Here is an 82665-nt window from a genome sequence, read left to right as displayed (position 1 = left end):
CGTGGTGACGGCCATCCCCATGGCCGTCACCACGACCGCGGGCGTTCCGGTCTCCGGGGGCCGTTACGGGGGCGGCCCGCGTTGCGGGACCGGGCGGGGCGTTCGAGGCTGGTTGACGGACCGTGGCGGAGACGGACCGCCCCCTCCCCCGAAGGCAGTGGACATGACCGGTAGCGATCCTCGTACGGCACCCGCGGCGGCACCGCTCACGGGACCCGCCGCGCCGTGCTGGGTCACCCTGATGACCCGCGATCTGGGGGCCGCGCAGCGGTTCTACGGGCAGGTGCTGGGCTGGTCGTTCCGGCCGGGGCGGCTCGGCGAGGAGTTCTCCGTGGCCCGTCGCGGGGACGTCCCGGTCGCGGGGGTCGTCGGCGTCTCTTCCGCGTACAAGGTGGCCGTGGCGTGGATGCCCTACTTCGCGGTCGCGGACGCGGACCGGGCCGCCGCCCGGGTCCGCGAGCGCAGCGGGACCGTGGCGGTGGGGCCGCTGACGGTCGGCGCGGGGCGCGGGGTGCTGGCGTCGGACCGGGACGGGGCGGCCTTCGGGCTGTGGGAGCACGCCGACAGTTCCGCGTCCGCGCCCGCCCCGGCCGGCCACGCGCACACCTGGCTGCGGCTGCGGACCCGGAACGCCTTCGACGCGGCGATCTTCTACGGCGAGGTACTCGACTGGGCGAGCGGGCACCCCGGGTCCTGCGATGTGGCGTACGAGGGCGAGGAGGTCATCGTGCGCTGCCAGGGGCGGCCGCTGGCCCGGATCAGCTCCGGCGCCGTGGAGGCCGCGGCCGATCCCCTGGTCCGGCCGCACTGGCAGGTGCAGTTCCCGGTGACGGACCTCCCGGGCACGGTCGCCGCGGCCGGGCGGCACGGCGGCGAACCGGTCGAGGAGCGGGCGGTGCTCGGGGGCACGGAAGTCACCCTGCGCGACCCCGACGGCGCGCTGTTCACGGTGACCGACGTCCGCACCCCGGTGGGCTCCCCGACCCCTTAGGACCTCTCGCCCTCGTCCTCGTCCTCGGTCGGCAGCCGCCGGTCCCGGGCCAGCGCCCACACGGGGAAGACGAACCAGCACAGCACGAACCACAGGGCCATTCCCCCGACCAGCCACAGGGCCAGGGAGTTGTGCAGGGCGACCCGCATTATCAGCAGCAGCGTCGAGCACATGGTGCAGAAGAGCAGCACCAGTCCGAGAACGGTCAGCCGGGACGCCCAGACGACCGTCTCGGCCTTCATCCGACGGCCGGTCAGGAGCCGGTGGCACGCGACGGGTCCGATGAGCGAGGCGGCGGTCGCGGCGCCCAGCATGACCGTCACCACGTAGATGGTGCGGTCGACGTCGACGAGTTCCGTGAAGCGCTCCTGGAAGACCACCGCGAGCAGGAAACCGAAGAGGAGCTGCACACCGGTCTGGGCGACCCGCAACTCCTGGAGCAGTTCGGCCCATTGCCGGTCCGCCCGCTCCTCGTGGGTTTCCTGTCGTCCTCTGTCGGCGCTCACGTGGCCTCCTGTTCACCATCGCTCAAGGGAATCTGACAGGTGCCCCGACGCATTCGAACGTATTCCCGTAGACCCGAAAGGTGCCTGGGCCTACGATCAGCCGCAGGGCATCGCGCGCCGGTCACCGGCCGGGTGAGGCGTGGAGGTGGCCCTGAGGTGCCTTTTGGAGGCATTCCACCGTGTCAGTCGAGTTGAACCACACCATCGTCCACTGCCGGGACAAGCGGGAGTCCGCCCAGTTCCTCGCGGATCTGCTGGACCTGACCGTCGGGGCCGAGTGGGGCCCGTTCATCCCGGTCGTTCTCGCGAACGGCGTCACCCTGGACTTCGCGACGGCTCCCACCGAGGCGATCGCCCCGCAGCACTACGCCTTCCTGATCTCCGAGGCGCAGTTCGACACCGCGTTCGCGCGCGTCCAAGAGCTGGGCATCGAGTACTTCGCCGACCCGCACGGGAGGTACCCCGGCGAGATCAACCGCAACGACGGCGGCCGGGGCGTCTACTTCCCCGATCCGAGCGGTCACGGTCTGGAGCTGATCACCCGCCCGTACGGCGGCTGATCACCACCGGTCGTCCCCGGGGCCCGGCCGCTCCCCGCGGCCGGGCCCCCGCGCGTTCTCCCGGCCGACGCGCAGCAGGAGTTCGGGGCGGTCCCACATCACGGCGGGCGGGGTGGCCCGTACCGTACCGACGGGCTCGGCCCCCACGCTCCGGTAGAAGCCCTCGGCGGGCGGGTGCGAGACGATCCGGACAGCGCTCAGACCGGCGCCCCGGGCCTCCTCGCGCAGATGGCCGACGAGCAGGCGGCCGATCCCGCGCCCCTGCGCCTCGTCGGCGACGAACATCAGGTCCAGCTCGGGCGGGTCCAGGAGCAGGGCGTAGAAGCCGAGGACCCGGTCGGTGCCCCCGTCCACCGCGGCGAAGACCCGGTGCGCCTCGATGTAGTCGGGGCCGACCCGGTAGCCCGCCACCATCGGGGCGTAGGGCCCCTCGTAGGCGCGGGAGGCGCGGACCAGCCGGGTGAGCCGTGCGGCGTCGCCCGCCCCGGCGCGTCTGACCCGCACCTCGGCGGGTCGCGGGGCGCGCCGGTACCGTCCCGCCCGGCCTGCGTTCATAGGGCGAGTATGACGCACCGTGACGGATGTACGGCCCCTCCGCACGGCCTCTCCACCCCGCCCGGAGGCCGGGGGCACGGCCGCGAAGGACACCCGCCTCGAACGCGTATCCGGGGGTACACGAACCGCAGCACGCCAGGCGGCGGTCGCGCCGCCGAGTCCGGACCGAGAGGGGTTGACCACTGTGGAACAGCAGAGCTGTGTACCGGCCGACGAAGGCGGGGAGCGGTAGCCATGACGACTGCCATCATCATCGTTGTGGTCATCGCCGTCGTGGCGATCGCCGCTTTCTTCCTCCTCCGTGGCCGTACGGCGGGCGGTGGGGGGCTCCGCCGCCGCTTCGGCCCGGAGTACGACCGGGTGCTGGCCCGGCACGACGGTGACACCAAGGCCGCCGAGCTGGAGCTGGACGAGCGGGTGAAGCGGCACGGGAACCTGGAGGAGCGTCCGCTGACCGAGGAGGCGCGGACGCGGTACGCGGCCCGCTGGGCGAGCGCCCAGGCCCTCTTCGTCGAGTCGCCGCAGCGGTCTCTGGCCGAGGCCGACACGCTGCTGGCCGATCTGTCCCGGGAGCGCGGCTTCCCCGAGGGGGAGAGCTTCGAGGACCGCACGGACGCGCTCTCCGTCCACCACGCCTCGCACGTCGAGGGCTACCGCCGGGTGCACAGCGCCCGGAGCGGTGAGGGCAGCACCGAGCAGATGCGTGAGGCGCTGGTCGAGGCCCGCGAGCTGTTCGACGCACTGCTCGCCGACGGGTCGTCGCGGCGGGAGCACGGCCAGGGCAACCACTCCATGGTGAAGGGACTTCGGACATCATGACCCAGCGCGAGAACGGGCCCGAGCACACCGAACGCGACGAGCACACCGCGGGCGCCGGGCACACCGGCGCGGACGCCGCACCGGCGCACACCCCCGCGACCCCTCCCCCCGGGATCGGTGCCGCCGCGGCCGGCGCCCCCGCGCCGGGCACGGCCCCCAGGACCGCGGCGGCCGCGCCCACGACCGGCACGCCCCGGCCGGGAACCACCCCGGACACCGTCCCCGAAACCACCCCGGACCGCGCCTCCGCGGCCGGGGCGGCCGCGAAGCACGATCCCGACACGCCGTCCCGTACGCCGTCCGCAACCGCGGGCCGCACCACGGCGGAGAAGGGCGCGAGCGGCGGGGACCCGGGGCGGTCGCTCTTCTCGTCCGAGGAGCGGGAGGCGTTCACCGCCCGAATCCAGCAGGCGGTGACCGGGTTCGTGGAGGATCCCCGGCGTGCGGTGCAGGAGGCCGACTCCGCCTTCGGCGAGGTCGTCGCGGGTCTCGCAGCGGCTCTGGAGGAGCGCGGGCGGCGGCTGCGGACGGCGAAGGGGGAGGACGGCCGGACAGATGCGGACACCGAGGACCTGCGGATCGCCCTCCAGCACTACCGCGACCTCACCGACCGCCTCGTACAGCTGTAGCGGCGGTCTCCTTACACCTCCCGGTGGGAAGCCGGGGCGGACCGGACACGTTCCGGCCGCCCCGGCTTCTCACCGTTCGGCCGCCGGTTCAGCCGCCGACGACGAGCCCTTCGCGCAGTCGCCGCAGCGCCGCGTCGGGCAGCCGCAGCCCGTCGCGCACGTAGGCGTCGAGGCCGCCCCAGCGCTCGTCCACGGCGTCGAGCGCCGCCTGGAGATAGCGCGGGCGGACCTCGACGACGGCGGCCGCCACGACGGGGTCGCCGCCGCCGTCGAGGAACTTCTGGACGTACGGGGCGAAGGCCCGCCGCACCACGGGGTTCACCGCGAGGAAGTCGGCCAGGACCGTCGCGCGGGACGCCCCCAGGATCATCAGCAGCACGGCCGCCGCCCAGCCGGTGCGGTCCTTGCCGGCGGTGCAGTGGAAGATCAGCGGGCGCGCGCCGGGGTCGGCGGCGGTCTCCAGGAAGGCGCGGTAGGCGGCCGCGGCACCGGGTGAGAGGACCATCTTGCGGTAGGTCTCCGCGAACAGTTCCTCGGCCCGGCCGCCGCCCAGGACGCGTTCCGCCTCCGCGGGGTCGGCGAGCAGGGACCGCAGGCGGGCGGGCGCGACACCCGGCTGGTCCCCGAGCACGTCGGCGACGAAGAGCCGGGCCCGGTCCGGCAGCCGGTCGGGGGCCCACTGGCGTTCGTCGGCGGTCCGCAGGTCCACGACGGTACGGATGCCGAGGGCGGCGACCGCCCGGTCGCGCGCCGGGTCGAGCTCGCTCAGCTGCCCCGAGCGGAACAGGGCCCCCTGCCGTACCCGGCGGTCACGGCCCAGGGCGATGCCCCCCAGATCGCGCAGATTGACGACGGTGGCGGCCGGAACGGTCCGGGCGGTCTCCACGATGAACGGCCTCTTTTCCCGATGGTCCCCGGTGGGTTCCGGGAATTGCCCTGCCAGGCGTCCGGCGGCGTCCGGACCCGTAGTCCGGTGGGGGTCTCAGTCCGACAGGAGCTTCGCCTTCTGCTGGACGAACTCGTCGTCGCTCAGCACCTCCCGCTTCCACAGCTCGGCGAGGTGCTCCAGCCGGTCGATGATGTCGTCGCCCACGGCCTCCTCCGCGTCGGTCCCGTCCGCCCCCAGGCGCTCGTGGGCGACGAACGCTCCCCCGGCCGCACGGACGGCGCGGGCCACCGGGGTGCTCCACAGGTCCTCCCGGACGACGAGTGCGGCGAAATCGCCGCCGGGCACGCTGTCGCCGAGCGCCTGGAGGTCCTCGGGGATCAGCTCCGGCGCCGCCCCACCCCCGTCCGCGTCGAGCGGCAGGGCCTCCGCCGGGTCCAGCTCCCGCAGCTCCGCCGGGACCAGGGAGCCGTCCTCGGCGCGGCGGACGAAGGCCAGGTCCGCAGGGCGCAGCGAACCGGAGGCCGCGGCTTCGGCGAGGGCGGGGGCGACGGCTCCGGGGAAGCGGCTGCCGGGAAAGGCGATGACGAGGTACTCCACAGGTCCGACGGCCACGGTCGCGTCCTCTCCGGGTCCCGGCGGCCTCGGCTCACCGGGGTGGATACGGGCATGTCACGGATTGCATAAGAAATCGGAAAACTGCGCACATAATATGCACCAATGTCCCGTTTCCTCCCGATGGCAATGACCGTCGTGTTGCCCGGCGCGCCGGGGACGGCCCCGGTTACGCGACCGTACGTAAAGGATCAAGTGCGTCTCCGGGAGGGCAAGGTCACAGCACGTGCCCCTGCTGCTCATTCCGCGCGCTGGCCTAGCATCTGAGCATGACGGTCCAGCCTGCTGACGGGCTTTCTCCGGCCGCCGCGTTCCCCGACCCCTCCCACGACCAGTGGCAGCGCCTCGTCGAAGGCGTACTGCGCAAGTCGGGCAAGGAAGTCCCGGGCTCGGCCGCCGAGGAAGCGCTGTCCACCACTCTGGAGGACGGGCTCATCACCCGTCCCCTCTACACCGCACGCGACAGGTCGCCGGACACCGGCTTTCCCGGCTTCGCCCCCTTCACCCGGGGCGGCAGGGCCGAGGGGAACGCGGCGGGCGGCTGGGACGTGCGCCAGCGCCACACCCTCACCGATCCCGATCGGCTGAACGGGGCGCTGCTCGGTGACCTGGAGAACGGGGTGACCTCGCTCTGGCTCACCGTGGGCGGTCCGGCGGGCGTTCCCGTCGACGGGCTCGCGCGGGCGCTGGAGGGCGTCTACCTCGATCTCGCGCCCATCGCGCTGGACGCCCCGGCCGCTCTGGACGCCGCCGCGACGGAACTGCTGCGGCTGCACGAGGACCGCGGCGTCGCCAGGGGCGAGGCACGCGGCACGCTGGGCGCCGACCCGCTCGGCCATGAGGCCCGGACGGGCGTCGAGGCGGATCTGGCCTCCGCCGTGCGCTGGGCCCGGCGGTGCGACGCCCAGTACCCAGGACTGCGGGCGATCACCGTGGACGCCCTGCCGTACCACGAGGCGGGCGGTTCGGCCGGTGAGGAGCTGGGCTTGTCCCTGGCCACCGCCGTCGCCTATCTGCGGGCGCTGACCGCGGCCGGGATGAGCGTCGCGGCGGCCTGCGGGCAGCTGGAGTTCCGATACGCGGCCACCGCCGACCAGTTCCTGACCATCGCCAAGCTGCGCGCGGCGCGGCGGCTGTGGGCGCGGGTGGCGGAGGCGTCCGGGGCCCCGGACGCCGGGGCGCAGCGGCAGCACGCCGTGACGTCGCCGGTGATGATGACGCGCCGGGACCCGTGGGTGAACATGCTGCGCACCACGCTGGCCACGCTGGGCGCGGGGGTCGGCGGGGCGGAGGCGGTGACCGTGCTGCCGTTCGACCACACGCTGGGCCTGCCCGACGCGTTCGCGCGGCGGATCGCCCGCAACACCTCCACGATCCTGATGGAGGAGTCGCATCTGGCGCGGGTCGTCGACCCGGCGGGCGGTTCCTGGTACGTGGAGCGGCTGACCGACGAACTGGCCCGCGTGGCTTGGGCGTTCTTCCAGGAGACCGAGCGGGCGGGCGGGCTGCCCGCCGCGTTGCGCTCCGGGGCGGTCGCGGAGCGGCTGGCCGCCACCTGGGCGGCGCGCCGCGCGAAGCTGGCCACTCGTGAGGAGCCGGTCACCGGGGTCAGCGAGTTCCCGCTGCCCGGTGAGCGCGCGGTGGAGCGGGAGCCCGCGCCCGATCCGTACGCCGGGGCGCCGGGGGGTCTGCCCCGGGTGCGGCGCGACGAGGCGTTCGAGGCGCTGCGGGCCCGGTCGGACGCGCACCTCGCCGCGACGGGCGCCCGTCCGAGGGTGTTCGTCGCCGCGCTGGGTCCGGCCGCCGCGCACACCGCGCGGGTCTCGTTCGCCGTCAACCTCTTCGGCGCGGGCGGCATCGAGGCGGTGCACGACCCGGTGTCGGTGGACGCCGGATCGGCCGCCGGGGCGCTGGGCGCCTCGGGCGCCGCGGTCGCCGTGCTCTGCTCCTCGGACGCGCTGTACGCCGAGCACGCGGAGCGGGTGGCCGGCGCGCTGAAGGCGGCGGGCGCGGACCGGGTCCTCCTGGCGGGGCGTCCCGGCGCGTACGCCGGTGTCGACGACTACGTCTTCGCGGGCTGCGACGCCGTCGCCCTTCTCACCTCCGTCCTCGACCGTATGGGAGTGGCGTGATGCCGACACCGCCCGCCGCAGCGAACCCGGCCGTCCCCGACTTCTCCGACGTGCCGCTGGACTCCCCCGCGCCGCCCGCCGGTTCCGCCGGGGAGTGGCGGGCGGCCGCGTCGAGGAGTGCCGACGGCTCCGAGGCCGCCCCGCTGTGGGAGACCCCCGAGGGGATCACGGTCAAACCGCTCTACACCGGCGAGGACCTGGAGGGCCTGGACGCGCTGCACAGCTACCCGGGCATCGCCCCGTACCTGCGCGGGCCCTACCCCACGATGTACGTGAACCAGCCCTGGACGATCCGCCAGTACGCCGGGTTCTCCACGGCCGAGGAGTCCAACGCGTTCTACCGGCGCAACCTGGCGGCCGGGCAGAAGGGCCTGTCGGTCGCCTTCGACCTGCCGACCCACCGGGGCTACGACAGCGACCACCCCCGGGTGACCGGCGACGTGGGCATGGCCGGGGTGGCGATCGACTCGATCTACGACATGCGCCAGCTCTTCGACGGCATCCCGCTGGACCGGATGTCGGTGTCGATGACGATGAACGGCGCGGTGCTGCCCGTGCTGGCGCTGTACATCGTGGCCGCCGAGGAGCAGGGCGTACCTCCCGAGAAGCTGGCCGGGACCATCCAGAACGACATCCTCAAGGAGTTCATGGTCCGCAACACCTACATCTATCCGCCGTCGCCCTCGATGCGGATCATCTCCGACATCTTCGCGTTCACATCGCGCGAGATGCCCCGCTACAACTCCATCTCCATCTCCGGCTACCACATCCAGGAGGCCGGGGCGACGGCCGATCTGGAGCTGGCCTACACGCTGGCCGACGGTGTGGAGTATCTGCGCGCCGGACGGGAGGCGGGCCTGGACGTCGACGCGTTCGCGCCCCGGCTGTCGTTCTTCTGGGCGATCGGGATGAACTTCTTCATGGAGGTCGCCAAGCTGCGGGCGGCCCGGCTGCTGTGGGCGCGCCTGGTGAGCCAGTTCGGCCCGGAGAACCCCAAGTCGCTGTCGCTGCGCACCCATTCACAGACCTCCGGCTGGTCGCTGACCGCGCAGGACGTGTTCAACAACGTGACCCGGACGTGTGTGGAGGCGATGGCCGCGACGCAGGGTCATACCCAGTCGCTGCACACCAACGCGCTGGACGAGGCGCTGGCGCTGCCGACCGACTTCTCGGCGCGTATCGCCCGCAACACCCAGTTGCTGCTCCAGCAGGAGTCCGGGACCTGCCGGGTGATCGACCCGTGGGGCGGCAGCGCGTACGTGGAGAAGCTGACCCGCGACCTGGCGGACCGGGCCTGGCAGCACATCGAGGAGGTGGAGGCGGCCGGCGGGATGGCGAAGGCCATCGACGCGGGCATCCCCAAGCTGCGGGTGGAGGAGGCGGCCGCCCGTACGCAGGCGCGGATCGACTCCGGGCGGCAGCCGGTGATCGGGGTGAACAAGTACCGGGTGGAGACCGACGAGGAGATCGACGTGCTCAAGGTCGACAACTCCTCGGTGCGCGCCCAGCAGATCGAGAAACTGCGGCGGTTGCGCGAGGAGCGCGACGAGGTGGCGTGCCAGGAGGCGCTGCGGGCGCTGACGGCCGCGGCCGAACGCGCCCCCGGGCCCGGCCTGGAGGGCAATCTGCTGGCGCTGGCGGTGGACGCGGCGCGGGCGATGGCCACGGTCGGGGAGATCTCGGACGCACTGGAGAAGGTGTACGGGCGGCACGCCGGGCAGATCCGTACGATCTCCGGTGTGTACCGCAAAGAGGCAGGAGAGTCCCCCTCGGTGGACCGCACCCGCAAGCTGGTGGACCGGTTCGAGGAGGCGGAGGGCCGCCGTCCGCGCATCCTGGTCGCCAAGATGGGCCAGGACGGACACGACCGGGGCCAGAAGGTGATCGCGACCGCCTTCGCCGACCTGGGCTTCGACGTCGACGTCGGCCCGCTGTTCCAGACGCCGGGCGAGGTGGCGCGGCAGGCGGTGGAGGCCGACGTGCACATCGTGGGCGTCTCCTCGCTGGCGGCCGGACACCTCACCCTGGTGCCCGCGCTGCGCGAGGAGCTGGCCGCCGAGGGCCGGGAGGACATCATGATCGTGGTGGGCGGGGTGATCCCGCCGCAGGACGTCCAGGCGCTGCACGAGGCGGGCGCGGCGTCGGTCTTCCCGCCCGGCACCGTCATCCCGGACGCGGCCCACGACCTGGTGACGCGGCTCGGCGCCGCGCTGGGCCACGAGCTGTGAGCCGCTGACCGGATGGCCGTGAAGATCGACATCGATGGCTACGCACGGGGAGTGCTCGACGGGAAGCGGGCGTTCGTGGCGCGCGCGATCACACTCGTCGAGTCGACCCGGGCCGGACACCGGGTCCTGGCACAGGAGTTGCTGAGCCGGTTGCTGCCGCACGCGGGGGCGGCCCGGCGGATCGGGATCAGCGGGGTGCCGGGGGTGGGCAAGTCCACCTTCATCGACGCGCTCGGGACCATGCTGACCGGGCTCGGGCACCGGGTGGCGGTGCTGGCGGTCGACCCGTCCTCCAGCCGTACGGGCGGCTCCATCCTGGGCGACAAGACCCGGATGGAACGGCTCTCCGTCGACCCGGCCGCCTTCGTGCGCCCCTCCCCCACGGCGGGCACGCTGGGCGGGGTGGCGAAGGCGACCCGGGAGTCCATCGTGGTGATGGAGGCGGCGGGGTACGACGTGGTGCTGGTGGAGACGGTGGGGGTCGGGCAGTCGGAGACGGCCGTGGCCAACATGGTCGACACGTTCCTGCTGCTCACCCTGGCCCGGACCGGGGACCAGCTGCAGGGCATCAAGAAGGGCGTCCTGGAACTGGCGGACGCCATCGCGGTGAACAAGGCGGACGGCCCGCACGAGCGCGACGCCCGCTCGGCCGCGCGGGAACTGGCGGGCGCGCTGCGGCTGATGCACCCGGCGGACGCGGCGTGGACTCCCCCGGTGCTCACGTGCAGCGCCCGGGAGTCCACGGGGCTCGACACGCTCTGGGAGCGTCTGGAGCAGCACCGCGAGATCCTGGAGTCGACCGGGCGGCTGGCGGCCAAGCGCCGCGACCAGCAGGTCGACTGGACGTGGTCGATGGTCCGGGACGAACTGCTGGGCAGTCTGCGGTCGCATCCGGCGGTACGGGAGCTGGCGCCGGAGCTGGAGAGGCGGGTCCGTGAGGGCACGCTGACGGCGACGCTGGCCGCCGAGGAGATCCTGGGCGTCTTCCGGGGCGGCGGGGCTGCTGGACCGGCCGCCCCGAGCGAGCCCTGACCGGACTGACGCGCCCCTCGTCAGGGGCCCGCCAGTCCGGTCAGAGCGTCGAGCTCAGTCCGTTCAGGGCGTCACGCGCGGCCGGGCGGGTGCGCGCGGGGCGGTTCAGGCGCCGCTCAGCGCCTCCGAGACCAGGGCGCGCGCCTCGTCCTGGACCTGGGCCAGGTGGCCGGATCCCTGGAAGCTCTCCGCGTACACCTTGTAGACGTCCTCGGTGCCGGAGGGGCGGGCGGCGAACCAGGCGCTGTCGGTGCACACCTTCAGGCCGCCGATCGCCGCCCCGTTGCCGGGGGCCTCGGTGAGGACGGCGGTGATGCGTTCACCGGCCAGTGTGTCGGCCTTGACCTGCTGCGGGGAGAGCCGGGCCAGGACCGCCTTCTCCTCGCGGGTGGCGGGTGCGTCCACGCGGGCGTAGGCCGGGTCGCCGAAGCGTTCGGTGAGCCGCGCGTACCGCTGCGAGGGGGTCAGGCCGGTGACGGCGGTGATCTCGGAGGCGAGCAGGGCCAGCAGGATGCCGTCCTTGTCGGTGGTCCACACCCGGCCGTCCCGGCGCAGGAAGGAGGCCCCGGCGGACTCCTCGCCGCCGAAGCCGAGGCTGCCGTCGTACAGCCCGTCCACGAACCACTTGAAACCGACCGGCACCTCCACCAGGGTGCGGCCCAGATCGTGGGCGACCCGGTCGATCATCGAGGAGGAGACCAGGGTCTTGCCGATGCCGGTGCCCGCGGCCCAGGCGTCGCGGTGGGTGTAGAGGTAGTCGATGGCGACGGCCAGGTAGTGGTTGGGGTTCATCAGCCCGGCGTCGGGGGTGACGATGCCGTGCCGGTCGGCGTCGGCGTCGTTGCCGGTGGCGATGGCGTACTGGTCGCGCCGTTCGATCAGCGAGGCCATGGCGTACGGGGAGGAGCAGTCCATGCGGATCCTGCCGTCCCAGTCCAGCGTCATGAACCGCCAGGTGGGGTCGGCCAGCGGGTTCACCACGGTCAGGTCGAGCCGGTGGCGCTCGGCGATCCGCCCCCAGTACGCGACGGACGCGCCGCCGAGCGGGTCGGCGCCGATCCGGATGCCCGCCTCCCGTACCGCGTCCAGGTCCAGGACGGAGGGCAGGTCCTCGACGTACGCGGTCAGGAAGTCGTGCCGGTGCGTGGTGTCGGCGGCCAGGGCGCGGGCGTAGGGGATGCGGCGGACCTCGCCGAGCCCCGCCTCGATCAGGGCGTTCGCCCGGTCCTGGATCCAGGAGGTCGCGTCGGATGCGGCCGGGCCGCCGTTGGGCGGGTTGTACTTGAAGCCGCCGTCGGCGGGCGGGTTGTGCGAGGGGGTGACGACGATGCCGTCGGCCAGGCGCTCGGTGCGCCCCTGGTTGTGCGTGAGGATGGCGTGCGACACGGCGGGGGTCGGGGTGTAGCCGTCCGCGCTGTCGATGAGGGCGGTGACGCCGTTGGCGGCGAGGACCTCCAGTGCGGTGACCCGGGCCGGTTCGGACAGGGCGTGGGTGTCGGCGCCGAGGTACAGGGGCCCGTCGGTGCCCTGGCGGGCGCGGTAGTCGCAGATGGCCTGGGTGGTGGCGGCGATGTGGTCGTCGTTGAAGGCGGCGGCGAGGGCGGATCCCCGGTGGCCCGAGGTGCCGAAGGCGACCCGCTGGGCGGGGTCGGCCGGATCGGGGTGCAGAGCGTAGTAGGCCGTCACCAGTCGTGCCACGTCGACCAGGTCCGCGGGCTGCGCCGGCTGCCCGGCCCGTTCGTGCGCCATCGGGTCTCCTCATACGTCTTCGTCGTCGGCCGGGCCCAGGGGACGGGCCCGGCGCACCGGGGTAACGATCACCCTGGTCCGTACCCGATTCTGCTCGCTCGACCGCTCCGCCGCCCGACCGGTTCCCGCCGTCCTCGCGCGGCCGGGCGGGGCCGGACGTGACGGCGGGGTGGTGAGCGGCACAGTCAACCGCTCCCACCCCGCCCGACGCCGGTCGCGGCCCCTCAGCCGCGTCCCGGACCCGGGCCCCTCAGCCCCGGTCGTAGAGGTGGAATCCGCGCCCGGTCTTCCGGCCGAGCAGCCCCGCCTCCACCATCCGCCGGAGCAGCGGCGGCGGGGCGTACAGCGGTTCCTTGAACTCCTCGTACAGCGACGCGGCGATGGAGGCCACCGTGTCCAGACCGATCAGGTCGGCCAGCTTGAGCGGCCCCATCGGGTGGGCGCAGCCCAGCTCCATTCCGGCGTCCACGTCGGCGGCGGTCGCGAAGCCGGACTCGGCCATCCGGATCGCGGAGAGGAGGTAGGGGACGAGGAGCGCGTTGACGACGAACCCGGCCCGGTCCTGGGAGCGGACCACGGTCTTGCCGAGGACCGAGGTCGCGAACTCCTCGGCCGTCGCGGCCGTCTGCGCGGAGGTGTGCAACGAGGTCACCACCTCCACCAGCGGGAGGACCGGCACCGGGTTGAAGAAGTGGAGCCCCAGGACGCGGTCGGCGCGCTGGGTGGCCATACCCAGCCGCATGACGGGGATGGCGGAGGTGTTGGTGGCCAGGATCGCCTCCGGGTCCTCGACGATCTTGTCGAGCGCCGCGAAGACCTCCGTCTTGGCGGTGGCGTCCTCGACGACGGCCTCGACGACGAGTTGGCGGTCGGCCAGGTCGTCCAGGCTGCCGGTGAAGACCAGCCGGCCGAGGGCGTCCTCCGCACTGATCCGGTCCAGCTTGCCCCGCTGGACGGCCCGCTCCAGGGAGACGGCGACCCGCTCGCGGGCCCGGTCGGTGGCGGCGCGGTCCCTCTCGCAGAAGAGGGTGTCAAGCCCCGCGCGGGCGCACACCTCGGCGATCCCGGCCCCCATCTGCCCGCCGCCGACCACGCCCACCCGGGCGACGGCGGGGCTCACGCCCGCACCGCCGGACGGCCGACGAGGTGGCGCGCGTACGCCTCGGTGGTGAAGAAGGCAGGCAGTTCCCTGCCGAGCGCGGTGCGTTCGAACAGGTCGCGGACCTGGTCGAGCTGGGCCCAGGGGTACGCGGCGCCGAGCGCGGCCAGTTCCTCGTCCACCAGGGCGAGCACCCTCTCGCGGTCGACGGCCCGGTGTGTGAGCCACTGCCAGATCTGGACGCGGGCGATCTCGGCGGTGGCCGCGTCCGCCATGATCCCGTCCAGGGCGACGGCTCCCCGGCCGCGGAGCCAGGCGTCGTAGTAGCGCAGGGCCGCGGTGATGTTGTCGCGGACGCCCTGCGGGGTCGGGCGGCCCGCCGTGCGGCGCACGGCCACCAGGTCCTCGGCGGTGACGTGGACGTCGTCGCGGGTGCGTTCGAGCTGGTGCGGACGCTCGCCCAGCACCCCGTCGAAGGCGGTCCGGCAGACCGGGACGAGCCCGGGGTGGGCGACCAAGGAGCCGTCGTAGCCGTCCTCGGCCTCGCGTTCCTTGTCGAGCCGGACCTTCGCCAGGGCGGCTTCCCGGGCGGCCTGTTCGCCGCCGGGGATCTGGGCTGCCATGCCGCCGATGGCGTGGGCGCCGCGCTTGTGGCAGGTGCGGACCAGGAGTTCGGTACAGGCGCGCAGGAAGGGGGCGGTCATGGTGACGGTGGCCCGGTCGGGCAGGACGAAGTCGGGGCGGTGCGCGAAGTTCTTGATCAGGCTGAAGAGGTAGTCCCAGTGGCCCGCGTTGAGTCCGGCGCTGTGTTCGCGCAGCTCGTAGAGGATCTCCTCCATCTCGAACGCGGCGGTGACCGTCTCGATGAGGACGGTGGCCCGGACCGTGCCCCGGGGGATGCCCAGGAGATCCTGGGCCAGCAGGAACACGTCGTTCCAGAGCCGGGCCTCGTACCGGTTCTCCAGCTTGGGCAGGGAGAAGTACGGTCCGCTGCCCGCGTCGATCTGGCGGTGGGCGCAGTGGAAGAAGTAGAGGCCGAAGTCGACGAGTGCGGCCGGCAGGGGCCGGTCGTCGATGACGAGGTGCTTCTCGGTGAGGTGCCAGCCGCGCGGCCGGACCATGATGGTGGCGGGCCGGTCGGTGAGCCGGTACTCCTCGCCGTTCGCGGCGGTGAAGTCGATACGGCGGTCGATGGCGTCGATGAGGTTCAGCTGGCCCTGGACGATGTTCTGCCAGGTGGGCGAGGTGGCGTCCTCGAAGTCCGCCATCCACACCTGGGCCCCGGAGTTGAGCGCGCTCACGGCCATGGAGCGCTCGGGCGGGCCGGTGATCTCCACCCGGCGGTCGGTGAGGCCGGGGGCGGGGCGGGCGACGCGCCAGTCGGGGTCGCTGCGGATCGGCTTGGTGGCGCGGGAGAAGTCCAGCGGGGCGCCGCCGCGCAGCAGCGCCCGGCGGCGGCGGCGTTCGGTCAGCAGGTCGAGGCGGCGGGCGGCGAAAGCCGTGTCGAGGCGGCCGACGAAGTCGAGGGCCTCGGGGGTGAGGACCTCCTCGTGCCGGTCCCCCGGGACGCCGAGGACCTGGACGCGGCCGGTCGTGGCAAGGGTGGTCATGCGGTTCTCCTCGGCGGGGTGCGATCGGGGGCGGCGGTCCCGGTCGCGGGGGCTCGGCACCCCGCGACCGGACGGGCTCTCTAGTGGAACTGCTCCTCCTCCGTGGAGCCGGTGAGGGCCGTGGTGGAGGAGGCGGGGTTGATGGCGGTGGAGACCTGGTCGAAGTAGCCGGTGCCGACCTCGCGCTGGTGCCTGACCGCGGTGAAGCCGTGCTCCTGGGCGGCGAACTCGCGCTCCTGGAGGTCGACGTAGGCGGTCATGCCCTGCTCGGCGTAGCCGCGCGCCAGGTCGAACATCGCGTGGTTGAGGGAGTGGAATCCGGCGAGGGTGATGAACTGGAAGCGGTAGCCCATGGCGCCCAGTTCGCGCTGGAACTTGGCGATCTGGTCGTCGTCCAGGGCGGCCCGCCAGTTGAAGGACGGCGAGCAGTTGTACGCCAGCATCTGGTCCGGGTGCTCGGCGTGGATCGCCTCGGCGAACTCGCGGGCCTGGGCGAGGTCCGGGGTGCCGGTCTCGACCCAGATGAGGTCGGCGTACGGGGCGTAGGCGAGGCCGCGCGAGATGACCGGGGCCATGCCGTTGCGGACGCGGTGGAAGCCCTCGGCGGTCCGCTCGCCCGTGATGAACCGGGCGTCGCGCTCGTCCACGTCGCTGGTGATGAGGCTGGCGGCGAGCGCGTCGGTGCGGGCCACGATCAGGGTGGGCACGTCGGCGATGTCGGCGGCGAGGCGGGCCGCGTTGAGGGTGCGCACATGCTGGGCGGTGGGGACGAGGACCTTGCCGCCGAGGTGGCCGCACTTCTTCTCCGAGGCCAGCTGGTCCTCGTAGTGGATGCCCGCCGCTCCGGCCTCGATCATCGCCTTGGTCAGCTCGAAGGCGTTGAGCGGTCCGCCGAAGCCGGCCTCGGCGTCGGCGACGATCGGGGCCAGGTAGTCGGTGGTGTCGCCCGCGCCTTCGGCGGTGGCGATCTGGTCGGCGCGCAGCAGGGCGTTGTTGATCCTGCGGACGACGCTCGGCACGGAGTTGGCCGGGTAGAGGCTCTGGTCGGGGTAGGTGTGCCCGGCGAGGTTGGCGTCGGCGGCGACCTGCCAGCCGGAGAGGTAGATGGCCTGGAGGCCCGCCTTGACCTGCTGGACGGCCTGGCCGCCGGTCAGCGCGCCGAGCGCGTGGATGTAGTCCCGCTCGTGGAGCTGGCGCCAGAGCCGCTCGGCGCCGCGGCGGGCGAGGGTGTGCTCCTCGCGGACGCTGCCGGAGAGCCGGACCACGTCCTCGGCGCTGTAGGTGCGCTCGACGCCCTTCCAGCGGGGGTCGTCCGCCCACCGCCGCGCCAGCTCTTCCGCCGTCGTCCTTGCCTGCGCCATGGGGTGTCTCCCGAAGTCGTGTGGGTCGATCGTGTGAACGGTGCGAAGTCGTGTCACTGGGTGACGCGACTCGACGGGTGCGGCCCACCGGACCTCCGAGGTGGAACGGTCAGCAATGCGCCCGGCGATCCGGCCGGAGATCCGGGGAGAACGACGTCAGGGCGTGAAATCGCGCCCGGAATCCCGACCCGGAGCCGGTGCCCGATGGGCCGCACAAGGAACTCTGACAGTGGCACTGAGTGCCATCAATGGGGTACGTGTGCCAAGTTCTGCGAATCTTCTCGGGCACTTTGCCAAGATTGCGAAGGGTCCGGGCGGCGCTTCGACGGCTAGGGTTGCCGCCAGGGTGGCGGCGGCGGGAGGAGCCCCGGGGTGAGCAAGACCTATGCGGGAGCGCGGCTGCGCAGGCTGCGGGAGGAGCGTCGGCTGAGCCAGGCGGAACTGGCCCGGATGCTGGCGATCTCACCGAGCTATCTGAACCAGATGGAGCACGACTCCCGTCCCCTGACCGTGCCGGTGCTGCTGCGGCTGACCGAGGCCTTCGGGGTGGACCCCGGCTTCTTCTCGGAGCGCGACACCTCCCGCGTCCTGGCGGATCTGCGGGAGGCCCTCGCCGACGAGGTGGGCGCCGCCCGGGTCTCGGCGGCGGAGCTGTCCGAGCTGGCCTCCCGGCTGCCGGGGGTGGCGAAGGTGCTGCTGGACCTGGGGCGCCGCAACCAGGCGCTGGCCGGGCGGCTGGCGGAGGCCGCCGAGTTGCGGGGCGGCGGCGGGGCGGAGCTGCCGCGCTCCCCGCACGAGGAGATCCGCGAGTTCTTCTACCGGCGGCAGAACTACCTCCACGAGGCGGACCTGGCGGCGGAGGAGCTGGCGGCGGAGATCGGGGTACGCCCCGGCGAGGTGGTCCGGGCGCTCTCCGCCCGCCTGTCCGAGCGGCACGGCATCCGGCTCGTCACCGCGCCGGACGGGACCGGCCGGCCCGCGTCCCGGGCGGCGGACACCGGGCGGCTGCACCACTACGACCCGGACACCCGGGTGCTCCACCTGTCGAACCGGCTCCGGCCGGGCCAGCAGGCGTTCCGGATGGCCACCCAGCTCGCCCTGCTCGAACACGGCCGGGAGATCTCACGACTGGCCTCGGAGGACTTCGACGAGGGGTCGGCGCCCTGGCCGCTGGCCCGGATCGGAGTGGCCAACTACGTCGCGGGCGCGCTGATCCTGCCGTACCGGGCGTTCCACACGGCGGCGGAGGAGGTGCGGTACGACATCGAGCGGCTCACCGACCTCTTCGGCCTCGGTTACGAGACGGTCTGCCACCGGCTGTCCACGCTCCAGCGGCCCCGGCTGCGCGGTGTGCCGTTCTCCTTCGTCCGGGTCGACCGGGCCGGGAACATGTCGAAGCGGCAGTCCGCGACCGGGTTCCACTTCTCCCGAGCGGGCGGCACCTGCCCGCTGTGGAACGTGTACGAGGCGTTCGCCGCGCCCGGCCGTATCCACGTGCAGATCGCGGCCATGCCCGACGGGCAGCGCCACTTGTGGACCGCGCGGGCTCTCACCCGGCACCGGGGCGGCTGGGGCGAGCCCGGCAAGACGTTCGCGATCGGGCTCGGCTGCGAGATCCGGCACGCCGGGCGGCTGGTCTACTCCGACGGGCTGGACCTGGACAACGCCTCGGCCGCGACGCCGATCGGGATGGGCTGCCGGATCTGCGAGCGGCTGGACTGCCCGCAGCGGGCGGTGCCACCGCTGGGGCAGCCGCTGGCCATCGACGAGAACAGCAGCACGTTCGTCCCGTACCCGGTGCGGGGGACGCCGCCCGCGCCTCCGGAGCGCGTCCCCCGCACCGGAGGGCGTCAGGAGTAGCGCAGGGCGATGGTGTCGCCGACGCCGATCACCTTGTTGCGGGCGGCCCCGGCGAACGCGGAGCCGTCCACGGACACCTTCCAGGTCGCCGAACCGGCGTTGGCCTTGCCGTTGACGGAGGTGACGGTTCCGGTGCCGGAGGCGGGGACCACCGAGGTGACGCAGCCCGCCGGGGTGGCCGCGCCCGTCGCGGCGGCCAGGACGTCGCCGAGGGTGGTGGTCGTCCCGGTCGGGGTGAGGGCGACCGAGCAGACCTTCGGGTTTCCGGCGCCGTCGTCCACGGTGAGGGCCAGCTTCGTCGCCGTACCGGCCGTGAAGCCGCTCGCCGCGACCCACCGGGGGGCGCCCGGGGTGACCGGGGCGGGCGGGGCCGCGGTGAAGCCGCCGCCCGCGACGGCGCGCAGACCGTCCAGTGAGGAGTAGGCGGACGGGGAGGTGTCGGAGGGCTGGTACTTGAAGCCGCCGCCCGGGTTGAACTGCTGGGCGATGAGGAAGTCGACCGGGGTCCTGCCCATCGGGGTGAGGAAGTCCCCGGTCTGCGGGTTGATGCCGCAGGCGTTGAGCCCGGAGACGGCCCAGCCGTTGGAGCTGGTGTTGATGCCGTACATGGCGTTGAACGCGCCGCTGTTGTTGACCAGCTTGCTCTTGAGGAACGCCTTGGCCTGGAGGATGTCGGCGTCGGTGCCGGGCACGCCGGACACGCAGAGCGCGGCCATCGAGGCGCCCGTCATGTCGACGTCGCTCGGCTTGTTCAGCTCGGTGGCGTTGCCCTCGGCCTTGGCGTAGGTCCAGCCGCCGTCGTTGTGCTGGTTGGCCCGGAGGCGGGTGACGACGCGGTCGAGAAGGGCCTGCGGGACGCGCTGGCCGCCCGCCTGGGTTCTCGCGCCCCCCAGGGCGAGGGCGGCGAAGACGGTGCCGTTGTAGTTGGCGGACGGGCCGAAGTAGCCGGCCTCCGCGTTCTGCCAGTAGCCGTAGATGTCGGCGATCAGGTTGCGCGAGGCGGAGACCCGGGCGGGGTCGATCCCGGCGGCGTACGCGTTGAGCGTGCCGCGCTGGTAGTCGGTGACGACGGGGGTGGCGGAGGGCCAGCCGGGGGTGGCCAGGAGGTTGCGGTAGACGGTGCGGGCGTTCTTCGTCGCGTCGCCGCCGGGCGTCACGTCGACGGCGGCCGTTCCGGCGGCGGCGAGGGCGCTGAAGGCCCACTCGTTGGAGAGCCCCGGCCCGGCGTACGAACCGTCGGCGGCCTGGAGGGACTTGACGTACGCCACACCGTTGGTCTTCGAGGTGGCGATCTGGGCGGGCGTGGACGTCGCCGCGGCGGGCAGCGCCGTGAGGACGAACGCCCCCAGCACGGCGGGCGCCACGAGGGCGATCCGGCGGGGCGTACGCGAGGTGCGGGACGTGGCAGAACGGGGCATGGGCCTGCTCCTGAGGATGAGGGGCGCGCGGCACCGCGGCGCCTCCCGGGCCGCACAGGGCAGGGCAGGGCGGGTGGCCGACGCCTGAACGCGTGGGTACGGCTTCTCCTGGTACAGCTGCCGGATGGGCATTCGGGCTCGGGAACGGCCCCCTGCCGCCCCACACCGCTGCGCGTCAGCCCCGGATTCGCACCGGGTTCCCCCACACGGCAGGCCAGGACGCTACCCGAGGCGGCAGGGGTGCGCCAGGGAGGGGCGCGGCGTGCGCCGCGGGGCCCGCCGGGGAGACGCGGAACACCTTGACGCTCTCTTCGAGAGCGTGTTCCAATCCGCCTGATAAGCACTCAGCCCCAGGGGAAGCCGGTCGAAATCCGGCGCTGACCCGCAACCGTGGGCCCGCCACCGCGCGGGCGAGCCGGACTGCCTGGGACCAGGATTTTCAGCGAGAAGCGCCGTCGCGGACTACGGCGTGGTTCGAACAGCTCCCCGTGGGCGGCCCGTTCGGGGCTCGCCCCCGCCGGGTGCCTTCTGCCACGCGGGGCCCGCCCGGACGACACGAGGGGCCGTGGTGGGGACCGCACAGCAACGGAACCGGCATGCCGGGAAGAGGAGACTTCTGTCGTCGGTCTCCGCCATCGCGTTGATCTTCGCCGCGAGCGTCGCCTTCGTGAGCGGGGCCGTCCCGGCGTCGGCCGACCCGGTCGGGGAGTGCACGGCCACCAGGGGAGCGGTCGTCGCGGTGGACTTCGGCCCGTTCGGCGGCGGGGTGGTGCGCGGCTGCGACACCACGCCGACCAGCGGCTACGAACTGCTCCACGAGGGCGGCTTCACCACCGAGGGCACCCAGCACGACGGCGACGGCTTCATCTGCCGGATCGGTGCGGGCTCCTTCAACTCCGGTACGCGGTACCCCACTCCGGCCACCGAGGACTGCGTGCTGACCCCGCAGGCCACCGCCTACTGGTCGTACTGGATCGCCGCTCCCGGCCAGGAGACCTGGTCCTACAGCCCGCTCGGCGCGATGGACCGCAAGCCCAAGGCGGGCGACGTGGACGCCTGGGTGTTCGGCGGCACCGATGTCGGCGGCACCACCGGACGCCCCGACTTCACCCCGGACGAGGTGCGGGCCGGCGGGGGCGGGACACCCGGCCCCACCGGGGGCCCGACGGACGGTCCGAGCGTTCCCGCCGGGGAGATCGACCTGCCCGCCGCCGCCCGCTGGGTGACCGGCCAGCTGCGGGACGACACCCATGTGGCGGACCCGGACACCGGGGCGCACGACGACGTGCTGACCACCGAGGCCGCGTACGCGCTCGCCGCGGCGGGCGGGAGGAGCCCGGCCCTGGACAAGGTGGCCGCCCACCTCACCACCCGGACCGGTCCCTACGCCTACCCGAACGGGACCGACGAGGCGCCCGACGCCCCCGCGGCGGCCCGGCTGGCGCTGCTCGCGGAGATCACCGGGGGCGACCCGCGGGCCTTCGGCGGGCGCGATCTGCTCGGCGACCTCAAGGAGAACGTCTGCCCGGCGGGCCCCGAGTCCGGGGCCCCCACACCCGGCTGCACGGCCAAGGGCGACTTCCGCGGCGCGCAGTACGCGGACGGGCAGGCGCTGTCCGTGCTGGCCCTGCTGCGCGGCGGCGTGGAACCGCCCGCGGCGAGCACGGCCCGGCTGACCCAACTGGTGTGCCAGGACGGCTCGGTGACCAGCATCCTGATCACCCCCGGCGAGAACTGCGACGGCGACCCGGCCACCACCGGACTGGTCGCGCTGGTGCTCGACGAGGCGGGCGGCCAGGACACGGCCGTCGCCAGGACCCGCGCGTACCTGCGGAAGGCCCAGCTGGAGACCGGCGCGTTCCCGGGGTACAACGGCGCGACCACCGGCTCGATCACGGCGACCGCGTACGCGGCGCAGGCGCTGCGCGCGCTCGGTGACGGCGGCGCGGCCGACGCGGCGGTCTCCTGGCTGTCGCGGCAGCAACTGGACGACGGTGGCTTCGGGTTCGAGGAGAGCGCCACCGACGGTGCGCTCTACCCGACCGCGCCCGCCGTGCTCGCGGGGGCGGACACCAGCCTGGTCACGCTGACCGCGAAGCCCGTGGAGCCGACCCTTCCGCCGACCACTCCCCCGACGACCGGGCCCACCACCGCCCCGCCGACGACCCGCCCGCCGGGCGCGGGACCCGACCTGAAGAAGGGCGTCGCCTACCTCACCGCACCGGCCAACCTCCAGCAGGGGCGCTACTACGCGGCGGGCGGCGGCACGGGCCGCGCCGACTTCGGACTCACCGTCGACGGGGCGTTCGCCCTGGCGGCGACCGGGCACGACGACAACGCGCTGCGCACGGTCGTGGACTTCCTCGACGACGGCGGCAAGGACGGCGAGGGCCGGACCCTGGGCGACTGGACCGGAGTCGGGGGCGCGCACGCGCTGGGCGGCTCGATCGGCAAGGCGGCCGTCCTCGCCCAGGTCGTCGAGCGGGACCCGCGCGCCTTCGGCGGCCAGGACCTGATCGCCGCGCTGGCGGACGCCGTCTGCACGAAGCCGTCCACCGCCCCGGACCGCAGCTGCGCCGCCAGGGGCGCGTACACCTACGCTCCGTCGGTGTTCGCCCAGTCCCTCGGCGTCATGGCCCAGGTGCGGGCGGGCGAGGAGAGCGCCGCGAAGGCCCCGGTCGCGTATCTGGCGAGCCTTCAGCACGCCTCCTCGGGAGCCTGGCCGAGCCTGGTGCCGCCCACCGGTGACGCGGACGTGGACTCCACCGCGATGGCCGCGATGACCCTGGACCTCGTTCCGGGCGAGGCGCACGAGGCGGCCGTGGACAAGGCGCTGGCCTGGATCGCCTCCCGGCAGCTGAAGGACGGCGGATTCCCGGGCGCGGCGGGCAACTCGGTCAACACGGCGGCGCTCGCCGTGCAGGGGCTGTCGCTGGACGGGGAGAAGTACGAGAAGCAGATCACGAAGGCCCTGAGGTTCCTCGCCTCGCAGCAGAACCCGGACGGCGGCTTCAACGTGGCCAAGGAGGGGCAGCGCGGTTCGGACCTGCGGGCTTCGACGCAGGCGGTCGGCGGGGCCACCGGGATCTCCTTCGGCACGCTGACCCGCGACCTGACGGGCACGACGCCGAACCCGGTGCCGCCCTCCACCGCGCCGCCGCGGATCGTCACACCGGGTGACAGCAGCGCCGTGGGGCCGGGCGGCGGGGGCGGGCTGGCGTCGACGGGTGTGCGGGCACTGGGTCTCGCGGCGGCTGCCGCGGGACTGGTCCTGGTGGGCTGGCGGACGGTCGTGGCCGCCCGCGCCCGTCGTACGGTGCCGGGCGGTGCGCGGTGAGGGCCGGACTCCGGCGGGCCGTCGCGCACGCCGCCGCCGTCCTCGGACTGACGGGGGCGGCCCTGCTCGCGCCCGTCGCCCCGGCGGCCGCCGCCCCGCAGCCGATGGGGCGGTGCACCACCTCCTCGGGTGTCGTGCTGGCCGTCGACTTCAGCCGGTGGGGCGGTCCCGTCTACCGCTCCTGCGGGACGACGCCGACGACCGGCTACGAACTGCTCAACCAGGGCGGCTGGCGTACCACCGGCACCGGGCACGACGGCCCGGCGTTCATCTGCCGGATCGGTTACAGCGGCCACCAGGGCGGCAAGCAGTACCCGACGCCGCAGCAGGACGACTGCGTCCTCACTCCACCCGCCACGGCCTACTGGTCGTACTGGCACGCCGGCCCTGGGGAGAACACCTGGGAGTACAGCCAGCTCGGGGCGATGAGCTACAAGCCGCGGCCGGGCAGCGTGGATCTGTGGATCTTCGGCGGCACGGACATCGGGGGGACGAAGGGCCGCCCGGCCCTCACCCCCGACCAGCTGCGCGCCCGCAACACCCGTCCCGTCGGCGGTGATCCGGCCCCCCGGCCGAAGCCGGAACCGGACCCCGTACGGACCACGCGGCCTCCGGCCGAGGACGGCCGGGCGGCACCGACGCCCCCGCCGAAGCGGTCGGCGTCGGCGTCGCCCTCCGCGAGCGCCTCGCCGTCCGCCTCCGCCTCCTCGTCCGGTCCCTCCGCCCCCGCGACGACGGACGCCGCGGCGGCCGCGCCCGGGGCGTCGGCGAAGGTGGTTGACGCGGCCCCGGCCGCGGACGCGGAGCACGACTCCGGGTCGGTCGTGCCGGTGGCGGCGACGGCCGGTCTCGTGGTGCTGATCGGCGGCGCGGCCGTGTTCGCCGCGAAGCGCCGCCGCCGTGAGCGGTAGCCCCTCCGTGACTCATGCGGCCCAGGAGCGCGCCGCCGCGAGCCGGGACACCGGCGGCCGGCGGCTGCCGCGCACCCTGCACCCGGTCGCCTGGTGGATCTGGGCGCTGGCCCTGGCCACGGCGGTCAGCCGGACCAACAACCCGCTGCTGCTGTTCCTGGTCCTCGCGGTGCTCGGCTACGTCATCACCGTGCGGCGCACCGACGCCCCCTGGGCGCGCGGCTTCCAGTACTACCTGTATCTGGCGCTCACGGTGGTGGCGATCCGGGTGGTCTTCCGGGCGGTCTTCGCCACCGGGATCCGGCCGACCGACCACTATCTCTTCTCCTTGCCGCGCATCCCGACCCCGGACTGGTACGCGGGTATCCAGCTCGGCGGACCGGTCTCGCTGGAGGCGCTGCTGTCGGCCGCCACGGACGGGCTGCGGCTCGCGTGCATGCTGTGCTGCGTCGGTGCGGCGAACACCCTCGCCAATCCGAAGCGGGCGCTGCGGGTGCTGCCCGGCGCACTGTACGAACTGGGCGTCGCCGTCACCGTGTCGATCAGCGTCGCCCCGCAACTGGTGCAGAGCGTCCAGCGGGTGGCCCGCGCCCGGCGGCTGCGCGCCGGGCGCAACAAAGGCCTCAAGGCGTTGCGCGGGATCGTCGTGCCCGTCCTGGAGGACGCGCTGGAGCGGTCGTTGCGGCTGGCGGCGGCGATGGACTCGCGCGGCTACGGGAGAGCGGGGACGGCCACCGCGGGCTCTCGCCGCCTCACCGGGGGGCTGATGCTGCTGGGCATGTGCGGGCTGTGCGCCGGAGCCTACGGCCTGCTGGATCCGGCCGCGCCGAAACTCCTGGGACTGCCCGCGCTCGCCGCGGGATCGGTGCTCTGTCTGGCCGGGCTGCGGATCGGCGGGCGGCGGGTGACGCGGACGGCGTACCGGCCCGACCCCTGGCGGTTCGCGGAGTGGGCGGTGGCGTCCTGCGGGGTGCTCTCGGCCGTCCTGCTGTTCGTGAACGTCGGCTACGACCCGGCCGAGCTGAACCCGTCCATCTACCCCTTGAGCTGGCCGGACCTGCCGCTGGTCCCGGCCGCCGCCATCCTGCTCGCGGGCGCCGCCGGATTCCTGGCCCCGCCGCCGGACCCGCCGACCCCGCATCCCACCGCACCGCGCACCGAGGAAGCCGCATGATCACCTTCGACCAGGTGTCCGTCGCCTACGACGACGCCGACGAGCCGGTCCTGCGGGACGTGAACCTGGCGGTCGAGGAGGGCGAACTCTGCCTCGTGGTCGGTCATACGGGCTCCGGCAAGTCGACGTTGCTGGGCGCGGTCAACGGGCTGGTCCCGCACTTCACCGGCGGCACGCTGTACGGCACGGTCACGGTCGACGGCCGGAGCACCGCCGACCACCCGCCGCGCGAACTCGCCGATGTCGTCGGGGTGGTGGGCCAGGATCCGCTGGACGGTTTCGTCACGGACACGGTGGAGGAGGAACTCGCCTACGCGATGGAGCAGTTGGCGATCTTGCCGACGGTGATGCGCAAACGGGTCGAGGAGACCCTCGATCTGCTGGGGCTCGCGGACCTGCGCCACCGGGCGCTGCACGAGCTGTCCGGCGGCCAGCAGCAGCGGGTGGCGATCGGTTCCGTGCTCACCGCCCACCCCCGCGTCCTGGTCCTGGACGAGCCGACGTCCGCGCTCGACCCGACGGCGGCGGAGGAGGTCCTGGCGGCGGTGACCCGGCTGGTCCACGACCTCGGGGTCACCGTGCTGCTGGCCGAGCACCGGCTGGAGCGGGTGGTGCAGTACGCGGACCGGGTCATCCATCTGCCCGGCGACGGCCGGGTGGTGGCGGGCCCGCCCGCGGAGGTCTTCGCCGCGTCGTCGATCGCGCCGCCCATCGTCGAACTGGGCCGTGCGGCGGGCTGGTCCCCGCTGCCGCTGTCGGTGCGCGACGCCCGCCGCGCGGCCCGGCCGCTGCGCACGGCCCTGGCGGACACCCCGCCACCGCCGGTGCGCCGGGCGGTGGAGACGGCGGGCAGCGGCCTGCTGACGGCCCGGGGCATCACGGTCGCCTACCGGGGGGTGGCGGCGGTCCGCGAGGTGGATCTCGGTCTGCGGGCCGGTGAGGTCACGGCGCTGATGGGCCGCAACGGCTCGGGCAAGTCGTCGCTGCTGTGGGCGCTCCAGGGCTCGGGCCCGCGCCGGGCTGGGACGGTACGGGTGGGGCCGGTCGGTCCGGAGGGTACGGGCAAGGGCCGCGACCCCCGGAGTCTGTCCGCGGCCGAGGCCAGGAGACTGGTCGGGCTCGTTCCCCAGACCCCGACCGACCTGCTCTACCTGGAGAGCGTGAAACAGGAGCTGGACCAGGCGGACGCCGAGTCCCGGACGCAGGGCGGCGGGCCCGGCGCCCGGACGATCCTGGACCGGCTGGCCCCCGGGATCGAGGGGACGCGGCACCCCCGCGACCTGTCCGAGGGGCAGAAGCTGGCCCTGGTCCTGGCCATCCAGCTGGCGGCGGCGCCCCGGGTCCTGCTGCTGGACGAGCCGACGCGGGGCCTGGACTACCGGGCCAAGACCCAGCTCATCGCGATGGTCGACCAACTGGCCGCCGAGGGGCGGTCGGTGGTGGTCTCCACCCATGACGTCGAGTTCGCGGCGCGGGCGGCGGACCGGGTGGTGGTGATGGCGGAGGGCGACGTCGTCGCGGACGGCCCGACGAGCGAGGTGATCGTCGCCTCCCCGGTCTTCGCCCCGCAGGTCGCGAAGATCCTCTCCCCGCTCCCGTATCTGACGGTGGACCAGGTGGCGGCGGTGCTGCCGGGCGGGGAGGCTCAGGCGTGAAGGACCTCACCGAGCGCTCCGCCGGGGCCATCCGTATCGCTCCGCGCGCCGGGGTCGTCATCGCCATGGCCGCCTTCCTCGGCCTGGTCGCCTTCTTCTGGCCCTTCGTCGTCGCCCCGGGGCGGCTCGGTACGCGTTACGCGCCGCCGCTGATCTTCGGGGTGCTGCTGGTCCTCGTCCTGTGCGTGGTGATCTCCGAGATCTCCGAGGGCGGCATCGACTCCAAGGCGCTGGCGATGCTCGGGGTGCTGTCCGCGGTGAACGCGGCGCTGCGTCCGCTGGGCGCGGGCACTGCGGGCATCGAGACGGTGTTCTTCGTCCTTGTCCTGGCGGGCCGCGTCTACGGCCCCGGCTTCGGCTTCACGCTGGGCTGCACGTCCCTGTTCGCGTCCGCTCTCATCACGGGCGGGGTCGGCCCGTGGATGCCGTACCAGATGTTCGGCTGCGCGTTCGTCGGCATGCTGGCGGGACTGCTGCCCCGGGCCACGGGGCGGCGCGAGGTGCTGATGCTGGCGGTCTACGGATCGCTCTCGGGCTACCTCTTCGGTTTCCTGCTGAACCTGTCCTTCTGGCCCTTCTCGGTCGACCCGAACAGCTCGATCGCCTACCTGCCGGGGCTCCCCTTCACCGAGCAGTGGCAGCGCTACCTCGCGTTCGACGTGGCGACGTCGCTGGGCTGGGACACCGGGCGGGCCGTCACGAACTTCGTCTGCGTCGTCCTGGCGGGCCCCGCCGTCCTCACCACGTTCCGCCGCGCGGCCCGCAGGGCCCGGTTCCGGGCGCCGGTGCGGTTCGTCGCGGGGAAGGGGACGGCGGGGCAGGGGGACGGCCACGACCGGGGGTGACTCCCCCGCGTGCGACCGCTGCCCCCGGGCGTCCGCCGCTGTTCAGGAGCCGTGGGGCCCGCGCGGGCGGAGATCGGGGCGGGAGATGTTCTGCGCCTGGAGCACCGGGGCGTGGAACGTGCCTCCGCTGACGGTGTTGGTGACCGACACCGAGGGGGCCGGGGGCCGGACAGGCTCCAGTTCGTCGAGCAGGGCCCTCAGCTCCCCCGCGGCCTCCGGGTCGGCGTGCAGGGCCCGGCGGAGCCGGGTGCGCCACTCCGCCTCGATGTCGGCGGCCGTCACCTCGTCGGCGTCGGCGCGGGCCGCCGCCAGCTCGGCGCGCGACACCTCCAGCTGCGCGTCGACCGCCTCGGGGTCCTCGCCCCGGGACAGGAACCGGGCCACCCGTCCGCGTACCTGCGTCCAGGCCTCCGTCGCCATCAGCCCGACCACGGTCGTCGCACCCGAGGCCGCCAGTGTCATCAACTCGGCTTCCACCAAAACCCCCTCCGTTTCACCCGTCGCGCCGGGCGAGCCCGCTCACCCGCCCCTGTCGCCACCGTAGAGACCGGACCGATCCCCCGGTAGCACCATCGTGGCCGCGGTGGCGTCCGATTCCGGCCGCGGCCGGGCCCCGGCCCGGGGACTTCCGCGGTCGCCCTGGCGGCCGCGAGCGGGCCCGCCGCGTGATGATGGAGGGAAGAGGGCAGCGACACGGCAGCGCTCCGCCGGGGCGGCCGGCCGGTGCCCCGGAAGGGCGGTCGCCATGTCCGCAGCCGGAGTGAAGAGGTGGGTCACGGCGCTGTTCGCCGCTCTGGCCCTGGGCGTCCTCGCGGTGGGGTGCACGGGCGGGAACGGCTCGGGACCATCGCCCCGGGCCAGCTCCCCGTCCGGGACGGACACGGGTGCGGCCACGGACACGAAGGTGCTCGCCGTGAAGATCGACAACGTGGCGCCCGCCCGGCCCCACACCGGTCTGGAACGGGCCGACATCGTCTACGTCGAGCAGGTGGAGGCCGGACTCAGCCGGATCCTCGCCGTCTACTCCTCCGAGGTGCCGCCGGTGATCGGCCCGGTCCGCAGCGCCCGGGAGACCGACCTGGAGCTGCTGCGCCAGTTCGACCGGCCCACGCTCGCGTTCTCCGGGGCCCAGAGCGGACTGCTGCCCCTCATCGGCCGCGCCCCGCTGGACGCCGTGCCGCCGTCGGAGGTCCCGGAGGCCTACGTCCGCGATCCCGGCCGGCCCGCCCCGCACAACCTCTACCTGCGGCCCGCGCGGATCCCGTACACCGCGTCGGGCGTGGCGGCCGCCGAGGCGCTGGGGCTGCGCTTCGGTGCGGCGCCGCCCGGCGGGACGGCGACGGACAGCCGTACGGTGCGCTTCCCGTCCGCCTCCGTGACCTTCACCTGGTCCGCCGGGACCGCCCGGTGGCTGGTCGCGCTCGACGGCGCCCCCGCCCGCACGAGCGAGGGCGGGCGCCTGGGGGCCGGGACGGTGATCGTGCAGGACGTGACCGTCCGCCCGTCGTCGTTCGGCGACCGCTCCGGGAACAACACCCCGTTCACCGAGACCACGGGCTCGGGCACCGCGCACGTCCTGCGCGACGGCAGGGCGTACGAGGCCCGCTGGACACGGACCTCGACGGACTCGCCCACACGGTTCACCACACCGGACGGCGGGCGGATCGACCTGGCCGACGGCCCCCTCTGGATCGTGTACGAACCCCGCTGAGCCGTGCGCGGACGCGGTGCGGTCCGGACCACCGCCGTGGTCCGGACCGGGCGTGTGGTGGGTGCCCGCTACCGCCAGACCCTGACGTAGTCGACGCTCAGCTTCTGCGGGAAGCGTGTCGTGGCGTCGGGCGGTCCGGGCCAGTCACCGCCGACCGCGTTGTTGAGGATGAGGAAGAAGTCGTGGTCGAAGACCCACGGTCCCCGGGTGCGCTCCAGCCGCTCCTTGTTGACGGTGTGCGTGACCCGGCCGTCGACCCGGAACGTCATGCCCGCGCCGTCCCAGTCCATGGCGAAGGTGTGGAAGCCGTCGGCGAAGTCCGCGCCGCCGGGCAGTGAGTACGGCGCCCCGTACCCGGCCGCGCCGTGGTAGGCGGGGGCGTGCAGCGTGGAGTAGGTGGTGCCGGGCTCCTTGCCGACGTGCTCCATGATGTCGATCTCCCCGGTGTACGGCCATGGCCGCCCCCGGTCGAAGTAGTCCGCGCCGAGCATCCAGAACGCGGGCCACAGCCCCTGCGTGCCGGAGACCTTGATCCGGGCCTCGACCCGGCCGTAGGTGAACTGGAACCTCCCGTAGGTGTTGAGCCGCGCCGAGGTGTACTGGCAGGTCGTGCTGCCGCTCAGCGGGTCGCGCGGACAGGACGAGCCCGGTGTCTCCTCACGGCGGGCCTCCAGGACGAGGTTGCCGTCGCCGTCGTGGGCGGCGTTGCGGTTGTCGGTGTAGTACTCCAGCTCGTTGTTGGGGCCGGGGCCCGTCTCCACGACCCACTTGGCGGGGTCGGGCGCCGTCCCCGCAGGGCCGTCGAACTCGTCGCTGAAGACCAGCCGGTCGTAGTCGGGGGCGGGCGGCAGCGGTGGCGCGGGGTTCGGCGCTCCGCCGGTGCCCCAGACCTGGAACTCCCAGAGGGAGTAGCCGTACGGACCGCTGCGCCGCGTGGCGTGGAGCCGTACGTGACGCCCGGTGCCGCGCACGTCCAGGGTCTCCCTGAAACCGGCGCCCGTCGCGGTCTCGTACATCGTCGTCCAGTCGGTGCCGTTGTCGGACACCTCGACGCGGTAGGCCGTGGCGTAGGCCGGGTCCCACTGGAGGACCACCCGGTGGATCTCGGCGCGGGCGCCCAGGTCCACCGCGATCCACCCCGGGTCGCTCCAGCCGCCCTCGGGGCTGGTGGCCCAGCGGCTGGCGGGGTCCCGGTCGAACGCCTTGTCCGGGGAGCACTCCCAGCAGGTGCCGTCGTGCTGCGAGGTCGAGGCCGAACCGGGCTTGCCGTAGGAGAGCAGGACGTCGCCGTCGCCGGGGGCGGGGCCCCCGGTGGAGGAGTAGACCTGGAACTCGTGGAGGGAGTAGCCCCAAGGGGTGGCGCGCTCGGTGCCGTGCATCCGGATGTACCGGCCGGTCCCGGAGACGGCCAGGGTTTCGGTCCCTCCGGGGCCGTTCGTGGTGGAGTGGACGGTCGTCCACCGCTCCCCGTCGTCGGAGACCTCCAGCCGGTAGCCGCGGGCGTACGCGGCCTCCCAGACCAGGACCACCTGACTGACCGGGGTGCGCGCGCCCAGGTCGACGCGGAGCCACTCGTCGTCGGTGAAGCCGCTGGACCAGCGGGTGGCCGGGTCACCGTCCACGGCGCCGGAAGCGGCGAAGGGCCCTTCGGCGCTGGAGGCGGTGACGGGCTTGCCCTGGGAGACGAGAACGGGCGCGGCGACGGCCCGTTCCGGGGTGAGGGCGACCGAGAGGGTGAACAGGAGGGCTACGGCGGCCAGGACCGCAAGGGCACCGCGCGACCGTGGTGTGCCACGGGCTTTCATGCGAACTCCTAGGGGGCTCTACAGCGGGGTCGGTGCCGAGAGAGCGCTCCCCCGCTAACGGGAGCGTGGCGTCCGAGATGCCAACCGTCAAGGGATCGCGCGGGGCCGGTACCGGGGAGCCGAGGCGGCCGTCTCTCGGTTGACCCATCTGATGGGCCAACAACTCTGTTGCTGAGTTCGAGAGATGAAGCATCACGCAGGCCGGTGCGCCGACGGCGACGATCCTGTGCACAACTCTTGACGCGACGGAAACACGGGAGAATTATTCGAGCACCGAGAGAGCGCTCTCTCCTCCTGGGGGCGCGCATCCGCCCCCGCCCTTCCGTTCGGCACCTCACAGGTCACACGTCGCATCACGCGCGTCGCACCCCGCATCTGCTACCTGACACCTCGGGAGATCCGTCATGTCCGTTGCTCTCGCCAGACCCTCGCGGCCCCCGGCGGCCGCGACCCCGCGCCTACGCGCGCTCACTCTCGTCCTCATCACCGTCCTGGTCGCGGCGCTCCTCTCGGCCGTGGGGTCCCCCTCCGCCCAGGCCGCCCCGGTCCTGCTCTCGCAGGGTGCGGCGGTCACCGCGTCGAGTCAGGAGAACGGCGGTACCGGCGCGGGCAACGCCGTCGACGGGAACGGCGGGACGCGCTGGTCCAGCGCGTTCTCCGACCCGCAGTGGATACGCATCGACCTGGGGTCGTCGGCGGCCGTCAGCCGGGTCGACCTGGCCTGGGAGGGCGCGTACGCGAAGGGCTACCGGATCGAGCTCTCGACGGACGGCAGCAGGTGGACGACCGCGTACAGCACCACCACCGGCCGGGGCGGCAACGAGACGCTGAACGTCTCCGGCGACGCCCGCTACGTACGCCTCACGGGGACCGAGCGGGCCACCGGATACGGTTATTCGCTCTGGGAGTTCCAGGTGTTCGGGACGCGGGGCGGGGGTGGTCCCGAGATCCCGGGTGGCGGTGATCTCGGCCCGAACGTGCATGTCTTCGACCCGTCCACGCCCGACATCCAGGGCAAGGTCGACGCGATCTTCAAACAGCAGGAGTCGGCGCAGTTCGGCAGCGGACGCCACGCGCTGATGTTCAAGCCCGGCACGTACGACAACCTCAACGCGCAGATCGGCTTCTACACCCAGATCGCCGGGCTGGGCCTGCACCCCAACGACACCACCTTCAACGGTGACGTGACCGTCGACGCCGGCTGGTTCAACGGCAACGCCACCCAGAACTTCTGGCGCTCGGCGGAGAACCTCACCCTCAACCCGGTGAACGGCACCAACCGCTGGGCGGTCTCCCAGGCCGCCCCCTTCCGCCGCATGCACGTCAAGGGCGGACTCAACCTCGCCCCCGACGGCTACGGCTGGGCCAGCGGCGGCTACATCGCCGACAGCAAGATCGACGGCACCGTCGGCCCCTACTCCCAGCAGCAGTGGTACACCCGCGACAGCTCCGTCGGCGGCTGGACCAACGCGGTGTGGAACATGACGTTCTCCGGGGTGCAGGGCGCTCCCGCGGCGAGCTACCCGAAGCCGCCGTACACCACCCTGGACACCACTCCGATCTCCCGCGAGAAGCCGTTCCTCTACCTCGACGGCAACGAGTACAAGGTCTTCGTCCCGGCCAAGCGGGTCAACGCGCGGGGCGTCTCGTGGGCCGGCGGGACCCAGCAGGGCGAGTCCCTGCCGCTGAGCCGGTTCTACGTCGTCAAGGCGGGCGCCACCGCCGCGACCATCAACGCCGCGCTCGCCCAGGGGCTGAACCTGCTCTTCACCCCGGGCGTCTACCACATCGACCGGACCATCAACGTCGACCGGGCGAACACAGTCGTCCTGGGCCTCGGTCTGGCGACGATCATCCCGGACAACGGGGTGACCGCGATGAAGGTCGCCGACGTCGACGGGGTCAAACTGGCGGGCTTCCTCATCGACGCCGGTCCGGTCAACTCCCCGACGCTGCTGGAGGTCGGGCCGCAGGGGGCCTCGGCCGACCACTCGGCCAACCCGACGTCGCTCCAGGACGTGTTCGTACGCATCGGCGGCGCGGGCCCCGGCAAGGCGACCACCAGCGTCGTCGTCAACAGCGACGACACCATCATCGACCACACCTGGGTCTGGCGCGCCGACCACGGCGAGGGCTGGGGCTGGGAGACCAACCGCGCCGACTACGGCGTCCGCGTCAACGGCGACGACGTCCTGGCCACCGGCCTGTTCGTCGAACACTTCAACAAGTACGACGTCGAGTGGTACGGCGAACGCGGCCGCACCATCTTCTTCCAGAACGAGAAGGCCTACGACGCCCCCAACCAGGCCGCCATCCAGAACGGCACCACCAAGGGCTACGCCGCCTACCGCGTCGACGACTCCGTCACCCAGCACGAAGGCTGGGGCATGGGCAGCTACTGCTACTACAACGTGGATCCCACCATCATCCAGGAGCACGGCTTCAAGGCCCCGGTGAAGCCAGGGGTCCGCTTCCACAACCTGCTGGTGGTGTCCCTGGGCGGCAACGGCCAGTACGAGCACGTGATCAACGACGTCGGCTCCCCCACCTCGGGGACGTCGACCATCCCGTCGACCGTCACCAACTTCCCCTGATCCAGGGGTGGTCATCGCACGTCGGCCCCCGCCGCCCGCTTCGGGCGGCGGGGGCCGACGTGCGGAGCCGGGGCGGGGGCCGCCCCGGCCGAAGCGGTTAGGCAGGCCCGAACGGCTCCGGTGCGTTCTCAGGCGAACCGCAGCCGGTTCCCCGTGGTGTTGCGCGCCATGAGGAGGGTGAGGAAGGCCTGCCCGGCCATCGCGCCGATGCGGTGCTCACGTCCGTAGTAGGTGTTCTCCCCCGAGGGACCGTAGGTGCGGCCGTCGGGGAAGCGGGCCATCAGCCGGAGCTGTTCCTCGTTGTGCAGCCGCTCCCAGGTCGCGGCGGCCGGGTCGATCCCGGTGTCCTGCGCGGTGAGCGAGACCAGCAGGTCGAAATTGCCGAAGTAGAACGGGAAGTGCGTGCCCCAGTCGTTGCCCTCCGGGTAGTGGATCTCGCCGGAGCCGGGCTGGTAGATCGTCCGCCTCGTGCCGTCGGGGTCCGGGAACTCCTTGTCGACCAGGGCGGAGTAGACCCGGGTGATGTTGTGCAGGGCGGCGCGCGGGGCGGGGAGGTCGGCGAGGCCGAAGACGAACCCCTGGTAGAGGCTCTGGTCGAAGGCGACCATGTACAGCGGGTGCAGGATGTTGTGGTTGTCCAGGGTCCCGTCGTCGGCGATGTTGGTGCCGCGCAGCCAGGTCGCCAGCCGGATGCCGTCGAGCGTCGTGTCGCCCGTGAGGTCGGCGGGGCAGGCGGCCGCCGCCACCAGCAGTTCGATGTTGCGGTGCCGCCACACCGCGGCGTGCGGATGGCCGGGCATCATCACCGCGGCCAGGGAGAGGACGGCGGCGCTCCAGTTGTCCTCCTCGGCCTTGCTGTCGCCGGGGGTGACCACACTGCCGTCGCGGCGCTTCTCGTAGAGCTGGTGACCACCACGGCCCACCAGGTACAGATCGTCGCCGGTGGTCAGCCGGTCCGCCTCCCAGGCGGTCATCGCGGCGAGGTCGCCCCGCGCCTTCGCGTCCAGCTCGTCCCAGAACAACCAGCCCGCGAGCGCGGTGTAGTACGCCCAGAGCGCCGTCTGCCAGCCGTCGCCCCACCGCGTGGCGGCCTCGGTGTTGTTGGCCCGGTGCCGGGCGGCGAGTGTGCGGATGAGGTTGCGGGTCCGGACGGTGGCGTTGGCGGCGGAGAGCGTCGCCGGGTCGTACACCCCGGTGACCAGGGCGGTGGCGGTGGCGACGGCGGCCATGGCGGGCAGCCGGACGGCCCGCTCGTCGGTGCCCTTGAGGTCGATGTAGCCGTCCGGGAGATACGTCCGGTAGGTGCCCGCGTACCAGGGGCCGATGAGGTAGCGGGCGCTGCCCGCCAGGATCGCGGTGATCCGCCGCCCGGCCGCGTCGGCCGCCGGGCAGGCGCCGATGGACCTCCGGTCGACGGGGACGACCTCGCCCGCCGCCACCGTGCGGGCCCTCGCGTGCGCGGAGGCCGGCAGGCCGAACGCGGCGGAGGTGCCGAGGGCGAGCGAGCCGCCGAGGAGAGTGCGGCGGGACAAGCGGTGCGGAGAGTTCATACGGCGCTCCCGGAGGATGAGGTGCGGATGAGGTTCCGTGCCGTGCCGTGCTTGCCGTGCCCGTGCTTGCGTGCCGTGCTTGTGCCGTTCTTGTGCCGTGCCGTACTTGCCGTGCGGCGCCCAGGGCGCGGGCGGGGGTCGGTGCCGCTTCGTGCCTGTGCCGTGTTCGTGCCACGCGCGGCGGTGCCCCGGGCGCGCGTCCCTGCCGTGCTCGTGCGGCGGCCGGGGCGCGGGTGTGCGTGCGGGCCGGAAACGCGCTACCCGCGCAAGGGCCGTCGTACCCCGTTCGTGGACTCCCGTACCTCCAACTGGTGCGGCGCGATACGGACTTCGTACGGCAGGGGCCCTTCCGTGCCGATCCGGGCGGCCAGGCAGTCGACGGCGAGCGAGGCGATGGCCGCCTTGTCGGGGACCACGGAGGTGAGCGAGGGCGTCGCGTAGAGCGCCTCGCCCGAGCCGTCCACGCCCGCCAGCGCCACGTCGCCCGGGACGTCGAGGCCCGCCTCGTACAGCGCCCTGCGGGCTCCGACGGCGAGCAGGTCGCTGAAGCAGAACACGGCGTCGGGCCGGGCGGCGGCGGGCAGCCCGAGCAGCGCGCGCATCGCCGCGAGCCCGTTGGGCCGGTCGAACTCCCCCACCGGCGCGGCGAGTCGGGGATCGTAGGTCAGTCCCGCCTCGTGCAACGCCTGCTGGAAACCTTCCAGGCGCTGCCTGCTGGTGGCCGAGCGCTGCTCGTCCACCCCGATCGCCCCGATCCTGGTGTGCCCCAGTGCCGCCAGGTGCGCGGTGACCTCGCGGGCGGCGGCGACGTTGTCGATCAGCACATGGTCGGCCACGACCTGACCGCTGCCGTAGTCGCGCTCGCCGAGCAGCACCAGCGGGAACTCGTCGGCCACCGGGGCGAGATCGCCCGGCGAGACACGCAGCGGCGAGAGGATCACCCCGTCCAGCAGCGACGCGCCGACCCCGGTCGCCAAGCGCAGTTCCTCGCGGGCGTCGCCCCGGGTCTCCTCGATCAGCACCGTGAAGCCACGCGCGGAGGCCTCACGCCCGACGTGGTGCGCCAGTTCGGCGAAGTAGGGCGTGCCGAGGTCCGGGACGGCGAGCGCGATCAGTCCGCTGCGGCCGGTACGCAGCCGCCGGGCCGAGGGGTTGGGGCGGTAGCCCAGCTCCCCCACCGCCGCCAGCACCCGGGTCCGGGTCGCTTCGGAGACTCGGGGCGCGTTGCGTACAACGTTGGACACCGTCTTGATCGATACGCCCGCGCGCTCCGCCACGTCCTTCAGCGTGACCGCCGCCATGAACCGTCCCCCCATCATCGTTTTCTTTGATTATGCACAGCCCAGAGACCCTTGCCCCCGGCAAGGGGGTGGTCGGATTGCTTGCCGACGGAGGGTTGACCTCGGGGATACACGGCGGTTACAACGTTGGAACAACAGGAATCCGGACCGGTCGTTTCCGGCCGTCGAACGGTTCCACGCCAACGGCCCGGGTCGGCGCGCGGACCGTCCCGCGTCGGTCGCCGCAGCGTCCGGACGCCCGACGGGACCGACCGCCTCACGCGACCCGACCGCCTCACGAGAGGGGCTTCATGTCTTCGCACCGCTCGCCCACCCCGCTGCGCACCGCCGTGGTCGGCGCGGGAGGGATCGCCCGCACCAGCCATCTGCCCGCGCTGCGGACGCTGGCCGACGAAGGGAAGGTGGAGGTCGTGGCGGCGGTGGATGTCGTCGAGGCGGCGGCGCGCTCGCTGGCCGAGGAGGAGTCGATCCCGTACCACGGCACCGGCCTGGAGGCGATGCTCGCGGAAGTGCGGCCGGACCTGGTGGTGCTGTGCACCCCGCCCGCCGTGCACCGCGAACAGTCCGTGGCCGCGCTGAGGGCGGGGGCCTGGGTCTGGTGCGAGAAGCCGCCGTGCCCGTCGCTGGCCGACTACGACGCGATCGAGGCGGCCGCGACCGGCGGCGCCGGCGACCCCTGTGCCGCCATCGTCTTCCAGCACCGCTTCGGCTCGGGGGCGCGCCATGTCCGGGCACTGCTGGAGCGCGGCGCGCTGGGCAGGCCACTGGTCGCGCACTGCCAGACCACCTGGTACCGCGACAGCGCCTACTACGCCGTGCCTTGGCGCGGGCGGTGGGCGACCGAGGGCGGCGGACCGGCGATGGGCCACGGCATCCACCAGACGGATCTGCTGCTGGACCTGCTGGGCCCGTGGTCCGAGGTGCACGGGATGGCCGCGCGCCTGGTCCACGACGTGGAGACGGAGGACGTGTCCACCGCGCAGATCCGCTTCTCCTCCGGCGCGGTGGCGACCCTGGTCAACAGCGTGCTCAGCCCGGACGAGGTGAGCCGCATCCGGATCGACTGCGAGCGGGCCACGGTCGAGCTCACGCATCTGTACGGCTACGGCAACGCGGACTGGCGCATCACCCCCGCACCGGGCGTACCGGAGCAGACCGTGCGGGAGTGGCGCGACTTCGGCGCCGACGAACCGAGCTCCCACCTCGCCCAGCTCCGCGTCCTGGTCGACGACATCGCCCTGGGCCGCCGCCACCCGACGAGCGGCGCGGGCGGGCGGCGCACGCTGGAGCTGATCACCGCGCTGTACAAGTCCGCGTTCACCGGGACCACCGTCCGGGCCGGGGAGATCGGTCCGGGCGACCCCTACTACACCGCACTGCACGGCGACGCCCCGGGCTGGGCCCCGGCGGGCGTACCGGAGGAGGACCGCGCATGACCCTCTCGCTGAGCCACGTCCACGGGGACCGGATCACCGTCTCGTACGGAGCGACGGATCTGCTCGCCTACGTCTACCGGCCCGAAGCGGCCTGGGAGGCCCCCAAGCCGTATCTGCACCCGGTCCGCACCCTGTCCGGTGCGACGGTCACCGACTACCGCCCCAACGACCACCGCTGGCACAAGGGGCTCCAGCTCACCGCCTCGCATCTGTCGGGGCAGAACCTGTGGGGCGGCAACACCTATGTGCACGGCGAGGGCTATCTCGCCCTGCCGGACCGGATCGGTTCGATGGCCCACACCGCCTTCGAGGAGGTGGCCGTAGCCCCGGACCGCGCCGTCATCGCCGAACGCCTCACCTGGCACCCGTACGACGGCACGCTGTGGGCCGACGAGGAGCGCCGCATCGAGGTGCGTGACGTGGACGCGGAGGCGGGGAGCTGGTCCCTGACGTGGACGTCGTCGGTCACCAACCGGCGCGAGGAGCCGTTGCGCTTCGGCAGCCCGACCACGCACGGCCGCCCCGCCGCCGGGTACACCGGGCTCTTCTGGCGCGGACCGCGCGCCTTCCGGGACGGCCATGTCTTCACCGCCGGACACGACGGCCGGGACGGTGACCTGATGGGCGGTCAGGCGCCGTGGCTGGCCTACAGCGGTGAGCACGACGACCGGGACGGGCACGCCACCGTCGTCTTCGAGCACGCGCGGTCCAACGACCACCTCGGCGAGAAGGGGACGCATCCGGCGCACTGGTTCGTCCGCACCGACCCGTTCGCCGCCGTCGCCCCGTCCTGGGCCTTCTCCGAGGAGCTGGTCCTGGCCCCCGGGGACACCCTGAGCCGTGGCTACCGCGTCCATGTGGCCGACGGGGCCTGGGACCGGGAGCGAGTCGCCGCCCACCTGGAGGCGCACCCGTGGTGACCTCGGCGTACGACGGCTTCCCCGGCGGGGTCGGGGTGTCCCGGCTCTCCGTCTACGACTGGCCGACCGTGGAAGGGCTGCCGGGCGGCGGCACCCCGCATCTCCATCTGGCCTGCACCGAGGGGTACGTGGTGACCGCCGGGCGCGGCGCGGTGCAGACGCTGACCACTTCGGGGTACCGGGAAACGCCGCTGGAGCCGGGCGTCGTGGCCTGGTTCACCCCGGGCACGATCCACCGCCTGGTCAACGACGGCGGTCTGGAGATCACCGTGGTGATGCAGAACAGCGGGCTGCCGGAGGCGGGGGACGCGGTCCTCACGCTGCCGCCGGACCAGCTGGTGGACGAGGCTACGTACGCCGCCGCCGTCCGTATCCCCACCGGTCTCCCGGAGGCCGGGCAGGCGCGGGTCGCCCGTGCCCGCCGCGATCTGGCCACCCGGCGGTTCCTGGAGCTGCGCGCGGCGACCGAGGCCGGGGAGCCGGGTCCGCTCGCCGACTTCCAGCGGGCGGCCGCCGAGCTGGTCCGGTCCCGGCTCGACGACTGGGAACAGCGCTGGCGCGAGGGCGCCGAGGCCGCGGCCGGGACGACCGGAGCCCATCTCGGCGCGCTGCGCGAGCGGGACGTCCGCCACCTCGCCGGGGCCCGCGTCGCCTCGACCGGGCCGACCGCCACCGGCCGGTTCGGCATGTGCGGCCGACTGGCCGTCTACCAGGGCATCTGACCAACCGCGGGGTACCGCCCCACAGTTCCCCCGACCCGCGCCCCTCCCCGGGCCCTCTTCCCCATCCGCCTCACCTCCCCTGGAGGGAACCATGTCCGAGCCCCCCGAGGGCCGACGCCGTCTCCCGGGCCGGCGGGCCTTCCTGGCCGCCGCCGGGGCCGGTGCCGGCACCGCCCTGGCCGGGTCGCTGTCCGCCTGCTCCGCCACCGGAAGCGGCTCGTCCAAGGGCGTCACGCTCACCTTCTCCTGGTGGGGCAACGACGACCGCGCCGCACGCACCGAACAGGCCGTCCGGCTCTTCGAGAAGGAGAACCCGCGGGTCCGGGTCGCCACGTCCAACGCCGACTTCGGCTCGTACATGCAGAAGCTCGCCACCCAGGCGGCGGGCGGCGGCATCCCGGACGTGGCGCAGCTGGACTACCGGCAGGTGTCGCAGTACGCGGGCGGCGGCGCGCTCCTGCCGCTCGGCGACGCCGTGTCCGAGGGCGCGATCCGCAGCGACGCCATGGACGCGGAGTTCGTGCGCACCGGGACGTACGAGGGCGAGCAGTACGCCATGCCGATGGGCCGGGGCATCACCGGGTTCGCCTACGACACCCGGCTGTACCGGAAGGCGGGGGTCGCCACCCCGCACCCCGGCTGGACCTGGCGGGAGTGGACGGCGGCCGCCCGGAGGATCACCGCGCTGGGCGAGCGGTCGCCGGACGGGCGGGCGGTGGGCGGCGCCAACGACGGGGGCGTCAACGAGGACGTCTTCGAGGTGTGGCTGCGCAGCCGGGGCGGGCGGCTCTACGCGAGCCAGACCCGGCTGGGATTCACCGAGGACGACCTCACCGAGTTCTGGACCTTCTACGACGACCTGCGCGAGGAGGGGGTCGTCGCGCGGGCCGAGGACACCTCGCAGGCGACGACCACCGAGACCTCCCCGATGGGCCGTCGGCTGGTCGCCGCGGACTTCACCTGGGACGCGCCGTTTCCCGGCTATCCGGCGCTGCTCGGCGAGCAGGTGCGGTTCGCGCCCGTACCGACGACCGGCGGCCGCCAGGGCGCGTACTTCAAGCCGTCGATGCTCCTCGGCGTCGGAGCGCACACCGAGCACCCCGAGGAGGCGGCCGCGCTGGTGGACTTCCTTCTCAACGACCGGAGAGCCGGGGACGTCCTCGGCTTCTCCCGGTCCACTCCCCCCAACCGGACCATCGCCGCCCGCGTCGCGAAGACGCTCAAGGGGGCGGAGCTGGACATCTACCGGTACGCGCTGCGGATGGAGCAGTACGGCCTGGACGCCCCGCCGACGGCGCCGCCCCGCGGCGACGTGGCGATCCAGACCGCGTTCAACCGCACGTACCAGCGCGTCATGTACGGCCTGGCCACCCCCCGGCAGGCGGCGCGCGAACTCATCGACGAGGCGAAGCGGGAGCTGCGGTCATGAGCACGGTGTCGACCGAAGCGCCCGCGGGCGCCGACCGGGCGGCGGGACCGCCCCCGTCCGGCGGGCGAAAGCGCCGCCGACGGATCCGGCGGGAGAAGCAGTGGCCCGCCTACGTCTTCCTCACCCCGTGGATGCTCGGGGCGGCGGTGCTGACGCTGGTGCCGATGGCGGTGTCCCTGTATCTGTCGTTCACCGACTACAACCTCTTCGAGGCGCCGCGCTGGGTCGGGCTGCGCAACTACACGGAGATGCTCACCGAGGACCCGCGCTACTGGCGTTCGGTCGGCACGACCCTGCTGTACGTGGTGGTGGCCGTGCCGCTGAAGCTGGTCCTCGCGCTGGGCGCGGCGATGCTGCTCAAGAGCCTCGGCCGGGGCCGCTCCTTCTACCGCTCCGCGTTCTACGCGCCGTCGCTGCTCGGGGCGAGCATGACCATCGCCCTGGTGTGGCGGGCGCTGTTCAACGACGGCGGCACGGTCCCCGACCTGCTCGGGGCGGTCGGCATCGACAGCGGCGGCTGGGTCGGCGACCCGGACCTGGCGGTGTTCGTCGTGGTGCTGCTCACCGTGTGGCAGTTCGGCGCGCCGATGGTCATCTTCCTGGCCGGTCTCCAGCAGATCTCCCCGGACCTGTACGAGGCGGCGGAGCTGGACGGGGCGGGGCGGTGGCGGCAGTTCGTCTCCATCACGGTGCCGATGCTCTCGCCGGTGGTCTTCTTCAACCTGGTGCTGGAGATGATCCAGTCGTTCCAGGTGTTCACCCCGGCGTTCGCCATCAGCGGCGGCAGCGGCGGTCCGGCCGACTCGACCATGTTCTACACGCTCTATCTCTACGAACGCGGCTTCACCGCCTCGCACATGGGTTACGCGGCGGCCATGGCCTGGCTGCTGCTGATCGCCATCGGCGTGGTGACGCTGGTGCTCTTCAGGACGTCCCGGTCCTGGGTCTTCTACGCGGACGAGGAGGGGCGATGAATCCCGCCCTCAGGCGCTGGGCGCCGCACACGCTGGCTCTGCTGGGGCTGCTCGTCCTGCTGTATCCGCTGGCCTGGCTGCTGGCGACCTCGCTCAAGCCGGCCGACGAGGTGGTCACCAGCCTGGACCTGTGGCCGAGCAGTCTGGAGTGGTCGAACTACACGACCGCGCTGGAGGGTGTCTCCGGGGTCACGGTGAGCCGTCTGCTCGGCAACACGCTGCTGATCGCCGGCGGGGCCGTCCTCGGCAACGTCCTGTCGTGTTCGCTGGCCGCCTACGCCTTCGCCCGGCTGCGGTTCCGGATGAGCCGGGTGATGTTCGCCTTCATGGTGGCGACGCTGATGCTGCCGCACCACGTGGTGCTGATCCCGCAGTACATCATCTTCAACCAGCTCGGCATGGTGGACACCTACTGGCCGCTGATCCTGCCGAAGTTCCTGGCGACCGAGGCGTTCTTCGTCTTCCTCATCGTGCAGTTCATGCGCGGGCTGCCGCGCGAGCTGGAGGAGTCCGCGCGGATCGACGGCTGCGGCCCGTTCCGCACGTATCTGTCGATCACGCTGCCGCTGACCCGGCCCGCGCTGATCACCACGGCGATCTTCACGTTCATCTGGACGTGGAACGACTTCTTCACGCAGATGATCTACCTGTTCGCGCCGGAGAAGTTCACCATCACCCTCGCCCTGCGCTCCTTCGTGGACCAGTCCAGCACTTCCGCCTACGGGCCGATGTTCGCGATGTCGGTGATCTCGGTGCTGCCGATCGTGCTGTTCTTCTTCGTCTTCCAGCGCTATCTGGTGCAGGGCATGGCGACCACCGGACTGAAGGGCTGAGCACCATGGACCACGCGTCCGCCCGCCTCACCCCGCTGCCCCCGGCCGACCGCCGGGAACCCGGCGAGCTCTTCGGCAACGGCTTCACCCTCTTCGCGGACATGCTGCTCGTCGGCCTGGTGACGGCGCTCTCCTGCCTGCCCGTCGTGACCGCCCCGGCCGCCTTCGCCGCCGCGTCCGCGACGCTGCGGGACGGCGCGAGCGGGACGGCCCCGGTGACGGCGGCCGGGTATCTGCGCCGCCTGCGCGCCCGGCTCACCGGGGGTTCGCTGGCAGCCGGACTGCTCCCGCCGCTGCTGGTGGTGGTCGTGCTGCTCGACGCCGCGCTGGTCCGCGGGGCCCTGCCGGGCGCCGCGCTGGTGGCGCCCGCGCTGGCGCTGACCGTGCTCGCCGCCGCGGTCGTGGCGCTGCGGGCCACCGCCCTGGACGCGCCGCACCAGCTGTCCGGCCGCGTGAGCCTGGCCCGCTCGCTCGGCGACCCGCGCGGCAGCGCGCTGCTCGCCGCCGCCGTGGTGCTGGCCGCGCTGCTGGCCTGGGCGGTGCCACTGCTGGTGCCCCTGCTGCCGGGGCCGCTGGCCCTCGCCGCGACCGCGGTGGAGATCCGCTCCGCCGGGGTCACGAAGCCCGCCTGACGGCCGCCCCCTTCTTCTCCGTACCCCTTTCTTCTTCGTACCCCTTCGTCCCCCACCACCGGAGTCCTTCGCATGTCCCTGACCCACCTGGACCTCGCGGGCCACCCGCGGCCGCAGCTCGTCCGCGACCCGGACTGGCGCGACCTCGGCGGCCCGTGGCGGTTCGCGTACGACGACGCCGACCGCGGGCGCGCCGAGCGCTGGATGGACCCGCACACCACCGCCCCGTACACCGGGAGCATCACCGTGCCCTATCCGCCGGAGTCGAAGGCCTCGGGCATCGGCGACAGTTCGCACCACCCGGTCCTGTGGTACCGGCGTACCGTCCAGGTGTCCGCTCCCCCGGCCGGGCGACGGCTGCTCGTCCACTTCGGGGCGGTCGACCACCGGGCCGAGGTGTGGCTGAACGGCCGCCCGGTCGGTCACCACGAGGGCGGGCACACGCCTTTCACCTGCGATCTCACCGACGCCGTCGAACCGGGCGGGGAGCAGGTCCTCGTGGTGCGTGCCGAGGACCAGCCGCTGGACGTCACCCAGCCGCGCGGCAAGCAGGACTGGCGGGACGCGCCGCACGTCATCTGGTACCACCGCACGTCCGGGATCTGGCAGCCGGTGTGGCTGGAAGAGGTACCGGACCTGCATGTGGCGACCCTGCACTGGACGCCGGACGTGGCGCACGCCCGGGTGCGCTGCGCCCTCACGCTGAGCCGCTGGCCCGCACGCGCGGTGCGCGTGGACGTGGCGCTGACGCTGGGCGACCGGGTGCTGGCGGAGCAGCGGGTCCTGGCGGACGAGCGGGAGACGGTGTTCGAGATCGCGGTGCCCGCGCTGCGCCACGCCCAGGATCTGGACGCGGTGCTGTGGAGCCCGGACCATCCGCACCTGGTGGACGCGACGGTCACGCTCCGCGAGGCGGGGACCGCCGAGGCAGACGACGACACGGTCGTCGACCGGGTGACGTCCTACCTCGGCCTGCGGGACATCGGCTGGGAGGAGGGCGGCTTCCAGCTCAACCACAAGCCGTGCTTCCTGCGCCTCGCGCTCCAGCAGGGCTACTGGCCCGACTCCCATCTCGCCGCCTCCGCCGACGACTTGCGGCGGGACGCCGAACTGGCCAAGGAGGCGGGTCTCAACGGGCTGCGAGTGCACCAGAAGCTGGAGGATCCCCGCTTCCTCTACTGGGCCGACCGGCTGGGTCTGATGCTGTGGGCCGAGATGCCGTCCGCGTACGCCTTCGGGACGACCACCATGGAGCGGGTGGTGAGCGAATGGACCGAGGCGGTCTCCCGCGACCTCAGTCACCCCTCGATCGTCGCCTGGGTGCCGGTCAACGAGTCGTGGGGAACGCCCAACCCGGCGCTCGTACCGGCGCAACGCCACTTCATGGACGCGCTGTACCACCTCACGAAGGCGCTCGACCCGTCGCGTCCGACCGTGTCGAACGACGGCTGGGAGATCTCCGCCGCCGACATCTGGGGGGTGCACGACTACACCCAGCAGGCCTCCGTCCTGCGCGAGCGCTACGGTCACGCCTCGCTGCGGAGCGGGGAGTTCACCGACCCCTGGCCGGGCGCGAAGCGGCTCCTGCTGCCCGGGGTGCGGCACCAGGGTCAGCCCGTGGTGCTCAGCGAGTTCGGCGGGACGACGTTCGAACCCGCCGACGGGGAGGAGTGGTTCGGCTACGACACCGTGGCGGGCCCCGAGGACTACGCGGAGCGGCTGGAATCACTGGTGACCGCTGCCGTCGAGTCGGGTCTCGCGGGCTTCTGCTTCACCCAGCTCACCGACACCGAGCAGGAGACCAACGGCCTGTTCACCGCGGACCGGCGGCCGAAGATACCGCTGCCCGCTCTGCGGACGATCCTCGCCCGGCCCCGGCGGGGCTAGCGGGCACCGTCCGGGGACCGGCCAGGATCATGCAGGACCGGGCCGGGCCGCGCACGCGGGGCCCGGTCCGGTCCGGTCGAGGGCCCTTACCGCTTCTCGGCGTTCAGGCGGCGGTGCGAGGCGCGGGCGGCCCAGGCGACGGCCAGCAGCCCGACGCCCAGCAACGGGTAGCCCATGATGATCTTCGCGGTACCCAGCGTGCCGACCTCGTCCGCCACGTAGAGGTACTGCTGGACGGCGAACCGGGCCGCGAAGATGACGGTGAGCACGAGCGTGGCGATGGAGAAGTCCCGCCGCGAGCGCCGGTCATGCTGCCAGGCCGTGCCCTTGCCCGTCATGGAGTTCCACAGGATGCCCGCCAGCGGGCGGCGCGCCAGGACGGAGATCCCGAAGACCAGGGCGGCGGCCAGGTTGGACCAGATGCCGATGAGGAAGTAGTCCTTGGCCGACCCGGTCCACCAGGAGATCCCGGCGGCTATGGCCACGCCGAAGACGCCGCCGACGGCGGGCATGATCGATTCCTTGCGGAACAGCCGCTCGGCCGCGATCACCACGGAGAGGGCGAGGGCGGCGATGATCGCCGTCTTGAGCCCGCCGATGTTGTTGCCGATGACGAAGGCGAGGACGGGCAGGGCGGAGTAGATCAACCCGCGGGCGCCGCCGGCCTGTTCCAGAGCGGTGGGCCGCTGCCGGGCGTCCGGCTCGGGGTGCTGCCGTACGCCGGTCCCGGCGCCGTCGTGGGGACCGGCCACGGGCCCCCGTCCTTCGGGGTCCGGGACCGGCCGTCCGTCGTCCAGCTGTTGCTGCGTCTGGTGGATCGCCACGGTGGCCTTCTTCCGATGGGGGAAACGTGTCACATCCCGCCGCCGCGGCCCCGGAGCGGTCGGGGAACCGCTGCTCCGGGGCCAGTTGGCGTCGGGCGCTCTGGGACACCGACTGTCCCGAAAGCCGGGCGTCATGCCCAAAGGTCCGGACCGGACCGCGACCCCTCCCACCGACCGCCCGATCGGGCACCACCGCGCTCCGGGACACCCTCGGACACGGCCCGCACAGCGCCCGTTTCCCGGCCATGCGGCCCCCTGGCGGGCCCGGCCCGCCCAGAGAGCCGTACGCGACGGCGCTCGCGCCCGGGGCCGCGGGCGTTCGGCGGGCGGACCCGTCCCGACCGGCGGGACCCTCTCAGCGGGGCTCCCGGCCCGGTCAGCGGGGCGCTTCTAGGCGGCGGGCCCGGACAGCGCCGCCTCGACCGCCGCCAGCGCGTGCAGCCGGGCGGTGGGGAAGACCGGCACCGGGCTGTCCTCGGGGCCGATGAGCAGTTCGATCTCCGTGCAGCCGAGGATCACGCCTTCCGCCCCGCCCGCCACCAGGTCCCGGATGATCTCCCGGTAGGCGTCGCGGGACGCGGCGCGCACCTCGCCCCGGCACAGCTCGCCGTAGATCACCTCGTGCACCACGGCCCGCCCCGCCGCGTCCGGAACGCGCACGTCGAGCCCCCGGTCCGCCAGGCGGCCGCGGTAGAAGTCCTGCTCCATGGTGAACGCCGTGCCCAGCAGCCCCACCCGCTCCAGCCCGGCCGCGCGGACCGCGTCGGCGGTGGCGTCGGCCAGGTGCAGCAGCGGGACGGAGACCGCGGCCGCGACCGTGTCGAAGACCCTGTGCATCGTGTTCGTACAGATCAGCACCAGGTCCGCCCCCGCGCTCTCCACCGAACGGGCGGCGGCGGCCAGCACCGCACCGGCCTCCTCCCAGCGGCCCTCCGTCTGGAGCCGCTCGATCTCGGCGAAGTCGACCGAGTAGAGCACGCACCGCGCGGAGTGCAGCCCGCCCAGCCGGTCGCGGGTGTGCTCGTTGATCAGCCGGTAGTACTCGGCGGTCGACTCCCAGCTCATGCCGCCGACGAGTCCGATGGTCCTCACTGCGCCGTCCCTTCGTCGATCAATCGTGCGTTTTCCCTTGACGGAACATACCGGGGCGACGAAAGGTGGCCCTCAACTCTTTGACAACGTTGTCCATCGCGTTCGGAACCGTTACGACTGCCTCGCGTATCGCCGTCATGCCCGTATCCCCGTGTGCGCGAGGACGTCCGACGGCCGCCGCGAACATCCGCCAGAGGAGAACCACCGTGGGCCCGACCTCTCTTTCCCTCGGCCGCCGCCGAGTGCTCCAGATCCTCGGCGCGTCCGGGGCCGCTGCCGCCCTGCCGCTGGGCACGGGGGCGGCCTCGGCGGCCGCGGCCCCGCACGCCGGGCCGGGCGGGGGCGGCGCGGCGGACGGTGTCGCCGCCACGTACCACCGGGTGCTGCTGCGGCACACCCGCTGGTCCGAGACGCAGTGGGACGAGGCCCGGGGCATCTACACCGACAAGTTCTTCGGCTTCGCGGTGGTGCTCGGCCACGCCGTGCTGCTGACCCGCGACGGCTACGACGCCGGGCTGGCGGGTGTGGACCGGGAGACGCTCAAGCGGCGGACCCTGGCGACGCTGCGGCACTTCGCCGCCTCCAACCGGCTGACCGGCGGCACCCAGTGGGGCCGCACCCTGTTCTTCGACACCACGTTCCAGTCCTACTTCGTGCTGGCCGCCCGGCTGCTCTGGGACGAGCTGGACGCCCGGACGCGTTCCCTGGTGGACACCATCGTCCGGGAGCAGGCGGCGTACACCCACGCGCTGGGCACCGGCGACGACCCGGCCTCCGGGTCGTGGACGCCGAACGGCCTGACGGGCGGGCATGTCGGCGACACCAAGCTGGAGGAGATGGGGATCTACGCCCAGGCGCTGGCCCCCGCGCTGGCGTGGGCCCCGGACGACCGCCGCCGTGCGGAGTGGGCCGCCGACTACGGGGCCTGGTCGCGCAACGAGGCCGGGCTGCCGGAGGCCGATCTCGCCAACCCGGCCCGGATGGACGGCGTTCCGGTGTCCCGGAACACCGCCCGGAACGTCTACGACACGTTCATCGTGGAGAACCACGGCTCCTTCGGCCCGCACTACCAGGCGGAGTTGTGGCGGACCTCGGGACGCAACGCGGCGCACTTCCTGGCCGCCGGGGAGCCGCTGCCCGAGGTGCTGACCCGGCAGCCGAACGCCGGGCCGCTGTGGCGGACCCTGCTGGGCGTCATGTCGGACGCGGGTGAGCCGCTGATGCCGATGGTGAACGACCGCGAGCACCTCTACGGCCGGGACGTGATCCCCCTGGCGTTCCTGTCCCGGGTGATGGGCGACCGGGCGGCGGCCCGCGCCGAGGAGGAACTGGCGGCGCGGCTGGAGGCCTATCAGGCCTATCCGCCGGAGCACCGGCTGGCGAAGTTCTCCGGTGAGCCGAAGTACGAGCCGGAGGCCCGCGCCGAACTGGCCATCAGTTACCTCCTGCACGTGTGGCCGGGGGCCGGGCGCGCGGTGACGCCGCTGTCGCGCCAGGAGTTGTTCGCGTACGCCTCCGGGGTGAGCGACTTCGGCGAGGGCCCCGGCCTGGTCTCGCACCAGTCCCCCGCCGCCTGGGCGGGCGCGGTGTCCAAGCCGAAGTTCGTGAAGTTCGCCTGGCAGCCGGGCCACGACGACTGGCTGTTCCGGATCAGCGGCAGCACGCCGATGTTCCTGCCCTCGGCCGCCGTGGAGGTCACGGGCCGCTCGGTGCGCACGCACACCCGGCTGCGCGACGGATTCGACGGGAGCGCGACGCTGCTGCGGCTGAAGGACGGCTTCGCGGGGTTCACCACGCTCCCCACCGGCGCGGTCGTCCACGCCGCGGCGGGTCCGGACACGGCGGGCGGGCGGCTGGAGGTGCACAACCTGACCATGCCCGGGGTGGCGGGCCTGGACGGGAGCCGTACCTACCGCTTCGCCGAGGGCTCGGCGACCGTCGCCTCCCGGGACTCCTCCGGCGGCTCGACGGGCCGGGTCGACGACCTGTCCTTCGACCGCAGGACGGTGCGGCACCTGCGGGTCCAGGGCGTGACGCCCGATCCGGCGTACGGCTACTCGCTGTTCGCCGTGGAGGCCCGGGACGGGGCGGACGGCCCCGACCTCGCGCGCGGCGGCCGCGCCACCGCCTCCTCGTACACGCCGGGCAGGGGGCCGGAGCTGGCCGTGGACGGGGACGACACGACCCGCTGGGCGGTCTCCACCGCCGACCGGCCGCGCCCCGACAGCTGGCTGGCGGTGGACCTCGGGGAGCCCCGCGCCCTGGACCGGGTCACCCTGCGCTGGGAGAGCGCGGCGGGCCGGAGCTACCTGGTGCAGGGTTCGGACGACGGCGAGCGGTGGACGGACCTGGCCGTCGGCCCGGTCCCGGCGCTGCGCAGTAAGGGCGGCTGGCTCGACGTGGACGGCCGGGCGGGCCTGGTCGTCCGCGGCGGGCGGGGCGCGCTGGCGGTGTACGGGGACACGATCGTGCTGGCGGAGGGCGGGACGGGTCCGCTGCTGGTGGAGGGCCACTGCGGGGTGTCCGCGGCCGGGCTGCGCGACCTAGCCCGCCGCCCGGCGCCCACCGCCGGGGACGAGCGGGTGCGGGCGGCGGTGACGGACGGGCACCTGAGCCTGTTCAACCTCTCGGACCGCGCGGTACGCACCCCGGTCTCCCTGGAGCAGGAGGGCCGCCGGCGCGAGGTCTACGAGGGCGAGCAGCTGGTGACCCGCAGCGGGCTGCGGTACGAGGCGCGGCTGGAGGCGGCATCGGCGCTGCTGCTGCCGCCCCGGTTCACCCTGGTCCCGCTGTCGGGACGGTCGCTGCCGAACGGGCTGCGCGCCGAGGTCGTGGACGCCGCGACGGTACGGCTGTCCGGGCCGCTCTGCCGGGTCCGGGTCGAGGCCGGGGACCGCAGCGCGGTGGCGGTGGTGCGGCCGGGCCGGGCCACGGAGGTCACCGTGAGCGGCGTCCGGCCGTATCCGACGACGGACCACGCCCTGGGCCGCACGGTCTTCCCGAACGCGCCGCTGCCCGCGGGCATGTCGGAGCCCTCGGCGGTGGTGGACGGGGAGTCGGGCACGGTGTGGCGGCCGGGGCGCGACGGACGCCTGGTCGTGGACCTCGGGGCACGGCGGGAGGTGCGCCGGGTGGAGGCCGAGTGGTCGGCCGGGCGGGTCCCGGCACTGTCCGTCGAGTTCAGCGACGACGGTGTCCGCTACCGCCGGGCGGGGTCGCTGACCGGCCACGGCCGGGTGCGGAGCCTGCGGGCCGCGGGCTCCCCGCGCTATGTGGCGCTGCGGGTCGCCGGGACGCCCGAGGGGCGCGCCGGAGTCGTACGGCTGTCGGTCCTCTGACCGGACCGGACTGGCACGGACGGCACGGCGCGGCGGAAGCGGTCCGGCCCCCCGGCTTTCCGGGCCTGCCTCTGCCTCTGCCCGACCACGAGCCGGTGCGGGCCGGACAGGGCCCGCTCGCGGGGCCTGTGTGACCGGACCGGCACCATCAGCACCTTGATCGTGCCGGTCCGGTAGCGTCCTCGGCATGGACTCTCGTACCACTGTCGAGCGCGCTCGACGACTCAAGCAACTGCACGCCGACCACCAGCCCCTCGTCCTGCCGACCGTCTGGGACGTCTGGTCCGCCCGGGTGGCGGCCGACGCCGGTTTCCCCGCTCTGACGATCGGCAGCCATCCGCTCGCCGACTCCCGGGGCGCCGCCGACAACGAGGGACAGACCTTCGAGGAGGTGCTCGCCGCCATCCGGCCGATCATCGCGGCCGTCGACATCCCCGTCTCCGTCGACCTGGAGGCCGGGTACGGGCACAAGCCCGCCGACCTGATCGCCGGGCTGACCGAGGTCGGCGGGGTCGGTCTCAACATCGAGGACACCGTCCACTCGGACGGCGGACGCGTGCGCTCCACCCAGGAGCACGCCGACTTCATCGCCGGTCTGCGCACGGCGGCCGACGACGCGGGCATCCCGGTCTGGGTCAACGGGCGCACCGACCTCTTCCTGCACGCCGAGGACGCCCGCGGTGTGCTGGACGAGGCGGTCGAGCGGCTGCGGGCCATGGAGCAGGCCGGGGCCGACAGCGTCTACCCGGTGCGTATCCAGGACGACGACGAACTGCTCACCGCGGTGGTCGCCGCCGTCGGCATCCCGGTGAACACCACGGCTCACCCCGTCAAGCACGACCTGGCACGCTTCCGCCGGCTCGGCATCGGGCGGATCACCTACGGCCCGCTGCTCCAGATGGCGCTGACGGACACCATGAAGGACATGCTCGGCCCGTGGTCGGCCTCCCGCTAGGGTCTGCCGTCCGCTCCCGTGGGGGCCGTCCCGCTGCGCCACCGCGCCGGGACGGCCCCCACGGGCCGTTCACCCCGGGCCCCGTCCACCGCGAACGCGTCAGCGTGCCGCTTCCGGGCCCGCCGGGGCGCTCTCCGCGGCGTCGTCGTGGCGTCCGGCCACCGGCCGTGTCCCCTGACGTCGTTCCAGGCGCTCCGCCGCGTGGGTGATGTTGCGGGCCATGCCGCCGAAGACGATGGCGTGGAAGGGCGACACGCTCCACCAGTAGGCGTGGCCCGCGAGGCCGCGCGGGGCGAACAGGGCCCGCTGGAGCAGGACGGTACGGCCCTGCTTGTCCCGGGCCACACGCAGTTCCAGCCAGGCCAGTCCCGGCAGCAGCATCTCGGCCCGCAGGCGCAGCAGGCTGCCCCGGTCGATGGCCTCGACGCGCCAGAAGTCCACGGCGTCCCCGAGCCGCAGCCGGTTGGCGTCCCGGCGGCCCCGGCGCAGTCCGACGCCGCCGACCAGCCGGTCCAGCCAGCCGCGCACCGCCCAGCCGAGCCCGAAGGAGTACCAGCCGTTGTCGCCGCCGATGCCCTCGATGATCTGCCAGAGCTCTTCGGGGCGCGCGGTGGTGCGGCGGGCGCGGCGGTCGGTGTAGAGGCTGCCGCCCGCCCAGTCGGGGTCGGTGGGCAGCGGGTCGCTGGGCGCGCCGGGCAGGGCGGCGGAGGACCAGCGGGTGGTGACCTGGGCCTCCTTGATCTGGTGCAGCGCCAGGTGCAGCGCCTCGTCGAAGGAGAGCGGGGACGTGGCGGTGTCGGGCACGTACTGGGCGATGTCGCGCTCCGCGCAGACCACCTCGTGGCGCAGGGACTCCGCCAGGGGCCGGGCGATGGAGCGCGGGACGGGTGTGATGAGGCCGATCCAGTGGCTGGAGAGCCCCGGCGTCAGCATCGGCACCGAGAGGATGAGCCGGTGGGGAAGTTCGGCCACCCGGGCGTAGCGCTGCATCATCTCGCGGTAGTCCATCACCTCCGGCCCGCCGACGTCGAAGGCGCGGGAGACCGAGGCGGGCATGGTCGCGCTGCCCACCAGGTAGCGCAGGACGTCGGCGACGCCGATGGGCTGGATGCGGGTGCGCACCCAGCGCGGCGTCACCATCACCGGCAGCCGCTCGGTGAGGTAGCGCAGCATCTCGAAGGAGGCGGAGCCCGAGCCGATGACGACGGCGGCCCGCAGCACCGTGGTGGGCACGCCGGAGTCCAGCAGGATGCGGCCCACCTCGGCGCGCGAGCGCAGATGCGGGGAGAGGTCGCTCTCGGGCACGTCCCGGGGGGTGAGCCCGCCGAGGTAGACCAGCCGGTCCAGGCGGCTTCGCCTGGCGGCGTCCGCGAAGTTCCGGGCGGCCCGGCGGTCGGTCTCCTCGAAGTCGTCGCCGCTGCCGAGAGCGTGCACGAGGTAGTAGGCGATGTCCACGCCGTCCATGGCGCGGCGTACGGCCTCCTCGTCCAGGACGTCTCCCCGCACCACCTCCACCTGCTCGGCCCAGGGGAAGTCGCGGAGTTTGTCCGGGGTGCGGGCCAGACAGCGCACACGGTGGCCCGCGGCGAGCAGTTCCGGTACGAGCCGGCCGCCGATGTAGCCGGTCGCGCCGGTGACCAGGCAGAGCCTGCCGTCCGGATCGCGTTCGGCGGGTCCGGTCCGGGCGGAGCCGTCGTCGTCGGCCGGGGAAGCTGCGTCGCTGCTGCTCATGGGTCGCCTTCGGGTGGGGGGCAGAGGTGCGGGCGGAGCGCCGCCCGGGGGCGGCGGGGTGAGGATCTTCGTCTGGTACCCAGCCTGAGGCGTAGGAGACATCGCCACAAACGCCACCACTCCCCCGAAGGGGAAACGCGCGCCTGCCGAGGGGCGGACGAGCCGGATCACGGATAGACCAGCGGAAAGGGGTCGCAGCGATGAGGTGTTCCCATCTGCCGGATGGGTACCCGAATGTCCGCCCGGACGTGCGGCGGCCCATCCCCGCCGCACGGACCCCCTCCGGGCGCTCCGCACGAAAGGAACCCATGAGCACCTACCGAGTCGTCAACCCCGCCACCGGCGAGACGGAGAAGGAGTACCCCACCGCCACCGACGGGGAACTGCGCGACGCCCTCGCCCTGGCCGATGACGCACAGCGCGGCTGGGCGGCCCAGGCGCCCGCGGACCGGGCCGCGGTCCTGCGCCGGGTCGCGGACCTCTACGAGGAGCGCAAGGACCAGCTCGCCGCCATCATCACCCGCGAGATGGGCAAGCCCGTCAAGCAGGCCCTCGGAGAGCTCGCCACGGTCGTGTCGATCTACCGCTACTACGCCGACCGGGGGGAGGGCTTCCTGGAGACGGAGGAGCTGGACGTCGCGTCCGGCGGGCGGGCCGTCATCCGCAAGGAGGCCGTCGGCACCCTGCTGGGGATCATGCCGTGGAACTTCCCGTATTACCAGGTGGCCCGGTTCGCCGCGCCGAATCTGATGCTGGGCAACGCCGTCCTGCTCAAGCACGCCCCGCAGTGCCCGGAGTCGGCGCTGGCGATGGAGCGGCTGTTCCTGGACGCGGGCCTGCCCCGGGGCGCCTACGTCAACATCTTCGCCACCAACGACCAGATCGAGACGCTGATCGGTGACGACCGTATCCACGGGGTGTCCCTGACGGGTTCGGAGCGGGCGGGAGCGGCCGTCGCGGAGATCGCGGGCCGCAACCTGAAGAAGGTGGTGCTGGAGCTGGGCGGCTCCGACCCCTATCTGATCCTCGGCGCGTCGAACATGGAGAAGGTGGTGAAGAACGCGCTGACGGGCCGGATGGCCAACGCGGGCCAGGCCTGCAACGCGGCCAAGCGCATCATCGCCCTGGACGAGCACTACGACGGCTTCTCGGCCGCCTTCACCGACGCGGTCCGGTCCATCACCGTCGGCGACCCCACCGACCCCAGCACCTTCATGGGGCCCCTTTCGTCGGAGCAGGCGGTCGAGACCCTGGACGAGCAGGTCCAGGACGCGATCTCCAAGGGGGCCACGGTGCTGGCCGGCGGCCGGCGCATCGACCGCCCCGGCGCCTGGTACGAGCCCACCGTGCTGGCGGGCATCACGCCCGACATGCGGGCCTACAAGGAGGAGCTGTTCGGTCCGGTGGCGCTGCTGTTCAAGGTCGGCTCCGAGGACGAGGCCGTCGACTTCGCCAACAACACGCCCTACGGTCTCAGCGCCTCGATCCAGACGGATGACGACGCCCAGGCCGAGCGGGTGGCGCACCGGTTGCAGACGGGCATGGTGTTCGTCGGCGCGCCCTCCGGCACCGCGGCGGAGCTGCCGTTCGGCGGGGTCAAGCGGTCCGGCTTCGGCCGGGAGCTGGGGCGGTTCGGCATGGAGGAGTTCGCCAACCACAAGCTGGTCCGGCTGGTGCGCTGACCTCCGCCGCGGCGCTCCCCCCCTGCCGGCCACGGTGTTCCGTCCCCCTCGGGCTCGACGGAACGCCGTGGCCTTCCGTCGGACCCGGCCCGGTCAGTCGGTCGGTCGGCGAAAGAAATCGCGGTCGGACCGTCCGGGGATGTCGAATCCGCCGCATCGGTTCCGTCCCCGGGGTACAGGCGGCCATCCGCGGCCGCCGAGCGAGAAGGAGAGAACCGTCATGGCTGTTCAGCGGATGGACAACGTCGGCATCGTCGTGGAGGACCTGGACGCCGCTGTCGCGTTCTTCGTGGAACTCGGCCTGGAGCTGGAGGGCAGGGCGGAGATCCAGGGGCCGGTGGCGGACGGGTGCACCGGCCTCGAAGGCGTCCACTGCGACATCGCGATGGTCCGGACCCCGGACGGTCACAGCCGCCTGGAGCTGGCCCGCTACCGCACACCCAGGGCGACCGCCGAGGAGCCGCGAGACCGGCCGCACAACATCCTCGGCACGCACCGGGTGATGTTCGCCGTCGACGACCTGCGGGACACCGTCGAACGGCTGCGCCCGCACGGAGCCGAGCTCCTCGGCGAGATCGCCCGGTACGGGGACAGCTATCTGCTCTGCTATGTACGCGGCCCGGAGGGCATCATCGTCGGCCTGGCCGAGCAGCTGGGCTGAGGGTCGTACGCGGCGCCGAGGACCGGTCGGCGGGGTCGCCCGCCGACCGGGAGCCGTCGGTTTCCGGGGGCGATAAGCCCGTTCTGTGATGGAACTTGCTCGTTTCTAACCGACTTGCAGAACGCTTGTTTGACTCTGTAATTATTGCCGTGTGGCAACTATTGGAGACTTCCCCGCAAGCGCCTCGATCACGGTGGAGCTCCGTCGGACGCCGACCGTGTGCCTGGTCCGCGTCGTCGGAGACATCGACATCGACGGTGTCGAACCGATGCGGGCGGCGCTTTCCGAGGCCGCCCGGACCGGCACGCCTGTCGTCCTGGACTGTACGGAGACCACCTTCGCCGACTCCTCCTTCCTCAACACGGCCCTGCACGCGCTGCGGTCCGTCCCCGTCCACCTCGCGGGCGCGACCGGCATGCTGGCCTCCCTCCTGAAGGTCACCGGCACGGACGAGGTGTTCCGGCTCCACCCCGATGTCGCGACCGCGCTGCGGGAGTGCGCCCGCCAGGAGGAGGGGGCCTCCTAGACCCTGGGGCGCAGAGAGGGCCGCTCTCATTACGCCGGACGCCGGGCCGGGCAAGGAGACCCGGCTTTACCTGAAGCGCCGAACCTGGGCCTCATCGGCTCCGGTCGACCGCAGCCTTCACGGCCTCACCGAGTGGCCGAATCTCGCGGGTGAAGGTTGATGGATCAACATAATCCTGATTCAGTTGATACCTCAACTAGATTGTTCTCCATCGGGACAGAGGTAGCTGGCATGAGCGACAAGAAGGTCATCGCGGTCACCGGAGCGACGGGCGCGCAGGGCGGTGGCGCCGCACGGGCGATCCTCGCCGATCCGGACTCGGGCTTCACGGTGCGTGCGCTGACGCGCGACCCCGGCTCCCCCGCGGCCCGGGAGCTCGCCGAGCTCGGGGCGGAAGTCGTTCAGGCGGACTTCCACGACGAGCCGACCGTGCACCAGGCGTTCGCGGGCGCTCACGGCGCCTTCCTGGTGACCAACTTCTGGGCGCACGGCTCGGCGGCCAAGGAGACCGAGGAGGTGAACGTCCTGGTCCGGGCCGCCAAGGCGGCGAAGCTGCGGCATGTGGTCTGGTCGACGCTGGAGGACACGCGGGAGCTGCTGCCGCTGGAGGACGGCCGGATGCCCGTCCTCCAGGACAAGTACAACGTGCCGCACTTCGACGCCAAGGGCGAGGCCAATGAGCTCTTCACCCGGGCCGGAGTACCGACGACCTTCCTGAACACCACCTTCTTCTTCCAGGGGTTCCTTCAGGCCATGGCCCCTCAGCGCGCCGAGGACGGCGTACTGACCCTGACGCTGCCGCTGGAGGACGGCAAGCTCCTCGCCGGGGTGGACGTGGCGGACATCGGCCGCGTCGCGCTCGCCATCCTCAAGGGCAGTGACGCGTTCATCGGCGGCACCGTCAGCCTCGCCGGCGACCATCTGACCGGTGCGCAGTACGCGGAGAAGCTGGGAGCCGCGCTGGGCGAGCCGGTGCGCTTCGCCTCGGTCCCCTACGACGTCTTCCGCTCCCTGGACATCCCGGCGGCCGAGGAGATCGCCAACATGTTCCAGTACTACGGCGACTTCGACCAGGAGTTCACCGGCGCCCGCGACCTGGAACGGCTGCGCGAGATCAATCCGGCGCTGAAGGACTTCGACTCCTGGCTGGCCGGGAACTCCTCGAAGATCGAGGTGAAGTGAGTGAGCGTGACATCTGAAGCGTCCCGGGAAAGCCCGGCGGGGTCGGGCGGACCGCTCACCGGAAAGGTCGCCCTGGTGACGGGCGCGAGCCGTGGCATCGGTGCGGCCATCGCGCGCCGCCTCGCCCGGGAGGGCGCGGCAGTCGCCATCACGTACCACTCCTCACCCGGCCGTGCCGACGAGGTCGTCGCAGCGATCACGTCGGAAGGCGGCAGGGCGGTGGCGCTGGGGGCCGATTCGGGAGACGCCGAAGCGGTCCGCGCGACGGTCACCGACACCGTGGAGGTCTTCGGCCGCCTGGACATCCTGGTGAACAACGCCGGAGGCGCCCACCTCGCACCGATCGGGGAGATGACCGTCGACGACTTCGACCGGGAAGTCGCGGTGAACGTGCGCTCGGCGTGGGTGGCCACCCAGGAGGCCCTGCGGCACATGGGCGACGGAGGCAGGATCATCTCGGTCGGCAGCGTCTTCGCCGAGCGGATGCCGATCCCGAACGGCACGACGTACTCCCTCACCAAGGCGGCCATCAGCGGGTTCACCCGAGCCCTGGCCCGGGAGCTGGGGCCGAGGGCGATCACGGTCAACGCCATCCAGCCGGGCCCGATCGCGACGGACGGCAATCCGAACGAAGGGGACCACGCCGATCTGATGATCGCGCTGACCCCGGCCGGTCGGTTCGGGTCCCCCGACGAGGTGACCGGCCTGATCGTCTACCTCGCCGGGTCGGAGTCGGGCTACGTGACGGGCGCGACGATCAACATCGACGGCGGCTACACCGTCTGACGCCAGGACGGAGCCCTGGCCGAGGTCGCTGTCGTGAGTTCCGGCGCCCGACGCCGCGGTGTCCTCGCGCGGGACACGGTCGCAGGCCGTGTCCCGCGTGGCCGGTCGGGTGGTGGACCGCTCCGCGGGAGGTGGGGGCCGCCGGGGCCGCTGCTGGGCGTCGCCCACCAGGGGGCGGCATCTGCCCGCGGGCCCGCGCCGGTCAGAGGGCGAAGGTCACCGTGATCCGTTTGCCCGCCCCCGGCAGCACGGTGACCGCGCAGGTGTCGGCCAGCCGGCGCACGATGTCCCAGCCGCGCCCGCCCGGCTCGAACCGGTCGGTGTCGGCGGGGGTCCGGGGCGGACGCGAGTCGGCGTCCTCGACCTGGAGGCGCAGGCGGGAGGCGTCGGGGCTCAGATCGGCCCGGAATCCGGTGAGTCCGCCCCCGTGGCGGATGGCGTTGCTGATGAGCTCGGTGACAGCGAGGTGCGCGTCCCCCCGGGCCAGGGAGGTGTCCTTCGTACAGCGCTGGAGGAGGGAGGTGATGAGGTCCCGCGCCGCCGCGCACGTGGCCACCTTGCGTTCCGTACCGGCGGACACGTCGGACTCGTTCAGCTCGCCCCCGACAGCGGTCGTCTTCTCGGTCACGGCTCTCTCCCTGGTCCCTGCGGTGCGTGAGCGAACTCTGTCCCACGGTCATCACGCACGGGGGGACGCTCGCCGCCTACCCGTCCACGGCGGGGCCAATCGTGCCGTCGTGGGCGAGCGGACGCCGTCCCTCCCGCGGGCCGGGGACCGTCACCGGCCGGGCCGGCACCGGACAGGGCCGCCACGTTGGCCACGACGATCACCGCGACGGCGGCCCAGGAAAGGAGGTCCAGCCGCTGTCCGAGCACGAACAGCCCGGCCAGGGCGGCGAAGACCGGATTGACGCTCATGAAGACGCCGAAGAAGTGCGCGGGCACGCGGCGCAGCGCGAGGAGATCGGCGAGCATCGGCACCGCCGAGCAGAGCACCCCCGCGGCCAGGGCGCAGCCGAGTGCCATGGCGGTGGGCGGATGGTGCCACAGGATCCCCACGCCGACGGGGAGGTAGAGGGCGGCGGAGAGCAACGCCGCGGCGGCGGAGCCCTCAAGCCCGGGAACGCGGCTTCCCACCGTCCGGTTCAGCAGGATGTACCCGGCCCAGCAGACGGCCGCCAGCAGGGCGAGGGCGATGCCGGGGTAGTCGGTCGAGGGCGTGGGCCGGGTGAGGACGCCGACCGCGCAGGCCGCCGCCACCGCCGCGGCCAGGTCGGCGCGGCGGCGTGACCCGGCCAGGGCCACCGCCAGCGGGCCGAGGAACTCCAGCGTGACGGCCAGTCCCAGCCCGATCCGGTCGATCGCCGTGTACAGGGACAGGTTCATCGCCGCGAACACCGCGGCGAGCCCCAGGACGGGCCGCCACTGCGCGGCGGTGAGGCGTCGCAGCCGGGGTCGTGCCACGGCGACGAGGACGGCGGCGGCGACCCACTGGCGTACCGCGACGACGCCGGCGGGACCGAGCACCGGGAAGGCGAGGGCGGCGACCGAGGCCCCGGCCTGGTTGGACAGTCCCCCGCCCAGCATCAGCGCCACCCCGGCCCCGCGTCCCGCGTTCCGGGGCCCGGAAGCCGGGCCGGGCGTGGCGGCGTGCGCGTCCGCCGAGGGAGAGGAATCGAGCGTCATCCCCACACCATGGGAGCGGTGCCCACCCGCGCAAAATGCGTGCGGGCACCGGCCTATACGCTGACCGTATGGATGGGGCGGGCGGCGTGGCGGCGGGTGTCGAGCTGAAGCACGTGCGGTGCCTGGTCGCGATCGTGGACACGGGGAGCTTCACCGACGCCGCCCACCAGCTCGGTGTCTCCCAGGCGGCCGTCTCCCGCACCCTCGCCGGTCTGGAACAGCTCCTGGGCGTACGGCTGCTGCACCGCACCAGCCGCAGCGTCGCGCCCACCGCCGCGGGGGTGCGGGCGCTGGCGCGGGCCCGCGTGCTGCTCGCCGGGGCCGAGGACTTCGTCCGCGAAGCGACCACCGGTCACACCCGGCTGCACATCGGCCATGCCTGGTCCGCCTTCGGGCGGCACACCACCGAGTTCCAACGCCGCTGGCAGCAGCGGCACCCCGGGACCGAGCTGCGCCTGATCCGGCAGAACACCCCGACCGGCGGTCTGGCCGAGGGCCTGTGCGACCTCGCCGTCGTCCGCACCCCCATCGACCTGGGGCCGTGGTCGTACGCGCGCGTCGGGGAGGAGGCCCGCTACGTGGCGATGGCGTCCGACGACCCGTGGGCCCGGCGCCGCAGTGTGCGTCTGGACGAGATCCCGGGGCGCACCCTGGCGCTCGACCGTCGCACGGGCACCACCGCGCTGGGCCTGTGGCCCGGTGAGGACGGCCCGCGGGCCGAGTTCACCCAGGACATCGACGACTGGCTCGCCGTCATCGCCACCGGTCGCTGTGTCGGCCTGACCCCGCAGGGCACCGCCGCCCAGTACCGCCGCGACGGCGTCGTCTACCGTCCCCTCCGCGGCGCAGCGCCCGTCCCCGTACACCTCATCTGGCGCGCCCAGAGCGGCCACCCGGCCACGCGAGCCGCCGTCTCCCTGGCCACCGCGCTCTACCGCGGGGCCCGCGCGCCGCGGTCCCGCTGAGGGGCGGCGGGCCGGTGGGAATCCGGCCGCGGACCGGGTCCGAGAGGCGCGTCCCACCACCCGACCGACGGAACCAGCACGTCGGCAGGGATGGAATCGGCTTGCGCGGTTACGTTTCCGGCATGCGCCGACACGATCTGATCATTCTGGGAGCGGGCACCGGCAACGCCCTCGTCGACGACCGCTTCGACCATCTCGACATCGCCCTGGTATCCGACGGCCCCTTCGGGGGGACCTGCCTCAACGCCGGATGCATCCCGAGCAAGATGCTCGCCGCCACCGCCGAGGTCGCCGACACCGTCCGGGACGCCGCCCACCTCGACGTCGCCGCGGAGCTGCGGGGCGTGGACTGGCGGGCGGTCCAGGAGCGGGTCTTCGGCCGCCTGGACAAGGCCGCGCGCGAGGGCGAGGAGGGCCGCCGGAAGACCGGCAACATCACGGTGTACCGGGGGGCCGCCCGCTTCACCGGCCCCCGCGCGCTGACCGTGCGGACCGAGGACGGGGCCGAGGAGATCACCGCCGACCGGGTCGTCATCGCCGCGGGCGGCCGTCCCGTGGTGCCCCCGGTGGTCGAGGACTCCCGGCTGCCCTACGAGACCTCCGACACCGTCATGCGCCTGGAGCGGGTCCCCGAGCGGCTGGCGGTGCTCGGCGGCGGGTACATCGCGGCGGAGCTGGCGCACGTCTTCCACTCCCTCGGCAGCCGGGTCACCGTCATCGAGCAGGGCGACCGGCTGCTGGGGAAGCAGCAGGACGAGGCGGTCTCGAAGACGTTCACCGACGCCATGCGCTCCCGCTGGGACCTGCGGCTGGGCCGCGAACTGACCGGCGTCTCGGGTGAGCCGGGCAGCCTCCGGCTGACCCTGGACGACGGGGCCGAGCTGACGGCGGACACCCTGCTGGTCGCGGTGGGGCGGCGGCCCAACAGCGACCGCCTGGATGTGGGGGCGGCCGGGGTCCGGACCGAGGAGGACGGCCGGATCACCGTGGACGAGCACCTGTGCACCAGCGCCGAGGGCGTCTGGGCCCTCGGCGACATCTCCACGCGGGTGCCGCTCAAGCACGTCGCCAACCGCGAGGCGGAGATCGTCGCCCACAACCTCCTCCACCCCGGTGACGAACGCGCCATGCGCTACGACGCGGTGCCCTCCGCGGTCTTCACCCGGCCGCAGATCGCCCAGGTCGGCCTCACCGAGCAGGAGGCCCGCGAGCAGGGGCTGGACTACACGGTGGCCGTCCACGACTACGCCGACGTCGCCTACGGGTGGGCGCTGGAGGAGACCGAGGGCTTCTGCAAGGTGCTCGCCGACCGGAGCACCGGACGACTGCTCGGCGGACATGTCATCGGGCCGCAGGCCGCCACGCTGGTGCAGCCCCTCGTCATCGCCCTCACCACCGGCATGAGCGCGCGGGAGCTCGCGGAACAGCCCCTGTGGATCCACCCCGCGCTCACCGAGGTCGTCGAGAACGCCCTGCGCGACCTGGGCAAGGGCTGACCGGGCGTGGACCGGCCGCGCGGGGGCAGGGCACCGGGGAGACCGCGTACGGGAGAGACGTCCGTCCGAGAGGGGAGCCGTGCCTGCTGAGTTCGCCGACGCCGATGTGGTCGTCGTCGGGGCCGGGGCGGCCGGTCTGAGCCTGGCCCATCACCTGTGCGCGCCGGGCTCCCCCACTCCGCTGTCCGTGGTGGTCGTCGGCGCGCCGCCGGGTCCGCTGATCCCGCCTCGGCGGACCTGGTGCTTCTGGGAGCCGGACGCGGGCCCCTACGACGCGTCGCTGGCCGCTTCCTGGTCCCGGCTGCGGGTGACCACCGCCGACGGGGGCGCGGTGGAGGCCGGGCTGCCGCGGCTGCGCTACAAGATGCTGCGCTCCGACGACTTCGAGGCCCTCGTGGACCGGCGGCTCGCCGGGGCGCCCGGGGTGCGCCGGGTGGAGGCCGCGGTGAGTTCGGTGCGCGATCTCCCCGGTGGCGGGGCCGAGGTCCGCGTCCGGGACGGGAACGCCGAACGCGCCCTGGTCCGGGGGAGATATGTCTTCGACTCCCGGCCGCCCCGGGTGCTGCCGCCCGCCCGCACCACCCTGCTCCAGCACTTCTCCGGCTGGTTCGTCAGGACCGCGGAGCCCGTGTTCGACCCGGACGTGGCGGAGCTGATGGACTTCCGCACCCCCCAGCCGGCGCGGGGTCTCTCCTTCGGTTACGTCCTGCCGCTCGGTCCGCGGACCGCGCTCGTGGAGTACACGGAGTTCTCCCCCGCGCCACTGACCCCCGACGGCTACCACGAGGCCCTGGACCGGTACGCGCGAGGCGTCCTGCGCCTGGGAGCCTTCGAGGTGACGGCGCGGGAGCAGGGCGTCATCCCCATGACCGACGGCCGGTTCCCGCGCCGCGCGGGGCGTTCGGTGTACCGCATCGGCACCGCCGGGGGCGCGACCCGCCCCTCCACGGGCTACACCTTCGCCGCGGTCCAGCGGCAGAGCCGGGCCGTCGCCGCCCGGCTGCGGTCCGGCAGGCCCCTGCGGGTGCCGCCCGCCCACGGGCGACGGGCGCGGGCGATGGACGCGGTGATGCTGCGGGCGCTGGACACCGGCCGGATCGACGGCCCGGACTTCTTCGGACGCCTCTTCCGCGGCGTACCCGCCGAACGGCTGCTGGCGTTCCTGGACGGCGGCTCCCGGTGGCACGAGGACCTGCGCATCGGGCTGCGGACCCCCGTCGCGCCGATGCTGCGGACCGTCGCCGAACTCCCCTTCACCCCGCGCCGTCCGCCCCGGCCCCTTCCTCACCCACCTGTTCGTACGGAAGAAAGCAGCTCATGACCCTGTTGCGCGGTGACGCACTGTCCGAAGCCTTCGACCGGGGCTCCACGGCCTACGACCGGCTCGTCGCGGCCAGCCCCGGGTACCACGCGCATCTGCGCCGCTCCGCGCGCCGGCTCCGCCTGCCGGACGGCGGTGCGGGACTGCGCGTCCTGGACCTGGGATGCGGCACCGGCGCCTCGACCGCGGCGCTGATCGCCGCCGCCCCGCTCGCCCGCGTCACCGGCGTCGACGCCTCCGCGGGCATGCTGGAGCGCGCGGCGGCCAAACCCGGGCTGTCGCACGTGGAGTTCGTGCACGCACCGGCGGAGGCACTGGCCAGCCGGCTGACGCCGGGCTCCTTCGACGCGGTGTTCGCGGGCTACCTCTTCCGCAACGTCGAGGACGCCGACGCCGTGCTGCGCCTGGTGCACCGGATGCTGGTGCCGTCCGGCCGGCTGGCCGTGCACGAGTACACGCTCGGCGGCTCCCCGGTGGACCGTGCCGTCTGGAACGCGGTCTGCTCGGCGATCATCCGGCCCGCCGGGCGGCTCACCGGGGACGCGCGGCTCTACCGCCACCTCCAGGACAGCGTGAACACCTTCGACACCGCTCCCGAGTTCGCCGCGAGGCTGCGCGGGGCGGGGTTTCAGGGCGTACGGGCTCTTCCGCTGCCCGGCTGGCAGACCGGCATCACGCACACCTTCGTCGGCCGCACCGCGGGGCAGCGGTGATGGCGCCGGGCAGGACCGGCACGGCCCGCCGCCACGGCCGGGACCGGCGGGCCGCGGTGGTGCACGCCCCTGGCGGCCGCGCCCGGTTCACCGGCCAGGCCCCCACCGCCGCGGTCGTGGGCGGCGGCCTCGCCGGGATCGCGGCGGCCACCGGACTGGCCGAGCGCGGCGTGCACGTCACCCTCTACGAGAGCGAACCGGGCCTCGGCGGGCGGCTGGCGGGCTGGCCGACCCGGCTCGCGGACGGATCGACCGTCACCATGAGCCGCGGCTTCCACGCCTTCTTCCGGCAGTACTACAACCTGCGCGGACTGCTGCGCCGGGTCGACCCCGGGCTCGACTCGCTGACCCCACTGCCCGACTACCCGCTGCGACACAGCTCCGGGCTGCACGACAGCTTCGCCCGCGTCCCGCGCACCCCGCCGCTCAGCGCGCTCGGCTTCGTCGCGCTCAGCCCGTCCTTCGGGGTGCGGGACCTGGCCAGGATGAACCCGCGGGCCGCACTGCCGCTGCTGGACGTGCGGGTGCCGGAGGTCTACGAGCGGCTGGACGGCGTCAGCGCCTCCGACTTCCTCGCCCGCATCCGCTTCCCCGAGGCGGCGCACCACCTGGCCTTCGAGGTGTTCTCCCGGAGCTTCTTCGCCGACCCGCGCGAACTGTCCGCCGCCGAGCTGGTCCTGATGTTCCACATCTACTTCCTCGGCTCCAGCGAGGGCCTGCTCTTCGACGTGCCGGCCGAGCCCTTCCCCACCGCCCTGTGGGACCCGCTGCGCGGCTACCTGGAGAGCCACGGTGTCACGGTGCGAACGGGCACCCCCGTCCGTGAGGTGCGCCCGCTGCCGGACGGCGGCCTGGACGTCACCACCGACGGGGACACCGGACGCCACGACGCCCTCGTCCTCGCCCTGGACGCCGCCGGGCTGCGCCGGATCACGGCCGCCTCCCCGGAGCTGGGCGACCCGCGGTGGCGCGCCCGGATCGACCGGCTGCGCACCGCCCCGCCGTTCCTGGTGTCGCGGCTCTGGCTGGACCGCCCGGTGGAGTCCGGTCGGCCCGGGTTCCTCGGCACCAGCGGCTACGGCCCGCTGGACAACGTGAGCGTCCTGGACCGCTGGGAGGGCGAGGCGGCGCGCTGGGCCGGGCGCACCGGCGGCTCGGTCCTGGAACTGCACGCCTACGCCGTCTCCCCGGACGCCGACCGGGGCGCGGTCCAGGCGGAGGCGGTCCGCCAGCTGCACCGGATCTACCCGGAGACGCGCGACGCCCGCGTGGTGGACGAGCGGCACGAGTGGCGGGCGGACTGCCCGATGTTCCCGGTGGGCGGCTACCAGGACCGGCCGGGCGTCCGCGGCCCGGACCCCGCCGTGACGGTGGCCGGGGACCTGGTCGCCACCGGGCTGCCGGTGGCGCTGATGGAACGTGCGGTCACCAGCGGGTTCCTCGCTGCCAACGCGCACCTGGAGCGGTGGGGCGTACGCGGGCAGACCCTGTGGACGGTCCCGCGCACCGGGCGGTCCCTGCCGCTGCGCGGGCTCGCCGCACTGGGCGAGGGCTGACGCGACGACAGCCGGTTCCCCGGCGGGCGCCTTGGGGCGTCAGCCGGGAAACCGGCCCTGCGCCCGCAGCTCCCAGCGCCGTTCGGCGTACGCCAGGTCGTCGCGCCACAACCGGCCGGCCGAGGCGCGCATCAGCGGCCTCAGCAGCGGCGCGGCCGCACGGGCCACGGCGAAGCCGCGCCGGTCGGAGTCCGCGACGAGCGCCTCGACGACGGCGGTACGGGGTCGCCCCCGCTCGTCCGGGGCCAGCGGGGTGGCGTGGGTCTCGACCACGGACCCGGCGCCTTCGCCCTCGATGATGTGCATGACGACCGTGCGGGGGCCGGGTGCGGTGAACCTGGCCAGGACCGGGACGACGAGGCGTCCGGCCACCTTGAAGGACACCTCGACCAGGAACCCGTCGTCGTCCCCGGCGCTGTCGTCGGGTGCGTCGGTCACGGTCAGGTCCACGAAGGAGTACGGGTGGAACCACGCCCCGTGCCATGGGTCGAGCCGGTTGGCGACCACGTCCTCCGGCTCGCACCGCCCGACCCCGTTGTAGACGGCGTCGACCCCGTCGCCCAGTCGGGGCCGCGCCGGAACGCGGGGGCGCTCGGTGGGCGTCTCGCCGCCCATCCGGTCCAGCCGCACCCAGAGCAGCACCCCGTCGTCGAACGCCGGGTAGGGCTCCCACCCGGCGAACGGCCCGCCGTCGAGGGCCAGTCCGTGCCAGTGGCAGACGAGGGTGCCGCAGCGTACGGGGCTCTCCCGCAGCGGCGCTCCCAGGTGCGGGCAGGCCCCGGGGCCGGTGCGCAGCCTGCCGTCGCCGTCGCGCCAGGCGACGATCTCGGTGGAGCCGACCGTGATGCCCAGGGTCCGGCCCGGGGGGAGGTCCCGCGAGGCGCCGATGACGTACCAGTTGCCGGAAGGGCGGCTCTGTGCCCGTTTGAGGGCCTGGGCGATGAGGGAGGGCTTCGCCGCCCGCCAGGTCGGCTCCTGCCGGTCCCAGGGCACGGGGGCGCGCCGCAGCCGCAACGGGATGCGGCCCCGCCGGGACGGGCTCACGCCGCCTCTCCCCGTACGGGCGTGGCGATGCCGGTGACGGCGGTCCGGTCCAGGGTGGCGGGGCAGGGCCCGGTCACCGTGCGGGTCCGGCGGTGGATCGCGGTGCGGGCCGCGAGGGCGCGGGCCAGACCGTCCAGTGCCACGGCCGCCCGGCGGCGGCGTGGGACGACGGCCCGGCGGTGCAGCACCGCGTAGCCGTCGGCCTCGATGGCGTCGAGGATGCCGCTGTAGAGCACGAACGCCGTACGGATGCAGGGCCGGGCCACCGGGTCGAGCATCCCGAGTCCGGGGAGCGCCCGGCGGTAGACCGTCCGGTTGTGGGCGGCGAACGCCCGCAGCGCCTCGGTGATCCTCGGGTCCCTGGCCCCGGTGCGCCGGCTCCACTCCAGGCGGGCCCGGTCCACGCCGTGGGCGGCGATCAGGTCGGCGGGGAGGTAGAGCCTGCCCCGGTCCAGGTCCTCGCCCACGTCCCGCAGGAAGTTGGTGAGCTGGAAGGCGACGCCCAGCGCGGCCGCGGGTCCGGCGGCCTCATCGTGGTGGACGACCGTGCCGAGAACCGGCAGCATCTGGAGGCCGATGACCGCCGCCGACCCGTGCATGTAGCCGCCCAGGTCCTCCAGCGAGGCGTATCCGGTGACCGTCAGGTCGCTGCGCATGGAGGCCAGGAAGTCGGTGAAGTGCTGGTGGTCGATGCCGTGGCGTGCGGCGGTGTCGGCGAGCGCCCGGATGACCGGCTCGGCGGCCCGCCCGTCGCGCAGCCCGCTCTCCAGCTGCGCCTCCAGGGCCAGCAGGGCCGCCGCGCGTTCCTCCGTGGTGGCGGTGGAGTCGAGGTCGTCCACGATGTCGTCGGCCCACCGGGCGAAGCCGTACAGGGCGTGGACGGCGGGCCTGCGGTCGACGGGCAGCAGCCGCGTCGCGAGGAAGTACGTCTTGCCGTGCCGGGCGTTGAGTTCCCGGCAGCGGGCGTAGGCGGCGCGGAGGCCGGGTTCCAGGATGCCTGCGGCGTCCAGCTCACGGACGGTCATACGACGGTGCCTCTCGTGCGGCGGGGTGCGGCGGTGGGGGTGCCGGTGATCCTGCGCGCCGCCAGCTTCCCGGAGATCAGGACGGTCGGCACACCGACACCGGGGGTGGTGCCGCAGCCGGCGAGGACGGCGTTGGCCGTGCCCCGCACCAGGTTGCGGGGGCGGAAGGGTCCGGTCTGCGGGAAGGTGTGGGCCACGGCGAACGGGGTGCCCGCCGCGTGTCCCTGGGCGCTCCAGTCGACCGGTGTCACCAGTCCTTCCTGCTCGATCGCGGCGCCCAGGCCGGGCATCTCGCGCCGCTCCAGCCATCCCAGCAGCTCGTCCCGGTAGCGGGGGCCCAGCTCCCGCCACTCCTGGACGCCGGGTCCCACCGTGGTGTTGGGGCAGGGCGCGAGGACGTAGTGGAGGTGTTTGCCGGGCGGGGCCAGCGTGGGGTCGGTGGCGGTGGGGCGGGTGATCAGGAGTGAGGGGTCCGACATCAGTTCGCCGGTGCGGGTGAGCTGACGGAAGGTGCTCTTCCAGGCGGCCCCGAAGGAGATGGTGTGGTGCGCCAGGTCCGGCCAGGTCCGGTCGGTGCCCGCGTGCAGGATCACCGCGGACGGCGAGTGCTTCAGCGCGAGCGGCCTGCGCGGGGCGTTGCCGAGGAGGCGGTAGGTGACGGGCAGGTCGGGGGTGAGGACGACCGCGTCGCACGGGATGCGTTCGCGGTCGGTGACGACGGCGGTGATCCGGTCGCCCGAGCGCTCCAGCCGGGTCACCGTCTCCCCGTAGCGGAACGTGCCGCCCGCGTCGGCGGCGGCCGCGGCCATCGCGGTGGGCAGGGCGTGCATCCCGCCGCGCGGGAAGTAGACCCCGGCCACGGTGTCCATGTAGGCGATCACCGCGTACGCGGCCAGAGCCCGTGCCGGGGGCACCCCCGCGTACAGCGCCTGGAACGAGAAGACGCGGCGCAGCCGTTCGTCGGAGACGAAGCGGCCGATCCGGGCGTCGAGCCGGCCGAAGCCGCCGAGCGCGGCGAGCCGGGCGAGGTCGGGGTGCAGGAGTTGGAGGGGCGAGTCGAAGTTGGCGTCGATGAAGCGGCGCATCTGCACCTGGTAGAGCCGCTCCAGCCAGCTCCGCAGCCGCCGGTAGCCGACGGCCTGGCGGGCTCCGGCGAACTGTTCGACGGCGGCCTCCATGGCGGCCCCGTCGGTGTGCACGTCGAGCTGGGACCCGTCGGCGAACCTGGCCCGGTAGGCGGGGTCGAGCCGGATCAGCTCCAGCCGGTCGGCCATCCGGTCGCCCACCGCCGCGAAGGCGTCCTCCACCAGGTCGGGCATGGTCAGCACGGTCGGCCCGGTGTCGATGCGGTATCCGCCCTCGGCCAGGAGACCGGCCCGCCCACCGGGCAGCGCGTCGCGTTCGACGACGGTGACCCGGCGGCCCGCGCCGAGCAGGTGGAGCGCGGCGGACAGCCCGGACAGTCCCGCGCCGACCACCACGACGTGGTCGACTGGCCCCTTGATCGTGATCACTGGGCGCGGCCTCCTTCGACCATGGTGAGGGTGAGGGGCGTTTCGCCGCCGGGGGACGGCTCGCGCGGCGTGCCGGAGCCGGATGGCGGCGCGGCCGCGCGCGTGCCCGCCACCGTGTGCAGCAGGCTCAGCAGCCGGTCGCCCGCGTGCGCGTCGAGGTCGACGGCCTGGGCCAGCCGCCGCGCGGCCCGGTCCCCCAGGCGCTCGGCCTTGTCCTCCACCAGGGTGCGGGCTCCGGTGGACTCCAGCACGGCGCGCACCCGGGCGAGGCCGTCCTCGTCGAGGTCCGGGTTCCCGACGGCGCGGTCGAGCACGGCCAGCGCCCGGTGGTCGTCGGCGGCGTCCGCGCAGGTACGGGCCACCGCCAGCAGGTAGGTCTGCTTGCCCTCGCGGATGTCGTCGCCGGACGGCTTCCCGGTCACCGCCGGATCGCCGAACACGCCGAGCAGGTCGTCCCGGAGCTGGAAGGCGACCCCGGCGTACCGGCTGGCCGAGCACAGGGCGTCGGTGGTCCACTCGTCCGCCCCGGCCAGGGCGGTGCCCAGCGCCACGGGCCGCTCCACCGAGTACAGGGCGCTCTTGAGGCAGGCGGTGCGCAGGGCGCTCGCCGCCGAGGCACCGCCGCCGGTCTGGCCGCGCAGGTCCAGGTACTGCCCGGCGACCATCTCCCCGCGCATCGCCCGCCACAGGGCCCGCACCTGCCGTCGCCGCGCGGGCGGCAGGTCCGTATCGGCGACGGTGTCGTCGGCCCACACCAGCGCGAGGTCCCCCGCCAGGACGGCGGCGGAGGCTCCGAACGCCGCGCCCGCGCCGGAGAAGGCCGTGAGGCCCACCTGTTCGGCGAGGGCGATGTGGACGGCGGGCCGTCCCCGCCGGGTGCGGGAACGGTCCATCACGTCGTCCTGGATGAGGGCGCAGGTCTGGATCAGCTCCAGACTCACGCCCAGCCGCAGCGCCGCCTCGGTCTCGGCTCCTCCGCAGGCGCGCATGGCCCACCACAGCAGCCGGGGCCGCATCCGCTTGCCGCCGAGCAGGGTGAAGTCGGCGACCCGGCGCGCCACCTCATCGGAGAACCGCGGGTCGTGCCGCGCGGATTCGGCGACGCACTCCGCCAGCACGGCAGCGGCCGTCCGCTGGACGGCCGCGGCCACGTCCTGGTCGACCGCCGGCGCCTCCGTGCGGAGGGCGCCGGGCGGCCAGGGCTCCGGAGGTTCGACGTCCGGTGGTACGGGGCCGGCGAACGCGTGGTCCGCGGGTTGCAGTCGGCCCATCTGAGGCCCTTTCCGTCGGAGGGGGGCGACGTAAGGTTGTCATCCGCTGCATCACGTACCCCGTCGGTACCTTTCCTATCGAAACCCGCCGGTTGACGGTCCGTCCGTCACCTCATCGCTTCCCGTGGGTACGTCGCAGCACCCGCACACTGCGGTCGGTCAGGCCGACCGTGGTTCCGGCCTTGAACTCCACCTCGTCCGCGTCCGCGAGGTCCGGGTCGGCGGTGTCGAGCACCACCGTCCAGGCCGCGCCGAAGGAGACCGGCGGCAGCTGGAACTCCACCCCTTCGGACCAGCCGTTCACGAGGATCAGCAGCGAGTCCACCGGTCCGTTCCCGGCGGCGTCGCCCGCCTCCTCGCCCTGGATCTGGTCCCCGCAGAGGAAGAGGGCGAGCGCGTGGGCGTCGTCGCGCTCCCAGTCGGCCTCGGCCATGAGCCGGCCGTCCGGCCGCAGCCAGACCGCCTCGGCCTGCTCGACCCGCCCGCCCTGCTCGTCGGGGCCGCGCAGGAACCGGCGGCGGCGCAGCACCGGCTGCGCGTGCCGCAGCGCGACGAGCCGCCGGGTGAAGTCGAGGAGTCCCGCCCGCTCGCCGTCCAGGTCCCAGTCGACCCAGGAGACGTCGTTGTCCTGGCAGTAGACGTTGTTGTTGCCCTGCTGGGTCCGGCCCAGTTCGTCGCCGTGGGCGAGCATCGGCACTCCCTGGGACAGCAGCAGCGTGGTGAGGATGTTGCGCTGCTGCCGGGCGCGCAGCCGGTTGACCGTCCTGTCCTCGGTCGGTCCTTCGGCGCCGCAGTTGAAGGAGCGGTTGTCGCTCTCGCCGTCGCGGCCCTCCTCGCCGTTGGCCTCGTTGCGGCGTTCCTCGTAGGAGACGAGGTCGCGCAGGGTGAAGCCGTCGTGGGCCACCGCGAAGTTGATGCCGGCCCGGGGGCGCCGCCGGTCGTGCTGGTAGAGGTCGGAGGAGCCCAGCAGCCGCTCGGCGAACTCGCCGACCGTCCCCTGGTCGCCGCGCCAGAACCCTCGCACGGTGTCCCGGTAGCGTCCGTTCCACTCGCTCCAGAGCGTGGGGAAGTTGCCCACCTGGTAGCCGCCGTCCCCGATGTCCCAGGGCTCGGCGATCAGCTTCACCCGGCTGACGACCGGGTCCTGCTGGACCAGGTCGAAGAACGAGGACAGCCGGTCCACCTCGTGGAACTGCCGGGCCAGGGTGGCGGCCAGGTCGAAGCGGAAGCCGTCCACGTGCATCTCGGTCACCCAGTAGCGCAGCGAGTCCATGATGAGCTGGAGCACGTTGGGGTGACGCATCAGCAGGCTGTTGCCGGTGCCGGTGGTGTCGAAGTAGTGGGCGGGCGTCTCGTCGACCAGGCGGTAGTACGAGGCGTTGTCGATGCCGCGGAAGGAGAGGGTGGGGCCCATCTCGTTGCCCTCGGCGGTGTGGTTGTAGACCACGTCGAGGATGACCTCGATCCCCGCGGCGTGCAGGGCCTTCACCATCGTCTTGAACTCGCGGACCTGCCCGCCCCGGGAGCGGTCCGCGGCGTAGGCGTTGTGCGGGGCGAAGAAGCCGATGGTGTTGTAGCCCCAGTAGTTGGAGAGCCCCTGGTCCGTGAGGAAGCCGTCCTGGGTGAACTGGTGGACCGGCATCAGCTCCACCGCCGTCACCCCGAGGGCCGTGAGGTGGTCGATCACCGCGGGGTGGGCCATGCCCGCGTAGGTGCCGCGCAGTTCGTCGGGGACCTCGGGGTGGAGCCGGGTCATGCCCTTGACGTGGGTCTCGTAGAGGACCGTGCCGTGGTACGGGTGGCCGGGGGGCCGGTCCTCCTCCCAGTCGAAGGAGGGGTCGGTGACGACGCCGAGCGGGACGTGCCCGAGGCTGTCGCGCTCGTCGGGCCGGTTCACGTCGTCCGGGTGGTGGCCGCAGAGCGAGGGGTGGCCGTCGATCTGCCCGTCGAACGCCGTCGCGTAGGGGTCCAGGAGCAGCTTGGCGGGGTTGCACCGGGCTCCCTGCTCCGGGTCCCAGGGGCCGTGCACCCGGTAGCCGTAGCGGGTGCCCGGACCGGCTTCGGGGACGTAGCCGTGCCAGATGTCCCCGTCCACCTCCGGGAGGGTGAGCCGCAGCTCCTCCCCGTTGTCGTCGATCAGACACAGCTCGACCTTCTCGGCGCAGCCGGAGAAGAGAGCGAAGTTGGTCCCGTTGCCGTCGTAGGCGGCGCCCAGCGGGTAGGGGCGTCCAGCGGAGATGTGCATGCGCCCACATGATCACAGTTACAGGGTTTCAGCTCGGCCGCCTCTCCCTGCGCGCGGAATCCTGCTCCGGGGCTCAAGGTGGGGCTGAGGCTTTACATCGCATCGGACCACCGGAGATGAACATGGCGAAGAAGAAGCTGTCGCAGGGGGACAAGGTCGCGTGGGAGAGCCACGGCCACGAGACGACGGGAAAGGTCGAGAAGAAGATCACCTCCCGGGGCAAGGAGGCCGGGCGGAAGGTGGACGCCTCGCCCGATGACCCCCAGTACAAGGTCAGGAGCGACAAGTCGGGGCGCTCGGCCGTGCACAAGCCGGAGTCGCTGAAGAAGAAGTCCTGACCCTTGGGGGGGGGAACGGACTCCGGGAGGAACGGCCCCCGGGAGGACCGTTCGTGGGGTGCGCCACCGTCCCGTACGCCCCCCGGCTCGTACGGGACACCGCGCGCCCCCGTCCCCGCCTCGGCGTTTCATCCGGCGGGCATGGCGAGGGGAATGCGGGGTACTCCGGGCTCGGCCGGTGCAGCCTGCAGCGTGCCCTTGAAGCCCAGGAGGAAGCCATGGCGCTGGACGCGCGGACGGGGATCACCACAGCGAGGGAGGGGAAACAACTACCGGACGTCGATCCGTCGTCGGTGAGCCCGCGTGACGCCCGGGAGCTCAGCAAGCTGTTCTTCGAGCGCCTCCGCACCCTTGAGGAGGGCACGCACGAGTACCAGTACGCACGCAACACGCTGATCGAGATGAACCTGTCCCTGGTGCAGTTCGCGGCCGGGCGGTTCCGCAACCGGGGGGACGGCCGGCTGGAGGACATCGTCCAGGTCGGCACCATCGGCCTGATCAAGGCGATCGACCGGTTCGAACTCTCCCGGGAGGTCGAGTTCACCTCGTTCGCGATCCCCTACATCACCGGGGAGATCAAGCGTTTCTTCCGCGACACGACCTGGGCGGTCCATGTGCCCAGGCGCCTTCAGGAGCTGCGCACGACGCTCGCCAAGGCCAAGGAGCACCTGGCCGGTGAGCTGGACCGCGACCCGACGGTCGCCGAACTCGCCGCCCACCTCCGTATCGACGAGGAAGAGGTCATCGAGGGGCTCATCGCGTCCAACGGGTACACCGCCGGTTCCCTGGAGGTCCCGCCCAGCGGTCCGGGTGACCAGCAGGCCAGGACCCGCCCGCACGCCGAGCTGTGGGGCGAGGAGGACCCCGGTGTGGAGCTGGTGGAGGATCTGCTGTCGCTGGCGCCGCTGCTCCGGGAGCTGGACGAGCGGGACCGCACCCTGCTCTCCCTGCGGTTCGGCCAGGAGATGACCCAGGCGCAGATCGGTGAGCACCTCGGGCTGTCGCAGATGCATGTCTCCCGTCTCCTCAGCCGCACCCTCGCCAAGCTCCGCACGGGTCTGCTCGGCCAGACCTAGGAGAGGCCGTCCGGGGGTGCGGAGCGTGCCGCGCGGTAGGAGTTCCAGTCCGCGCGGCCGCCCGCCCCCAGGACTTCGCCGGAGGCGGTCAGCGTGTCCGGGGGCAGCGAGCGCAGCTCCCGGCGCGCGAGGCGGGCCACGACCGGGGGGAACCAGGGGCGCAGCGGCTGGCACCAGCGGAGCCAGGGCGGGGCGTAGATCTGCGGGGCCCGTGCGGTGATCCCCCGGGTGAGCCACTGAGCCACCTGGTCGGGAGAGTGGACGCGGCGCGCGGGGCGGGGCTGGTTGCGTCGCAGCGCGGCCAACACCGGGTGGTCGTCGATGCCGCTGAGCATGTCCGTGCCGGTCCAGTGGAGGTAGGCGATACCGATCTGGACGCCGTGCGGTTCCACCTCGCCCCGCAGGGCGAGCGCGAACGACTCGACCCCCGCCTTCGAGGCGCAGTAGGCGCTCATCATCGGCGAGGAGCCGAAGGCCGCGGTGGAGGCGATCTGGAGGTAGTAGCCCCTGGTGGCGGTCAGCTGCGGCAGGAAGGCGCGGGCGGTGTCGGCCGAACCGGTGAGGTTGACGTCGATGACGCGCTGCCAGAGGTCGGCGGCGGTCCGGTCGAAGGGGCCGCTCACGGCGATTCCGGCGTTGGCGACGACCACGTCGGCGGGGCCAAGTCCGGCCGCCACCCCCTCCGCGGCCTCCGCGAGCGCGGCGCGGTCGGTGACGTCGGCCTCCAGGCACAGGGAGGGGCCGGGCAGCGAAGCGGCGACCGCGCGCAGGGCGTTCTCCTCCCGCCCGAGCAGCGCCACCCGCATCCCGGCCGCGGACAGGTGGCGCACCAGGGCCTCTCCCACCCCGCGGGCGGCGCCGGTGACGACCGCCGTCCGGTCGCGCAGGAGTGCGTCGGCGCCGGCGCGGTGCCGGGGTCGGCCACGGGTGGTGGGCATCGTCCCTCCTCGGTACTGCCGGATCTCGTCGGCGGCCCGGGGGCCCCGCCCCACCGTCGGTCGGCCCGCCGCTCCCCGCAACCGGGGCCGCCGACCGCGGCCGTGCGCGCTTCCGCCGTCCGGCTCAGTGCGCTTCCGCCGTCCGGCTCAGTGCGGCTCCGGGCCCAGGCGGGCCGTCGTCCGGGCGGCCGAGTCGTAGCTCCTGGCCCCGGTCCACCGCCCGGACCAGTCACCCCGCTCCCCCGCTCCCCGGGGCAGCCACCGGTCCTCGGGCCCCGGCCAGAGCGCGTCCCGTCCGCGCCCGAGGGTGAGGTGGGGGACCCAGCGCCCGGGAGCGAGCAGGGGGTTGGCCCGGTCGACGGCCGGGGTCCGGCGCAGCAGCCGCCATACGTCTCGGTGCAGTTCCAGCAGGGCGTCGTCGGGCCGGACCTCCCAGGCCAGTACGTTGCTCCGCCCGGAGAAGCGCAGCAGCCCGCCGAGGCGGAGCGCCAGGGGCAGCGCGGCCAGGGCCCGGTCGAGCGCGGCCCGGGTCGCGGCGGGCAGGTCGTCGGCCGTGGCGAGAGTGAGGTGCGGCCGGTTGGTCGAGTGGCGGTGAGCAGCCTGACTGGGCAGGCCCTCGGCGGCGAGGGCCCGCCAGACGCCTCGTACGGCCCGGTCGGTGGCCTCGTCCGGCAGGAGTTCGATGCTGTGCATCCGCGCAGCGTACGGCCGTTGTCTCCGTGCGCGGACAACCTCCGCACAGACGGGATAAGACAGGCGATCGCCCGGGGGCTCGGGCTGCGGGCGGCAGCCGTCTGGGCCGATGTGCCCGAGCGCCTGCTGGAGCAGTGGCTCGCGAACGACCCGGAGTTCGCCACCGCCGTACGGGCGGCCACGGCCCTGGCCGAGGCCCACGGGCTTCAGCTGGGCCAGTCGCGGACTCCGGCGACGGTCCGCGTAGTGGCCATGGCCGTGAGCAGAGGCGCGACGTTCAAGGAGGCAGCCGCCACGGCGGGGATCAGCGCTCCAAAGCTGCGTCAGCTGTGGCACACATCGCCGGTCCTGGTCGCGCTGGTGGATGAGGCGCGGCGCGTCCGGCGGCACAGGCCACGCGAGTTCCTCCCGTCCGTCGGCCGTTCCAGGACACCGGCACGCACGTCCCCCGCCGGCGGCTACCGCCTGGTGCGGCGCGACGGGGCCGCCGGGGACGAGGGTTCCAAGGAGTGACGCGGTCCGCCGGGCCGCCGTTCAGCGGCGCAGCCTCAGAGCAGGGCAGCAGTCGGCCGGTGGGCCCGCTGTCGGTGATACGGCCCGCCTCCAGAAGGTGAGCGGTGTCGGCGTAGCGGGCGACCAGGTGACGTTCATGGGAGACCAGCACCAGGGTCATCCGGTGTTCCTCGCGCAGCCGGTCCATGCCCCGCGCGGATCACCCGCCGCCCCCGCCCCGGTCACCCGGGGACGGGCGGTACAGCCGGTGGCGGGCGAGCAGTTCGACGGTCACGGCCACCGCCACGGACTGCACCGCCATCAGCGCGACCAGGACGAAGAGCTGTACCGCCCCGGCCATCAGCGGACTCGCGCCCGCCAGGAGCATGCCGACGAAGGCGCCGGGCAGCGTGACCAGACCGACGGTACGCGTCTGGTCGAGGCCCGGCAGGAGTGCGTCGGAGGCCGCGGGCCGGGCGATCTCCAGGCGGGCCTCGCGGTCGAGGAACCCCAGCGCCATGGCGGCCTCCACCTCACCGTGCCGCTGGGAGAGTTCGTCCAGGCCCCGCCGGCCCGCGAGAACGGTGACCGTGAGCGCGCCGCCGATGAGGATGCCGGTGACGGGAATCAGGGCGACTCCCTTCAGCGGAACGAGACCGGTCAGCAGCAGCGCCGCCACCACCGGGACGACTCCGGCGCCGATGGGGGCGGCCGTCAGCCACCAGGTGTGGTTCTCCGTGATCCGCCGCCCGGCGGTACGGACCGCCACCGCGAACATCACCAGGAGGAACCCCAGCAACGCCAGGAGGTTGTTCACTGCCCAGTTGATCACCAGGGAGACCAGGGCCAGCTGGGCGGCCGCCCGCACCCCGGCGACCACGATCTCCCGGGGCCGGTGCGTCCGGGAGTCCGGCCGGAGACGGAACCTGGCCGCGACGCCCGCGGCCACGAGCAGCAGCACGGCGAGCAGCACGCCCAGGGTGGGGTTGACCGGTACGAGAGATGCCGCGCTGGTTGTCACGGGGTCACCCTACGGAGCGCACATCGGCCGAGTGCTGCGCGGATCCTGGGAAGGCGTTGTCCGATGCCCGGACGCATCGTGCCGTCCGTCCCCGCCGCGGTCACCGGTCCGGGGACGGACGCGGCGGGACTCCCCCGGGTACGCGCGCCGCCCGGGACGCCCGAACAGGCTACCGGCGACGAGGTGAGGGTCACCTGACCGCCGGGCGGCCGTCACGGTGCGGGCGCCGCGTCCGCCGCGTCCGCCTTCGGCGCCCGGGTCCGGTGCGGCGCGAGGAAGAAGGCCATGGTCGGGATCAGGTAAAGGCACCACACGACGACCTGGAGGACGGTCGGGTCGGGCTGGAAGTTGAAGACGCCCTTGAGGAGGGTGCCGTACCAGCTGTCGGGCGGGATCGTGGCGCTGACGTCGAACGCCTTGTCGCCCAGGCCGCCCAGGAAGCGGGCTTCCTGGAGGTCGTGCACACCGTAGGCGAGGACGCCCGCGGCGACGATCACGAGCATCCCCCCGGTCCAGGTGAAGAACTTCGCCAGGTTGATCCTGAGCGCGCCCCGGTAGAACAGGTAGCCCAGCACGATCGCCGTGGCGATGCCCAGCAGCACGCCGATCAGGGGCGCCGAGGACCCCTCACCGCTGGCGCGGACCGAGGCCCAGACGAACAGGGCGGTCTCCAGTCCTTCCCGCCCCACGGCCAGCAGGGCGGTCGCGACCAGGGCGCCCGTCCCCATCTGGAGGGCGGCGTCCAGCTTTCCGTGCAGGTCGGCCTTGAGGTGACGGGCCGTACGCCGCATCCAGAAGACCATCCAGGTGACCAGGCCCACCGCGATGATCGACAGGGATCCGCCGAGCACCTCCTTGGCCTCGAACGTCAGCTCCTGGGAGCCGAACTCCAGGGTCGCGCCGAAGGTGAGCGAGATGGCGCAGGCGATGCCGATACCGGTCCACACCGGTCGCAGCGCGTCCCGGCGCCCGGTCTTGACCAGGTAGGCGACGAGGATGCAGACGACGAGACTCGCCTCCAGCCCTTCGCGCAGGCCGATCAGGTAGTTGCCGAACATGCTGGTCCCTTTGCTGTGGTCAGGAGGAGAACAGCCCGCGGCCCCACCAGTCGTCCTGGTCCAGGACGCCCGGGGGTATCGCGAAGACGGCCGAACCCACGTGTTGGATGTACTCGTTGAGCGCGTCGTCGCGCGCCAGGCTCCGCTGTACGGGGATGAAGGCGTCCCGTACGTCGCGTTGGTAGGCGAGGAAGAACAGGCCGGCGTCCAGGCGGCCGAGGCCGTCGGTCCCGTCGGTGAAGGAGTAGCCGCGGCGCAGCATCCGCGCTCCGCCGTTGGAGTCCGGGTGGGCCAGGCGTACGTGCGCGGTGGGCAGCATGGCCTTGAGGAACGGCGCGTCGTGTTCCCGGGCTTTGCCCGCCGGGGCGCCCTCGCCCTTGTCCCTGCCGATGACGTCCTCCTGCTCCCGCAGCGAGGTGCGGTCCCAGGTCTCGATGTGCATCCGGATCCGGCGTGCCACGAGATAGGCCCCCTTGACCATCCAGTCGGGCCCGTCGGCCGGGGGGACCCAGACGTGACGGTCCAGCAGCGCCCGGTCGCCGCCCGGGATGTTGCTGGTGCCGTCCTTGAAACCGAAGAGGTTGCGCGGGGTCTGCGCGTCGGGGGTGGTCGAGGAGGTCTTGCCGAAGCCGAGCTGCGACCAGCGGACCGTGACCTTGCCGAAGCCGATGCGGGCGAGGTTGCGCAGGGCGTGCACCGCGACCTGGGGGTCGTCGGCGCAGGCCTGGACGCAGAGGTCTCCGCCGCTGCGCGCGGCGTCGAGGTTGTCGCCCGGGAACTTCGGCAGTCCGACCAGCGCGCCGGGCCTGCGCCGCTCCAGGCCGAAGCGGTCGGCGGCGAACAGCGAGGGCCCGAACCCCACGGTCAGGGTGAGCCGGGACGGCTTGAGGCCGAGCGCTTCGCCCGTGTCGTCCGGGGGCGCCTCGGGCAGCCCGCCGAAGGCCCCCTCGCCGACCGCGTCGCCCCGGGTCATCCGGGCGGCCGCGCTCGTCCAGTCCTTGAGGAGCTGGACGAGCGCGGCGCGGTCCTCGGTGGTGACGTCGAAGGCGGCGAAGTGGAGCCGGTCGGGGACGGCCGTGGCGATGCCCGCCTGGTGCTCGCCGTGGAACGGCACCGCGGCGCCCGCCCGGTCCTTGGACCGCGAGCCGTCCGGCAGGGCGACCGCCGCGGCCCCGGCACCTCCGGCGCCCAGGACGAGCCCGGCGCCGCCCCAGCCGATCACCGAGCGCCGCGAGGGGCGGCCCGTGGCCGGCGGGACCTCGTCAGTGCCGTGCGAGGCGTCCGGGCCGTGCGAGGCGTCGGTCATACCCGTTGCTCCGCTCTCGCCGTCGGCTACTTCGCCACGGCGGCGGCGAGCTTCGACAGCGGCTCGGCCAGCGCGTTGACGCCGTCGGACAGTTCCTTGCGGTCGGCCTTGCCCACCTTGTCGTAGGAGGTGAAGACGTAGCTGTCCTTGTCCGCGCGGTACTGGTCGAGCAGCGTGTTCAGCTCCGCGAACCGGGTGTCCAGCTCCTTGGTGAGGGCCGCGTCGTTCTTCGAGGCGACCGGCTTGAGGAGTTCGTAGGACTTCTGCGCGCCCTCGACGTTGCCCTTGAAGTCGACCAGGTCGGTGTGGCTGTAGCGCTCCTCCTCACCGGTGACCTTGCCGGTGGCGACCTCGTCGAGGAGTTCCTTGGCGCCGTTGGCCATCGATGTCGGGGTGATCTCCGCCGTCCCGACCTTCTTCTGCCAGACGGTCAGGTCCTTGATGAGCAGGTCGGCGAGTTCCTTGTCCCGGGCGGTGATCTTCTTGTCGTGCCACAGGGACCGCTCGAGACGGTGCCAGCCGGTCCAGTCCTTCTCCAGGTCCTGGCCCTCCTCCAGTCCGTCCTCGCGGAGGTCGACCTTGGGGTCGATGTCGCCGAACGACTCCGCGACCGGTTCGGTGCGCTCCCAGCCGATGCGTGACGGCGCGTAGGCCTTCTTCGCTGCCTCGACGTCTCCGGCCCTGACGGCGTCGGTGAACGCCTTGGCGAGCGGAAGGGTCTCCTCCGCCTGGTCGAGCGTGTACTGCCGGTAGGCCGCGACGGCCGCGTCCAGTTCGGGGTCGCGCTGGACGGCCTTGCCGCCGGTGGCCTCGACCTGCTGCCGGATTCCGTCGCCCTTCATGCCGGGCTTGCAGGCGATCTCGTACGAACCGGCCTTGATCTCCGCGGTGATGTTCGCCTTCGTCCCGGGGCCGATGTTCTCGCGCTCGGTGACGATGCGGTCGTCGGGGTAGAGGACGTAGACCTCGGTGACCTTCGAGCCCTTGTTCTCGACGGCGAGCTGGAGGTGGCCGGAGGGGAAGCTCTTCTTCGACACCTCGCAGGAGGTGTCGGTGGCGGTGACCCGTATCGCGCCGTCACCGCCGGCGTCGGCTTTCTCGGCGCAACCCGTCACAGCGGTCAGGGCGGTCACGGCTGCCGCGGTGGCGACGACGGAGAGGCGGACGGGGCGCATGCGGACTCCGGAACATGGTGGGTCGGGGCTCTGACCTCGGACGAGGCGAGCTCAATTTAGCCGACCCTTACCTGGCGGAGGAGTCCGGCGAACGACCGCCGGAACCCGCTCCGGCACCTCTTGGCAGCCGGGCGGCGCGCCCCTTCCGCCGTGGAAGGGAGGCGGAGAGCGCGCCGTCGAAGTGGACTGCGGCGGCTGACCCCGCCCATGCCCCGTCCGGCCGCGAGCGGCCTCGGACCTGGCCTGTCACGCCTCTCGGGCCCTGCCCCGGAGCGCCCCCACGTCCCCGTCCGCGAAGAGGGCCGAGCGGCGCGACTGTCCGGCGCGGTCGCATCGGCACGGCCGTCACCGACCGGATGCCCGTTCACGCGTGGGGGGCCGGGGGGCGCAGAATTGAACATGAGGTAAGGCAAGCCTTAGCCATTCATGGCGTTGTCTTGGGCAGGGCTTTACCGTCGGGCACGGGTACAGCCGCCGCGTCACTCGCACCGGCGCCACCCGTACGTGAGCCCCGGAGGGCGACAGCGACGCACGCTCCCAGGACAAGCGGGTGAAGGCCATGCGCTCCCCACGACGCGGCTGCACAATCGGTGGGAGATGCCCGGCGGATCGCCGGACCCGCCCGAAGCCGCACCAGGAGACAGGCATGAACATGCTCATCAATGTCCCCGAGACCGTCGTCGCCGACGCCCTGCGCGGTCTGGCCGCGGCCCATCCGGAGTTGTCCGTCGACGTGGACAACCGGGTCGTCGTCCGGCGGGACGCCCCCGTCGCGGGGAAGGTGGCGCTCGTCTCCGGGGGCGGATCGGGGCACGAGCCGTTGCACGCCGGGTTCGTCGGGCCCGGGATGCTGTCGGCCGCCTGTCCTGGGGAGGTCTTCACCTCGCCGGTGCCCGACCAGATGGTGCGGGCGGCCGCTGCCGTGGACAGCGGGGCGGGGGTGCTCTTCGTCGTCAAGAACTACACCGGGGACGTCCTCAACTTCGAGATGGCCGCCGAGCTGGCCGAGGAGGAGGGCCTCCGGGTCGCCCAGGTGGTGGTGGACGACGACGTGGCCGTCAGCGACAGCACGTTCACCGCCGGGCGGCGCGGCACGGGAGGGACCCTGTTCGTGGAGAAGATCGCCGGGGCGGCGGCCGACGAGGGCGCCCCGCTGGAGCGGGTGGCGGCGGTGGCGCGGCAGGTGAAC

The 82665-nt window shown here is 73.4% G+C and carries 68 protein-coding genes, 1 pseudogene and 2 riboswitches (1 of these 71 cut by a window edge); of the genes and pseudogenes, 40 read left to right on the top strand and 29 right to left on the bottom strand.

What is annotated here, in order from left to right; all coding sequences use genetic code 11:
- The first annotated feature begins 163 nt into the window (after positions 1 to 163).
- On the top strand, positions 164 to 991 hold the full coding sequence (locus tag ACIRRU_RS22310; protein WP_403683207.1) for a VOC family protein: 828 nt from the start codon (positions 164 to 166) through the stop codon (positions 989 to 991).
- Here ACIRRU_RS22310 and ACIRRU_RS22305 read toward each other — a convergent pair.
- Positions 988 to 1497 (bottom strand): DUF6328 family protein, encoded by a 510-nt coding sequence (locus ACIRRU_RS22305; protein ID WP_403683205.1) that lies wholly within the window; start codon positions 1495 to 1497, stop codon positions 988 to 990. The genes ACIRRU_RS22310 and ACIRRU_RS22305 overlap by 4 nt on opposite strands.
- Positions 1498 to 1676: 179 nt before the next feature.
- On the opposite strand from ACIRRU_RS22305, the gene ACIRRU_RS22300 reads away from it, so the two are divergent.
- Complete coding sequence (locus ACIRRU_RS22300; RefSeq protein WP_403683204.1) at positions 1677 to 2057, top strand: VOC family protein; 381 nt, start codon at positions 1677 to 1679, stop codon at positions 2055 to 2057.
- On the opposite strand, the gene ACIRRU_RS22295 is transcribed toward ACIRRU_RS22300, so the two are convergent.
- A complete protein-coding gene (locus ACIRRU_RS22295) occupies positions 2058 to 2612 on the bottom strand; it encodes a GNAT family N-acetyltransferase (RefSeq protein ID WP_403683202.1) in 555 nt (184 codons plus the stop codon). It lies immediately after the preceding gene.
- A 234-nt stretch (positions 2613 to 2846) separates the two neighbouring features.
- Here ACIRRU_RS22295 and ACIRRU_RS22290 point away from each other — a divergent pair, with 234 nt between their 5' ends.
- Together ACIRRU_RS22290 and ACIRRU_RS22285 are read left to right on the top strand one after the other, a co-directional pair.
- Positions 2847 to 3431 (top strand): hypothetical protein, encoded by a 585-nt coding sequence (locus ACIRRU_RS22290; RefSeq protein ID WP_403683200.1) that lies wholly within the window; start codon positions 2847 to 2849, stop codon positions 3429 to 3431.
- Positions 3428 to 4060 carry a hypothetical protein gene (locus ACIRRU_RS22285; RefSeq protein ID WP_403683199.1) on the top strand — a complete coding sequence of 211 codons (633 nt, stop codon included), beginning with the start codon at positions 3428 to 3430 and terminating at the stop codon, positions 4058 to 4060. Before ACIRRU_RS22290 ends, ACIRRU_RS22285 begins: the two co-directional genes overlap by 4 nt.
- 88 nt (positions 4061 to 4148) lie before the next feature.
- On the opposite strand, the gene ACIRRU_RS22280 is transcribed toward ACIRRU_RS22285, so the two are convergent.
- On the bottom strand, positions 4149 to 4946 hold the full coding sequence (locus ACIRRU_RS22280; protein WP_403683197.1) for a tyrosine-protein phosphatase: 798 nt from the start codon (positions 4944 to 4946) through the stop codon (positions 4149 to 4151).
- Positions 4947 to 5042: 96 nt separating this feature from the next.
- Positions 5043 to 5561 carry a DUF6325 family protein gene (locus ACIRRU_RS22275; protein ID WP_403683195.1) on the bottom strand — a complete coding sequence of 173 codons (519 nt, stop codon included), beginning with the start codon at positions 5559 to 5561 and terminating at the stop codon, positions 5043 to 5045.
- A 269-nt stretch (positions 5562 to 5830) separates the two neighbouring features.
- Here ACIRRU_RS22275 and ACIRRU_RS22270 point away from each other — a divergent pair, with 269 nt between their 5' ends.
- The 3 genes from ACIRRU_RS22270 to meaB are packed head-to-tail and all read left to right on the top strand — an operon-like array spanning position 5831 to position 10953.
- Positions 5831 to 7693, top strand: a complete 1863-nt coding sequence (locus tag ACIRRU_RS22270) for a methylmalonyl-CoA mutase family protein (protein WP_403683193.1) — start codon at positions 5831 to 5833, stop codon at positions 7691 to 7693.
- A complete protein-coding gene (scpA, locus tag ACIRRU_RS22265; RefSeq protein WP_403683192.1) occupies positions 7693 to 9921 on the top strand; it encodes a methylmalonyl-CoA mutase in 2229 nt (742 codons plus the stop codon). Before ACIRRU_RS22270 ends, scpA begins: the two co-directional genes overlap by 1 nt.
- Positions 9922 to 9933: 12 nt before the next feature.
- Positions 9934 to 10953: a methylmalonyl Co-A mutase-associated GTPase MeaB gene (gene meaB / locus ACIRRU_RS22260; RefSeq protein ID WP_403683190.1), complete on the top strand. Its 1020-nt coding sequence runs from the start codon at positions 9934 to 9936 to the stop codon at positions 10951 to 10953.
- Between the two features lie 105 nt (positions 10954 to 11058).
- On the opposite strand, the gene pgm is transcribed toward meaB, so the two are convergent.
- The 4 genes from pgm to aceA form a co-directional block, all read right to left on the bottom strand.
- Complete coding sequence (gene pgm, locus ACIRRU_RS22255) at positions 11059 to 12702, bottom strand: phosphoglucomutase (alpha-D-glucose-1,6-bisphosphate-dependent) (RefSeq protein ID WP_403683188.1); 1644 nt, start codon at positions 12700 to 12702, stop codon at positions 11059 to 11061.
- Between the two features lie 250 nt (positions 12703 to 12952).
- Positions 12953 to 13822, bottom strand: a complete 870-nt coding sequence (locus tag ACIRRU_RS22250) for a 3-hydroxybutyryl-CoA dehydrogenase (RefSeq protein WP_403683186.1) — start codon at positions 13820 to 13822, stop codon at positions 12953 to 12955.
- Positions 13819 to 15411 (bottom strand): malate synthase A, encoded by a 1593-nt coding sequence (aceB, locus tag ACIRRU_RS22245; protein WP_403683184.1) that lies wholly within the window; start codon positions 15409 to 15411, stop codon positions 13819 to 13821. Before aceB ends, ACIRRU_RS22250 begins: the two co-directional genes overlap by 4 nt.
- Before the next feature lie 80 nt (positions 15412 to 15491).
- On the bottom strand, positions 15492 to 16772 hold the full coding sequence (gene aceA / locus ACIRRU_RS22240; RefSeq protein WP_403683182.1) for an isocitrate lyase: 1281 nt from the start codon (positions 16770 to 16772) through the stop codon (positions 15492 to 15494).
- A gap of 372 nt (positions 16773 to 17144) precedes the next feature.
- Here aceA and ACIRRU_RS22235 point away from each other — a divergent pair, with 372 nt between their 5' ends.
- Positions 17145 to 18632, top strand: a complete 1488-nt coding sequence (locus tag ACIRRU_RS22235) for a short-chain fatty acyl-CoA regulator family protein (RefSeq protein WP_403683180.1) — start codon at positions 17145 to 17147, stop codon at positions 18630 to 18632.
- Here ACIRRU_RS22235 and ACIRRU_RS22230 read toward each other — a convergent pair.
- Complete coding sequence (locus ACIRRU_RS22230) at positions 18623 to 20050, bottom strand: hypothetical protein (protein WP_403683178.1); 1428 nt, start codon at positions 20048 to 20050, stop codon at positions 18623 to 18625. The two genes, ACIRRU_RS22235 and ACIRRU_RS22230, sit on opposite strands and share 10 nt — an antisense overlap.
- 126 nt (positions 20051 to 20176) lie before the next feature.
- Positions 20177 to 20253: riboswitch (cobalamin riboswitch) on the bottom strand.
- A 105-nt stretch (positions 20254 to 20358) separates the two neighbouring features.
- A riboswitch (cobalamin riboswitch) is annotated at positions 20359 to 20495 on the top strand.
- Positions 20496 to 20618: 123 nt separating this feature from the next.
- Here ACIRRU_RS22230 and ACIRRU_RS22225 point away from each other — a divergent pair.
- From ACIRRU_RS22225 to ACIRRU_RS22205, 5 genes are all read left to right on the top strand, one after another.
- Positions 20619 to 23387, top strand: coding sequence for a prenyltransferase/squalene oxidase repeat-containing protein (locus ACIRRU_RS22225; RefSeq protein WP_403683226.1), 2769 nt, complete (start codon positions 20619 to 20621; stop codon positions 23385 to 23387).
- A complete protein-coding gene (locus ACIRRU_RS22220; protein WP_403683176.1) occupies positions 23384 to 24298 on the top strand; it encodes a hypothetical protein in 915 nt (304 codons plus the stop codon). Before ACIRRU_RS22225 ends, ACIRRU_RS22220 begins: the two co-directional genes overlap by 4 nt.
- A 7-nt stretch (positions 24299 to 24305) precedes the next feature.
- Positions 24306 to 25472: an energy-coupling factor transporter transmembrane component T gene (locus ACIRRU_RS22215; protein ID WP_403683175.1), complete on the top strand. Its 1167-nt coding sequence runs from the start codon at positions 24306 to 24308 to the stop codon at positions 25470 to 25472.
- Entirely contained in the window at positions 25469 to 27127 is a 1659-nt protein-coding gene (locus ACIRRU_RS22210) for an ABC transporter ATP-binding protein (protein WP_403683173.1), read from the top strand. The genes ACIRRU_RS22215 and ACIRRU_RS22210 overlap by 4 nt, the downstream gene beginning before the upstream one ends.
- Positions 27128 to 27192: 65 nt before the next feature.
- Entirely contained in the window at positions 27193 to 27972 is a 780-nt protein-coding gene (locus ACIRRU_RS22205; protein ID WP_403683224.1) for an ECF transporter S component, read from the top strand.
- A 42-nt stretch (positions 27973 to 28014) separates the two neighbouring features.
- Here ACIRRU_RS22205 and ACIRRU_RS22200 read toward each other — a convergent pair whose 3' ends face one another.
- Positions 28015 to 28449, bottom strand: coding sequence for a hypothetical protein (locus ACIRRU_RS22200; RefSeq protein ID WP_403683171.1), 435 nt, complete (start codon positions 28447 to 28449; stop codon positions 28015 to 28017).
- Positions 28450 to 28717: 268 nt separating this feature from the next.
- Between ACIRRU_RS22200 and ACIRRU_RS22195 the strand changes: the two genes are divergently transcribed.
- On the top strand, positions 28718 to 29683 hold the full coding sequence (locus ACIRRU_RS22195; RefSeq protein WP_403683169.1) for a DUF3048 domain-containing protein: 966 nt from the start codon (positions 28718 to 28720) through the stop codon (positions 29681 to 29683).
- 68 nt (positions 29684 to 29751) lie between these two features.
- Here the strand turns inward: ACIRRU_RS22195 and ACIRRU_RS22190 are convergent, their stop codons facing one another.
- Positions 29752 to 31488, bottom strand: coding sequence for a discoidin domain-containing protein (locus tag ACIRRU_RS22190; RefSeq protein ID WP_403683167.1), 1737 nt, complete (start codon positions 31486 to 31488; stop codon positions 29752 to 29754).
- Positions 31489 to 31892: 404 nt separating this feature from the next.
- Between ACIRRU_RS22190 and ACIRRU_RS22185 the strand changes: the two genes are divergently transcribed.
- A complete protein-coding gene (locus ACIRRU_RS22185) occupies positions 31893 to 34082 on the top strand; it encodes a discoidin domain-containing protein (RefSeq protein WP_403683165.1) in 2190 nt (729 codons plus the stop codon).
- 128 nt (positions 34083 to 34210) lie between these two features.
- On the opposite strand, the gene ACIRRU_RS22180 is transcribed toward ACIRRU_RS22185, so the two are convergent.
- Both ACIRRU_RS22180 and ACIRRU_RS22175 read right to left on the bottom strand, forming a co-directional pair.
- Complete coding sequence (locus tag ACIRRU_RS22180) at positions 34211 to 35632, bottom strand: hypothetical protein (RefSeq protein ID WP_403683163.1); 1422 nt, start codon at positions 35630 to 35632, stop codon at positions 34211 to 34213.
- A gap of 257 nt (positions 35633 to 35889) precedes the next feature.
- Positions 35890 to 36933: a LacI family DNA-binding transcriptional regulator gene (locus ACIRRU_RS22175; protein WP_403683222.1), complete on the bottom strand. Its 1044-nt coding sequence runs from the start codon at positions 36931 to 36933 to the stop codon at positions 35890 to 35892.
- 290 nt (positions 36934 to 37223) lie between these two features.
- Between ACIRRU_RS22175 and ACIRRU_RS22170 the strand changes: the two genes are divergently transcribed.
- From ACIRRU_RS22170 to ACIRRU_RS22135, 8 genes are all read left to right on the top strand, one after another.
- Entirely contained in the window at positions 37224 to 38369 is a 1146-nt protein-coding gene (locus ACIRRU_RS22170) for a Gfo/Idh/MocA family protein (RefSeq protein WP_403683161.1), read from the top strand.
- Complete coding sequence (locus ACIRRU_RS22165; protein WP_403683160.1) at positions 38366 to 39289, top strand: PmoA family protein; 924 nt, start codon at positions 38366 to 38368, stop codon at positions 39287 to 39289. The genes ACIRRU_RS22170 and ACIRRU_RS22165 overlap by 4 nt, the downstream gene beginning before the upstream one ends.
- Positions 39283 to 40011 carry a cupin domain-containing protein gene (locus tag ACIRRU_RS22160; protein WP_403683158.1) on the top strand — a complete coding sequence of 243 codons (729 nt, stop codon included), beginning with the start codon at positions 39283 to 39285 and terminating at the stop codon, positions 40009 to 40011. Before ACIRRU_RS22165 ends, ACIRRU_RS22160 begins: the two co-directional genes overlap by 7 nt.
- A 91-nt stretch (positions 40012 to 40102) precedes the next feature.
- The gene (locus tag ACIRRU_RS22155) at positions 40103 to 41440 is read left to right on the top strand and encodes an ABC transporter substrate-binding protein (RefSeq protein ID WP_403683157.1); all 1338 of its coding nucleotides are present in this window, start codon (positions 40103 to 40105) and stop codon (positions 41438 to 41440) included.
- The gene (locus tag ACIRRU_RS22150) at positions 41437 to 42414 is read left to right on the top strand and encodes a sugar ABC transporter permease (protein ID WP_363203642.1); all 978 of its coding nucleotides are present in this window, start codon (positions 41437 to 41439) and stop codon (positions 42412 to 42414) included. The genes ACIRRU_RS22155 and ACIRRU_RS22150 overlap by 4 nt, the downstream gene beginning before the upstream one ends.
- Entirely contained in the window at positions 42411 to 43247 is an 837-nt protein-coding gene (locus ACIRRU_RS22145) for a carbohydrate ABC transporter permease (RefSeq protein WP_363203643.1), read from the top strand. Before ACIRRU_RS22150 ends, ACIRRU_RS22145 begins: the two co-directional genes overlap by 4 nt.
- 5 nt (positions 43248 to 43252) lie before the next feature.
- Positions 43253 to 43879: a hypothetical protein gene (locus ACIRRU_RS22140; RefSeq protein ID WP_403683155.1), complete on the top strand. Its 627-nt coding sequence runs from the start codon at positions 43253 to 43255 to the stop codon at positions 43877 to 43879.
- 72 nt (positions 43880 to 43951) lie between these two features.
- The gene (locus ACIRRU_RS22135; protein ID WP_403683154.1) at positions 43952 to 45766 is read left to right on the top strand and encodes a sugar-binding domain-containing protein; all 1815 of its coding nucleotides are present in this window, start codon (positions 43952 to 43954) and stop codon (positions 45764 to 45766) included.
- A gap of 86 nt (positions 45767 to 45852) precedes the next feature.
- Here ACIRRU_RS22135 and ACIRRU_RS22130 read toward each other — a convergent pair whose 3' ends face one another.
- Together ACIRRU_RS22130 and ACIRRU_RS22125 are read right to left on the bottom strand one after the other, a co-directional pair.
- Positions 45853 to 46590: a DUF3159 domain-containing protein gene (locus ACIRRU_RS22130; protein ID WP_403683153.1), complete on the bottom strand. Its 738-nt coding sequence runs from the start codon at positions 46588 to 46590 to the stop codon at positions 45853 to 45855.
- A 390-nt stretch (positions 46591 to 46980) separates the two neighbouring features.
- Entirely contained in the window at positions 46981 to 47682 is a 702-nt protein-coding gene (locus tag ACIRRU_RS22125) for an aspartate/glutamate racemase family protein (RefSeq protein WP_403683151.1), read from the bottom strand.
- Positions 47683 to 47888: 206 nt separating this feature from the next.
- Here ACIRRU_RS22125 and ACIRRU_RS22120 point away from each other — a divergent pair, with 206 nt between their 5' ends.
- On the top strand, positions 47889 to 51020 hold the full coding sequence (locus ACIRRU_RS22120) for a discoidin domain-containing protein (RefSeq protein WP_403683149.1): 3132 nt from the start codon (positions 47889 to 47891) through the stop codon (positions 51018 to 51020).
- Between the two features lie 187 nt (positions 51021 to 51207).
- A complete protein-coding gene (locus ACIRRU_RS22115) occupies positions 51208 to 51975 on the top strand; it encodes an isocitrate lyase/phosphoenolpyruvate mutase family protein (protein WP_403683147.1) in 768 nt (255 codons plus the stop codon).
- Positions 51976 to 52074: 99 nt separating this feature from the next.
- On the opposite strand, the gene ACIRRU_RS22110 is transcribed toward ACIRRU_RS22115, so the two are convergent.
- The gene (locus ACIRRU_RS22110; protein WP_403683145.1) at positions 52075 to 53706 is read right to left on the bottom strand and encodes an SDR family oxidoreductase; all 1632 of its coding nucleotides are present in this window, start codon (positions 53704 to 53706) and stop codon (positions 52075 to 52077) included.
- A gap of 308 nt (positions 53707 to 54014) precedes the next feature.
- Here ACIRRU_RS22110 and ACIRRU_RS22105 point away from each other — a divergent pair, with 308 nt between their 5' ends.
- From ACIRRU_RS22105 to ACIRRU_RS22085, 5 genes are all read left to right on the top strand, one after another.
- Positions 54015 to 55388, top strand: coding sequence for an NAD-dependent succinate-semialdehyde dehydrogenase (locus tag ACIRRU_RS22105; protein WP_403683144.1), 1374 nt, complete (start codon positions 54015 to 54017; stop codon positions 55386 to 55388).
- A gap of 220 nt (positions 55389 to 55608) precedes the next feature.
- On the top strand, positions 55609 to 56049 hold the full coding sequence (locus tag ACIRRU_RS22100; RefSeq protein ID WP_403683143.1) for a VOC family protein: 441 nt from the start codon (positions 55609 to 55611) through the stop codon (positions 56047 to 56049).
- Positions 56050 to 56200: 151 nt separating this feature from the next.
- The gene (locus tag ACIRRU_RS22095) at positions 56201 to 56575 is read left to right on the top strand and encodes an STAS domain-containing protein (RefSeq protein ID WP_403683141.1); all 375 of its coding nucleotides are present in this window, start codon (positions 56201 to 56203) and stop codon (positions 56573 to 56575) included.
- A 231-nt stretch (positions 56576 to 56806) separates the two neighbouring features.
- The gene (locus ACIRRU_RS22090) at positions 56807 to 57757 is read left to right on the top strand and encodes an NmrA family NAD(P)-binding protein (RefSeq protein WP_403683139.1); all 951 of its coding nucleotides are present in this window, start codon (positions 56807 to 56809) and stop codon (positions 57755 to 57757) included.
- Complete coding sequence (locus ACIRRU_RS22085; RefSeq protein WP_403683137.1) at positions 57758 to 58543, top strand: 3-oxoacyl-ACP reductase family protein; 786 nt, start codon at positions 57758 to 57760, stop codon at positions 58541 to 58543.
- Between the two features lie 202 nt (positions 58544 to 58745).
- On the opposite strand, the gene ACIRRU_RS22080 is transcribed toward ACIRRU_RS22085, so the two are convergent.
- Both ACIRRU_RS22080 and ACIRRU_RS22075 read right to left on the bottom strand, forming a co-directional pair.
- The gene (locus tag ACIRRU_RS22080; RefSeq protein WP_403683135.1) at positions 58746 to 59171 is read right to left on the bottom strand and encodes an ATP-binding protein; all 426 of its coding nucleotides are present in this window, start codon (positions 59169 to 59171) and stop codon (positions 58746 to 58748) included.
- Between the two features lie 170 nt (positions 59172 to 59341).
- Positions 59342 to 60229 (bottom strand): annotated as a pseudogene (locus tag ACIRRU_RS22075) (EamA family transporter); the annotation flags it as partial.
- Between the two features lie 68 nt (positions 60230 to 60297).
- On the opposite strand from ACIRRU_RS22075, the gene ACIRRU_RS22070 reads away from it, so the two are divergent.
- The 5 genes from ACIRRU_RS22070 to ACIRRU_RS22050 all read left to right on the top strand — a co-directional run bounded on the left by ACIRRU_RS22070 (position 60298) and on the right by ACIRRU_RS22050 (position 66280).
- Complete coding sequence (locus ACIRRU_RS22070) at positions 60298 to 61194, top strand: LysR family transcriptional regulator (protein WP_403683134.1); 897 nt, start codon at positions 60298 to 60300, stop codon at positions 61192 to 61194.
- Between the two features lie 122 nt (positions 61195 to 61316).
- Positions 61317 to 62690, top strand: coding sequence for a mycothione reductase (locus ACIRRU_RS22065; RefSeq protein ID WP_403683131.1), 1374 nt, complete (start codon positions 61317 to 61319; stop codon positions 62688 to 62690).
- 79 nt (positions 62691 to 62769) lie between these two features.
- On the top strand, positions 62770 to 64011 hold the full coding sequence (locus tag ACIRRU_RS22060) for a lycopene cyclase family protein (protein ID WP_403683128.1): 1242 nt from the start codon (positions 62770 to 62772) through the stop codon (positions 64009 to 64011).
- The gene (locus tag ACIRRU_RS22055; protein WP_403683125.1) at positions 64008 to 64724 is read left to right on the top strand and encodes a class I SAM-dependent methyltransferase; all 717 of its coding nucleotides are present in this window, start codon (positions 64008 to 64010) and stop codon (positions 64722 to 64724) included. The genes ACIRRU_RS22060 and ACIRRU_RS22055 overlap by 4 nt, the downstream gene beginning before the upstream one ends.
- Complete coding sequence (locus tag ACIRRU_RS22050) at positions 64724 to 66280, top strand: FAD-dependent oxidoreductase (protein ID WP_403683122.1); 1557 nt, start codon at positions 64724 to 64726, stop codon at positions 66278 to 66280. Before ACIRRU_RS22055 ends, ACIRRU_RS22050 begins: the two co-directional genes overlap by 1 nt.
- A 39-nt stretch (positions 66281 to 66319) precedes the next feature.
- On the opposite strand, the gene ACIRRU_RS22045 is transcribed toward ACIRRU_RS22050, so the two are convergent.
- From ACIRRU_RS22045 to glgX, 5 genes are all read right to left on the bottom strand, one after another.
- Positions 66320 to 67324: a DUF5914 domain-containing protein gene (locus tag ACIRRU_RS22045; RefSeq protein WP_403683120.1), complete on the bottom strand. Its 1005-nt coding sequence runs from the start codon at positions 67322 to 67324 to the stop codon at positions 66320 to 66322.
- On the bottom strand, positions 67321 to 68349 hold the full coding sequence (locus ACIRRU_RS22040; protein ID WP_403683119.1) for a phytoene/squalene synthase family protein: 1029 nt from the start codon (positions 68347 to 68349) through the stop codon (positions 67321 to 67323). The genes ACIRRU_RS22045 and ACIRRU_RS22040 overlap by 4 nt, the downstream gene beginning before the upstream one ends.
- Positions 68346 to 69863, bottom strand: coding sequence for a phytoene desaturase (locus ACIRRU_RS22035; RefSeq protein ID WP_403683117.1), 1518 nt, complete (start codon positions 69861 to 69863; stop codon positions 68346 to 68348). Before ACIRRU_RS22035 ends, ACIRRU_RS22040 begins: the two co-directional genes overlap by 4 nt.
- On the bottom strand, positions 69860 to 71134 hold the full coding sequence (locus tag ACIRRU_RS22030) for a polyprenyl synthetase family protein (RefSeq protein WP_403683115.1): 1275 nt from the start codon (positions 71132 to 71134) through the stop codon (positions 69860 to 69862). The genes ACIRRU_RS22035 and ACIRRU_RS22030 overlap by 4 nt, the downstream gene beginning before the upstream one ends.
- A gap of 112 nt (positions 71135 to 71246) precedes the next feature.
- Positions 71247 to 73379 (bottom strand): glycogen debranching protein GlgX, encoded by a 2133-nt coding sequence (gene glgX / locus ACIRRU_RS22025; protein ID WP_403683112.1) that lies wholly within the window; start codon positions 73377 to 73379, stop codon positions 71247 to 71249.
- A 122-nt stretch (positions 73380 to 73501) separates the two neighbouring features.
- Between glgX and ACIRRU_RS22020 the strand changes: the two genes are divergently transcribed.
- On the top strand, positions 73502 to 73717 hold the full coding sequence (locus ACIRRU_RS22020) for a DUF2945 domain-containing protein (protein ID WP_363203668.1): 216 nt from the start codon (positions 73502 to 73504) through the stop codon (positions 73715 to 73717).
- Between the two features lie 218 nt (positions 73718 to 73935).
- A complete protein-coding gene (locus tag ACIRRU_RS22015; RefSeq protein ID WP_403683109.1) occupies positions 73936 to 74793 on the top strand; it encodes a SigB/SigF/SigG family RNA polymerase sigma factor in 858 nt (285 codons plus the stop codon).
- Here ACIRRU_RS22015 and ACIRRU_RS22010 read toward each other — a convergent pair.
- Positions 74790 to 75731: an SDR family oxidoreductase gene (locus tag ACIRRU_RS22010; protein WP_403683106.1), complete on the bottom strand. Its 942-nt coding sequence runs from the start codon at positions 75729 to 75731 to the stop codon at positions 74790 to 74792. The two genes, ACIRRU_RS22015 and ACIRRU_RS22010, sit on opposite strands and share 4 nt — an antisense overlap.
- 147 nt (positions 75732 to 75878) lie before the next feature.
- Positions 75879 to 76424, bottom strand: coding sequence for a 2'-5' RNA ligase family protein (locus ACIRRU_RS22005; protein WP_403683103.1), 546 nt, complete (start codon positions 76422 to 76424; stop codon positions 75879 to 75881).
- Between ACIRRU_RS22005 and ACIRRU_RS22000 the strand changes: the two genes are divergently transcribed.
- Entirely contained in the window at positions 76419 to 76937 is a 519-nt protein-coding gene (locus tag ACIRRU_RS22000; protein ID WP_403683100.1) for a hypothetical protein, read from the top strand. The two genes, ACIRRU_RS22005 and ACIRRU_RS22000, sit on opposite strands and share 6 nt — an antisense overlap.
- 199 nt (positions 76938 to 77136) lie before the next feature.
- On the opposite strand, the gene ACIRRU_RS21995 is transcribed toward ACIRRU_RS22000, so the two are convergent.
- A complete protein-coding gene (locus tag ACIRRU_RS21995) occupies positions 77137 to 77937 on the bottom strand; it encodes an ABC transporter permease (RefSeq protein ID WP_403683098.1) in 801 nt (266 codons plus the stop codon).
- A gap of 63 nt (positions 77938 to 78000) precedes the next feature.
- Between ACIRRU_RS21995 and ACIRRU_RS21990 the strand changes: the two genes are divergently transcribed.
- Positions 78001 to 78135 carry a hypothetical protein gene (locus ACIRRU_RS21990; protein ID WP_403683096.1) on the top strand — a complete coding sequence of 45 codons (135 nt, stop codon included), beginning with the start codon at positions 78001 to 78003 and terminating at the stop codon, positions 78133 to 78135.
- A gap of 14 nt (positions 78136 to 78149) precedes the next feature.
- Here ACIRRU_RS21990 and efeU read toward each other — a convergent pair whose 3' ends face one another.
- Genes efeU through efeO form a run of 3 tightly spaced genes read right to left on the bottom strand, consistent with a single transcriptional unit; the run spans position 78150 to position 81476 of the window.
- Entirely contained in the window at positions 78150 to 78995 is an 846-nt protein-coding gene (gene efeU / locus ACIRRU_RS21985) for an iron uptake transporter permease EfeU (RefSeq protein ID WP_403683093.1), read from the bottom strand.
- A 19-nt stretch (positions 78996 to 79014) separates the two neighbouring features.
- Complete coding sequence (gene efeB, locus ACIRRU_RS21980) at positions 79015 to 80301, bottom strand: iron uptake transporter deferrochelatase/peroxidase subunit (protein WP_403683090.1); 1287 nt, start codon at positions 80299 to 80301, stop codon at positions 79015 to 79017.
- 26 nt (positions 80302 to 80327) lie between these two features.
- The gene (gene efeO / locus ACIRRU_RS21975) at positions 80328 to 81476 is read right to left on the bottom strand and encodes an iron uptake system protein EfeO (RefSeq protein WP_403683087.1); all 1149 of its coding nucleotides are present in this window, start codon (positions 81474 to 81476) and stop codon (positions 80328 to 80330) included.
- A 646-nt stretch (positions 81477 to 82122) separates the two neighbouring features.
- Here efeO and dhaK point away from each other — a divergent pair.
- A protein-coding gene (gene dhaK / locus ACIRRU_RS21970; RefSeq protein ID WP_403683086.1) for a dihydroxyacetone kinase subunit DhaK crosses the window boundary here: on the top strand, positions 82123 to 82665 show its 5' portion. Its footprint extends 450 nt past the window's final position; only the first 543 of its 993 coding nucleotides appear in the window; the start codon lies at positions 82123 to 82125; its stop codon lies off the right edge, out of view.

Source organism: Streptomyces sp. NPDC101181 (assembly GCF_044767975.1).
Lineage (GTDB): Bacteria > Actinomycetota > Actinomycetes > Streptomycetales > Streptomycetaceae > Streptomyces.
This window is presented reverse-complemented; position numbering and strand designations above follow the sequence as displayed.

Excerpts from the sequence above, each read along its gene's own strand:
- ACIRRU_RS22310 (WP_403683207.1), top strand. The coding sequence starts at position 164 with ATGACCGGTAGCGATCCTCGTACGGCACCCGCGGCGGCACCGCTCACG.
- ACIRRU_RS22295 (WP_403683202.1), bottom strand. The coding sequence starts at position 2,612 with ATGAACGCAGGCCGGGCGGGACGGTACCGGCGCGCCCCGCGACCCGCC.
- ACIRRU_RS22290 (WP_403683200.1), top strand. The coding sequence starts at position 2,847 with ATGACGACTGCCATCATCATCGTTGTGGTCATCGCCGTCGTGGCGATC.
- ACIRRU_RS22285 (WP_403683199.1), top strand. The coding sequence starts at position 3,428 with ATGACCCAGCGCGAGAACGGGCCCGAGCACACCGAACGCGACGAGCAC.
- ACIRRU_RS22270 (WP_403683193.1), top strand. The coding sequence starts at position 5,831 with ATGACGGTCCAGCCTGCTGACGGGCTTTCTCCGGCCGCCGCGTTCCCC.
- scpA (WP_403683192.1), top strand. The coding sequence starts at position 7,693 with ATGCCGACACCGCCCGCCGCAGCGAACCCGGCCGTCCCCGACTTCTCC.
- meaB (WP_403683190.1), top strand. The coding sequence starts at position 9,934 with ATGGCCGTGAAGATCGACATCGATGGCTACGCACGGGGAGTGCTCGAC.
- pgm (WP_403683188.1), bottom strand. The coding sequence starts at position 12,702 with ATGGCGCACGAACGGGCCGGGCAGCCGGCGCAGCCCGCGGACCTGGTC.
- aceB (WP_403683184.1), bottom strand. The coding sequence starts at position 15,411 with ATGACCACCCTTGCCACGACCGGCCGCGTCCAGGTCCTCGGCGTCCCG.
- aceA (WP_403683182.1), bottom strand. The coding sequence starts at position 16,772 with ATGGCGCAGGCAAGGACGACGGCGGAAGAGCTGGCGCGGCGGTGGGCG.
- ACIRRU_RS22230 (WP_403683178.1), bottom strand. The coding sequence starts at position 20,050 with ATGCCCCGTTCTGCCACGTCCCGCACCTCGCGTACGCCCCGCCGGATC.
- ACIRRU_RS22210 (WP_403683173.1), top strand. The coding sequence starts at position 25,469 with ATGATCACCTTCGACCAGGTGTCCGTCGCCTACGACGACGCCGACGAG.
- ACIRRU_RS22205 (WP_403683224.1), top strand. The coding sequence starts at position 27,193 with ATGGCCGCCTTCCTCGGCCTGGTCGCCTTCTTCTGGCCCTTCGTCGTC.
- ACIRRU_RS22195 (WP_403683169.1), top strand. The coding sequence starts at position 28,718 with ATGTCCGCAGCCGGAGTGAAGAGGTGGGTCACGGCGCTGTTCGCCGCT.
- ACIRRU_RS22190 (WP_403683167.1), bottom strand. The coding sequence starts at position 31,488 with ATGAAAGCCCGTGGCACACCACGGTCGCGCGGTGCCCTTGCGGTCCTG.
- ACIRRU_RS22185 (WP_403683165.1), top strand. The coding sequence starts at position 31,893 with ATGTCCGTTGCTCTCGCCAGACCCTCGCGGCCCCCGGCGGCCGCGACC.
- ACIRRU_RS22180 (WP_403683163.1), bottom strand. The coding sequence starts at position 35,632 with ATGAACTCTCCGCACCGCTTGTCCCGCCGCACTCTCCTCGGCGGCTCG.
- ACIRRU_RS22175 (WP_403683222.1), bottom strand. The coding sequence starts at position 36,933 with ATGGCGGCGGTCACGCTGAAGGACGTGGCGGAGCGCGCGGGCGTATCG.
- ACIRRU_RS22170 (WP_403683161.1), top strand. The coding sequence starts at position 37,224 with ATGTCTTCGCACCGCTCGCCCACCCCGCTGCGCACCGCCGTGGTCGGC.
- ACIRRU_RS22165 (WP_403683160.1), top strand. The coding sequence starts at position 38,366 with ATGACCCTCTCGCTGAGCCACGTCCACGGGGACCGGATCACCGTCTCG.
- ACIRRU_RS22155 (WP_403683157.1), top strand. The coding sequence starts at position 40,103 with ATGTCCGAGCCCCCCGAGGGCCGACGCCGTCTCCCGGGCCGGCGGGCC.
- ACIRRU_RS22150 (WP_363203642.1), top strand. The coding sequence starts at position 41,437 with ATGAGCACGGTGTCGACCGAAGCGCCCGCGGGCGCCGACCGGGCGGCG.
- ACIRRU_RS22145 (WP_363203643.1), top strand. The coding sequence starts at position 42,411 with ATGAATCCCGCCCTCAGGCGCTGGGCGCCGCACACGCTGGCTCTGCTG.
- ACIRRU_RS22140 (WP_403683155.1), top strand. The coding sequence starts at position 43,253 with ATGGACCACGCGTCCGCCCGCCTCACCCCGCTGCCCCCGGCCGACCGC.
- ACIRRU_RS22135 (WP_403683154.1), top strand. The coding sequence starts at position 43,952 with ATGTCCCTGACCCACCTGGACCTCGCGGGCCACCCGCGGCCGCAGCTC.
- ACIRRU_RS22115 (WP_403683147.1), top strand. The coding sequence starts at position 51,208 with ATGGACTCTCGTACCACTGTCGAGCGCGCTCGACGACTCAAGCAACTG.
- ACIRRU_RS22110 (WP_403683145.1), bottom strand. The coding sequence starts at position 53,706 with ATGAGCAGCAGCGACGCAGCTTCCCCGGCCGACGACGACGGCTCCGCC.
- ACIRRU_RS22105 (WP_403683144.1), top strand. The coding sequence starts at position 54,015 with ATGAGCACCTACCGAGTCGTCAACCCCGCCACCGGCGAGACGGAGAAG.
- ACIRRU_RS22100 (WP_403683143.1), top strand. The coding sequence starts at position 55,609 with ATGGCTGTTCAGCGGATGGACAACGTCGGCATCGTCGTGGAGGACCTG.
- ACIRRU_RS22090 (WP_403683139.1), top strand. The coding sequence starts at position 56,807 with ATGAGCGACAAGAAGGTCATCGCGGTCACCGGAGCGACGGGCGCGCAG.
- ACIRRU_RS22070 (WP_403683134.1), top strand. The coding sequence starts at position 60,298 with ATGGATGGGGCGGGCGGCGTGGCGGCGGGTGTCGAGCTGAAGCACGTG.
- ACIRRU_RS22065 (WP_403683131.1), top strand. The coding sequence starts at position 61,317 with ATGCGCCGACACGATCTGATCATTCTGGGAGCGGGCACCGGCAACGCC.
- ACIRRU_RS22055 (WP_403683125.1), top strand. The coding sequence starts at position 64,008 with ATGACCCTGTTGCGCGGTGACGCACTGTCCGAAGCCTTCGACCGGGGC.
- ACIRRU_RS22050 (WP_403683122.1), top strand. The coding sequence starts at position 64,724 with ATGGCGCCGGGCAGGACCGGCACGGCCCGCCGCCACGGCCGGGACCGG.
- ACIRRU_RS22040 (WP_403683119.1), bottom strand. The coding sequence starts at position 68,349 with ATGACCGTCCGTGAGCTGGACGCCGCAGGCATCCTGGAACCCGGCCTC.
- ACIRRU_RS22030 (WP_403683115.1), bottom strand. The coding sequence starts at position 71,134 with ATGGGCCGACTGCAACCCGCGGACCACGCGTTCGCCGGCCCCGTACCA.
- glgX (WP_403683112.1), bottom strand. The coding sequence starts at position 73,379 with ATGCACATCTCCGCTGGACGCCCCTACCCGCTGGGCGCCGCCTACGAC.
- ACIRRU_RS22020 (WP_363203668.1), top strand. The coding sequence starts at position 73,502 with ATGGCGAAGAAGAAGCTGTCGCAGGGGGACAAGGTCGCGTGGGAGAGC.
- ACIRRU_RS22015 (WP_403683109.1), top strand. The coding sequence starts at position 73,936 with ATGGCGCTGGACGCGCGGACGGGGATCACCACAGCGAGGGAGGGGAAA.
- ACIRRU_RS22010 (WP_403683106.1), bottom strand. The coding sequence starts at position 75,731 with ATGCCCACCACCCGTGGCCGACCCCGGCACCGCGCCGGCGCCGACGCA.
- ACIRRU_RS22005 (WP_403683103.1), bottom strand. The coding sequence starts at position 76,424 with ATGCACAGCATCGAACTCCTGCCGGACGAGGCCACCGACCGGGCCGTA.
- ACIRRU_RS21990 (WP_403683096.1), top strand. The coding sequence starts at position 78,001 with ATGCCCGGACGCATCGTGCCGTCCGTCCCCGCCGCGGTCACCGGTCCG.
- efeU (WP_403683093.1), bottom strand. The coding sequence starts at position 78,995 with ATGTTCGGCAACTACCTGATCGGCCTGCGCGAAGGGCTGGAGGCGAGT.
- efeB (WP_403683090.1), bottom strand. The coding sequence starts at position 80,301 with ATGACCGACGCCTCGCACGGCCCGGACGCCTCGCACGGCACTGACGAG.
- efeO (WP_403683087.1), bottom strand. The coding sequence starts at position 81,476 with ATGCGCCCCGTCCGCCTCTCCGTCGTCGCCACCGCGGCAGCCGTGACC.